Origin of the sequence: Streptomyces sp. VRA16 Mangrove soil, assembly GCF_017377775.1 — a bacterium.
Taxonomy (GTDB): domain Bacteria; phylum Actinomycetota; class Actinomycetes; order Streptomycetales; family Streptomycetaceae; genus Streptomyces.
Genome location: NZ_JAFVLN010000005.1, coordinates 1 through 113624 on the forward strand (window position 1 = coordinate 1; position 113624 = coordinate 113624).

98 protein-coding genes and 16 pseudogenes (1 of these 114 running past the window's edge) are annotated in these 113624 nt (G+C 68.8%); 49 read left to right on the top strand and 65 right to left on the bottom strand.

What is annotated here, in order from left to right; all coding sequences use genetic code 11:
• Window positions 1–394: 394 nt before the first annotated feature.
• From J3486_RS14915 to J3486_RS14945, 7 genes are all read right to left on the bottom strand, one after another.
• Window positions 395–1027 (bottom strand): hypothetical protein, encoded by a 633-nt coding sequence (locus J3486_RS14915; protein ID WP_207820807.1) that lies wholly within the window; start codon window positions 1025–1027, stop codon window positions 395–397.
• Window positions 1028–1100: 73 nt separating this feature from the next.
• A complete protein-coding gene (locus J3486_RS14920) occupies window positions 1101–1436 on the bottom strand; it encodes a hypothetical protein (protein ID WP_207820808.1) in 336 nt (111 codons plus the stop codon).
• Between the two features lie 5 nt (window positions 1437–1441).
• On the bottom strand, window positions 1442–1873 hold the full coding sequence (locus J3486_RS14925; RefSeq protein ID WP_207820809.1) for a DUF6573 family protein: 432 nt from the start codon (window positions 1871–1873) through the stop codon (window positions 1442–1444).
• 86 nt (window positions 1874–1959) lie between these two features.
• Window positions 1960–2352, bottom strand: coding sequence for a DUF3846 domain-containing protein (locus J3486_RS14930; protein WP_207820810.1), 393 nt, complete (start codon window positions 2350–2352; stop codon window positions 1960–1962).
• Window positions 2353–3153: 801 nt separating this feature from the next.
• Window positions 3154–3903, bottom strand: a complete 750-nt coding sequence (locus J3486_RS44065) for a phosphoribosyltransferase family protein (RefSeq protein ID WP_307804817.1) — start codon at window positions 3901–3903, stop codon at window positions 3154–3156.
• Window positions 3900–4865 (bottom strand): DNA-processing protein DprA, encoded by a 966-nt coding sequence (locus J3486_RS14940; RefSeq protein ID WP_207820811.1) that lies wholly within the window; start codon window positions 4863–4865, stop codon window positions 3900–3902. Before J3486_RS14940 ends, J3486_RS44065 begins: the two co-directional genes overlap by 4 nt.
• Window positions 4866–4988: 123 nt before the next feature.
• Complete coding sequence (locus tag J3486_RS14945) at window positions 4989–6614, bottom strand: hypothetical protein (RefSeq protein WP_207820812.1); 1626 nt, start codon at window positions 6612–6614, stop codon at window positions 4989–4991.
• A gap of 298 nt (window positions 6615–6912) precedes the next feature.
• On the opposite strand from J3486_RS14945, the gene J3486_RS14950 reads away from it, so the two are divergent.
• The 5 genes and pseudogenes from J3486_RS14950 (at window position 6913) to J3486_RS14970 (ending at window position 10770) form a co-directional block, all read left to right on the top strand.
• Window positions 6913–7440 (top strand): hypothetical protein, encoded by a 528-nt coding sequence (locus J3486_RS14950; RefSeq protein WP_207820813.1) that lies wholly within the window; start codon window positions 6913–6915, stop codon window positions 7438–7440.
• Between the two features lie 1110 nt (window positions 7441–8550).
• The gene (locus J3486_RS14955) at window positions 8551–8964 is read left to right on the top strand and encodes a hypothetical protein (RefSeq protein WP_207820814.1); all 414 of its coding nucleotides are present in this window, start codon (window positions 8551–8553) and stop codon (window positions 8962–8964) included.
• Complete coding sequence (locus tag J3486_RS14960; RefSeq protein ID WP_207820815.1) at window positions 8961–10022, top strand: hypothetical protein; 1062 nt, start codon at window positions 8961–8963, stop codon at window positions 10020–10022. Before J3486_RS14955 ends, J3486_RS14960 begins: the two co-directional genes overlap by 4 nt.
• A 64-nt stretch (window positions 10023–10086) precedes the next feature.
• A pseudogene (locus tag J3486_RS14965) lies at window positions 10087–10356 on the top strand (DUF6192 family protein); the annotation flags it as partial.
• Between the two features lie 3 nt (window positions 10357–10359).
• Complete coding sequence (locus tag J3486_RS14970; RefSeq protein ID WP_229378067.1) at window positions 10360–10770, top strand: hypothetical protein; 411 nt, start codon at window positions 10360–10362, stop codon at window positions 10768–10770.
• 419 nt (window positions 10771–11189) lie between these two features.
• Here the strand turns inward: J3486_RS14970 and J3486_RS14980 are convergent, their stop codons facing one another.
• A complete protein-coding gene (locus J3486_RS14980) occupies window positions 11190–11750 on the bottom strand; it encodes an SUKH-4 family immunity protein (RefSeq protein WP_207820816.1) in 561 nt (186 codons plus the stop codon).
• Window positions 11751–11975: 225 nt separating this feature from the next.
• On the opposite strand from J3486_RS14980, the gene J3486_RS14985 reads away from it, so the two are divergent.
• From J3486_RS14985 to J3486_RS14995, 3 genes and pseudogenes are all read left to right on the top strand, one after another.
• Window positions 11976–12992, top strand: a complete 1017-nt coding sequence (locus J3486_RS14985) for a hypothetical protein (protein ID WP_207820817.1) — start codon at window positions 11976–11978, stop codon at window positions 12990–12992.
• Between the two features lie 227 nt (window positions 12993–13219).
• Window positions 13220–13453, top strand: a pseudogene (locus tag J3486_RS14990) (transposase); the annotation flags it as partial.
• Between the two features lie 104 nt (window positions 13454–13557).
• Window positions 13558–14094 (top strand): hypothetical protein, encoded by a 537-nt coding sequence (locus J3486_RS14995; RefSeq protein WP_207820818.1) that lies wholly within the window; start codon window positions 13558–13560, stop codon window positions 14092–14094.
• Between the two features lie 262 nt (window positions 14095–14356).
• Here the strand turns inward: J3486_RS14995 and J3486_RS15000 are convergent, their stop codons facing one another.
• A complete protein-coding gene (locus tag J3486_RS15000; protein ID WP_207820819.1) occupies window positions 14357–14815 on the bottom strand; it encodes a PH domain-containing protein in 459 nt (152 codons plus the stop codon).
• A 221-nt stretch (window positions 14816–15036) separates the two neighbouring features.
• Between J3486_RS15000 and J3486_RS15005 the strand changes: the two genes are divergently transcribed.
• Entirely contained in the window at window positions 15037–15585 is a 549-nt protein-coding gene (locus J3486_RS15005) for a DUF4262 domain-containing protein (protein ID WP_229378068.1), read from the top strand.
• 41 nt (window positions 15586–15626) lie between these two features.
• Here J3486_RS15005 and J3486_RS44070 read toward each other — a convergent pair whose 3' ends face one another.
• Window positions 15627–15974, bottom strand: coding sequence for a transposase (locus J3486_RS44070; protein WP_229378069.1), 348 nt, complete (start codon window positions 15972–15974; stop codon window positions 15627–15629).
• 23 nt (window positions 15975–15997) lie between these two features.
• A complete protein-coding gene (locus J3486_RS15010) occupies window positions 15998–17218 on the bottom strand; it encodes an ISL3 family transposase (protein ID WP_229378070.1) in 1221 nt (406 codons plus the stop codon).
• Window positions 17219–17532: 314 nt separating this feature from the next.
• Here J3486_RS15010 and J3486_RS15015 point away from each other — a divergent pair.
• Window positions 17533–18368, top strand: a pseudogene (locus tag J3486_RS15015) (IS5 family transposase).
• A 51-nt stretch (window positions 18369–18419) separates the two neighbouring features.
• On the opposite strand, the gene J3486_RS15020 reads toward J3486_RS15015, so the two are convergent.
• Entirely contained in the window at window positions 18420–19187 is a 768-nt protein-coding gene (locus J3486_RS15020; RefSeq protein ID WP_207820820.1) for a transposase, read from the bottom strand.
• A 73-nt stretch (window positions 19188–19260) separates the two neighbouring features.
• On the opposite strand from J3486_RS15020, the gene J3486_RS15025 reads away from it, so the two are divergent.
• The gene (locus J3486_RS15025) at window positions 19261–19644 is read left to right on the top strand and encodes a hypothetical protein (protein WP_207820821.1); all 384 of its coding nucleotides are present in this window, start codon (window positions 19261–19263) and stop codon (window positions 19642–19644) included.
• Window positions 19645–19761: 117 nt separating this feature from the next.
• Here J3486_RS15025 and J3486_RS15030 read toward each other — a convergent pair whose 3' ends face one another.
• The 4 genes from J3486_RS15030 to J3486_RS15045 all read right to left on the bottom strand — a co-directional run bounded on the left by J3486_RS15030 (window position 19762) and on the right by J3486_RS15045 (window position 23698).
• A complete protein-coding gene (locus J3486_RS15030) occupies window positions 19762–20280 on the bottom strand; it encodes a DUF2716 domain-containing protein (RefSeq protein WP_207820822.1) in 519 nt (172 codons plus the stop codon).
• Between the two features lie 195 nt (window positions 20281–20475).
• Window positions 20476–22485, bottom strand: a complete 2010-nt coding sequence (locus J3486_RS15035) for a serine/threonine-protein kinase (RefSeq protein ID WP_207820823.1) — start codon at window positions 22483–22485, stop codon at window positions 20476–20478.
• Window positions 22486–22821: 336 nt separating this feature from the next.
• Window positions 22822–23223: an SMI1/KNR4 family protein gene (locus tag J3486_RS15040; protein WP_207818784.1), complete on the bottom strand. Its 402-nt coding sequence runs from the start codon at window positions 23221–23223 to the stop codon at window positions 22822–22824.
• Entirely contained in the window at window positions 23180–23698 is a 519-nt protein-coding gene (locus J3486_RS15045) for a transposase (RefSeq protein ID WP_207821234.1), read from the bottom strand. The genes J3486_RS15040 and J3486_RS15045 overlap by 44 nt, the downstream gene beginning before the upstream one ends.
• On the opposite strand from J3486_RS15045, the pseudogene J3486_RS15050 reads away from it, so the two are divergent.
• From J3486_RS15050 to J3486_RS15060, 3 genes and pseudogenes are all read left to right on the top strand, one after another.
• Window positions 23654–24133: pseudogene (locus J3486_RS15050) on the top strand (winged helix-turn-helix domain-containing protein); the annotation flags it as partial. The gene J3486_RS15045 and the pseudogene J3486_RS15050 overlap by 45 nt on opposite strands.
• A gap of 230 nt (window positions 24134–24363) precedes the next feature.
• Complete coding sequence (locus J3486_RS15055; RefSeq protein ID WP_229378071.1) at window positions 24364–24624, top strand: recombinase family protein; 261 nt, start codon at window positions 24364–24366, stop codon at window positions 24622–24624.
• Between the two features lie 785 nt (window positions 24625–25409).
• Complete coding sequence (locus tag J3486_RS15060) at window positions 25410–32630, top strand: polymorphic toxin-type HINT domain-containing protein (protein WP_207820824.1); 7221 nt, start codon at window positions 25410–25412, stop codon at window positions 32628–32630.
• Window positions 32631–33331: 701 nt separating this feature from the next.
• On the opposite strand, the gene J3486_RS44945 is transcribed toward J3486_RS15060, so the two are convergent.
• Window positions 33332–37609, bottom strand: a complete 4278-nt coding sequence (locus tag J3486_RS44945; RefSeq protein WP_207820825.1) for a ricin-type beta-trefoil lectin domain protein — start codon at window positions 37607–37609, stop codon at window positions 33332–33334.
• A gap of 444 nt (window positions 37610–38053) precedes the next feature.
• Between J3486_RS44945 and J3486_RS15070 the strand changes: the two are divergent.
• The 4 genes and pseudogenes from J3486_RS15070 to J3486_RS15085 all read left to right on the top strand — a co-directional run.
• Window positions 38054–38326, top strand: a pseudogene (locus J3486_RS15070) (transposase); the annotation flags it as partial.
• Window positions 38327–38423: 97 nt separating this feature from the next.
• Window positions 38424–38789: a hypothetical protein gene (locus tag J3486_RS15075; RefSeq protein ID WP_207820826.1), complete on the top strand. Its 366-nt coding sequence runs from the start codon at window positions 38424–38426 to the stop codon at window positions 38787–38789.
• A gap of 146 nt (window positions 38790–38935) precedes the next feature.
• Window positions 38936–39739, top strand: a complete 804-nt coding sequence (locus J3486_RS15080; RefSeq protein ID WP_207820827.1) for a hypothetical protein — start codon at window positions 38936–38938, stop codon at window positions 39737–39739.
• A gap of 126 nt (window positions 39740–39865) precedes the next feature.
• Window positions 39866–40135, top strand: coding sequence for a hypothetical protein (locus tag J3486_RS15085; protein WP_229378072.1), 270 nt, complete (start codon window positions 39866–39868; stop codon window positions 40133–40135).
• Window positions 40136–40244: 109 nt separating this feature from the next.
• Here J3486_RS15085 and J3486_RS15090 read toward each other — a convergent pair whose 3' ends face one another.
• Genes J3486_RS15090 through J3486_RS15100 form a run of 3 tightly spaced genes read right to left on the bottom strand, consistent with a single transcriptional unit; the run spans window position 40245 to window position 42730 of the window.
• Window positions 40245–40820, bottom strand: coding sequence for a transcriptional regulator (locus J3486_RS15090; RefSeq protein WP_207820828.1), 576 nt, complete (start codon window positions 40818–40820; stop codon window positions 40245–40247).
• Window positions 40821–42476, bottom strand: a complete 1656-nt coding sequence (locus J3486_RS15095; RefSeq protein ID WP_207820829.1) for a DNA-binding transcriptional regulator — start codon at window positions 42474–42476, stop codon at window positions 40821–40823.
• Window positions 42476–42730 carry a hypothetical protein gene (locus J3486_RS15100; RefSeq protein WP_307804818.1) on the bottom strand — a complete coding sequence of 85 codons (255 nt, stop codon included), beginning with the start codon at window positions 42728–42730 and terminating at the stop codon, window positions 42476–42478. Before J3486_RS15100 ends, J3486_RS15095 begins: the two co-directional genes overlap by 1 nt.
• A 597-nt stretch (window positions 42731–43327) precedes the next feature.
• On the opposite strand from J3486_RS15100, the pseudogene J3486_RS44085 reads away from it, so the two are divergent.
• A pseudogene (locus J3486_RS44085) lies at window positions 43328–43504 on the top strand (cytochrome P450); the annotation flags it as partial.
• Between the two features lie 227 nt (window positions 43505–43731).
• On the opposite strand, the gene J3486_RS15105 reads toward J3486_RS44085, so the two are convergent.
• The gene (locus tag J3486_RS15105; protein ID WP_207820830.1) at window positions 43732–44295 is read right to left on the bottom strand and encodes a cysteine hydrolase family protein; all 564 of its coding nucleotides are present in this window, start codon (window positions 44293–44295) and stop codon (window positions 43732–43734) included.
• A 708-nt stretch (window positions 44296–45003) separates the two neighbouring features.
• Here J3486_RS15105 and J3486_RS15110 point away from each other — a divergent pair.
• The gene (locus J3486_RS15110; RefSeq protein ID WP_207820831.1) at window positions 45004–45471 is read left to right on the top strand and encodes an SUKH-3 domain-containing protein; all 468 of its coding nucleotides are present in this window, start codon (window positions 45004–45006) and stop codon (window positions 45469–45471) included.
• A gap of 5 nt (window positions 45472–45476) precedes the next feature.
• Here J3486_RS15110 and J3486_RS15115 read toward each other — a convergent pair whose 3' ends face one another.
• Window positions 45477–47075 (bottom strand): ISL3 family transposase, encoded by a 1599-nt coding sequence (locus J3486_RS15115; protein WP_207820832.1) that lies wholly within the window; start codon window positions 47073–47075, stop codon window positions 45477–45479.
• Between the two features lie 182 nt (window positions 47076–47257).
• Between J3486_RS15115 and J3486_RS45190 the strand changes: the two are divergent.
• Both J3486_RS45190 and J3486_RS44090 read left to right on the top strand, forming a co-directional pair.
• A pseudogene (locus J3486_RS45190) lies at window positions 47258–47341 on the top strand (hypothetical protein); the annotation flags it as partial.
• A 33-nt stretch (window positions 47342–47374) separates the two neighbouring features.
• Window positions 47375–47572, top strand: a complete 198-nt coding sequence (locus tag J3486_RS44090; protein ID WP_229378073.1) for an FG-GAP repeat protein — start codon at window positions 47375–47377, stop codon at window positions 47570–47572.
• 1047 nt (window positions 47573–48619) lie between these two features.
• On the opposite strand, the gene J3486_RS15125 is transcribed toward J3486_RS44090, so the two are convergent.
• From J3486_RS15125 to J3486_RS15150, 6 genes and pseudogenes are all read right to left on the bottom strand, one after another.
• On the bottom strand, window positions 48620–48901 hold the full coding sequence (locus J3486_RS15125) for a hypothetical protein (RefSeq protein ID WP_207820833.1): 282 nt from the start codon (window positions 48899–48901) through the stop codon (window positions 48620–48622).
• Between the two features lie 188 nt (window positions 48902–49089).
• Window positions 49090–49386 carry a hypothetical protein gene (locus tag J3486_RS15130; protein ID WP_229378074.1) on the bottom strand — a complete coding sequence of 99 codons (297 nt, stop codon included), beginning with the start codon at window positions 49384–49386 and terminating at the stop codon, window positions 49090–49092.
• Between the two features lie 61 nt (window positions 49387–49447).
• The gene (gene fxsT / locus J3486_RS15135; RefSeq protein ID WP_207820834.1) at window positions 49448–52012 is read right to left on the bottom strand and encodes an FxSxx-COOH system tetratricopeptide repeat protein; all 2565 of its coding nucleotides are present in this window, start codon (window positions 52010–52012) and stop codon (window positions 49448–49450) included.
• Between the two features lie 188 nt (window positions 52013–52200).
• Window positions 52201–52635 (bottom strand): hypothetical protein, encoded by a 435-nt coding sequence (locus tag J3486_RS15140; RefSeq protein WP_207820835.1) that lies wholly within the window; start codon window positions 52633–52635, stop codon window positions 52201–52203.
• A 465-nt stretch (window positions 52636–53100) separates the two neighbouring features.
• Window positions 53101–53622, bottom strand: coding sequence for an NUDIX hydrolase (locus tag J3486_RS15145; RefSeq protein ID WP_207820836.1), 522 nt, complete (start codon window positions 53620–53622; stop codon window positions 53101–53103).
• A 198-nt stretch (window positions 53623–53820) separates the two neighbouring features.
• Window positions 53821–54486 (bottom strand): annotated as a pseudogene (locus tag J3486_RS15150) (transposase family protein); the annotation flags it as partial.
• A 375-nt stretch (window positions 54487–54861) separates the two neighbouring features.
• Here J3486_RS15150 and J3486_RS15155 point away from each other — a divergent pair.
• The gene (locus J3486_RS15155; protein ID WP_307804819.1) at window positions 54862–56640 is read left to right on the top strand and encodes a tannase/feruloyl esterase family alpha/beta hydrolase; all 1779 of its coding nucleotides are present in this window, start codon (window positions 54862–54864) and stop codon (window positions 56638–56640) included.
• A gap of 165 nt (window positions 56641–56805) precedes the next feature.
• Window positions 56806–57099, top strand: a pseudogene (locus tag J3486_RS15160) (transposase family protein); the annotation flags it as partial.
• 724 nt (window positions 57100–57823) lie between these two features.
• Here the strand turns inward: J3486_RS15160 and J3486_RS15165 are convergent.
• The 3 genes from J3486_RS15165 to J3486_RS15175 all read right to left on the bottom strand — a co-directional run bounded on the left by J3486_RS15165 (window position 57824) and on the right by J3486_RS15175 (window position 59596).
• Complete coding sequence (locus J3486_RS15165; RefSeq protein WP_207820837.1) at window positions 57824–58471, bottom strand: fasciclin domain-containing protein; 648 nt, start codon at window positions 58469–58471, stop codon at window positions 57824–57826.
• 135 nt (window positions 58472–58606) lie between these two features.
• On the bottom strand, window positions 58607–59107 hold the full coding sequence (locus J3486_RS15170; protein ID WP_207820838.1) for a DUF4383 domain-containing protein: 501 nt from the start codon (window positions 59105–59107) through the stop codon (window positions 58607–58609).
• Between the two features lie 42 nt (window positions 59108–59149).
• Window positions 59150–59596 carry a hypothetical protein gene (locus tag J3486_RS15175; RefSeq protein ID WP_207820839.1) on the bottom strand — a complete coding sequence of 149 codons (447 nt, stop codon included), beginning with the start codon at window positions 59594–59596 and terminating at the stop codon, window positions 59150–59152.
• 292 nt (window positions 59597–59888) lie between these two features.
• Here J3486_RS15175 and J3486_RS15180 point away from each other — a divergent pair, with 292 nt between their 5' ends.
• A complete protein-coding gene (locus J3486_RS15180; protein WP_207820840.1) occupies window positions 59889–60470 on the top strand; it encodes a fasciclin domain-containing protein in 582 nt (193 codons plus the stop codon).
• 98 nt (window positions 60471–60568) lie between these two features.
• Here the strand turns inward: J3486_RS15180 and J3486_RS15185 are convergent, their stop codons facing one another.
• From J3486_RS15185 to J3486_RS15205, 5 genes are all read right to left on the bottom strand, one after another.
• Window positions 60569–61318 carry an anti-sigma factor domain-containing protein gene (locus tag J3486_RS15185; protein WP_207820841.1) on the bottom strand — a complete coding sequence of 250 codons (750 nt, stop codon included), beginning with the start codon at window positions 61316–61318 and terminating at the stop codon, window positions 60569–60571.
• Window positions 61315–61899 (bottom strand): sigma-70 family RNA polymerase sigma factor, encoded by a 585-nt coding sequence (locus J3486_RS15190; RefSeq protein WP_207820842.1) that lies wholly within the window; start codon window positions 61897–61899, stop codon window positions 61315–61317. The genes J3486_RS15185 and J3486_RS15190 overlap by 4 nt, the downstream gene beginning before the upstream one ends.
• Before the next feature lie 110 nt (window positions 61900–62009).
• Window positions 62010–63683, bottom strand: a complete 1674-nt coding sequence (locus tag J3486_RS15195; protein WP_207820843.1) for a sulfite oxidase — start codon at window positions 63681–63683, stop codon at window positions 62010–62012.
• A 290-nt stretch (window positions 63684–63973) separates the two neighbouring features.
• On the bottom strand, window positions 63974–64579 hold the full coding sequence (locus J3486_RS15200; protein ID WP_207820844.1) for a histidine phosphatase family protein: 606 nt from the start codon (window positions 64577–64579) through the stop codon (window positions 63974–63976).
• A gap of 36 nt (window positions 64580–64615) precedes the next feature.
• Entirely contained in the window at window positions 64616–64984 is a 369-nt protein-coding gene (locus J3486_RS15205) for a transposase (protein ID WP_374194735.1), read from the bottom strand.
• Here J3486_RS15205 and J3486_RS45195 point away from each other — a divergent pair.
• Window positions 64979–65077: pseudogene (locus J3486_RS45195) on the top strand (IS5/IS1182 family transposase); the annotation flags it as partial. The gene J3486_RS15205 and the pseudogene J3486_RS45195 overlap by 6 nt on opposite strands.
• Before the next feature lie 529 nt (window positions 65078–65606).
• Here J3486_RS45195 and J3486_RS15210 read toward each other — a convergent pair.
• Together J3486_RS15210 and J3486_RS15215 are read right to left on the bottom strand one after the other, a co-directional pair.
• Window positions 65607–66299, bottom strand: coding sequence for a hypothetical protein (locus J3486_RS15210; RefSeq protein WP_307804821.1), 693 nt, complete (start codon window positions 66297–66299; stop codon window positions 65607–65609).
• Window positions 66300–66905: 606 nt separating this feature from the next.
• A complete protein-coding gene (locus tag J3486_RS15215; protein WP_207820846.1) occupies window positions 66906–67997 on the bottom strand; it encodes a lipocalin-like domain-containing protein in 1092 nt (363 codons plus the stop codon).
• Window positions 67998–68409: 412 nt separating this feature from the next.
• On the opposite strand from J3486_RS15215, the gene J3486_RS15220 reads away from it, so the two are divergent.
• The 6 genes from J3486_RS15220 to J3486_RS15245 all read left to right on the top strand — a co-directional run bounded on the left by J3486_RS15220 (window position 68410) and on the right by J3486_RS15245 (window position 74763).
• Window positions 68410–69363: a fumarylacetoacetate hydrolase family protein gene (locus J3486_RS15220; RefSeq protein WP_207820847.1), complete on the top strand. Its 954-nt coding sequence runs from the start codon at window positions 68410–68412 to the stop codon at window positions 69361–69363.
• Window positions 69360–70448, top strand: coding sequence for an AMP-binding protein (locus tag J3486_RS15225; protein ID WP_207820848.1), 1089 nt, complete (start codon window positions 69360–69362; stop codon window positions 70446–70448). The genes J3486_RS15220 and J3486_RS15225 overlap by 4 nt, the downstream gene beginning before the upstream one ends.
• Window positions 70449–70479: 31 nt before the next feature.
• Window positions 70480–71622, top strand: a complete 1143-nt coding sequence (locus tag J3486_RS15230) for a VOC family protein (RefSeq protein ID WP_207820849.1) — start codon at window positions 70480–70482, stop codon at window positions 71620–71622.
• On the top strand, window positions 71619–73217 hold the full coding sequence (locus tag J3486_RS15235; protein WP_207820850.1) for a bifunctional 3-(3-hydroxy-phenyl)propionate/3-hydroxycinnamic acid hydroxylase: 1599 nt from the start codon (window positions 71619–71621) through the stop codon (window positions 73215–73217). The genes J3486_RS15230 and J3486_RS15235 overlap by 4 nt, the downstream gene beginning before the upstream one ends.
• 38 nt (window positions 73218–73255) lie before the next feature.
• Window positions 73256–73885, top strand: a complete 630-nt coding sequence (locus J3486_RS15240; RefSeq protein WP_207820851.1) for a TetR/AcrR family transcriptional regulator — start codon at window positions 73256–73258, stop codon at window positions 73883–73885.
• 227 nt (window positions 73886–74112) lie between these two features.
• Entirely contained in the window at window positions 74113–74763 is a 651-nt protein-coding gene (locus J3486_RS15245; protein ID WP_207820852.1) for a hypothetical protein, read from the top strand.
• 69 nt (window positions 74764–74832) lie between these two features.
• Here the strand turns inward: J3486_RS15245 and J3486_RS15250 are convergent, their stop codons facing one another.
• The 8 genes and pseudogenes from J3486_RS15250 to J3486_RS15290 form a co-directional block, all read right to left on the bottom strand.
• A complete protein-coding gene (locus J3486_RS15250) occupies window positions 74833–75246 on the bottom strand; it encodes a hypothetical protein (RefSeq protein WP_207820853.1) in 414 nt (137 codons plus the stop codon).
• A gap of 4 nt (window positions 75247–75250) precedes the next feature.
• A pseudogene (locus tag J3486_RS15255) lies at window positions 75251–76079 on the bottom strand (IS5 family transposase).
• A 191-nt stretch (window positions 76080–76270) separates the two neighbouring features.
• Window positions 76271–77410 carry a GDSL-type esterase/lipase family protein gene (locus tag J3486_RS15260; RefSeq protein WP_207820854.1) on the bottom strand — a complete coding sequence of 380 codons (1140 nt, stop codon included), beginning with the start codon at window positions 77408–77410 and terminating at the stop codon, window positions 76271–76273.
• 157 nt (window positions 77411–77567) lie between these two features.
• Window positions 77568–80186: a hypothetical protein gene (locus J3486_RS15265; protein WP_207820855.1), complete on the bottom strand. Its 2619-nt coding sequence runs from the start codon at window positions 80184–80186 to the stop codon at window positions 77568–77570.
• Window positions 80187–80338: 152 nt separating this feature from the next.
• Window positions 80339–80881: an SDR family oxidoreductase gene (locus J3486_RS45200; RefSeq protein WP_374194724.1), complete on the bottom strand. Its 543-nt coding sequence runs from the start codon at window positions 80879–80881 to the stop codon at window positions 80339–80341.
• Between the two features lie 277 nt (window positions 80882–81158).
• Window positions 81159–82001, bottom strand: coding sequence for a helix-turn-helix transcriptional regulator (locus J3486_RS15280; protein ID WP_207820856.1), 843 nt, complete (start codon window positions 81999–82001; stop codon window positions 81159–81161).
• 169 nt (window positions 82002–82170) lie between these two features.
• Entirely contained in the window at window positions 82171–83115 is a 945-nt protein-coding gene (locus tag J3486_RS15285; protein WP_207820857.1) for an SDR family oxidoreductase, read from the bottom strand.
• Window positions 83116–83274: 159 nt separating this feature from the next.
• Window positions 83275–84504 carry a family 1 glycosylhydrolase gene (locus tag J3486_RS15290; RefSeq protein ID WP_207820858.1) on the bottom strand — a complete coding sequence of 410 codons (1230 nt, stop codon included), beginning with the start codon at window positions 84502–84504 and terminating at the stop codon, window positions 83275–83277.
• 257 nt (window positions 84505–84761) lie between these two features.
• On the opposite strand from J3486_RS15290, the gene J3486_RS15295 reads away from it, so the two are divergent.
• Window positions 84762–85442 carry a TetR/AcrR family transcriptional regulator gene (locus tag J3486_RS15295; RefSeq protein WP_207820859.1) on the top strand — a complete coding sequence of 227 codons (681 nt, stop codon included), beginning with the start codon at window positions 84762–84764 and terminating at the stop codon, window positions 85440–85442.
• Between the two features lie 245 nt (window positions 85443–85687).
• Window positions 85688–85815: pseudogene (locus J3486_RS15300) on the top strand (IS481 family transposase); the annotation flags it as partial.
• Window positions 85816–85909: 94 nt separating this feature from the next.
• Here J3486_RS15300 and J3486_RS15305 read toward each other — a convergent pair.
• The 3 genes from J3486_RS15305 to J3486_RS15315 form a co-directional block, all read right to left on the bottom strand.
• Window positions 85910–87148: an IS701 family transposase gene (locus J3486_RS15305; protein ID WP_207821238.1), complete on the bottom strand. Its 1239-nt coding sequence runs from the start codon at window positions 87146–87148 to the stop codon at window positions 85910–85912.
• Window positions 87149–87341: 193 nt separating this feature from the next.
• Window positions 87342–88022 carry an SMI1/KNR4 family protein gene (locus J3486_RS15310; RefSeq protein ID WP_207820860.1) on the bottom strand — a complete coding sequence of 227 codons (681 nt, stop codon included), beginning with the start codon at window positions 88020–88022 and terminating at the stop codon, window positions 87342–87344.
• Window positions 88023–88591: 569 nt separating this feature from the next.
• The gene (locus tag J3486_RS15315) at window positions 88592–88759 is read right to left on the bottom strand and encodes a hypothetical protein (protein WP_207820861.1); all 168 of its coding nucleotides are present in this window, start codon (window positions 88757–88759) and stop codon (window positions 88592–88594) included.
• Window positions 88760–88975: 216 nt separating this feature from the next.
• Between J3486_RS15315 and J3486_RS15320 the strand changes: the two genes are divergently transcribed.
• From J3486_RS15320 to J3486_RS15330, 3 genes and pseudogenes are all read left to right on the top strand, one after another.
• Window positions 88976–90607 carry a helix-turn-helix domain-containing protein gene (locus J3486_RS15320; protein ID WP_207820862.1) on the top strand — a complete coding sequence of 544 codons (1632 nt, stop codon included), beginning with the start codon at window positions 88976–88978 and terminating at the stop codon, window positions 90605–90607.
• 97 nt (window positions 90608–90704) lie between these two features.
• Window positions 90705–90967 (top strand): annotated as a pseudogene (locus J3486_RS15325) (transposase); the annotation flags it as partial.
• 204 nt (window positions 90968–91171) lie between these two features.
• Window positions 91172–91639: a hypothetical protein gene (locus J3486_RS15330; protein ID WP_207820863.1), complete on the top strand. Its 468-nt coding sequence runs from the start codon at window positions 91172–91174 to the stop codon at window positions 91637–91639.
• A gap of 11 nt (window positions 91640–91650) precedes the next feature.
• On the opposite strand, the pseudogene J3486_RS15335 reads toward J3486_RS15330, so the two are convergent.
• A pseudogene (locus J3486_RS15335) lies at window positions 91651–92119 on the bottom strand (ATP-binding protein); the annotation flags it as partial.
• A gap of 40 nt (window positions 92120–92159) precedes the next feature.
• Between J3486_RS15335 and J3486_RS15340 the strand changes: the two are divergent.
• Window positions 92160–92981, top strand: a pseudogene (locus J3486_RS15340) (IS5 family transposase).
• A gap of 68 nt (window positions 92982–93049) precedes the next feature.
• Here J3486_RS15340 and J3486_RS15345 read toward each other — a convergent pair.
• The gene (locus J3486_RS15345) at window positions 93050–93679 is read right to left on the bottom strand and encodes a Fic family protein (protein ID WP_207820864.1); all 630 of its coding nucleotides are present in this window, start codon (window positions 93677–93679) and stop codon (window positions 93050–93052) included.
• Window positions 93669–94400: a hypothetical protein gene (locus J3486_RS15350; protein ID WP_229378128.1), complete on the bottom strand. Its 732-nt coding sequence runs from the start codon at window positions 94398–94400 to the stop codon at window positions 93669–93671. Before J3486_RS15350 ends, J3486_RS15345 begins: the two co-directional genes overlap by 11 nt.
• Window positions 94401–94692: 292 nt before the next feature.
• Between J3486_RS15350 and J3486_RS15355 the strand changes: the two genes are divergently transcribed.
• Window positions 94693–95193 carry a hypothetical protein gene (locus tag J3486_RS15355; protein ID WP_207820865.1) on the top strand — a complete coding sequence of 167 codons (501 nt, stop codon included), beginning with the start codon at window positions 94693–94695 and terminating at the stop codon, window positions 95191–95193.
• A gap of 627 nt (window positions 95194–95820) precedes the next feature.
• Here the strand turns inward: J3486_RS15355 and J3486_RS15360 are convergent.
• Window positions 95821–96354, bottom strand: coding sequence for a hypothetical protein (locus J3486_RS15360; RefSeq protein WP_207820866.1), 534 nt, complete (start codon window positions 96352–96354; stop codon window positions 95821–95823).
• 165 nt (window positions 96355–96519) lie between these two features.
• Here J3486_RS15360 and J3486_RS15365 point away from each other — a divergent pair, with 165 nt between their 5' ends.
• Both J3486_RS15365 and J3486_RS15370 read left to right on the top strand, forming a co-directional pair.
• Window positions 96520–96960 carry a hypothetical protein gene (locus J3486_RS15365; RefSeq protein WP_229378075.1) on the top strand — a complete coding sequence of 147 codons (441 nt, stop codon included), beginning with the start codon at window positions 96520–96522 and terminating at the stop codon, window positions 96958–96960.
• Window positions 96961–97006: 46 nt separating this feature from the next.
• Window positions 97007–97222, top strand: a pseudogene (locus J3486_RS15370) (transposase family protein); the annotation flags it as partial.
• A 160-nt stretch (window positions 97223–97382) separates the two neighbouring features.
• On the opposite strand, the gene J3486_RS15375 reads toward J3486_RS15370, so the two are convergent.
• The 3 genes from J3486_RS15375 to J3486_RS15385 are packed head-to-tail and all read right to left on the bottom strand — an operon-like array spanning window position 97383 to window position 98804.
• Window positions 97383–97928 (bottom strand): SMI1/KNR4 family protein, encoded by a 546-nt coding sequence (locus J3486_RS15375; RefSeq protein ID WP_207820867.1) that lies wholly within the window; start codon window positions 97926–97928, stop codon window positions 97383–97385.
• Window positions 97929–97944: 16 nt separating this feature from the next.
• Complete coding sequence (locus tag J3486_RS44685) at window positions 97945–98388, bottom strand: DNA/RNA non-specific endonuclease (protein WP_267878200.1); 444 nt, start codon at window positions 98386–98388, stop codon at window positions 97945–97947.
• Window positions 98271–98804 carry a CbrC family protein gene (locus tag J3486_RS15385; RefSeq protein WP_207820869.1) on the bottom strand — a complete coding sequence of 178 codons (534 nt, stop codon included), beginning with the start codon at window positions 98802–98804 and terminating at the stop codon, window positions 98271–98273. The genes J3486_RS44685 and J3486_RS15385 overlap by 118 nt, the downstream gene beginning before the upstream one ends.
• Before the next feature lie 291 nt (window positions 98805–99095).
• Between J3486_RS15385 and J3486_RS15390 the strand changes: the two genes are divergently transcribed.
• Both J3486_RS15390 and J3486_RS15395 read left to right on the top strand, forming a co-directional pair.
• The gene (locus J3486_RS15390; protein WP_207820870.1) at window positions 99096–99608 is read left to right on the top strand and encodes an immunity 21 family protein; all 513 of its coding nucleotides are present in this window, start codon (window positions 99096–99098) and stop codon (window positions 99606–99608) included.
• Between the two features lie 79 nt (window positions 99609–99687).
• Complete coding sequence (locus tag J3486_RS15395; protein ID WP_207821287.1) at window positions 99688–99876, top strand: hypothetical protein; 189 nt, start codon at window positions 99688–99690, stop codon at window positions 99874–99876.
• A gap of 506 nt (window positions 99877–100382) precedes the next feature.
• Here J3486_RS15395 and J3486_RS15400 read toward each other — a convergent pair.
• The gene (locus J3486_RS15400) at window positions 100383–100778 is read right to left on the bottom strand and encodes an SMI1/KNR4 family protein (RefSeq protein ID WP_207820871.1); all 396 of its coding nucleotides are present in this window, start codon (window positions 100776–100778) and stop codon (window positions 100383–100385) included.
• Between the two features lie 250 nt (window positions 100779–101028).
• Here J3486_RS15400 and J3486_RS15405 point away from each other — a divergent pair, with 250 nt between their 5' ends.
• Window positions 101029–101466, top strand: coding sequence for a hypothetical protein (locus J3486_RS15405; RefSeq protein ID WP_207820872.1), 438 nt, complete (start codon window positions 101029–101031; stop codon window positions 101464–101466).
• A 264-nt stretch (window positions 101467–101730) separates the two neighbouring features.
• On the opposite strand, the gene J3486_RS15410 is transcribed toward J3486_RS15405, so the two are convergent.
• Entirely contained in the window at window positions 101731–102663 is a 933-nt protein-coding gene (locus tag J3486_RS15410) for a hypothetical protein (protein ID WP_207820873.1), read from the bottom strand.
• A 489-nt stretch (window positions 102664–103152) separates the two neighbouring features.
• On the opposite strand from J3486_RS15410, the gene J3486_RS15415 reads away from it, so the two are divergent.
• From J3486_RS15415 to J3486_RS15425, 3 genes are all read left to right on the top strand, one after another.
• The gene (locus J3486_RS15415; RefSeq protein WP_207820874.1) at window positions 103153–103437 is read left to right on the top strand and encodes an antibiotic biosynthesis monooxygenase; all 285 of its coding nucleotides are present in this window, start codon (window positions 103153–103155) and stop codon (window positions 103435–103437) included.
• Between the two features lie 79 nt (window positions 103438–103516).
• On the top strand, window positions 103517–104689 hold the full coding sequence (locus J3486_RS15420; RefSeq protein ID WP_207820875.1) for an acyl-CoA dehydrogenase family protein: 1173 nt from the start codon (window positions 103517–103519) through the stop codon (window positions 104687–104689).
• Complete coding sequence (locus J3486_RS15425; protein WP_229378078.1) at window positions 104686–105540, top strand: SDR family oxidoreductase; 855 nt, start codon at window positions 104686–104688, stop codon at window positions 105538–105540. Before J3486_RS15420 ends, J3486_RS15425 begins: the two co-directional genes overlap by 4 nt.
• A 51-nt stretch (window positions 105541–105591) precedes the next feature.
• Here the strand turns inward: J3486_RS15425 and J3486_RS15430 are convergent, their stop codons facing one another.
• From J3486_RS15430 to J3486_RS15440, 3 genes are read right to left on the bottom strand one after another with little or no spacing between them, the layout of a single operon-like run.
• The gene (locus J3486_RS15430) at window positions 105592–106542 is read right to left on the bottom strand and encodes an MBL fold metallo-hydrolase (protein WP_207820876.1); all 951 of its coding nucleotides are present in this window, start codon (window positions 106540–106542) and stop codon (window positions 105592–105594) included.
• Entirely contained in the window at window positions 106539–107531 is a 993-nt protein-coding gene (locus tag J3486_RS15435) for an aromatase/cyclase (RefSeq protein WP_207820877.1), read from the bottom strand. Before J3486_RS15435 ends, J3486_RS15430 begins: the two co-directional genes overlap by 4 nt.
• Window positions 107531–108289: an SDR family NAD(P)-dependent oxidoreductase gene (locus J3486_RS15440; RefSeq protein WP_229378129.1), complete on the bottom strand. Its 759-nt coding sequence runs from the start codon at window positions 108287–108289 to the stop codon at window positions 107531–107533. The genes J3486_RS15435 and J3486_RS15440 overlap by 1 nt, the downstream gene beginning before the upstream one ends.
• A gap of 206 nt (window positions 108290–108495) precedes the next feature.
• On the opposite strand from J3486_RS15440, the gene J3486_RS15445 reads away from it, so the two are divergent.
• Window positions 108496–108948, top strand: coding sequence for a nuclear transport factor 2 family protein (locus tag J3486_RS15445; RefSeq protein ID WP_207820879.1), 453 nt, complete (start codon window positions 108496–108498; stop codon window positions 108946–108948).
• Window positions 108949–109006: 58 nt separating this feature from the next.
• On the opposite strand, the gene J3486_RS15450 is transcribed toward J3486_RS15445, so the two are convergent.
• The 4 genes from J3486_RS15450 to J3486_RS15465 are packed head-to-tail and all read right to left on the bottom strand — an operon-like array spanning window position 109007 to window position 112722.
• Complete coding sequence (locus J3486_RS15450) at window positions 109007–109267, bottom strand: acyl carrier protein (RefSeq protein WP_207820880.1); 261 nt, start codon at window positions 109265–109267, stop codon at window positions 109007–109009.
• Between the two features lie 10 nt (window positions 109268–109277).
• Window positions 109278–110561, bottom strand: coding sequence for a ketosynthase chain-length factor (locus J3486_RS15455; protein ID WP_207820881.1), 1284 nt, complete (start codon window positions 110559–110561; stop codon window positions 109278–109280).
• On the bottom strand, window positions 110558–111832 hold the full coding sequence (locus J3486_RS15460; RefSeq protein WP_207820882.1) for a beta-ketoacyl synthase: 1275 nt from the start codon (window positions 111830–111832) through the stop codon (window positions 110558–110560). The genes J3486_RS15455 and J3486_RS15460 overlap by 4 nt, the downstream gene beginning before the upstream one ends.
• A complete protein-coding gene (locus J3486_RS15465) occupies window positions 111829–112722 on the bottom strand; it encodes an AfsR/SARP family transcriptional regulator (RefSeq protein WP_207820883.1) in 894 nt (297 codons plus the stop codon). The genes J3486_RS15460 and J3486_RS15465 overlap by 4 nt, the downstream gene beginning before the upstream one ends.
• A 110-nt stretch (window positions 112723–112832) precedes the next feature.
• Between J3486_RS15465 and J3486_RS15470 the strand changes: the two genes are divergently transcribed.
• Window positions 112833–113624: the 5' portion of an acyltransferase domain-containing protein gene (locus J3486_RS15470; RefSeq protein ID WP_207820884.1), read on the top strand. The gene runs 204 nt beyond the window's last position; 792 of the gene's 996 nt are visible here — the first part of the coding sequence; its start codon is at window positions 112833–112835; its stop codon lies off the right edge, out of view.

Genomic DNA, 113624 nt, shown 5'->3' on the forward strand with positions numbered 1-113624 from the left:
GCTCCGCAGACACGACGCGCCGCCGCTACGCGGCGGGCACCCGGCGCTCCGCGCCGGGGCAACTCCCTTGCTTCGCAAGGGAGTTGGCGTCACTCCGTGACGCTGTGTCAGAAACGCTCCGCGTTCCTGACGGCTCGGATCGCTCCGCGATCCGGCCTGGGCAGCGACAGGGACGGGGCTGCTTCCGTCCGCGAAAAAGTATGGGATATCCGAGAAATGCGCTCCCTCCATTCCGGCGTGAGGCCGGTGGCGGAGCGCAGCGGAGCCGCCTGCCGGAACTCGCGTCCTTGACATTTCGTCAGCTCCCTTGCTGTGTTCGGTAGCTCCGCTGAGGTCGAATATACCCCGTGGGTGGGGCGGGAATTCCTTCCCGCCCCACCCCTTTTAAAGGGGATTAGTAGACGCGGAATCCTCCGCGCTTGGAGTTGTATCGCAGGAATTCCAGCCACTCATCCCACCAGGGGAATTCGCAGCGTACCTGCTTCTGGTCGGCCGGATCGGTCTTGTCCCAGGCGTCCAGCGCGGTCTTGATCTCGCGTTCGCTGACGAGCCAGCCGTCATTGCTGGTGAGCTTGTAGGCGGGGATTCCTGGCGTCTGAGGGTCGTGGTCGCGGGTGGCGCGCTCCGTGTCCAGGAAGGCGCGTTCCTGGTCGGTCAGGCGGGTGTGCGCGGCGTCGCGTTCGGGGCCCGTGGGGTGGTGCTCGGGGGCGTCGGGGTACTCGGTGAGGTCGTAGGTCTCCAGGGCGGGCCAGGGCGGCATGGGGGCGTCGGTCATCATGTCGAGTGCGCCCATGAGTTGGCGGGCGGTGCCCATGCCCCAGATGTTGAGGCGGAAGTACAGGCCGGTGCGGGCCTTGTCGTACGCGTTCCAGGCGGCGTTGAGCTGGTCTTCCAGGGCGGTCGCGGCGGGGCCGCTGGCGGTGTTCATGTACTGGCAGCGCAGTTCTTCGACGTGTTCGGCTGCTTCCTGGATGGCGGCGGCCTGCTGGGGGTCGGGTTCGGTCGCGCTGTACATGTCGTAGCCCATGGGTCTGTCTCCTTTGGGTTGGTTCTGTGGTGGCCGGGGCGGGGGTGCCACTCCCCCGCCCCGGTGGTGGGGGTTACTGCCCGCAGAACGGGGGCTGTTCTTCGGGTTTGTGGATCTCGGAGTTGGTTGTGCGGATGATGTCGTAGGCGTGGAGGTCGACGAGGGACGCGGTCACGTCTCCGTAGAATTCCGCGATTCGCACGACGCCGTTGTCGGTGTTCCACAGCGATTTCGGGGTGGCGTATTCCGCGACGTTCGGAAAGAAGTCGAGGACGGCTTTGGCGGCATTTTCGACGGCCTGTTGGTAGGTTTCTCCGTGGGTAACGACGGCGAATTTGCAGTCGGTGAGCTGGGTCATGTAGTTGAGCCAGTCGCAGACGAACGTGTACGTGTCGGCGGCGGTTTCCACGGTGGTCAGCCCTCCTCGGGGAGCATGATCGTGATGACCGGTTCGCCTCGGTCACCGGGCCCGATCTCCGCCACGAGACGGGCGAGTTGGGGGGCGCGGGAGCGGCCGTCGCGCTTGATGCGGTGCAGGGTGACGTGGGCGTGGGTGCCCTTGCTGCGGCCGATGGCGAGGCGGGACATGATCAGGACGTCCCACAGGCGGCCGGTCTGGTCCTGCACGGTGTTCTGCTGCTGGTTGTCGGCGTCGGTCCAGGCCACGCAGTCTTCCCAGGCGGCCTGGGTGAGGGCGACCGGGACGCGGAACCCGGCCTCGTGGGCAAGGGCGCGGGGAGCTTCGACGAACAGGCCGTGATCGATGGCCTGGGCGCGGGTCATGCCCTGGACGACGTAGAAGCCGTCCCGGTGGGCCTGTTCGGGGGTGTAGTCGTGGTCGGTCACGGTGGGTGCCCTTCGGACGTGGGTTGGGTCTTTGGTGACCCGGGGGCGGCGCTGCCACGGCGCCGCGCCCGGGCGGTGGGGGTGGTTCAGTGGCGGGTGCGCTGGGCGGGGATGCGTCCGGCGGTCAGGTGCATCTCTACGAGGTGGGCGGCTTCGTCGGTGGTGAGGCCGAGGGTGTTGCCCTCGGCGTCAGCGCCGCCGGTGAACAGGGCGTGCCCGTAGTAGGTCTGGTGGGCCGGGCGATGGAGGGCGTAGAGGCGGGTGGCGCAGGGGTTCGCGGGTGAGTCGTTGAGCATGCCTTCGTCGTCGACCCAGAGGGTGAGGCGCTCGGTGATCTGGGCGGCGTCGATGTGGTCGCAGTCGAGTGCGGCGTAGAGGAGCTTGAGGCGGTCGTTCTCGGTGGCGGGCCAGTCGAGGAGACGGAAGCGGCCGTCGGTGCGGATGAGGAGCGCGAAGCTGGTGGTGGTACTGATGGGCATGGTTCTCCCCTGAAATCGGGTGTGGTTCTTTGGTGTTGGGGGCTTTGCCACAAGCCCCGCGAACAAGACAAATATATCGCACTTCAAAGAATATGGAGGGGTTTTCGGGATCTTTCCCGGCGTGTCTTGCCAGCTCAGGGGCCGGATTCTCGGGCGGGTGGGGCGCAGGGCGGGGTGTGCCGGGGCCCCTCGGCGCGTCGCGCCGTGGGCAAGGAGTCCGGCAGCGCGGAGCGAGTGAGCGGGGCGCGGAGCGGCCCGGGAACGTCTGCCGGTCTCCGCAGCGCGTGAGAGCGCGGAGCGCTCGGTGCGGCGGGCGCGGAGCGGCCGTCGCACACGCGGCCAGGCCGGTGCAGCGCGGAGCGGCTGCGCCGGCCGTCCGGCACACGCCGGGCTGCGCCCCACCCGCCCGAGAAAGAAGTCGTGGTGCGCCCTGTACGGCCCGCAGGGAGCCAACGGCGCGCGCCCCGTGCTGCGCCCTGCTTCCCCTGGGCCTTGGGCGTGCGTCGGCCCGCTGGGTACGGGGGGATCCAGCGGGCCGACGGGCCTCATGCTCGCACGCCGCATTCGACGTGGACGGCGGTTCGGGACACCGGGGTGGTCTCAGGTGGCCGGCCACTTCGGCCGGACAATCGCGGCGAGGTGGGCTACGAGGTCGAGAGCGGCCTCACCCCAGTCGGCGGGGCAGCGGTAGGCGTCGATCGCGGTCTAGTAGTCACCCAAACCTGCATCACACCCGTTCGACACGAAGCGTCCCCCTGTCCGACCGAAGCCAGCCGATAGGCCCAGTCCCTCGTGTCTGGGTCAGTGCCCTCCGCTCCAGGGGACTCGGGCGAGAACGAGCCCCCGGACGTCGGCGGCTCCGGTCGCCCGGAGTCGGAGCGCGACGTGCTGCAGCTGGGAGCCGCTGGTGAAGACGTCGTCGACCAAGAGGACGGTGGCCCCCTTGATATCGCTGGTGTCTCCGGTCCAGGTCAGCGCGGCGGCATGCGCGGCAGCGGCCGCCCGCTTCTCGTCCACAGTCCGGTTCGCGGACCGGGGTGTTTCCACATGCTTCACCAGCCGGTGCGCGCCCGGCGGGCTGAGCGGGTAGGCCCGTGTCACGTCCTCCGTGTAGGCGGCGTCCATGATCGCCTCAATGTGCTGGATGGGCCGGCGGCCGATGTGGGTGGGGTTGCCGACGATGTGGTCGACGCCCCGCATCTGCTCAGGGTGGCTGTCCATCCAGCCGACGAGGAGCCGGCCAAATATGAGCGCCCAGCCGGTCCTCCCCTCGTATTTCAGCGAGTGGATTTTGTCGCGCAGGGCTCCGGAGTACATGGCCACCGCGTCGACGCGGGAGAACCCCCGCTCGGCTTCCGAGAGCGCACACAGTCGGTTGCCGCACTGCCTGCCGGGCGCGATGGCCTGGGAACAGACCGGGCAGTGGGGCTCGGCGACGGGCTGGAGGGTGCGGCCGGCGCAGTCGGAGCACAGGCGGGCGGTGCCGGTGATGCGGTAGGCACATACCGGGCAGTCGGGGAAGCCTGCCGGGTCGGGGAGACTGGCCGTCACAGGCCGGCCAGGGCAAGCTGCTGTCGTTGCTGGCCGGCGGCCTGGATGTCGGCGGCCTGGCCGAGGCGGTCGGTGATGTCGCTGGAGGCGGTGACCAGGATCGCCCTCCCTTCGTTCAGCATCTTCTTGGCCCAGGGCTGTGCGTCGGCAAGGGAGCGGATCAGGAAGACGAGCTTGCCGTGCTCGGCGGCCAGGCGGGCCTGCATCTTCGCGCCTGACGTGCTGGAGGCCTCGATGACGACGCTTCCCAGCGTGGTGCCGGAGGTGACGACGTTGCGGCGGGGGAACGTGTACTTCGCCGGGGGGCTCGTGGGCCAGAACTGGCTCAGCAGCGCTCCCCCAGCACTGAGGATCGCCTTCGCGAGCGGGCGGTTCTCGGCCGGGTAGATCGGGGCTGCGATGCCGGTGCCCATGACAGCGAAGGTCCGGCCGGCCGCGGTGAGCGTTGCCTGGTGGGCGGCTGCGTCGATGCCCTTGGCGAGACCGCTGGCGATCACGACGTCGTGTTCGACGAGCTCGCGGGCCATCCGTGTCGCCCGGCGCAACCCAGCCTCGGATGCCTGGCGGGTGCCGACGATGGCGATGGAGCGGGCGTCACGCTGATCGAGCTCGCCGCGGTAGAAGAGGAACGGCGGCAGGTTGCCGATCACGCGCAGATTCGCCGGGTAGTCCTTGTCCAGGACGGTGACCAGGTGCGCGCCGGCCTTGTCGGCGGCGGCCAACTCGTCGTCGACGCGGGCACGGGCATCGTCCAGGCCTGCTGCCAGGGCCTGCTGCAGCAGGGGGCGGTTCTTGGTCGCGGCGCGCGAGTCCTCGTGCAGTTGTCCGCCCATGAGCGCGGCCAGGCCCTCGGGACTCTGGGCGCCGCGGGCGATCAGGCTCCAGTCGAGGGTGGCCTCGCCGGCGCGCAACGCGCACAGGGTCAGCAGATCGTGCTGGTCAGCGGTGATATCGAGGTCCATCAGGGTGTCCTTCTACTCGTGGCCCCAGGATGTTCGAAGGATGAAGCGCGGTTCTCGGGCCACTTCCATCATGGCGTACGGAGCCCCCGTACGGACAGGAAGGGGGGCCGTCGAGCCGGTTCCTCAGCCCTGCCGCCGCTGTTCCATACGGGCGAGGGCTTCGGCGAGCTGGGTGGCCCCGCCGGGCGCGGCGACCGGTTCCCAGATGATCCCTACCGCGAGACAGATGCCGCTGACCAGGCGCTCAGCCTCGCTGGTGTCGTACCACTGCTCGACCTGCCCTGGCAGGGCAATCCACCACAACGCGGTGGTCGTCGTCTTCCCGGTAGGCACGAGGTACTCGCCGCGCCAGACGAGGGGGTACGCGTGCTGCTGGAGGTGGGTGAGCATGTCCGCGAGGTGCCGCTGCCGGGCGATCTTGTAGGCGGTCATGGGAGAGCGGATACCCGCAGGAATCGGGCGGGGTGCCGGATGATCCATCCGGGCAGGGGCCGCCTCAGGGGCCTGGGGTTCGACGGCGGCCTCCCCGGCGGCGGCAAAGTGCTCCATAGCCGTCGTCAGGACCGTCGACGGCCCTTCCTCCGCTCCTCCAGGGCCCGTGGTCGTCTGGAAGTGCGCCAGGGTGACGTCGTTGGTGGTGAAGGGATCGATCGTGACGCCGGGGCGCAGCTGGTAGACGGTGTGGCGCGAGGGGTACTTTCCGATGGTCAGTGCGATGACCCGTGCCGCTCCGGCCTCGCTGAGGATGGTGCGGGCCCATTCGAGGGACTTGCCCTCGGTCGTGAAGTCGTCGAAGACGATCACCGTCTTGCCGGCGATCTTCTTTCTATAGGCCGGGTTGACTCGTACGGTGCGGGCCTGGGCGGCGATGGAGATGTCCCGGCCCGTCAACTGGCCGACGCTCCTCTTGTACCGTTCCAAGCTGGTATCCGGGGCCTGGGCAACGCGTTCGAGAAGGTCCTCCTTGTAGGAGGAGCCGGTCATGACCTTGGCGCGGTCCAGGAAGCCGGCGAGCTGCGGGTTGCCCTTGGCGGGTGTGCTGCTGGGGTACACGCAGAAGAAGCTCTGACCAGGCAGCGCGCCGTCGAGGTAGGCCGCACACAGAAGTTGCAGCATCAGGACGTCGCGGGCGTCCTGATCACCGACCTTGACGGTGTTCTCGTAGGTGAAGATGTCCTTGATCGTGAAGGTCCGGCCGCCGCCGCGGGGGAACCGCGCGTTGAAGGGCAGCATCGAACGGATCGCGAAGGCGCGGTCCTCGTCCTCGAGATGGAACGCCCAGCGGGGCTCGTGCAGCAGGAAGTACTCCAGAAGCTCGATGACGTCGGCCGGCTCGTCGGACATCAACGAGGTGATCTTCGCTCCCAGGCGGCTGGCCCAGCGGGCATGGATGTGGACGACGCCGGCATGGATGCCTGTGTACCAGTCGAACTGCGAGGTCCCGATGAGAATGAGCTGGTTCATACGAAGGCCGAGTCGGTCCGCGACCGCCTCCAGCCAGGCCTTGTTGCCGCGCTTCGCCTTGTCCGGGATGTCGTCGCGGCACAGATGCAGGGCCGGTTCGGGAAGGCCGGCCGCAGCAAGGGCCGACTTGGCGTCCATCGGGTCGTTGGTCAGCAGCACCCACGCCACATCGCGTTGATCGAGCCACCGCAGCAGTTCAGCGATCCCATGGTGCGCGCGTCCGGGCCCGTGCAGGACTGCCTTGTAATCGATCGCAACCGCGCGCACAACGCACTTCTCGTCCAACGCCGCCCCCACTGCTGTGCCCTGATCATGAGCTGACCTTCCTCCCATAATCTAAGCCGGTCTGACCCCGTACCCTCAGTTTGCACTGGACGCTCGTGAGCGCCGTCACGTCGCCGTCGCGGGCCAACCAGGGACTCCTCCGATTCACACCGCAACAACGTCCCTTGGGCCAGAGCCTGCTACGGGCCCGCCTGTCAAGGCGCTGGCACCCATCGGGCCGACTCCTACGGTTCCCGCACGCTGTCGCTCCCTCCAGTGCTCCACTGAGGACGAACGCCGGTATCACCGAGGAGCCGCCGTGCCCGCCTTCACCGAGCTGCCCGCCACCGTGGCCACCGAACTGGGTGACCGCCTCAAGAACGCCACCGAGGACCAGGAGATGATGACGGTCACCGCCGACTCGGCGCAGCTGGCCGAACACGCGGTCCGGTCCCTCCTGGCCGACGGCGCCGCGGACCTGATCCATGTCACCGTGCGGGCACCCGCGAACCGCACAGCAGTCATCGGCGCCCTGCACGCGGCGCTCCTGCCCAGCCCCGGGCGCCGGCCCCGCCCCCGAATCCTGTCCGAGGCCGAAGGCGCCATCGACGCCGCGCTCGACCGCCGCACCCGCCCCGTCCTGATGGTCGGCGACGCGCAACAGCTGCGCAGCGACGGCCTGCAGTGCCTGTACGGCACCTGGCGCGCCGCCACCGACCGCCACCGCCCCTTTCCTCTCATCCTCACCGGCACCGCACGGCTGTCGGCCGTCCTGAAGCGCCCCGTGCTCGACAGCGTCAACAGCCGCATCTGCTACCGCTACCAGATCCGTGAGCTAGGAGACTGAGGCACCCCGCAACGTTCTGGGCATAGCGGATGAGGTCATCGTCCATGGCGTCCTCAGGGAGCAGCGGGTCGTGGGCTCGGTCGGTGCCGAACCTGTGGGCACTCCAGGCGTGGAAGACGATGTCGTTCATATCGCGCCCCTCGGATGAGGCGCGGATGGTGTCGTGGGCGTGGCGGTCGATGAGGGAGCGTCAGCGGGTAGGGCCGGTGGTGGATGGTGAGGCTCCACGTCGCCAGTCCGAGGGCTTTTGGCTGCGGAACGTCTCACCGCTCGCGATCCGTGCCTTGTTGCGGGCGAACTCCCGCTCGGCTGTGGACAGTTGCCGCGGCGCACAGCCAGGATGGCCCCAGCGTTCGGCGACCTTCGTGATGACCTCGCCCCTGGCGTAGTCCTTGAAGCAGGCCGGGCAGGTGCCGGGATACGCGGCGCGCACCGCACCGCACCACGCGGCAGCGGCACCGTTTTCTTGGCCGCCGTCTTCTTGGCCGTGCTGCTCTTTGCGGCCGGCTTCTTACCAGCCGCCTTCTTCCGTGCGGTCTGCGCCCGCTGGATCGCGTCGCGCTGCGCCTTACCGGTCCGCTTCTTCGGCTTCTTCGGCTGCTGCCCGCGTGCCGCCTTCGCGGCCTGGTGTGCCGGGGTCTGGTTCACCCGCGGATCGTAGAGCGGGTCTGGTGGCAACGCCGCCGCCCGCCACGCACGGGGCCCTCGGGACGGCAGCGCAGGGAAGTCCACCACGGCGCCCGCAGCTACCGTGCGCTGTGTACAGCGCGTCACGCGCCCACATGGGGGGGTACATGGTTCCGGCTGCAGGGGGCGCCGTTGGACGCCCTTCGCGGGGCGGATAGGGGTGAGTCCGGCCCCGACGGGAGGTGCAGCGCATGAAAGTTGGCCGGCGCCCAATCCCGCCGGAGCGGGGTGGCAAGGGCGCCGGCCTCACCAAAGAACCAGCCCTCCAAGGGCGAACCCGCGGGAACTGACGGGTTCGAGTGTAGCGGGGGGCGCCCGCGCAGGAACGCGTTCTGCACCCCTGAATCTCGAAAGTCCGATAGTTTTGTTTTGCTGGCCGATGGTCCGGCTCTGCTTCCTGCGCCCGCCTTGAGGAGTTCGTCTGTGTCCGACATCCAGGAGACCGTGGTGCGTGCGCGTGCGGATCGTCTCCTTCAGGCGGCCGAGCCGCTGTATGCCATGTTCACCGCGCACCGCCACAACCAGGCACTGTCCCGTGACGTGGTCGAGGTCCTGGCGCAGACCATCGACGATGACGTCGCCTACCCGGCAGTCCTCGCCGGTTTCGTCGAGCGCTACCGCGAGCGGCTGGAGCTGGCCTACGCCGACTACGGCCCCACCAGTACGCATTTCCTGAAGCATGGCCGCTGTCTGCTGGCCAGCCAGCCCGAGAGCCTGATCATCTTCGAGCGGCTGTCCGGCATCGGCTCCCGGTTCCGGCTGAGGAGCGCGTGGGAGGGCCGGCTGCCGGGGACGATGCTCGAGGACATGGGGCAGATTTGGGGAGTGGCGCTGTGATCCGGGCCGGCCGGGCGCAGTTCGTGCAGACGCGGGACGAACTCGCCGAGGCGGCAGCCCCGTTCACCGGGATGAAGCCGTCCACGTTCGCCAAGCACAAGCCCTATACCGCCGAGGGTTTTCCCGCGCCGATCAGTTCGGCGGGCGCGCGGGTGCTGTTGTGGGACCGTGAGCAGACCGCGGCCTACTACACCGGCGAGGCGATCCCCACCCTGCCCGAGGGCGGCGGCGAGGAGGACCTCCTGGACCGCAACGAGGCCGCCGCCCTGCTCGGGGTGTCGCCCAAGTCGTGGGACACCTACAAGACGCACCCCGAGATCCAGCCCCACCTGGTGAAGATCAAGGGGGTGGAGCACTGCCCGCGCCGGATCGTGACCCGCTTCGAGGATGCCCGCAAGGCGGCACCGGGCAGAGCCGGCAACAAGGGCCGCCCCAGGGGCAGCGGCGACATGGTGCCCCGCGACGAAATCGACGCCCGAGTCGGTGAACTCCTCGACGCGGATGCCGCCGTCACCTCCAAGACGGTCATCGAGGAACTCGGGCTGTCGTACGTGACCGCAACCCGCGCCTTGACCCGCCTGCGCGGCGCTCGCATCGCCGACCTCCTCGAGGCCCAGCCCGCACTCACGGGCGAAAAGGCCGCGGCCCACCTCAACTACCCGACCGCCGTGCACCGCACCGCGATCGCGTACGCGCGCACCGAACTCAAGGCCAGAACCTGGCAGCCGTATGTGCAGCAGATCGCCGACCAGCTCGCCGCCGAGCACCTGGCCGAGCCCCAGGACGTCGCGATGGTGCAGGTAGCCGACGACGTGGTGGCCGCGGCCGTGGTGCTCGCCGACGGCGCGCCCGCGCCGGCGCTCGTGTGGGACGAACGGTGGGGCTGGCGCACCGCGACCAGCCGCCGGCACCCGATCGGCAAGGAAACGGGCCAGCCGCCCCAAGGCGACGGCATCCGGTACATCAGCCCGGCACCGCAACCACGGGCCGAGGACATCCTCAACGTCCTGACCGAGAGCCGTCGCGAGTCACGCACACCCACCACCGACACGCGGTGACAGCCGCTGGCAGGAAGAACGCCCGCACCGATGACGAAGACGAGTACGCCCACGCCCGACATCGGAACGGATCAGGCAGACCACCCCGGCCGTCCGCAAGATCGAGCACACCATCGAATACCTCGACCTGGTCGGCTCCTGCCACGGCTTCGTGGCCACCCTCGGCCGTCGGGTCCCCCAGCTGCGCGGGCAGGAGTTCACCGAGGATGAGCGAGAGACCGTCCGGCGGCAGATCGGCCGGGTCCGCGCGGCGGCGGACTGGCTCGAAGGCGCGCTCGACAACGGCGAGTTCACCCTCGATGAGCAGCTGACCCAGCTACTCAAGGGCGAGTAGGCGATGCTCCGTCGCACAGGCCAGCCGCTGAACGAGCACTACGGCGACCTGGTCCGCGTCGCGCTGATGGAGGCCAGACCGGCCGGCCTGCACACCGTCCAGCTCGTCGCCGCCACCCGGCTGAAGAAGTCCCAGGTCCAGCGCGGTGTCCGCCACCTGCGCGACGTCGGCGCCGCGGAGAACCTCACCCCTGTCATCTGGCGGCGCAAGGACGGATACATGTTCTCCGACGACCCCGCGGACTGGATCGAGTATGAGAAGAAGCAGCTCTCCCAGGTCCTCGGCCGCCTCACCCGGATGATCACGGGCACGCTCGCCCCGCACCTGGTCCGCTGCCCCGAAGACGAATGGGCCCAGCTGGTGGCCGCCCAGCTCACCGGGGTATCCGCGACCCTCGCCCAGCTCTCGAAATAGCCCTGTCCCGCTCCCTCCGCCATCGACGAGTCCGCCATGCCGAGCCCGGTCCGCCGTCGTCGCTACCCGTCCGACACCACAGTCGCCGAGTGGGCCCTTCTCGAACCGCTCCTGCCCGTTCCGGCCTGCGAGACCAAGACCGGCGGGCACCCGGAGAAGTGGCCCCGCCGGCAGATCGTCGATGCCATCCGCTCCACCACATCGCGCACATCTGACCGCCGCTCGACTCCCTGGAACTGGCCTGATTCCGGGAGCGTCGCCGTCCACACCACTTCCATCGATCCCCCAAGGCCACTGCCGGCGTCGCAAACCTTGGCCACGGTACGACCCTCAGCACCGACTCCCGATGCGTGGAAGCGGCGAGGCATGGAACGCAGGGGCTCGGAAGCCCCTCACCGAACAGACTGAGCGCCCTCCGCTCAGCCAGCGAGCAACCCGGCCTGGGCCTCGATCTCCGCCAGCCAGAGGCTCCCCACCTCCCAGGCTTCAGGGTCGATTCCCTCCAAACGCTCTGCCAGCGCTGCGAGGGCCACCGCAGGAGACGACTCCTGGTTGCGGAGATCGACGAAGTCCCGAAAGGCCAGCAGGGAGGAGAGGAACCGCGGAATACTGGTATTGAAGACATGGATCCCGGTGCCTCGCTCACGGTCGATGAGCAGCACAAACCCGGGTCGGGTCCGATCCAGCACCACCGGATTGCCCGACCCATCAGACCCGATCACCACAAACCGGTCGACGTCCTCGACGAACACATCGGACAAGGCCCAGGTTTCCAGCGGACACGGCAGCTGCGGATCGTCGAAGGCCAGGAACGGGGCTGCCTCTTCGGGAATCCCAACGTCTGTCAGTACGGCCACATGCCGCTCGGGCATGCCCAAGGACTCCACCTCGCCCGGGGTGTATTGCCTGAGTCTGAAGAAGTCACCCATCGGCCACGCGCGGCGAAAGTGCTCCTGATCGAACTGATCACGCGACTGCATGGAGAAGATTCTTGCCGCCCACGTCACAGGTGACAACGCTTGCTGGCCGCACGTGACGCGGAGGTTCAGAAACACTCACTGAGGCTCAGGTGAGGAGCTTCTGCCGCCCCTCGTTGTGATGAACCGCGGCGCGTTGTCCTGGGTCGCGCGTGGCAGTGGGCCTTAGATGTCTGTGGGCCGTGAGCGCCCGGCCGCGCGAGGTCAGCCCCCATTCGCATCCTCGTCGTGCAACGGCCAGAAGCTCATCTCACCAACCGCAAGCGTCGCGTCCTCACGACCGCGGCCGACTCCAGGGGGCAGGAGTCGGCGTGGGAGTTGAACGAGATGACGACACCGCAGCACACCCTGCTCCATCTCACTGCAGACCGTCGCCGCAGCACCGGTGAGTCCCATCAGTCGCTTCTCCCGCTGCTGCCCGAGGACGGCAGCGCGCTGTCCATCCCCGATGCCCGCCGCCTGGAGCAGGCCGAGCTGGAAGCCGACTTGTTCCTGACGCTGGGAAGCATGGGCGGCTTTTCCGTGCATCCGATGGGGATCGTCCGACTGCGCCCGCGACCGGACCAGTTGACCATCCAGCTGCTCCACGAACCGTATGTCGTCTGGTACTGGGCCGACCTGCTCCTGCCGCGCATCAATGACGAGGCCGGGCATCCGCGCGACCGGGTGAGCGGGATCCCGGGGCTGCGATGGCGCGTTGTCGGCAAGACCGTGCAGTTGTACCGGCCGGACATGCCCACGCGGATCGTCCTGACCGGCTCCAACGTGCGCTGGTGGCGCCATGTGACCCGGCGCATGGAGGCCGACTACCCCACCCTTGTGCGGCATCCCGGCTGGACACCGCACGAACGCGCCGCCTACGAGGCCCCCGGCCCCCACCCCTACCCGCCGGCCAGACTCTTCTCCCCGCTCCTTCGGCGCCTGCGCGCGACCGCCGGCACGCAGCCACTCAACTCCACTGACGCCTGGAGCTCAGGCGACGCCTGGCGCCTCGAAGCCACCGACGGGCCGTCCTGCCCCGACCTCGTACGCCTCCTCGGCCACGGCCCCACCGCAATGGGCTGGACCGTGAGCCACAAATCGTGCACCTGCCCGTGCGATCACGAACACGGCTCCTGCACCATCGACTTCCACGACCCGCGAACGGGCGCCTCCATCTACTACACCAACGGCCGCTGGCGCCGCACCCTCACCCTCAGACATCTCCAGCGCACGAGAGAACTCAACACCGCAGCACTCACCTGAGAGCACACACTCCTTGCCGCACAATGTCGAAGAGCGTGGCTGACGACGGTGGGAGCGCGGGCCGGAGGAGTTGCACCTCGCACCGGCCAGTACGGGGCAGGTCACGTTATGGCGCCGGCCAAGGGGTTTGCTCGCGGGCAATGCCACACCGCGGCGTCCACAGGGAAGACCGGCGGCCACCTGGCCGACGGTGATTGGTCCGTGGCTTGGTGTTCGGTCACCACCTGCGCCGATGGCTCCGCAAGCGAGGCATCCGCCACCGCATCGCCCGCAAAGGCATCGAGTCCTCCAAGCGGCTGGGCCGCCACCGCTGGGTCGTCGAGAGGACGGTGTCCTGGCTCGCCGGCTGCCGACGCCTGCACCGCCGCTACGAGCGCAAGGCCGAACACGTCCTGGCCTTCATCGGCGTCGCCGCAGCCCTCATCAGCTACCGCCGATTCGCCACGGTTCTCAGGGCCTGAGCCGGTTCTGCTGCACGTCCAAGCAGACCAGCCTCATCGAATCGGCCAGGTCTGCTGCGTAGGCCGAGGCTTCCTCAGCAGCGCTGGCCGGTAGCGTCTGCCAGGTGACCGACGACGCCGTCATCTGGAACCGGCTCGCTGCCTTGCTGCCTAAGTCCGAAGCCCAGGAAGTCAAAGACTGCTGGGACATCGGAGAGCAGGAGGCAGGACTTGGCCTGCTCGTCTCCGGCATCCTCGGCCACAAGGTGCTGATCAGTGAGACGGTCAGGGCCCAGATCTCCGTACTCGCAGAGACCTGGGGCGAGCGGGAGGCCCTCACACCCCAGATCCTTCAGTGCCGTGTTGAAGCCACACCGGGCCCCATGAAATTGATCGAAGGCGACGGAAGCACCGTCCCCGAGGCAATAGATATGGCCGAGGACCTGGACGGTCTCGTCCTTGTCCCCTGGATCACCTGCACGAGGTGCGGCCAGGTCCTCATACGCGCCCATGCCCGAGAAAGCTGGGGAGATCTCTCCTACCTGGCGCGGCACTACGTCATCACGACGCCGAACCGGGACACCATCCTGCGTCTGTTCGCTGCCGACTACGCCAGTACGGCCTTCGGTGCCCTCCAACGGGCATGTTCAAACGCACCATAAGGCTAAGAACGGCTAACACAATGAGCTACATCAGCCTGGTTATGTATCTCAGTGCGGGAGTCGTTTCGAGGTGATTCCGGGAGCCACCTTCTGACCGAGTTTGCGATGTCGGTTTGTTTTGAAGTCACTGCGGGGCTTGCGGTGGGACGGTGGGGTGTGCTTCTGCCGCTGGGGGCCTCATGGGGACGCGAATCCTACCGGCTCGCCCACACCAGGGCTCTGGCCGAACAGGCAGCCACTGGCTGAACCGACCTTCGCTCCTTCAATCACTCATTGCGAGAGACCAGCGTTCTTGGATGACAGCCTGCTTCCGCTCAAGCTCCGCATCCCGCATCCGATTCGTGGAGGTCCCCGGAATCGTGAGCGAACGCCTGCCACCTCTGACGATCCGCAGGTCCGACCAGATTCCGCTCCGCAACACCCGTTGCCGCCTCTCGATCCCAGCTACCTCGCTCCACGGGATCGATCGCCTGCTGAAAAGGGTGCGGAACTCCAACCCCGCCGCGGTGAGGAGCACCCGGCCATAGATCGAGCTCATCTCGCTCAAAAGCACTGCCACCGAGAAGACCCCTAAGGCTCCGAACAGCCACCATTCAACCGGCCCACGCACGGTCAAGCTCATCGCCACCATCACAGCGGCCAGTGCAAGCGTCACGACGCCGTTCCGCCACCAATACCTTCGGCGATCATCAGAGTTGAAGCCGATCCAGACATCGGGCATAACCACAATGCTACCGACACGCAGACGAGTTACACGCCTGAGGTGTGTCACCCCTCGCGCTGCGGCAGCTCTGACGGACAGCCGCAGCGGCGAAGTGACATCAAGAATCGGTTCTGGCACAGATCTTGGGGAGTCGTCGCGGACCGTGATGGCGCTGTTCGATTGAGAGGGGCCGCAACCCTGGTGGCCGTCAGTGAGGGCTCACCTCGTACCCTCCGCACATGACTGATGATCCGTTCCAGTGCCGCTGTGTTCTCTGCCATGACTACGGTGACCGGGATGAGGCGGGCCGTATGGAACTGACGGTCATCGAGCATGTTCAGCAGCACGGTTGGCACGTTGCGATGGTTCCTGAAGACGAGATCGGTCCTGGGTTCGCTTACACGATCGGCCTCGCGCACACGTACGGCAGAGCTGAGCTCGCCATGTTCGGGCTCGACGTCCATGCCATGCACCGCATGCTCAACACTCTTGGAGAGAAGACCGCCGCGGACGAAGCTCTGGCGGACGGCCAGAGCCATTCTGGCGTTGTCGCCGGTTATCGAGTCGGGCTCAGGCAGGTTGATCGAGGCTGGTACCGGACCTTCTTCGGGCAGGCCCTCGGGTTCTACCGGCGGCCGCCTCTCCCCGTGCTGCAAGTCGCGTGGCCCGATGTCGAAGGCCGTTTCCACTGGGACGAGCAGGCTGACGAGCGGCATCGGCAGTCACAGCCTCAGCTGTGGCTGCCTCCGGGCGACCATCCTGTAGGAGTCTGGACGGCCGAACTCTGATCTGAGACGCGGCGATTGGCGGATCCTGCACCGGCGGTGCGCTACTGAAGCAAGATCACCTTTCGCAAGAGTTCGAATCCGGCTCGGCCGTAGAGCTGCCGCTTGATCTTCTTGATGCGGTTCACGGCGCCTTCAATACTGCCCGAGCTCCAGTCGAGCGTGAGGCCGGCGGTCACGGCGTCGAGGTCTCGGAGCATGTGGAGGGCGAATCCGGTGAGCCCGGGCAGCTGGCTGGCGCCCACGGCGTCGATCCAGGCAGGAAGCGTGAGGCCGAGGCGTTCGGTGAGGATCTCGCCGAAATCGCGGACGTGCCCGGCAGCTGCATCCAGTTCGGGACAGCGGGCCAGGACGTCCTTCAGTCCGGCCCGGTCCTCCTCGGTGAGAGTCATGGGATGTCGGGTGAGCCAGCCGGTCACCTGCCGCACCGTCGGCGCCCGCGGTGGTGCAGTGGGTATGGTCGCACGCAAGGTGGCGATGTGGGCGCGGACCATGCCGTAGGTGACGGGAGCCTGCTCGGTGACCAGCTCGCGGTGGAGTTGGGTGACGCTGGTACATCCTCTGAGAGTCTCTGTTCGAGGTAGGGCTTGTAGGGGTCGAGCCTGCTGGGCCGAGGCCGGTTTCCGCGGAGAGTGTCCTGCCAGCGTGCGGCGCTCGCGTACCGAAGGACAGTGTTGAGGCCCCAGCCCAGGTGCCGGGCGATAGCCCGGCGCGAGTGGCCCTGGGCGAGCATCTCGTGGACCAGGGCGTGGGCTGCCTTCTTGCGCTCCGCCCGTCGGCCAACGGGGTCTGCGTCGTTCCGCGGCGGCTCGGCAGCCGGTGGGGTGTTCGGAGTCAACAGGCTGTAAGGGGGCGAGGCGCGCAGGCAGTCGCGGTGGGCGGCGACACAGGCTTCCACAGCGCGGCCAAGGCCCTGCCACAGGTGAAAGCGGTCGGCGACTTGCTGAGCGTCGGGGGCACCGCGTCGGGCGCCCTCGGCGTAGGCGCCCGCCCGGTCCCGGCAGATGATCTCCACGCCGGGGTGGCGGATTAGCCAGGCGGCCAGTGGCTCGGCTTCACGGGTCGGGAGCACATCGACCACGCGATGGTCTTCGACGCTGGTCAAGACGGTGGCGTAGGTCTGGCCGCGGCGGATCGCGAAGTCGTCCACGCCCAGCACGCGCGGTGTGCTGAACTGCGGATCAGGCAGTGCCATGACCCTGCGTAACAAGGTCATCCGTCCCGCGCCGAAGCCCAGCTGGGCAGCCAGCCGAGCTCCGGCGCGCCCGGCCAGCGCGAGCCCCACTCGCGCCAAGGCGTGGTTGAGCCGCATGGTGAACCGTGCGTGCGGGGCAGCCAGCCGGGAGAACGGCTCGGCGAACGTCCGACGAGGGCAGTCCACCGACCCACAGATGAAGCGCCGGACCGTCAGCCGGATCATTAAGCCCTGCTCAGCGAGCGGAAGGTCTTTCAGTCTGCGCTGGTAACGGTCGTGGACCCGGTCCGCGAAGCGGCCGCAATCTGGACACACAGAACCGGTAGCGCGGCCTCTCGCCACCACCTCGATCGTGCCGAACGCGGCCGTAACCGCCTCGACATCCACATCGTCGACTCCCTCGAACACCAGCGAGTCCCAGAACGCAGCATCGCTCTCCATGACCAGCACCATCACCGGCCACAACCGCCCGCAGCTGCGGGCGGCAGGGACCTGAGGGAGCGTCAATTCTGACCGCTGGGCGACAAGGCGTACGCGGTCTCGTGCGAACCCGTCTCCTCGCAATCGAACAACGGGGTAGCGCTCCGCGACGACTCCCCAAGATCTGTGCCAGAACCCAAGAATCACTGACACTGATCATGAAGATCCGGCGTCACTGACTCCCGGAATCACCTCGAAACGACATCCCCGGAAAGTGACACAGCCATCAGCCCCGGTGGCCGTGCCTCGTAGGCGAGTTGGGCGTTGTCCGGACCGTGGCGACTTCACCGTGGATCGTGCCGGATGACCTGTGGGAGCGGATCGAACCGCTGCTGCCCAAGAAGGAACGGCGGTTCCGCTACCCCGGCCGACGTCCGGTCCCGGACCGCCAGGTCCTGTGCGGGATTCTGTACGTCCTGCACACCGACATCCAGTGGGAACACCTCCCCAAGGAGCTCGGCTTCGGCTCCGGGATGACGTGCTGGCGCCGACTGCGGGACTGAAACCAGGCCGGCGTCTGGCAGCGGCTCCACGAGACGTTGTTGGCCGAGCTCAACGCGGCCGCCCGGCTCGACTGGTCCCGCTGCGTGGTCGACTCCTCGCACGTCAGGGCGCTAAAAGGGGGCTCCACACGGGCCCGTCGCCGGTCGACCGGGGCCGGGCAGGCTCCAAGCACCACGTGATCACGGATGGCCACGGGACCCCGCTGGCGGTCCTCCTCACCGGCGGCAACCGCAACGACGTCACCCAGCTCATGCCGCTGCTGGACGCCATCCCGCCCGTCCGCGGCCGGGTCGGGCATCCTCGACGCAAGCCGGACTCTCTCTTCGCAGACCGCGGCTACGACCACGACATCTACCGCGACCAAGTCCGAGCCCGCGGCATCGTCCCCGTAATCGCACGCCGAAACACCCGCCACGGCACCGGACTTGGCGTTTACCGCTGGGTGGTAGAGCGGACCTTCGCCTGGCTCCACGGCTTCCGACGACTCCGCGTTCGCTGGGAACGTCGAGCCGACATTCACGAAGCCTTCCTCAAACTGGCCTGCTGCCTCATCACCCACCGGCAAATCAGGTCACTGTGTGAGCCGCCACTAAGGCTTGTCCCGTAACTGATCTTGGACCTGGTGAGGGCAAGGCCGGTGGTGGTGCCGCCCGTTGACCTATCCGGCGAGGGCAAGGTTGTGCAGGCGCGCGATGCCGAGGATGGCGTGGTGGACGCCGTCGCCTTTGAGGCGGCAATCGCGCAGGATCTTCCAGCTCTTCATTCGGGCGAAGGTGTGCTCGACGCGGGCCCTGACCTGTTTGTGTGAGCGATTGTGCTCCTCCTTCCAACCTGGGAGTTCTTCGCCTTTGCGGCGGCGGTGCGGGATGACCAGCCCGGTGCCCTGATAGCCGCCGTCGGCGATGGTCATCGTCTTGCCGACGGCTTCCTTGGCGCCGGATTCCTCCCAGCCGCGGGAGTCGTGCCGGTTGCCCGGCAGGGGCCGGCCGACCACGACGACCAGGCGGGTGTCGGCGTCGATGACCACCTGATGGGCCGTGGAATAGCGGTAGTTCTTCGATTGCTTGGCGATCGTATGGTCGCGGGTGGGCACCAGGGTTCCGTCGACGATGAGCACAGTGTCCTTGCGGAACCGCTTCCTTGGCTGGAGCGCGAGCAGCGGCCCGAGATGGTCGATGATCCGGTCCGCTGCCGACTTCGAGATGCCGAACAGCGGGGCGATCTGGCGCATCGTCAAGTTCGTCCGCCAGTCGGCCGCGACCAGCAGAATGCGGTCCTCGAGCGGGAGTCCCCAGGGGCGTCCACGCTGGAGTTCGGCCGAGGTCTCGCGCCGTACGGCGGTCACCAACTTGCCGAAGCAGCGCGGGCTCAGCCCGGTGAAGGGGCCTATCCAGGACGGCTCCGATGCCGTGATCACACCAGCCACAGCAAGATCATCCCAGTTGCCGATGCTGGCTCATGTACTCGATCCTGTGTGCTCGGCAAGCGAGGGAGGGCACATGGGGCTAGTTCTATTTCCGGGCGACGGAGACAACAACAGTCCGGATATCTCCTGGTCCTACAGTGGCTTTGCCGCGTTCCGGCGGCACCTGGCCGAGGCCGAGGGCTTCACCCTCTCCGACATGTGGGGCTTCGGAGGCGAGCGTCCGTGGACCGAGGTGTCCACCACTTTGCAGCCCCTCCTCGATCATCCGGACGACGGCGGTGACGACCTCTCGCCTGCCGAGTGCGCGTCGATCCTGGTCCGGCTGGAGGCGATCGCTGACCAGTGGGCACGAGAAGGCAGCGGGCAGATCCTCCAGCGGCACATCGAGGACGCCCGGCAACTGGCTGGCGTCCTGCGCCTCTGCATCGAGAAGGACGTTCCGCTTCTCTTCCTCTGAACCTCACGGACCACGGGACCCACTTACGGGACAGCCTTTAAAGAGGAGCATGTATGGGCGTGCATCCTTCTCCCTCCTGCGAGCGCGGATTCTGACGCATTACGGATAAAAACGACGTCACGTTACAGGCAAACTGCGACCAGCACGTCGCAGCGGCGGTCCCAAGACGTCTTCGACCTCGGCGGCCACCGTATCCAGCAACTCCTGGCCGAACAGACACACCGACGACTCCCAGGGGTGCCCGAAGCTGCCCAGCCGGAAGTCCCCCGAGAGGTAGATGTAGTAATCGCCGTCGGGGTAGGGGCTCAGCGGCCATGGTTCCTGTCCATGCCCGCCGACGCGATGCGGAGCAAAGGAGTAAGAGATGTGCTGCCAGTCGAGCGCGAACAGCCTGGCCTCCGGCTCGACGCACGCAGTCAGCCCGTGCTCGACAACCGCGACAAAGCGGTCTAGACGCGTATAGCTTGGATCCTCGTCCAGTGACGTCAGACTCCATGTGACGGAGTCAGCTGGCTCCTTGATGGCAGGCCACTTGGCCGGGTTCACGCTCGGACTGAATGCGAACTCCCTGTAGAAGCGGTCCCAAACGCTTCGGTACTCGGCTTCCGATAGTTCGGTTACAGGATCGCTCGTCATCCGCACAGACTATCGAGCCAGCCCAGTGTGCTCCCTTCGACGCGTACCCATCACGAGATCGCTGACAGAACCTTGAATTTCCCCACCCACTGCTCACGGGTTCCCCAGGCCTGCTCACTTGGTTCCCCACTCCGGGCGCACCGATCCGCGGATGGGCGCCACTCGGCAGGGCGACCTCAAGGGCTGACCGCAGGCCTAGGTAGGCGCCGCTGCTGAGAGGGCGAGCAGGCCGCTGCGTTCGGTGCCGACATAGACCACGCCGTCCGCGACGACGGGTGTGGAGGCGGTGCCGGTGTCGTGCAGCCGCCAGCGGACCGCACCGGTGCTGGCGTCGACCGCGCAGACCATGGTGTCCGAGGAGACCGCCAGTGCTCCGCCGCCCAGTTCCGACAGGTCGGGATGTTTACCCAAGTCCGCGCTCCAGCGTTTCCGCCCGGTGATCGCATCGAGCCCCTGGACTCTGTCGTCGGCGTAGATGCACAGGGTGCGGCCCGCGATGGCGATGTCGAAGACGTTGAAGTCGCTCCGCGCGATGGTCTTGCGCAGGGTTCCGTCGGCCGGGGACAGGAGGGACAGACCTCCGAAATGGCTTACATACAACGTGCCGTCTGACATGGCCAGGTCCCGGGGTGCCTCCACCTCGGTCCGCCACACCCGTTTCCCTGTCGCGGCGTCGACCCGGTCCACTCCCGTCCCGCTGTAGACGAAGAGCGCATCCCCGGACAACAAGCAGCTGACTATGTCGGGGTGGGGCAGGTCCAGCGCGTACGACCACCGTGCGGAGCCATCAGCCGGGTCGAGGGCATGCACTGGCTCACCCGGCAGATACACGAGGTCCGGTCCTGAGATCACCCCGGAGCCCGATTCCGTGGCCAGCGCGACGGACCAACGGGTGTCGCCGGAGCGGGAGTTCAGCGCCGTCAGTCGCTTGCCGCCGGCGTGGTACAGAGTGTCGTTCCCGAGCACCGGCCCGTACACCCCGCCGTTCAGGGAGCGGTGCCAACGCTGTGAACCGGTACGGATGTCGAGCGCCACGAGCCCGTCTTCCTTGCTGATCGCGTACACCGTGTCCCGGGTCACCAGCGGGGTGAAGGCAAGCCCTTTCATGGCATGCCGCCAAAGGATCTTGGGAGCGGGCCCTGACGGGCTGTTCTGGTTGATCAGCCAGGCCGCAGTGCCGGCGGCGGCCGCGGCGGCTCCCAGGCCGAGTACACCGCGCCGGATGAACTGCCGCTGCTGGCCGATTGGGGCGGGCGCGGTGCCGGGGGCGGCGGACGTGCGCTTGGTCCTGGGCGCGGGTTCGTCCGCCACGGTGGGCGCATGCGGCCCCGGCACACCGGCCCGGCGGGTGCGTGCCCGCGTGGTGACCTCATGGGTACGCCGGCCGATGACGTCGAGCAGGGTCGGCGGCATCCAGGACCCGCCGCTTGCTCTGCCGGGGGCGGCCAGGGCGGCGAACTCGGCCAAGGCGGGCCGGTGCGCCGGCTCCCGGGCCAAAGCGCGGCGGAGCAGGGCGGCGAGCGTCACGTCGGCGACGCCGGAAAGATCGGGATCGACCGCCACGGGCCTGGCCATCACAGCCGCGGCGGGCCCGGTCCCGTACGCATGGCGTCCCTGGGCTGCGAAGGCGAGCAGTGCGCCGAGGGCGAACACGTCGGCGGCGGGCCCCGCCGCGCCGCCCAGCAGCACCTCGGGCGCGATGTAGCCGGGGGTGCCAGGGGTCTGGCCGGTGCGGGTGATGGCGCTCTCGTCCGCGGCCAGAGCGATGCCGAAGTCGATCAGGCGGGCACCGTCGGCGCCGAGGATCACATTGGACGGTTTCAGATCGCGATGGATCAGGCCCGTCGCGTGGACGGCCGTCAGTGCCTGGGCCAGTTGCTCGGCGAGGGCCCGGCAGGCCTCGGCGGGCAGTTCGCCGTGCTGGGCTATCGCTTCGCTCAGCGTGGGCCCCGGAACGAACTCCGCGGCCAACCACGGTGTTTCGGCATCCGGGTCGGCACCGGTCACCGAGGCGACGCCGGGCCCGTGGACCCGCGCGGCAAGCCGGACCTCCCGGGCGAAGCGCCGCCGAAACTCAGGGTCGTGCGCGCGCTCGGGATGCACCACCTTCAGGGCTACTAGCGCGCCCCGCCGGTCCTCGGCCAGATAGACCCGGCCCATGCCGCCCTGCCCGAGCCGCGCCAACAGCCGGTAACCCCCCAACACCCGAGGATCCTGATCAGTAAGTGACCGCACGCCCAACCCCCCATAGCCATCCGCCCACGCTAGGCCCGGGAAAGTCTGCACTCCGCCCAGAACTCGGGAAAGACTGCGCGCCGTGCTGAGCCCGGGAAACGGTGGCGTGTGGCCCCGGCCATCGTTGCCCACGGCAACCGAGCGGGGAACGAAGAGCATCACTGGCCGATTTCACGGATCGTCATCAGGCCATGCGGCGTTCCTAAAACTCGCCGACATTTCTGCGGCTGAGCCCGTCAAGCGTTCCCGGAACTCACCATCACACGTTGCTGCTTCCCGGATCAGGCACACATTCCGTGAGGACGATCAAGGTGCGGGGTCGTCCCACTTCCACCCTGTCTGGGGGAACTCTTCGAGGAAGGCTGTCAGGGAGGACGCCTGGTGGATGGCGGATGACCAGTCTTGTGCGGATACGTCGAGCAGGACCAGAGGCGGCGGGTCATGTCGGAAGTCGTAGGTGAGCATCTCGCGACTTCCGTCGCCACCGATGACGAGGCTTCCAGGGAATCGCTCCTGGAACTCGCCGGCCTCGTTGACCTCGACGAGCTCCGCAGCCTCATTGATCATCAGGTAGTCGTCGGCCGGGAGGACGAACTGACTCATGCTGCCCTGTGTGGCCAGGAAGTGCCGGTAGTCCGGGGGAAACTGGATTCCGAAGTGCTGCTCAGCCTGCCTGATCGGGCTGATCGGGTCCTCGTTCGAGCTCATGACGCTGTTCTATCAAGGCAGCGTCCTGCCGAGCAGAACGCCCCTGAGCGGCGGTGAGGAGTACCCGCTTGCGGAGGAGGGGAAGTTTTGCCCGGCCGAACATTTGCCTCTTGATCATTTTGATGTGGTTGACGCGGCCTTCGACGGGGCCGGAGTTCCAGCGCGTGGTCAGGCCCTGGAGCACGGCGTCCCAGCCCTTCTCCAGGCCGTGCGCGAAGGCATGGAGTGAGGGGAGATCCTTGGCCTGGGCGGCGATGACCCAGTCCTTGAGATGCTGGCCAGAGCGGGTGGTGAGGATCTCGGTGAAGGACCGGACAAGCTGTTCAGCCGCGGCGAGCTCGGGGCAGCGGCCGAGAATGCCGGCTACTGAGCTTGAACTCGGGTTGTCGTAGCTGCTGACAGGGCTTGGTCGTGGCGGTACGCCGTTGTCATGAGGTACGCGCAGGGTGGAGGTCTGTCGGACGAGCGTCGGCAGTTCCGCGAGGGGATCCGGATGAAGGCGGCCGAGGGGTTCGCCAGGGGCGAGCCCAGCTTGGTGATCGCGAAGGAGTTGCGGGTCACCGTCCGGTCGGTGCAGCGGTGGCGCAGGTCCTGGGACAAGGGCGGCCCGCGCGCTCTGCGGTCGGCCGGGTCGGCGTCGCCGCCGAGGTTGAGCGAGGCCCAGTTCGTGAAGTCGGAGGCGGAGTTGGCCAGGGGGCCGGTCGCGCACGGCTGGCCGGATCAGCGATGGACGCTCTCCCGGGTCAAGACCGTGATCGGCCGTCGGTTCCACAAGAGCTACACCCTGCAAGGAGTGCGCAAGCTGCTGATCCGGCACGGCTTCTCCTGCCAGGTGCCGGCCAGACGCGCCGTCGAGCGCGACGAGGCGCAGATCACCGGCTGGGTGAAGGAGACCTGGCCGCAGGTGGAACCTCGTACAGGCCCGAAACCGGCTCGACTCAGTCATCGTCGGAGCCTCCGCCACCATGCACGCAGGCGCCCCCTGCCCGCGAGGCGCCGACGCATAGCCCTGCCCAACCCCCTGTTGGAAAAGGATCGAATGACGACAGGGGCAGCGGTCGTCCAACGAACCCAGCGATCCCGGGACCTGACGGCGGCTCCGATCCAACGAGATCCGATGACGGCTGACGACAGGGTTAGATGACACCCGAGGTCCGGTGCGGCGGCAAAAGCGGGGAGGACCTGGATACCTCCAGCTGTCTCCACCCGCTCCAGCGGCCGAAATTCCGCGAGCTGCTCACCTACGCGCGGCCCGGCGACACCGTGCACATCTCCGAGATGTTCCGCCTCGTACGCGGCGACCAGCACGTCCTCGAAATCCTGCACCGCGACCAGCTGGCCCTGCGCATTCACGACGGCGCGTTCTCCGCCATGGACCTCACCGCCCGCAGTCCGTCGTAGGTCAGCTCGCGCTGGAGTTCGCCGGCTGCGGCGAGGGCATGCACCATGAACTTCACGGTGGACAGCAGCCTCACTACGGAAGAGCTACACCCATCGTCGAACAGGGGCCCACCGGCCGCCTGCTGACCGGCCCGGCCGTGGAGTACACACGCCGGCTCCGGGCAGCGGTGCCCGGCCCCGGCTGGCGTCCGTCCCGGCGCGGCCTACTGGCATGACCCGGCTCGTCTTCGAAGACCACCAGGCCCCGGCGCCTGAGCTGGAGCTGCCCTCTCCCGGTGAGTCTTCCGCAACCAGGCCGAACCCCTCGGGGAAGCCTTCCAGGAACTCGCTTCGCCTGTCATTCAACAGGCGGGTACCAGAGCGCAGCCAGCTCACCACAGGCCACTGACATCACCACTGGTGAGCTCTCCACAACAAGCGGGGCCGGAGCCCTTGTTCCGGCCCCCCTTCGGGTCCGGGCGCATCCCAGGGATAGCGCTGTGTGCCACCGCGGCATTCGGGATGTTGTGAGACGCCCGGGACGACCGGGGGACCTCGCGTGCGCCCTATCGTGCGCAGGCCGTCCACTCGTCGGTCACGGCCCCGACCGAGTCGTCGTCCGGGCGAGATCTACCGCCTGACCTGGACCGACCTGGCCCGACGGCCCCTTCCCTGACCACACGTTGAAAGGCTCAGCCTCTTCATGCCCAAGAAGATCACCGCGCGCTTCGCTGGCGTGGCCGCCACGACCGCACCGGCCGCCCTCGGCCTGCCGGGGGCGGCCCTCGAAGGGATCAGGAGTTGACATGAGGGCACCTCTTGCCCGTCCGCCTCTGTGGTTCAGACGCAGAGGAAGATCCCTGTCCGTCGTGATACCGGCGCTGCTCGCGGTGCTGATATCCCTGGTCACGGTCCCCGAGGCACAGGCCGGGGGCCGCGGCCCGTTCCCGAAGGTGTGGACGCCGCCCAACACCCCGCTCCCGAAGACCAAGTCCGTCGAGGGGAAGACGGACCCGGGTGAGCTCGGCGCTGCCAAGACCGGTCGCAGGACCGGCCCCAAGACCGTCAGCGGGCCACGGAAGGCGACCCCGCCGGTGCCGACCGGCTCCGCCACCGTGACCCTGCCCGCCTCCGACGACGACACCGGCCAGGGTCCGTCCACGGGCAGTCCGCACCGCAAGGGGCAGGGCGCCCGGCCGCACGCGGTCAAGGCCGGCAAGCTCCCCGTCTCCGTGGCCGACCTCGGTGTTCCACGCCGAGGCTTGAAAGCCAAGGCCCCTCCAAAGGCGAAGGGTCCCGCCTCGGTACGCGTAAACGTGCACAGCGTCGAGAAGTCCCGGGCGGCGGGCGCCTTCGGCAACCTGATCACGGTGGCCGGCGCCTCCCCCGCGACCGACGCGGGGCGTTCCGTACGCGTCAAGCTCGATATGAAGACGCTCCAGGGCCGCGGTTCCTGGCGTGACCGCGCACGCCTGGTCTGGATGCCGGCCTGTGCACTGACCACTCCGGCCAAGGCCACGTGCCGCACCCGCGTTCCGGTCGCGTCGACGGTCGACCCGCGCACCGGTGTCCTGACCGCGGACGTGACGCTCGGTGCTGCCGCGGCCGACAGCGCGACCGGCGGAGCCCGTACGCAGTCCCGCGCGGACGCACCGGCGGCTGCCGACGCCGTGGTCCTCACGGCCGAACCCACCACCTCCGGATCCGGCGGTTCCTTCGCCGCCACCCCGCTGTCGCCGTCCATGGCATGGAGTTCCGGCTCGAACGCCGGAAACTTCACGTACAGCTACACCTTCACCATGCCGAGCTCGCTCGGCGGCGCCGCGCCCAGCGTCATGCTCGGCTACGACTCCTCGTCCGTCGACGGCATGACCGCCGCCTCCAACGCGCAGTCCTCCTGGATCGGCGACGGCTGGGGCTACAGCCCCGGCTCGATCTCGCGCAGCTACAAGCCGTGTCTCACCAGCGGCATCGCCATGTCCGGCGACCTGTGCTGGGCCGGGCAGTCGCTCGACCTCAACCTGGCGGGCCACTCCGGCCGGCTGATCCTGGAAAAGCCGGGCAAGTACCGCCTCCAGGGCGACGACGGCACCATCGTCACGCCGCTGACCGGGCTCAACAACGACTCCTGGAACGGCGAGGGCTTCAAGGTCACCACGACCGACGGAACCCAGTACTACTTCGGCCAGAACCGCCTGCCGGGAGGTGACGGCACCGACTGGACCACCAACTCGGTGAACACCGTCCCCGTGTACCACCCGAAGGCCGGCGACCCCTGCTACAGCGCCTCCGCCGGCACCGGTTCCTGGTGCCAGATGGCCTGGCAGTGGAACCTCGACTACATCGTCGACCTGCACGGCAACCTGATCAGCTACAAGTACACGCGTGAGAACAACTGGTACGCGCGCGGCGGCGGCCAGAACAACGGCGTCGGCACGAACACGCTGTACCACCGTTCCTCGTACCCGCTCTCCGTCTCCTACGGCCAGCTCCTGTCGGACCAGATCGCCGCGGGCGGCAACGGCAAGGCCGCGGTGAAGATGAGCTTCACGGCCCTGGAACGCTGCCTGGAGACGACCGGCTGCGAGACCACGGACCGTACCCTCGCCCACCAGGACCGGTGGAAGGACACGCCACTGGACCAGGCATGCGCCGCCAGCGGCCCCTGCACCGTGTACGGCCCCACGTTCTGGACGAGCAAGCGCCTGTCGACGGTGAAGACCGAGGCGCTGGTGGGCACGTCCTACCGGACCGTCGACACATGGAAGCTCACCCACAAGTGGTCCGATCCCAAGGACGCCACGGACAGCTCCACGCTCTGGCTCGACTCGATCCAGCGCACGGGCTCCAACGGGCAGACGGCGATGGCGCTGCCGCCCGTCTCGTTCACCGAGGAGCAGAAGCCCAACCGCGTCGCGGAAGCCGACGTCACGGCCCCGCGGTTCAACCGGCCCCGCATGAAGGAGATCATTCTCGAAACCGGCGGGCGCGTGAACATCGCCTACCGGGACGAGGAGTGCTCCCGGGCGGCGGGCGGAACCATGCCGGCGTCACCCGAGACCAACAAGATGGCGTGCATGCCCGTCAAGTGGGTGAAGCCGGGTGACACGACCGGCACCCCTCAACTCGACTGGTTCAACAAGTACCTCGTCAGCTCCGTGACCCAGGAGTCGATGGTCACCACGGGCGTCGCGCGCACCACCGCGTACACGTACGGCGGCGGGGCGGCCTGGCACCGCAACGAGTCCGAGTTCGCCGACGAGGCCACCCGCACCTGGGACCAGTTCCGCGGGTACGCGAAGGTGACCACGACCACCGGCAACGGCACCGACGGGGCGCGGAGCAAGACCGTCGCCACCTTCCTGCGCGGCATGGGCGGCCAGGTGGCCGACACCTGGGGCGGCAGCATCTCCGACGAGGAGGAGTACGCCGGATTCGTCCGCGAGACGCAGACCTTCGCCTCGGAAGCCTCGAGCACCGTCGTGAGCGGGGAGCTGAGCACCCCCTGGCGCTCAGCGGCCAACGCCACGTACACGCCGTCCGTGGCCGGACTTCCCCCCGTCACCGCGCGGTTCGTCAGCACCGCGCAGGTACGGGAGCGGGCCAGGCTCGCCGACGGCAGCTGGCGTGAGACGAAGCGTCAGGTGACCTACGAGGAGGACAAGGACCTCGCGGGCCGCGTGAAGGAGGTCGACGTCTTCGGAGACGTCACCAAGCCCGAACAGCGGCAATGCACGAAGACCTTCTACGCCTCCTCATCCAAGGTCCCGGCCCTGCTGGAGCTCCCCTCCCGCGTCCTGACCCTGGCCGGTCCGTGCGGCGCCACGCCGACGGACGCCAACACGATCGCGGACACCCGCACGCTCTACGACGGCCAGCCCGTCGGCACGATCGGCGACCGGGGGCTCCAGACCTCCACCGAGGTCCTCGCCTCGTACAAGACGGACGGGACTCCCGTCTACCGCACCACCGCGCAGGCCACCTTCGACGCGTACGGGCGCCAGCTGACCACGGTCGACCCGCAGACCAAGGACGCGACGCACCCCCTCGGCGCGCAGACCAGGACGGCGTACACCCCGGCCACCGGCGCTCTGCCGACCTCGGTGACCGTCACCAACCCGCTGGGCTGGCAGGCGACCACGACGATGGACCCGGGCCGGGGGCTGCCCACCAGGGCCGTCGACGAGAACGGGTACTCCACGGACGAGTCCTACGACGCGCTCGGACGGCTCGTGGCGGTGTGGAAGCCGGGACGTGACAAGGCGACCCAGTCGCCGAACACGAAGTTCTCGTACGCGCTCAAGGACACGCGCGACAAGCCGGCCGCCATCACCACGCAGAACCTGCGCGAGGACGGCGACTACACCACCAGCATCCAGATCCACGACGGTTTCGGCCGCGTCCGGCAGACCCAGTCGATGCCGTCCTACGGGACGGTGGGGCGGCTGATCTCCGACGCGATCTTCGACACCCAGGGCCGCCAGGTCCAGACGACCCCGTCGTACTTCAACAATGACTCGGGGCCGACAGCGGACGTGTTCGTCCCCCAGGACGCGCAGATACCCGCGCAGACCTGGAACGAGTACGACGGGCTGGGCCGGGTCACCGCCAGCAAGTTCGTGTCGTACGGCCAGGAGCAGTGGCGTACCACGACGAGGTACGCGGGCGCCGACCTGATCGAGATCACCCCGCCGGCCGGTGGTTTCGCGACCGCGACCGTCAGCGATGCCCTGGGCCGGACCACCGAGGTCCGCCAGTACAAGTCGAACACGCCGACCGGCGAGTACGACTCCACCGTCCACTCCTACGACACCGCCGGCCGCGTCGTCCGGCGCAAGGACTCCTCAGGGAACGAGTGGCGCTCCACGTACGACCTGCTCGGGCAGCAGACCAGCAGCACCGACCCGGACGCGGGCACTTCCCGCACCACGTACGACGCGGGCGGCCGAGTCGCCACGACCAGCGACGCGCGCGACCGCTCCACCAGCTACACCTACGACCTGCTCGGCCGGCGCACAGCCGCGTACGACGGGACGAGTACCAGCGACGCGACCAAGAAGACGCTGGAGTGGACGTACGACTCCCTGAAGAGAGGCAAGCCCACCTCGGCCAGCCGCTTCTACAAGAACCAGGAGTACAAGAACACCGTCACGGGCTATGACAGCGGCTACCGGCCGACGGGCGCGAGTGTCGTGATCCCCGGTGACAGCAAGCTGGCGGGTACGTACACGACGTCGGTGGAGTACACGCCGGTGCTCGGCCTGCCGGAGCGGACGTACTTGCCCGCTGTCGACGCCGCCGGCCTGACAGAGGAGAAGGTCACCAACTCCTACGACAACGACGGCAACTTCATCGGCTCCAGCGGCAAGGCCAGCCTGGTCACCGACGTCCAGTACGACGCCTTCGGCCGCCCCACGCGCACCACCGTCGGCCCGTCCGGCCTCCAGGTGGTGAGCACCCAGATATACGACCCCGCCACCGGCCGTGCCGTCGAATCGACGGTGGACAAGCAGACCTCCCTCACCTCGCACGTCGACTACACCACCTACACGTACAACAAGGCGGGCTCTCTCACGTCCGCGCGCACGGTGCAGGACAACACCGCGATCGACACACAGTGCTTCCGGTACGACTACCTGAGCCGTCTCACCGCGGCCTGGACCGACAAGGGCACCACCACGACGACCTCCGGGCCGTCCACGGTGCTGGGCATCGGCGGCTGCACCAACCCGGCGGAGCCGACGGCCGCCCAGGCCGCCACGCGGATCGGCGGTCCGGCACCGTACTGGCAGTCGTACAGCTATGACCTGACCGGCAACCGCACCGGGCTGGTCCGGCACGACGTCACAGGAGCGACGGCCAAGGACCAGACGGTCGGCCAGACCTTCGCGAAGACCGCCAACACCGAGACGACCGACCCGGCCACGGGCGGCGGTACGGGGGGCCCGCACGCCCTGCTGACCTCGTCCACCGTGGTCGGTGGCGAAGAGGTGGGCAAGGCGGCGTACCAGTACGACGCCGCGGGCAACACGACCGCCGTCACGAGCGGCGGCGGCACCAAGCAGCTCGCCTGGAACTCCGAAGGCAAGATCGAGAAGATCACGGACACCGCCGCGGCGGGGCCGACGGAGTACGTGTACGGGGCGGACGGCGCGCAGCTGCTCCGCATCGCGCCCGGGAAGACGACCCTGTTCGTCGGACCGGACGAGATCACCCTGGACACCGCGACCGACAAGGTGACCGACACCCGCACGTACGCGGCGCCCGGTGGTCTGTCCATCGCGCGGGTCACCACGACCGGTGTCGCGGGCAAGCTGTACTACCAGGCGTCCGATCCGCACGGCACCAGCGGTCTGCAGTTCGACGCCGCGACGCTGACCAGCGTCCGCCGTCCCACCGACCCCTTCGGCAACGCACGCGGCACCCAGCCGGGTGCGGGCGTCTGGGCGGGCGGACGCGGCTTCGTCGGCGGCACGATCGAGGGCACCGGCTTCACCACGCTGGGGGCGAGACAGTACGACCCGGCCACCGGCCGCTTCCTGTCGGTGGACCCGCTGTTCATGGAGGGCGACCCGCAGTCCTGGAACGGGTACGCGTACGCCAACAACAACCCGGTGGACGGCTCGGACCCGACCGGCACCTGCGCGGTGTTCGAGGACGGGTCCTGCCGCAATCCGTCCTACCGGCCGCCGACACCGCCCGGCGGTACCGGTTCCGGCAAGCCGACGGGCGCCGGAACCACTCCTGCCACCCAGGTGGCCGCCGACAACAGCGCCGCCGCCCAGGCGGCCGCGGCCGAGGCACTGCGTCAGAAGCAGGCGGCGGACGAGGCCCTGGCCCGGGCGAAGCAGCAACGCGAAGAGCTGATGAGCAAGATCGTCGACGTCGTCGGCGAGCTGATCGGCTTCAACGACGCGCGTGACTGCTTCACCAAGGGCGACGTCATGGGCTGCGTCAACACGGCCCTGAACTTCGTGCCGTGGGGGAAGGTCTTCAAGGCCGTGAAGGTCGGCATCAAGGCCTTCAAGCTCTGGAAGGAGGGCGAGAAGGCCTACGACGCCATTCGCAGCGCACGAAAAACAGCGCAGGCGGCCGAGGAAGCGGTGGTGTCCACGCGCCGAGCGGCGGACGAGGCGGCGGCTGCGGAATCGGCGGCCCTTGAGGCGGAACAACGCGCGGCGCAAGAGACAAGTGCGTCAGCCGATGCGTGCCTCATCGGAAGCGGGAGCCCCCACAGCTTCCCGGCGGGAACGCCGGTCAAGCTGGCAGACGGGACCACGAAGCCGATCGAGCAGGTCAAGGAAGGAGACCAGGTCCTCGCGACGGACCCGCAGACGGACGTCACCCGCGCCGAGACGGTCGAGCGGCTCATCACCACCCCGGACGACGAGGACTTCACCGACCTCGTGGTGACGGCGAAGAACGGCACGCCGAGCACCCTCACCACGACGTGGCACCACCCGTTCTGGGACGCCACGTCGAAACGCTGGACGGACGCAAGCGCCCTGAAGCGGGGCCACAAGCTCCGCTCCGCGGACGGCACCCTGATCACGGTCACGAAGGTCCGCAACTACCACCGGTCGATGGTCACGTACGACCTCACGGTCAGCCGGCTGCACACGTACTACGTGCTGGCGGGGGCCACGCCGGTCCTCGTCCACAACTGCAATACGCTGTATCGAGCCGATACGCGCGGGCCTGACGAGATATTCGCCAATGGATTCAAACCCAAGGGTGACAACCTGGACCTTATACAACACGTCCTTCAATATAGGCCGGACAGTGGTTTCGTCGCAACGTCAAGGTCGCTAGCGGCTGCCCAGAGGTTCGCCAAAGATGCTGGCATGGAGGCTCATATCTATAAGATCCGAGGTAGCGGTATCGACGTAAACGCTACCCTTGGTCCCACCTCGCCTCACCCCCACGAAAAGGAGATAGCAGTGCCTGGAATAATCCATCCGCACGATATCGAAGGCGTCTGGAACCCGCTTGGACAATGGATTCCGAATCCGATGTTTCGCCCATGATGTGGACTGAAGTCGAGATGCCGGTGGCTGACAGGGGCGAGGTCCAGCCCATCCAAGTGCGCTTTGCTACGGACGACACCTGCATCGTGGAGGTGGATTTCGGATCCGGAAAGATTATCTCCGGAGATGAATCCGACCTTCCGTCGTCTATGCCGCGTCAGGCGACAATGGGGCGTCGGGCGTATGTACTGGAGATTCCCCGGAGTGCAGATCGCCCATCGGTTGTCGATTCTTCGATCCGGCAAAGGAGAAGGGAGTCTGCACGGTTGATGAGCAGCTGGCCTGGCATTTGCAACGGCTGGAATCCGGTGGAGTTTAGGCTGATATCGTTCAGTTGAGACGCCTCGGAAATAGGTGAAGCCCCGCCAGAAACAGTTCTGGCGGGGCTTCTGTGAGTCTTGACGGCAGTCAGCCCTTTCCAGCCTCGGTTCGCCGTCGCCGGGTAGCTGGGCTCCGGCGCGAGGAACTGGACGCCGCGCCGCGGCCGCTGATCAACCGTGCAGCCACGCTGCCGGCGGCCAGGGCGGCTACGCCCTCGGCGGTGAAGCCGAGAGCGGTCTGCGATGCGGTCCATCCCAAGCGTGTCTGGCCATGGTGAGGGGCCCATGATGTGACGTAGGCCCATGGGTGTGCCCCCCGATGACATCGGGGGGCACACCTTTCTCGGATCGTCCTCGTCCACAACCCTCAGCGCATCGGGATCACCTCACCGGGACCGTGTGCCAGCGCTGGGGGCGGCTGCCGGTGCAGTCCCAGATCTGGGCTCGGGTTCCGTTGGCCGTGGCGCCGTTCGGGAGGTCCAGGCAGCGGCCCGAGGCCTTGTTCTGGATGGAGCCGTCCGCGCGGACGATCCACTTCTGGTTGTCTCCCGTGTTGCACGTGAAGAGCTGGAGCTGGTGGCCGTTGGGCCAGGGCCCGGTGCCGGGGGCGTCCAGGCAGCGGCCCCAGGCGCGGAGGGTTCCGTCGGGTGCGGACTTCCACGTCTGGGAGACGCCGGTACCACAGGTGTACGCCTGGACGTTCGCGCCGTCCGCGGAGGCGGATCCGGCGACGTCGAGGCAGACGCTCTGCGTCACGTCGGTGGCGATGTTGCCGGCGACGCTCGCCGGGTCGAGGGAACCCTCGTGGATGACGACGTCGGTGAGGGAGCCCTTGAAGTAGTTCTGCGTCACTCCCTGCCGCTTGTAGCGGCCGAGCACCAGCGTCCCCGTGGAGGACTTCTTCGTCGCGTGCGTGCCCGTGGCGGCGAGGGCGTCATTCACGTACAGCGCGAGCTGCCCGGTCGTCGCGTTGTAACTGACGCTCAGCTTGTACCAGGTGCCGAGCTGCACCCGGGCGCTGCTGTTCTCGACATTGGTGGTGTCGAAGGCCCAGGCGCCGCTGTCGGCGTTGGCCATGCCGAGTCGCCAGACCACGTTTCCGTTGGACTGGAGGGAGGGCCAGACCATGAAGCCGCTGTTCTGGGTTCCGTCCTGGCTGACGACCACACCGTCCACGGCGCTCGGCTTCGCCCAGACGGTGAGGGAGAAGGACTGCGTGGTGTCGATCTTCCGGCCCTCGGACTCGATGGCACCGTCGGAGCCGTTGAAGGTCGCGACCTTGGCCGGCGCGCCGTTGACGGTGTCATCGGTGAAGGTCACACCGCCCTTGACGACGCCGGCGAACTTCCCGTACGCGTCGGGGGTCTTGCCGCCGGTAGCGGCGGCCAGGCGCATCCGGTCGACGGGCGCGTCGGCGTCGCCGAGCGTGGCGGCGTCGGTCTCGAAGCCCGTGACGGTACCCGGCTTGGTGCCTGTGCCGCCGTTCTTGCCGCGCCAGAACTTCAGCGTCCCGTCACTCTTGTTCACGGCCCAAAGGTCGGCGAGGCCGTCCTTGTTGACGTCGCCGACGGAGCCGATCTTCGGGTACGCGTCCGTCGTGATGCCGGTCAGGATGGTCGTACCGCCCGTCGGGGTGGCCAGGGCCGAGAGGTTGAGGCGTCCGTCCGCCCCGGTCTTGATCGCGTACGAGCGGATCGTGCCGTCGGCACGGCTGCGGGTCCACAGCGTGGGCTGCGGCTCACCGCTGGCGGAACCGGGGTTGATCAGTTCGTAGTCGTCCCACGTGCCGGTGGCGGAGACCAGTACGGCCTCGGCCCTGAGGCTGTTGATGGCGTCGGACCGGTACAGCCACAGGTTGCCTCGCTCGACCGCGAGGAGCGAGGTCCGGTCCGTCTCGGACTCGCCGTCGGACCCGGAAAGGGGTGCCTTGGCGGCACCGAGCGCGAGTATCTGCGTGGCCTCGGACCAGTCGGACACCCAGCCGGCGGGGGCCGTCGTGAGACGTGCTCCGTCCAGGCCCGCCCAGGTGGTCGGCTTGCTCAGCGTCGTGTAGGTCGGCAGCCGGCCCTCGCCGTTGTTCACGTACAGGTACAGATTGCCCTTGAGCGCCGGATTGGTCAGCGAGTGCGCGAAGACGTCGTCCGACGGCATGGACCGGAGCGCACCGCGGTGGGTGATGTCGGCATCGGCCCACGAAGCCCACTGCGGGGCGAGGCCGATCGGCGCCGCCTCACCGGTCGTCGGGTCGGTGTCCGCGGACAGGCTCCGCAGGTTGCCTGCCTTGTCGGGGAGCAGGATGTCCCCTCGTCCGTCGCCGGTGAGGTCGCCGGGGTTGCTGGTGCCTGCGGACGGGTCCCAGGGTGCGTAGAAGGTGTAGGGGAACGGCTGACTGTAGTTGCCCGCGTTGTCCATGGCCTGGGCGAAGATGGTGTTGGTGCCCCAGCGGCGCGGGGTGTACTTGAACGTGCCGCCCGTGCCGGCTACGACGCCCGCGTCCGTGCACTTCCAGCCGGTGGTCGGGGTCGGGTCCGTGGTCCACCGGACGCAGGCGGCGCCGGAGGCGTGCAGACCGTTGCCGGGCGCCGGGTCGGTGACCGCGACCTTGAAGGTGCCTTCCTGGTTGACCTTCAGTTTGGGAACGACGTTGAGTGTGCCGCTCCGCGGGAAGTCGGTCGAGCTGAGGGTGACGGCCGGCGGGGTCTTGTCGACCCGGAAGTAACAGGACTGCGTGGCGGGCGAGTTGAGCCAGCCGTCGCTGACGGCGGCGGCCCAGCCGTACTGGTGGCCGTCGGTGAGGCTGCCGCTCCAGTACTCGACGTCGCCGTAGCTGCCCGTCGGGCCGACGTTGTTGTACTGGTTGAAGCCCGAGTCGTTGTCGTCCCACATGTGGAACGTCGTCGTCAGCGCGTTGTAGCCGATCGGCGACCACGTGGCGGCGCGCAGCTTGATGTACTGGTTGGCGCCTACCCAGCCCGGGTTGTACCAGGGGTTCGACCCGCCGGGGGTCTGACAGTCGTTGTAGTTTCCGGTGCCGGCGAAGCCGGGGGTGGGGCTGGTGCGTGGGTTCCAGACGGTCGGCGCGATGTCGTACTCGATGGATACGACAGGGTCGGCGTCGAGGTCGTGCCGGTAGTACTTCTCGTACTCGTTCTCGGGGGCGAAACCGACGGTCCAGTTGGACCACTTGCCGTCGGCCGCCTTCTGGATCCAGGACGTCACGTCGTAGCTGATGGTGCCGTCGCCGACGATCGACGCGCTGCCGACCTTGTTGCATCCGGCCATGGTCGAGCCGGTGCCGCACGGTTGCTTGGCCCAGCTGGCATCGTCGGCGAGCGACCCCACGTCCCACAGGCCGATCGGCTTGTCGGTCGCGGGAGCCCTGGAATTGAGCACCTTGGCGAGGAGCGTCGCCCGGGAGATCCGGGCGGTGGTGCGGGAACCGTCGGAGTACAGCACGGACGGGATGCCGAGCTGGAAGTAGGCGCGGTAGCGGCCGTAGCCGTCGCAGTCCGAGTAGCCGCAGTAGCCGACGGACAGCGCGCTCTGGCTGTTGACGTTCACCTGGTTCGGGAAGTTCTCCTGCACCTCGGCGTTCTTCTGCCGTTTGGCCTCGGTGCTCACGACGGGGTCGAGGAACCAGGGTCCCGTGCCCTTCCCCAAGGTCTTCTGGTCGGGGGTGAGGACGAGGGCGTCCTTGGTTGCCACGACCTTCATCGCGGAGACCTTCGCGCCGTGACCGGGGCCCTCGGCCGAGGAGCGGACGGCGGCGGGCGCGGTGGGGCCCTTTGAGGGCGCGGCGTTGTGCGTCTTCTTCAAGGCTTTGGCGGCGGGCGGCGCCTTGTACGTGGAATCCCACTGGTAGGGCTTCGGCGCCCGCATCCGGGCCTGGCCGCGTTTGTCCTTGAGGACGATGTTGCCGCTCGCGTCGGCGGAGAGGTCGAGGCCGGTGGTGCGTACCGGGAAGCGGAGTTGCTTCAGGCGCGGGTCGGCGGCGGCCTTCGCCGTGCGGACGACGACGATCTCGCGCCAGCCGCCGTCGGCGAGTGCGGTCATCTTGAGGTCCACGCCGGGCAGGACCGAGGCGTACGTGGCGGTGGCGCCGTCCAGGCTCGGCTCGGGCAGCGCCCAAGGGGCCGAGATGGCGAACCGCTTGCCGTCGGCGGTGGTGATGGTGGCGAGGGGGCCGGTGCCGCCCCCGGAGAGTTCGAGGGCGGAGCTGGTCGTCCTGGGGACGACGGTGTTCCCGGGGCCCGCGACGAGTGTCGGGTCGAGGGACCGCCACCGGCCGTCGCGCTTGGCACGGACGTTCTGGGTGTGGGTCCGGGTCGACAGGGTCCGGCCGTTGGGCAGCGCGACGGTTTCCGTTGACTGCGTCGTCAGGGCGTCGACGGCAACGGCCTTGCCGGTCCGCTTGGCCTTGCGCAGCGCGTTCTGGACGGCCCTGGCTGTGGCGTCGACGGTGCCGCTCGCGCTCTTACCGGACTTCCCGGCTTGCTTACCGGGGCTCCCGGCTTGCTTACCGGAGTTCCCGGCCTGGTGCGTGTCGCCGGAGGCGCCTGGACCGGGAGGCGTCGCAGACGATGCAGACGATGCAGGCGTCGCCCCCTCGGCGAACGGGACGGCAGTCGCTCCGAGGGCGAACGCGGTGACGACGGCCACCGTGCCTCGGCCCAGAAGGCCTTGGGCAGGGACGCGAGCCGGTACGCCAAAGCGGCGTCTGGCGAATATTTCTGACATATGGTTAGAGAGTCCTCTCACACGACCCGCACGTTCGAAGCGGGATCTCGACCTGACCGCAAAATGCCGCCCCTGCACCTCGGCCGGGCACACCGACCAGACGTCCCGGCTGCTGCCGGACCGTCTACCAGGCCAAACACAGGCGCCGACCGGCTCGTCCTACGGCTGATCGGTATCGGAATCCAACCAGGCCCGGCCCCGTCAACAGCCTTGCTCGCCCCTACCCGAGAAGTCCCGGGACGCGATCCTGACCCACAGGCTCCACGTCCACGTCCCCGTCCCCGTCCACGTCGCCGTCGCCGTCGCCGTCCAGTGGCAGTAGGCATCGGCGGGCGATTGGGCCACTCATGCTGCCGACATCCGCCGATGCTGCCGACATCGGCCGACGGGCCGTCAGCCCGGACCGTGAAGCGCATCCGCGACGCCTTCTCCGTGATCGAGAAAGGCTCAGCGGAGATGGTCGCCGCCACCATCCGCGCGATCTTCGCGCAGAGCACTGCCGAAGCCGCCCGCAGCCGACTCGATGTCGTGGCAGACATGCTCGGACGCCAGTTCCCGCAGGTCAAAACCATGCTGCTGGACACGGCCGGAGACATCACAGCGTTCGCGGACTTCCCGCCGGCGCACTGGAAGAAGATCTGGTCCACGAATTCACCGACCCCCACCAGGCCGACGACGAATCGACCTCGCCCGCCACCTGCTGCACGGCCGCACCCTGCGCGCCACCGCACTGACCGTGCAGATCGCCGCTCTCGTCCGCGACGCCGGCAGCGCCACCGACATCGACGAGCGCGGCCGGCTGCTGCGCACCGAACTGGCCAACGCCGGCCTCACCGCGCTGCGCCCGCTCCTCGAACTCGCCCTCGCCTTCCACCACACCGTCACCGGCGAGCACGACCAGGCCGACGCCGACCTCGCCCGCCTCGCCGAGCTCACCGCCGACGGAGACCACGCCTACTACGCGGACCTGGCACGCTTCATGAACCCGCGCCACCCCCACGATCCCGGCCCCGACGCGACCACCTGGCTCGATGATGCCGAACTGGTCCGCGGGCGGTGGCGCGCACTCGTCGCCGGCCGCCGCTACAACAGAGCATCGTGATCCCTCGCGGGCCGTGGGCCGTGGGCCGTGGAGGCAGGGGGACGTGGGCGAGCGCCCTCCGTAGGCACGAGAGTCGGTAAAACAGGGACTCCGCCCCCTCACGAACGCCAGAATGGCCTGTTATCCACCAGGCAGAAAGGCCACTTGTGCTCCAGTTCGGCAACACACAGCACGTTCAGGTCCGCATCGATCCGACTCGGGCCAACCTCCTGCGGGGCTTCGACGTGCACCGCCTCACCATCTCGGCCGAACTGCTGCCCTCCGGGTTCGACCACGACCCGCTGTGCGAATTGAACGCAGATATCCACGTTGCCCATCCAAACGAGCGTTGGCTCGCCACAGCCAAACCTATGCGGGTCAGCCTGGCCAACCACAGTTCCACCGGCCTCCGTTTCACCTTTCCACTCACCAATCGGCAGCTGCTGGACCTGGAGGAACACCGGGCCGGGCACGATCTCCTGCTGGAGCTAGAGATCAGCGGTTTCCGCCAGTTCGACCACTCCTCCGCCGAGAGCCGCGAACAAGTTCGGGTCCCGGCCAGCGTGTGGCAGAACGAACTTGAGCGGCTGGGCAGCGCCTTCGGTTTCGCGCTCGCCATCCCGTTGCCGGCCCCCAACGGGGCGCGGCGCGATGCCGCATCGTTCTTGCAGAACGCCCGTCGACTTCTGCACGACGGCGAGTTCGACAAGGCGATCGGCAGCGCCCGCCAGGCCATGGAACGCGTCCTCGCAGCGGCCGACTGGCCTCCCATCAGCAGGAACGACGACCTTCACCAACGCAGCCAGGCTCAGCGGTGGCGCGCCATCTACAAGGCAGCATTCGACCTAGCATCGGGCGCCGAGCACGCTGACGAGATAACCAAAGACTTCGCCTACAGCCGTGGAGAGGCAGAGGCTCTGATCGCTATCGCGGCGAGTCTTCTTCGAGCTGTTCCTGCTCCCAGCTTGTAGCGGTCTCACCGCGCTCACGCCGCTATACACGTCTGTTCTGTTGCGGCTCGGGCTGCGCCTCCTCTCGTGCGCCCACGCCCCGACGTCCCCATGGGGTGCCAGGTCCAGCAGCAGTACGATCCGCTGGTGCACAGCCTCTCCCCGCTTCAGCAGCGTCAGCTCGGCCGTGGTGTCGCCGCCCTCATTCCTCAGTCCGGTACCGAGGTCTCCGCCGCAGGGCAGGCGGCCGCCGCGCTCGCGGCTCTGCAGACCGTCCCCGTGCATCCGGGAGTTCTGCAGGCGGCCGCGCTCCTCCTCGACCACCTCGCCACCACCGAAGCCGATGAAGACACCCAGGCAACCGCCGACGAGACGGCCCGGCTCCTACGCGCGGCCATGAATCTCCCCGCGGTCTGATCTCGTTCCCCATCCGCTGGCCAGGAGCTGCTCCGGGACAACGCCCGGGATCTGCAGCGTTCCCTCGCCTGTGCGAAGCGTCACGGGCTGCACATCGTGGCGGGTTGGTTCAGGCGGCGAAGCCGATGTTCATGACGTACTCGTAGGCGCCGTAGTCGGAGCCGAGGTCGGCGGTGATGTCGCTGAACCACGCCTGGTCCATGGCGTCGTCGTCGCCGGCCGCCCAGGCTTCGACCATGCGGTCCCAGTGGCGCACGTTCAGCGTGCGGAAGGACACCTCGCGCACGTGGGGGCGGGGGACCTGGGACTGGTTGAGGGGGTGGAACTCCACCCGGGTGCCGCGGCCGTCCTTGTTGAGGCGCTGCAGGAGGTGGCGGGCGACGTTGTGGCGGCGGACTTGCCGGTAGGCGGCCTCGAGTTGGGCGAGGCTCTTCTTCGAGGGGGTGGTGTTGCGCTCGGCCCAGCGTTTGAGGGTGCGGTCGGAGACGGTCAGGCCGGCCGCGCGGGCGGCGGCTTTCGCATGCTCGGTGCGGGTGAGGTAGTTCAGGCGGGCGAGCATGCCGCGGCGCTGGGTGACGGGGGTGGCGATGAAGTCGACGAGGTTGTCGAGCTGGCGGGCGGCTGCCTCGTACCCCTTGATGCCCTGGGCGCCGAACTTGCCGAACTCGTGGTTTCTGTCCGGCACTTACGCCTCCTCGGGGTGGGGCACCGCCGCGTCCGGGGCGCCCGCCGTGTAGCTGTCTTTGATCTTGACTTCGGTAACGCCGCGGCCCTCGGGGAAGACACGGCGCCACTCGCCGATGACGTGGAGTTCGTCGGTGCCCATGGCCCGTACGACCGTCAGTCCCTCGTCGTGGGCCTTCAGCGCCTTCATCCACAGGTTGGCGAAGGCCTGGGAGCGGATCAGGTGCATCCAGTCGGGGCGGTACAACTCCCGGTTGTAGTTCGAGGTGCCCATGGTGGAGACGAACTTGGAGTACATCGCCTTCACATACTCCAGGGTCACCTCGTCGCCGTCGGCGATCGCCCGGTCGCGGGCGTCCTTGAGGGCGATGCGGAACTTCTCCAGCAGACCCTCGGTCGCACCCGAGGTGTAGGACTCGTGGATCTCGGGCGCCTCGCACAGCCCGTACTTGGGGCCGGACAGGCGTTGCAGCAGGCGCAGCGTCGGTTCGGTCACCCACAGCGGGCCGGGCTCGTCGCGCTGTCCGAGCGGGTTCGGGAGGACGTCGCCGTGGTCCCAGTGCGGCGGAGTGATCAGGTGGACGCCGGCCCGGCGGCGGTCGTGGCCGATCCCGCCCGCGGAGTGCTCCAGCTGCCCCAGCGGCAGATGGGTCTTCAACGCGGAGAGGTAGGCGCCGTTCATGTCGAGAGCGGTCACCTGATGCTCACCCGGGGGCAGCTCGGCCCGGGTCCACTTGGGGCGGGCCTCCCAGATCTGGTCGGCGCCGTGCGCGGACTGCTTCTTGAGGATGTCCGGCATCCACGGGTGGGCGATCACGTCGTAGCGGCCGCCGATCCGTGTCGCGTCCAGCAGCGCCATGGCGTCCGGGATGGCCTTCTTCACCAGTGCCGCGGTCGCTGTCTCCACGTCGCCCGCGCTCGCGGCCAGTGCCGCCTCGACGGCCTGGCCGATCAGATCGGCCGGCCCGGTGGAGGGCTGGAAGGCGCGGCCGCGCGGCGGCTTCGACTGCTGCTGGGGGCGGCGGGCCGGGGCGGCCTGCCGGTGGCCAGAGCGGGCGCCTGCGTCGGCGGGGCGGGCGGGCTGCTCCGGGGGCGGCGCGGCCGGCGCCGGTTTCTGCTCCCGGGTCTTGGGTGCGGGGGCGGCCGGCCGGCAGTCGGCGGGATCGAGGTGCTGCGCAAAGCCTGCCACCCGCTGTCCGGCCGGATGCGCGCACAGCACGCACGGCTCCGGCACGATGAGCACCTCGACCTCCTCGCCGTCCCCGTCGTCGTCGGGCGTCAGTGCAGCGCTCGCAGTGTCCGATGCGGCCGGTGCGGCCGGCGCGGCCGGCGCGGCCGGCGCCGGGAGCGCCGCCTCCTCGCTCTGCGATGCGGCGGACGCAGCGGGGGAAGCGGGTGGAGCGGGGGAAACGGGTGGAGCGGCCTTCGCGGCGAGGCCGTCCAGGAGGTAGGCGTACTTCGTACGGGCCTCGCCCGAAGGGTCCCGGCCCGCCTCCCAGCCGGCCAGCGTGGACGGACTGACGCCCAGGGCCCGCGCGACTTGCGCCTTGGACAGATGAGCCTGCTCACGCAGTTCCCGCCGCACAGACGCATCCGGCAGGCCGGCCTCGGGAGCGACGGAGGCGAGCAGGGAATCGATCGCGTCGAAGTCGCTCATCACCGGCTCTCCTTCGCGTCCCCGCGCTGGGCGCGGCGCCGCTCGGCGAGGGCCGGGGTGACGGTTTCCTTCACCCGCTGCTGGCCCCAGCCGGTGATCTCGGCGGCCCGGCCGATCCGGCCGTGTACCGGACGCCCGGTCACCGGGTCCCGGGCCAGGAAGGTGCGCAGCGCGGCAGCAACACGTTCCTCGGCGGCCTTCAGCACCGCGACCGCTTCAGCCAGTTCACGCTCATCCTCTTCCCTGCCTGACACACCACCATCATCGGCATTTCGGTGACAATTGTCAAAGTATTGATGGTCGCCATATTAGCGATGTGGGTGTGCTCGGCCCTGTGCGGTTCAGGTCTGCCAGGAGCGCAGGCGGCCGGCGATGCCGTAGACGGTCAGCCGCAGGGCCCGGACCCTCAAGGCAGCCTCGAGGGATCACTCGATGAGCCCACGAGCGTTCCCTCCATGCGCGGCACACCCTCACTCGAGCAGGCCCCCACAGGATGCGTTCCACACCCACACCGCACGCGGGGACCCCGCCCACGCGGGACCGGATCCCCGCCCGCCGGGAACTCCACCACACCGACACCCACAGCATCCACCTCATCGCCACCCCGGCACCGAGCAGCCCACCCGCGTCTGCACCCGCCGCGGAGGAATCACCGCCCAGCCCGCCACCGACCGCGCCTTGGCGCAGACGAGAGCGAGTTGCTCAAGAGATCCACGGCGCCACCAGGAAACCGGCCTCACACATACGGACGCTGCCGCATCCGTTGCACGAGACCCACAGCACGCCCCGTCGTCCAGCCACCCCCGCCAACACGACAGGAACCTTCCCCACCCGAACAGCCAGCACGTGTCCTGGACCCAGACGCATCCGACCGCCACACCGAGCACCGGGCCTCACGCAGCCGGGGCCCGGCCACCCACGTGGACATCCTCGGTCTCACCGTCTGGCCGGTCAGTGAACCCACTCTTCTGAAGCAACTACTCACAAGCCCGCAGGTCTCCAAGGACGGCCGCGCCCACTGGCCTGCTGATTTCACCGGGAGCCAGCGCGGTGGGCAGACTGGTCTCCAGTGCGGCTCCGCTGCCAAAGGGGGCACTGCCGTCGGGCAGGGTCCACTTGCAGGAGAGCACGCGGCTGCCCGCGGCCCGTGCGGTCGCGGTGGTGTCGGTGACGGCGACAGAGACGCCGCGGGTTTCGTCGGGCGCATCCGGGCCGGTGCGGACACCGCGTCCACACCGACGAGCGCGGCCTTTTGCTACCGCAGTGCGACAGCCTTGAGCCAGTCGTCGACGGCGAGGACATCCGCCCACTGCGGGAACAGCTTCTCGGTGAGCATCCGATGCACCTCGGGGTCGGTGTCGAGGCAGCCGTCTGCCAGGACGGTGAGGCCGAAGTCCAGGTCGACGGCGTGCCACAGCGTGGACAGCACGACCGCGCTGGTGGCGATGCCGGTGAGAACGAGACTGTCGATGTCGCGAGCCCTGAGCACCAGATCGAGGTCGCTTCCCGAGAACGCGCTCCCCCGCCGCTTGGTCACCACGATGTCCCCTTCGAGCGGCGCAACGTCCTGATGGATCTCAGTCCCAGGAGCTCCCTCGGTGAACAGGCCGGCGCGTATGACGTTCGCCATCACCCGGCTGCGCGGACTGACTTCCGGGTCGCCCGGCCGCAGCCCCATCACCACGTAGATGACGGGGATTCCGGCAGCACGGGCCCCCTCGATCGCCCTGCGCAGGCGCGGCAGATATCCGCAACCGTCGTCGGCGATCGCCACGACGTCTCGTTGGACATCCATGACCAGAAGTGCACTGTTCGCCATGCGAGCCGTCCGTCCCTTCGTCGTTGGAACGACAGCAATTCTGCTGGACCAGGCGGGCCCAGGCGGAGGATTCCCGGATCCTGAGCGATCCGTCGAGGACTCAACGTCATGACCCACCTCCCTCTCTGTTCACGCCCACACGTCCACACGTACGCGACCGCTCGACCCGCAGAGAACGCTCCGCGAACCGGCCGGCGCCACCGCAGATCCCAACTGCCCCTCGACGACGCCCGAGGAGTCCGAAGAGTCTCCTGCTCACCGCCAGCCTGACCGCCGACACACCCACGCAGCTGCTCGCCGGAGGCGCGGGAAGCATCCGAACCGCCGGGCTGGCCGCTGGCCGAAATCGCCTTGCCCGTATCGCAGTTGGCGCCGGGCGCTGCGGACACCGCACCTGTTCGGGTGCACCCGTTTCGACCGGCGCGAGCAACTGACGGCTGCCCGGTTCGCCCCAAGGCCCGTCCCTGGCGGCCTCCTTCGCGCGGGGCCCGCTCTGCCCAGGACTGTCAACCCGACGGCCCACACGGGCAGTCACGCGCTCCGCCCACACGGCCACGGACGGGCCGCGTTCCGGCCACGCTGCCGGTGGCTTTGTAGCTGAGGTGGGGCTCTGGTCCACTTCTTGTGGTGCGGTAACAGGCTGTTCTCTCTCGGGTCGTCTGCTGGGATGATCGCCTCATGTTTCAAGCTGGGGGGGCTGGGCCTGTCATGAGCGAGTGGTCGCCGGAGGTGCTTGAGGTTCTGGAGGCTTCAGGATGGACGGCAGGCAGGCGGGTCGACACGACCGGCTGGCGGTCCAGGTTCGAAGCGGTCGGCATCGTCATGCACGACGCTGCGGAGAGGTTTCTCCAGGAGTTCGGAGGGCTGACCGTGAGTATCGGCGGCCCGGGAGTCACCGTTGCCCGGGAACCATTCGAGCTGGACCCGGAGCTGGCATGGGGAGAGGATGACCGGTTCTCCGAGTGGAGTGATTCCTTGGGGAAACGTCTCTTCCCGCTCGGAGAGCTCGATCATGGCCGATTCTTTCTCGGTATCGATGAGGACAGTGAGATCTACCTTGTCGAAACCTGGGTCGCCAGCTTCGGGCCAATGCCGCACGCCCTCGAAAATCTGATCCTCGGCGTGATGCCCCGCAGGATCGATGACGATCACCGGCAGTCGGACCAGGCCCGCTGACATGGTCATTGGGTGAGCAGGACGCGCTTGCGGAGGAGCTCGAATCCTGCGCGACCGAACATCTGGCGCTTGAGCATCTTGATCCGGTTGACATGGCCCTCGACGACACCAGAGTTCCACGGCTGGAAAAGTCCGGCGACGACGGCGTCAAGGTCGCGTTCGAGGTGGTGAGCGAACCGGCTGAGACTGGGCAGGCCGGTAGCTGCCCTGGCTGATTCGATCCACTCTGGCAGTTGGTCGCCTTGCAGGTCGGTGACCATGTGGGCGAACGTCCGCACGTGCTTGGCGAGGACGTCCAGCTCTGGGCAGTTGGCCAGCACGGCCTTGAGCTGAATCCGGTGGCTCTCGACCAGGGCGTCCGGGTGGGTCAGGAGCCAGCGGGTCACGGTGCGGGCCGATGGCGGCCGGGGTCCGATCGGCTGAGGTTTGCCGCGCAGAGTCCTGCTCACGTAGTTGCGGACGTTGCCGTAGCCGTCCGGGTAGCCCTGCTCTCTGATCTCCTCCCACAGCTTCCAGGCGTTGGTGCAGCCTTCCTGCCAGCGCAGGTGGAGGTAGGGCTTGTATGCGTCGAGCTTGGTCGCGCGGCTTTGCCACTGGCCGGTGAACAGCTCCTCCGGGGTGGTGGCGCGGGAGAAGCGCAGGATCGTGTTGAGGGTCATGCCGAGCTGCCGGGCGACGGACCGCTTGCTGTGGCCGGCCTTCAAAAGCGCGTGGATGGTGGCGTGCTTGGCGCGGGTGCGTTCGGCGAACCGGTGGCCCGTCGGCCAGGGCGATGACGCGGCCGGCTCCGCCTCCTCCGGTGGTTGATCAAGCGGTGCTGGTGCGGGGCGCAGGCAACCGCGGTGTCGGTCGACGCACTTCTCGGCGGCTTCGCCCAGGTTGTGCCAGAGGTGCCACCGGTCCGCGATCTGTATGGCCTGTGGGGCACCACGGCTCGCGCCCTCGGCGAAGAAGGGGGCTCGGTCGCGGCAGACGATCTCGATGCCGGGCCGCTCGGCGAGCCAGGCCGCCAGCGTGTCCGCCTCCCGATCCGGCAGGAGATCGATCGGGCGACGTGTCTCGACGTCGACGAGCACAGTTCCGTAGATGCGTCCCTTCCGCTGGGCGTACTCGTCCACGCCGACCACGCGGGGCGCCGTGATCGGAGGATCCGGCAGCGAGGCGATCAGCCTCAGCAGGGTATTCCGGCTGACCGGTGCCCCGAAGACGTCCGTCATGCGAGCCCCGGCCCGGCCCGCGAGCGCGAGGCCGATCGAGGTGAGCGTCGATCGCAGCCGTTCCGTCCGTCGGCCGAACCGGCGGGTGAGCCCCGGCACCTGCTCGGCGAGAGTCTTGCGCGAACAGGAGCCCTCCGCGCAGACGAACCGGCGCACCCTCAATGTCACCACGACGGACTTGCCCGCCGTCGGTAGATCGTGAGGAAACCGCAGATAGGAGCCGTGTATTCGCCCCGACAAGTACCCGCAGCCAGGGCAGGTCGCCTGCCGAGCAGTGCTCAGGGCCTCGATCCGAACGACCTTGTCGGTTGCCTCGACCGACTCCACCAACACGTTCTCCTGCGAGGAGAACAGCAACTCATCGAGTTCCGGCCGTACTTGGTTCACGGCGTAGCACTGTCGGCCACACCGTGCACCGACCAGGCGCTTTTCGGGCCATCTCAGCCAGTCTCACGAGGCGATCGATAGTCACGCTGCGTACGCGACCACACGAAGTGGACCAGAGACCGCAACCACGGACATAACCACCGCCGGCTCAGGCCGCCACCGGCTCACGGTCGGCGGCCCACGCCGGTGATCTCGACGGTGACGCCTTCGGCGATCTCGCTGCCGGCGCCCCCGAAGGGACGACCGCGGGGTACACGAAGGCGGGCCACGTCTCGGTCGCGTACGGCACCACCCAGGGCGTGCGCACGTCCCGCCACAAGGGGATCACCCCGCGCACCTCGGGCATCCCGGGGACGCCGCAGGCGGGTGACCGGTTCGGAACGGCGATCGCCGTCGGCGACGTGGACAACGACCGGTACGCCGACCCGGTCATCGGCTCGGGCAGCGAGGCGATCGGCGCCGTACCGCGGCATCACCCGCCCCCCGCCACACACTAGGACCACGTCCGCCGCCAACCCGCGTCAGCCGAACCAGACCTCCCCGCACCCCGTCGACAATCGTCTCCGCCACCTTCTGGACGTCCCGATCACCAGCCGTAGAATCCGGAACCCGACGACGACAGCAGCTGAAAAGGGAGTGCGTGGAGCGCAGGCGAGGACCTGTGGCCGGCCGGCCCGCACCGCAGCCCCACACAGGTTCCGAGAAAGACTCGTGGACCGGGTCGCCCGAAACACGCGCAGGCGCGGACGCCGACGTGCACACGGTCGTGAGCGCGATACCGCGCGGGGTCAAGGACGAGTTCCGGTACGACGCCCTGCCCTGGCACCGGTTCGAGCACTTCTACGGGCCCGGTGAGGAAGTCCCCGCCCGCCTCGCGGCACTGGCCTCCGGCGATCCGCAGGCCGCCCCCCGGTCCCTGAGCGAGTTGTGGAAGCACCTCCAGCACCAGGGCAGCACCCATCGCGGTGGGAGCACCGGCCGTACCGTTCCTGATCCGCATCGCCACCACCGCCCATCCCCGACTCCGCGCCGGCATCCTGCGCCTGACCGGTGAAATCGCACGATGCCAGCACCTCGGGGGCGGACGGCGCGAAGGCCTTCTCCAGGTCACCGCAGACCCCTTCGGTGTGGGGGGGCACGGGCACCATCATGGGCCCCACGAACTGGACCATCCAGGCTGCCCGCCCGGCCATCACGGACGACCTCGACCTTCTCATCCCCCAACTCCCCGACACCGACCCCGCCGTACGCTCTACGACTGCAGTCGTCCTGGCGGCGGGCGACGCCTGGACGACTGCCGCGGCGACGTCGTCGACGTCTGTGTCGGGCCAGGCTTCCGGATCGCGGGCCGGCTCCCGGCGCGCGCGGGAGCGCGCCGAGTCTCCGACCATGCTTTTACGACGGGCGTGCTCTGCCCTGTTCGCCGTGCTCAAGGGTGAGTTGAGTGGCTTGGCAACTGCGGTGAGGGCTCTGGCAAAAAATCTTGGGGAGTCGTCGCGGCAGGTGACGGCGTCCTTCGGCAGAGGGCGCAAGTCCGGGGCCCGTCAACGTTCTCGCATTCTGGTCCACCACCAGCCGAACACCGCCAGCTCAACATGGTTGGGGTCGGGCAGGGTGCGGCGCTCGAATTCCTCATCGATGCGTGTGATCAGCCGGCCCAGGTCCCGTTGCGCTCCGGGAGGAAGGTGCCGCATCGCCCGCTCGAGGTCATCACGGGCGTCTCCCACCCCGGGCGACTCGAACTCGAAGGCGTCCAGGTAGCGTCCCGGCTGGTCAAAAGCTCGCTCGAAACACGAGAGCGCATTGGCGACCGCGTCGGGCCACATCTCCTGGTCTTCGACCCGGCGGATCGCTGCACGCGTCTGCGCAGAGACACCGCGAACTCTCTGGACCGAACACTGCCATCGTGGCCGCCACCGCTCTGCGCGGACGGCCTTGGGACGCCTACGCGGCATCGCCCTTTCGGATCAGCATGAGGCCATCCTGCCACGGGTGGGCGGCTGCTCGCGCAGTGTTACTGGAGCAGGATCATCTTCCGGAGCAGTTCGAATCCGGCTCGGCCGTAGAGCCGGCGCTTGATCTTCCTGATGCGGTCGACGGCGCCCTCGATGCTGCCGGCGTTCCAGGTGAGAGCGAGCCCAGCCAACACCACGTCAAGGTCCCGCAGAAGGTGGAGCGCGAAGCCGGTGAGACCGGGGAGCTGACGGGCGTCGACGGCATCGATCCAGGGTGGGAGCGTGGCGCCGCCGCGGTCGGTGAGGGTCTCGCCGAAGCCGCGGGCGTGCGCAGCGGCCGCGGTGTCCGTGAGCACGGCCCCGTCGCAACGAACCCCTGCACGCCCCTCCCCCGCTGCCAGCAGGTCGCCCGTTCGCTCATGAAGGTGGGGCCGAGGACCGGCCTGCCCCGGGCGGTGTCTGCTGTCCGGCCTTGGCTGCGGCCGCGGCGCGGCGGGCGACAGCGAGGTTGTCCCGGCTGAGCACCGTACTGGGGTGGTCCGCGCCCAGCGTGCGCTCGCGGTGGGCGAGATTGACCTCGTGCAGGTGGACGGCCCGCTGAGGATCACCTGCCTGACGACAGGTGACGGCGAGACTGTTGCGGGTGTGCATGGTCTTGCGGTGACTCTCGCCGAGCACACGCTCGCGCTGGACGAGAGTGGTCTCGTACAGGCGCACCGCCCGGTCCAGGTCGCCGGTCTTGCGGCAGACAGCGGCGAGATGACCGCGGGTGGCCATGGTGTCGGGATGGCTGTCGCCCATGATGTCCTCGAGCTGGGCGAGCGCCAGCTCGAACAGAAAGATCGCCCGGTCGTCGTCACCGCGTGCCGCGTAGGCGTGGGCGAGTTCGGCGCGGCTGTTCATCGTGTGCGGGTGCATGTGTCCCAGCACCTGTTCCCGCCGCTCCAGATTGCGTTCGAGCAGGGGGACGGCCCGGTCCAGGTCGCCGGTGTCCTTGTAGGCCAGCGCGAGCCAGTTGTAGCTGGTCAGTGTCTGGGGGTGTGTCTCGCCCAGTACCTGTCGGCGCTGGGCCAGGTTGCGTTCGAGCAGGGGCAGGGCCCGCTCCAGGTCGCCGGCGTCCTTGTAGGCGAGCGCGAGGTTGTGACGGCTGGTCATCACGCCGGGATGGGTGGGTCCCAGCACGTGCTCCCGCTGGGCCAGCGTGGCCTCGTGCAGGCGGACGGCCCGCTCGTGCTCTCCCGCCGACTCGTAGGCGAGGGCGAGGTTGTTGCGGCTTCTCAGCGTGGCGGGATCGCTGTCTCCCAGGAGCCGCGCACTCTGTTCGACGATCGTCTCGCCCAGGGAGATCGCCTTGCGGAAGTCACCGGCTTCCGCATAGGCGCTGGCCAGATTGTGGCGGGTGTTCATCGTGTCGCGGTGTTCCTCGCCCAGCTGGAGTCGCATCCGCGCAAGCACGTCCTCGTACAGTCTCAGCGCCCCGTCGACGAGCCCGACCGACAGGCAGACCCGCGCGAAGCCGCTGAGGGTGTTCAGCGTGTCCGGGTGCGTGTAGCCCAGTTCGCGCACCCGGTACTCGGCCACCGTCTCGTACAGCTCGACGGCCGACAGCCCGTCCCCGGAGTCCAGGAGCGCGTCGGCGAGCACGACCCGGGCGGTGAGCGTACGCGGGTGGGTGTCCCCCAGCGTCTCCTCGTACTGCGCCAGTGTGGCGGCGCGCAGGAGCACCGTGTGGGCGTTGCGGCCCAGGCGGGACAGATAGCGGGCCACGACGCGCCAGGCGCGGACGGCGTCGTCCGTGGCCACGTATCCGGACGGCGTCGACACGGCGAGCGCCACGACATCGGGGACGATCCGCCCCCAGCCCCCGAAGGCGTCGCTGTCGCCCGACAGCGCCGACCACACCAACCGCTCGGCGTCCCTGCGGCCCGGCCAGCCGGGACGCTCGCGCAGCACCGTCTGGACGAGCCGGTGCACGCTGACGCTCCTGCGGTCCTCGCTGAACGACACCATGTTGTACGCATGCAGCACTCCCAGCGCCTCCCCCAGGGCGAGGGCGTCGTCGGCCAACGGCGCGAGCAGCACGCGCGGAACCTCGTCGGGGGCCAGCCAGGCCATGGCGTCGAGGATGCGGATCGCGGAGGGGTTGCGGGCCCGGACCGCGTCGAGGGTGTGGTGCCAGATACGGGCGATGGTGCGTTGCGGGTCGATGCCTCCCGGGGCGCTGTCCATCACGCGTTCGAGCATGTCCAGGTAGTCGGGCATGCAAGCCCCGGTCTCGTACAGATACGCGCCGGCCTGTTCGAGCGCGAGAGGCAGATGGCCGAGGAACGCGGCCAGCTGCTCCGCCTCCGCGCGCTCCGGTCCGGTGAGCACACGTCCTCGCCCGAAGGCGAGCGTGCTCAGCAGGTCGGCCGACGCCTGCGGGCTCAGCAGCCCCAGCGCGACAGTGGGCGCGATGCTGTGCCAGCCGGTGGCGGTGCGGCTGGTGGCCAGATGGTGGCCGTCGGGGAGGGAGCCGAGGCAGTGGCGCAGGTCACGGGGATCCTCCACGTTGTCGTGGATGAGCAGCCATCCCGGATGCCACTGCAGCCACAGCATCGCCCAGGCCGCCCGTTCCTCCGTGCCCACACCTGCCCCCGCGGCCCACTGCGGACACAGCCGGACGGCCAACGCCGCGAGCCCGGCCAGGATCTGCTCAGCGCTCTCGGCGCCGATCCACCACACCAGGGTGTAGTCATGCCGGTAGGTGTGGGCGTAGTGCAGGGCGAGGGTGCTCTTGCCGATCCCGCCGAGGCCGTGGACGACCCGGGCGGCCTGGGTGACGGCGGCTTCACCGGCCTCCTTCAACTCGCGCCGCAGAGCCGCGAGTTCCTCCTCGCGCCCGACGAAGACGCCCGAGGCCGATCCCGGCAGGTTCCCGGCCCCGGGCGGCGCCTGGGCATCCCGCGCCCAGGCCACCGCCTCGGCCGGCAGTGTCACCACCCGCGCACCGTCCCCGGTGATCGCCACGCTGACGTTGCCCCCGACCGCGAGCGACCGCCGCCCGCAGGCACGCGGGCCACGGCCCTCGTCGGGCCCACGGCCCTCATCGGGCCCACGGCCCTCATCGGGCCCACGGCCCTCATCGGGCCCACGGCCCTCGTCGGGCCCGCGGGCCTGCGCGCCGCCCGTCACGGCCGCAGCGTCACGCCGTCGCCGGTCACGGCAGTTCCGATGGTGCGGGCGGCAATGGAACGCTCGCCCGACGCCGTCACGTGCACGGAGCGCTCGCCGGAACCAGACCCCGCCTCGGCGAGCAAAGCCGCCAGCTCCGCCCGGAGTCCGTCGTCGTCACGCAGCGCTCGCTTGATCTGCTGGCGCAGTGCGGCGCCCGCGTCGTCGTCCTTTGGGGCGGCGGCCACATCCTCCACCGCGGCCTCCAGCTCCCCCCGCCCCTGCTCGTCCCTGCGCCGCCACACCAACCCCAGGATCCGCCGCCCCAGATGGGCAGTGGCGCCCACCGCGGCGTCCTCGGCACGGGTCAACACCCCCGCGCCATACGCTCCGACGGCCGTCGACACGTACGGCGCGGCCTGCCCGACCAACTGCGCGATCTCCACATCCATCCAGTCCCCCGAGACCATCGACGCAACCCACAACCCGTAGTGCCACCAGCCTAGGACAACGCAGGACAAGGGGGGCGGCGCTCGGCCCGCTTCGTCAGCGACAGCCGGGGGCCGAAACGCCCCGCCCCGTCAGTTCTCCAGCAGGATCCGCCACACAGACACAGCGCGCACCAGCGGTCACCTCGCCCCTGTTCCCGTGAGCTTCCGCCGATCAGTGCGGCGAACCGCCATCTCCCGTCTCGCGGGGAATCCTCCGTCCACCTGCCTCCAACCGGCAGGCCCTGCCCCACCCTGAACATCACGGTCGAGATCAACAACGGACCCCCACTCCAAAACCCCTGCCCCCCCCATCGCAACCCGCCACCCCGCCAAGCCGGGTGAGCCGCCTTCCCGCACCACGAACCACGGTGATCGGGACCTGCAGCTGAAATGCCCGCCCTCAACCGCGGCGACCCGCATCGCCAGTCACCCGGCTGCTGGCTCGCCCGCACCACGACCAGATCCGGACTCCAGATATCGACGCAGTGCTTCCCGCCCTCCCGGAACGAAGCGCCATTGATCAACACTTTCGTGCAGTTCGGCCACTGTCACCCAGTCCTGCCAGTCGATCTCGTCCGGGTCTGGGACCAGGGCCTCGGGCACGATGGCCTCATGCACCCCGAGCCAGATGGGGCTGATCCCTTCCCGGCAAAGAAACTTGAACAGGAAACGCACCGGCACACGAACGCCCAGCTCTTCGGACAGTTCCCGGGCCGCGGCTTCCTCATACGGCTCGCCCACACCCGCGGCGCCACCGACCATCACGTCGTAGTAGCCCGGGAACCGGGGGTGCGTCTCGGACCGCCGCAGCACCAAGATCCGTCCTGCCCGATCACGGCAGATCGTCGTTGCAATGCGATGCGGCCAGCCTTCACGCTCCGCCTCACCTCGCTCGACGACGCCCACCACACGGTCGTACTCATCGACATGCTCAACCAGTTCGCTCACGCAGGCACGATCTCAGCCCCCACTGACAGCGCCACCGCACGAGCCCGGATATGAGTGATCCGCGTCACAGGGAGTTCCGTCGAATGCAACACACCCGACCATCAAGGTCGCGAAGGCAACCTCAGCAACACAGCCTGCTCAATCACCACACGCGGCCATCCGCACACGCCTCTGCGGACACAAGGCACTCTCAGTGGGTGTTCTTCGAGTCGTCGTGGCCTGCTCTCCGACGCAGCGGATCTTGGCGTGGGTGGTGTTGTGACGCCGCTGCCACCGCTTGAGCCGACGCCCCTTGAACGGGACCCGCACGTTGCGGGCCGCGCCCTGATACGCCTTATCCGCCCAGCATTTGAGGTCCGCCTCGACGAGGGCGTCGATGATGCCGTGTTCGCGGGCCGCCGTCAGGTCGTGCGTCGCACCGGGCAGCGCGTGCGAAGCCCACAGCAGCCGGCCGAACGGATCGGTCAGCACCTGTACGTTCATGCCGTGGTGCCGCTTCTTCCCGGAGTAGTAGGGCCGGTCGGCGGCGATCCGGTCGATCGGCAGCACCGTGCCGTCCAGGATCACGCACGCCTTCGAGCGGGCCGCCACCATCGCTTCGTCGAGCGTCGGCGCGAGCACGGCAAGAACGTCGATCGCCGCGCGGACGTAGCGGTACACGGTGGCGATCCCGATACCGAACCCGGCCGCGAGCTGGGCGTAGGTGTCACCGCACCGCAGATGCGCCAGTGCGAGCAGGGCCTGACGGCCCGCGGTCAGCCGCCTCCACCGCGTGCCGATCTCCTGCCTGCGGGAGGTGAGTTGCCCGGCCAGATGCCGCAGAGTACGGGTCGACAGATCGATCGCCGACGGATAGACAAGCAAGCGAAGCTCCTGGTGGGACACGGTGAATCTTGGTCGAGACACCGTCTACCAGGAGCTTCTTCATGTTGCGGGGCCGGTCAACTACCTGGCCTCACCGATAGGTTGGAAGAGGCTCACTGGACAGACCCCCTCCTGGAGGGTGAGCAGGGACCACAGGGCGTCTACCCCGGCGGGCCTGCCTCGGCCTGGCGAACACTCGAAGCCTTCGGGGCACCCCCAGAAGACCTGCCCGGACGAAGCAGTGCGCGTGCCGCCGAGAGGCCCCCTGGGCTCGCTCGTTGTGACGGCGGGCGCTCATCGTGCCACTCGTCGTCCGCGAGGGTTCGGTGAGCGGACCGACAGGCTGTGAGAGCAGTCCCGGGATGACGACAATTCGTGGGCTTCGCATCCCACATCGTGCCGGGAGGCCTGTTGTCACTCTTCATGCGAGGTTCCAGAAGACAGCGAACCATTGCCGCATCCCTCTACGCCTTGATGCTCGTGGCGGGCCTCGTCGCTTCGACGGCGCAGGCTTCGCCACGCTCACACCAGGTCCAGTCCGCCATGGCCGCGACACCTCCGGCGATGAACTGCGCGCAGGCAGCCCAACTGGATGTCACCGGCGTCCCGGGCGCACCGGCGAGCGTCATCTCGGCGACCGTCGTCGCCGCTACCGACAACTCTCTCGGCAAGTGGGAGGCCTGCCGGGTGAAGGGACTCGTCGCTCCCCAGATCCAGTTCGAACTGATGCTGCCGACCAAGACCTGGGCGGGACGATACCTGCAGACCGGCTGCGGCGGTTTCTGCGGCAACGTCAGTTACGACACCTCGGCGGCCTACGGCTGTGCCCCTCTCACCGACGGGACGTTCGCGGTGGCCGCCGACAACGAGGGGCACTACGGAGCGAGCGCCACCGACGGGCTCTTCGGCGCGGACCCGCAACTGCGGGTCGACTTCGGCTACCGCTCCCAGCACCTGACCTCCTTGGTGGCCAAGGAGATCGTCAAGCGGTTCTACGGGCAGTCCGCGTCGAAGTCGTACTTCGCGGGTTGCTCCGAGGGCGGCGACCAGGCCCTGACCGAGGTGCAGCGCTACCCTCAAGACTTCGACGGCGTCGTCGCCGGGGCTCCCGCGTCGAACATGACTGCGCTGGCCGTCTTCGACCAGGCGTGGAACGCCAAAGCCGTACTGGACCGTACCGGCAGTCCGATCCTCTCGGTGAACGATCTCGCCGGCCTGCATGCGGCCGTGATCGACGCCTGCGACACCCTGGACGGCACCAAGGACGGGCTGATCAGCGACTCGCAGAGCTGCTCCTTCGATCCGAAGAGCATCGCCTGTCCGGCGGCCGCCGACGCCCCGTCCGGTTTCTGCCTCACGCCGGTCCAGATCGAGGCGGTCCGCAAGGTCTACGGTGGGGTGCGGGACGAGAAGAACCAGCTGCTGTATCCGGGCGCCCAGCCCCGCGGTTCGGAACTCAACTGGGCGGGATGGCTCATTCCGCGGAGCCAGGGAACACTCTCCAACCAGGGCGGCTTCGCCGTGAATACGGTGCGCTGGCTCGCCTACCCGGGACCGAGGCCCTCTCTGAGCCTTGACGACATCCAGTTCACCGAGAAGAGCTTCCGGGAGATCACAGGCCGAGTCTCGGGAATCTATGACTCCACCAACCCTGACCTGAGCGCCTTCCGTCGACACGGCGGCAAGCTGATCATGTGGCACGGCGAGGCCGACCCGGCCATACCCCCGGCCGGCACCATCGCGTACTACCAAGCGGTCGCCAAGCAGATGGGCGGACTGGCCCGCACCCAGGAGTTCGCCCGGCTCTTCATGCTGCCGGGCGTCGCCCACTGCAACGGCGGTCAGGGACCCGACAAGTTCGACGCGCTCACCGCGGTGGTCGACTGGGTGGAGAGCGGTAAGGCACCGAAAAGCATGATGACCAGCAAGGTCAGCACCTCGGGAGCGGTCACCGCGACTCGCCCCGCCTACCCGTGGCCTCTGATGGCCGTGAACACCACGGGTGGGCCAGTCGATCAGGCGTCGAGCTACACGGCACAACCGCGCCGGTCGGCACACCAGACCACCGACTGGCTGGGCAGTTTCCGATCGGGCTACGAGAAGACCTGTGAATGGGTGAACGGGAAGTGGGTCTGCCACAAAGGCAAGGCCTGACACCGCACGGGGAAGGAGGGACTTCTGAATAGGGTGTGGCTCTTCTGAACGGATGGCCGCGACCACGCGGTGAGCCGCTTCCAAGGTGGCGCTGCTGACCGCGAGTTGGACGGCACTGCGCAACGACGAAGCTCCTGGTGAACGGGGTCTCGCCCAAGATCACCCGTGTCCGCCAGGAGCTTCGCGTGCTTCTTGGCCGGACAACTCAGCGCCAAGCGGCAGGAGATCGGGACGCGGTGGCGACGCCTTCCCGCCGGACGCCAGGCCCTGCCAGCCCTCGCCCACCTGCGGTGCGGTGACACGTACGCCCAGCTCGCCGCCGGGTTCGGCATCGGAAGCGCGGCCGTCTTCCGCTACATACGCGAGGCCATCGACGTCCTGGCCGCCTTCGCCCCGACCCTGGGCGAGGCAATGAAGACGATCCGCATGAAGACGTTCGTCATCCTGCTCCCGATCGAGCACCAACCGGATCACCGACGTGGTCAAGGCCGTAGTCGCCCTTCACCACACATCAGCATCAGGTTGGAAAGGGCTCATGGCGTCCCCGTGAACGGCCTGATCCTGCTCAAGTCGGCCTCCGGTAAAGCTGCGCCGACGGTTGGGGCGTCGGCCAGTGGGGCGAGGGCGACGGTATGAGCCACAGCGATCAGGGGGTATGCCGAAATGGCCCTCACCTCCTGGAGCAGCGCATTTGCTGTCGCCCATAGACGAGGATGCGAAGGGCTCTCTGCCGTCCGGTGCGGAGACAGGCCGGCACCGGGCTGCTATCGGCACCCGTCCGGCGCGCGTGTGGCGACGTATTACCAGTGACAGACATGCAGTCCTGGTGAGGCGAGTGCGATGACGCAGGAAGAGTTCAGGCGGCTCATGGAGCAGGCTCGCGCAGAAGTCCGGCGCACCACCCTGGCTCGACGGGACGTCAGCGCCAGGGATCTGTACGAAGCCCGCGCGCGGCACGAGGAGTTCGGCGCCTGCGCTCATTGAGGTTGAGGACGTTATGGTCGGCAGAATGCCGTGAGCGGGTGGGAGGGGTGGGCACGACCGCCGGGAAGGCACCGCAACCTCCCCGGCCCGACTGCGCCGGCCCGTGTGCACCCCGGATACCCATGCAATCACCGAGGCTGGCCTGTGTGCGGAGGCCGTCCGGCGCAGGCCGTCCCGCCGGCCGGCGTGCGCGGTCGTGTCAGCTCTTCGGCATGAGGACGGAGTCGATGATGTAGACGTTGGCGTTGGCGGTCTTGACGTTGCCGCAGACGACGTTGGCGCTGTCGTTGACCTTGTAGTTCTCGCCGGAGCCGGAGGTGGTGAGCTTCGACTTCTCCAGGGTGTCGAAGGAGCCGTTCTCCAGGTCCTTGGGCGCCAGCTTCTGGCCCACGACGTGGTAGGTCAGGATCTTGGTCAGCTGCGCCTTGTCGTTGAGGACCTTGTCCAGGTCCGCCTTCGGGATCTTCGCGAACGCCTCGTTCGTCGGCGCGAAGACCGTGATGTTCTTGGCGTTGTTCAGGGTGTCGACGAGACCGGCCTTCTTCACCGCCGTGACCAGCGTCGACAGGTCGGGGTTGTTCGAGGCGGCGGTGGCCACCGGGTCCTTGGCCATGCCCTCGAAGGAACCCGCGCCCTCCTTGGGGACAGCGGAACAGGCCGGGCCGAACGGCTCGTCGGCGGTGCTCATGTCGTCGGAGGGGCTGGCCATGTCCGACCCCTTCGATGCGGATGAGGCGCTGTCGGAGGCCTTGTCCTTGGAGTCGCTGTCGGAGCACGCGGTCAGGGCCAGCGGCAGCATGGCCGCGGCGGCGACGGCGACGGCGACACGACGAAGGCGAGTCTGCATGAAAATCCCTCAACGATCGGAACTGTGGAGGCCATCCGCCTCCATCGCCGGGAATCCGGTGCGGTCGCCGCCGCGGATTGGTCGGTTCCTCGAAAGCGTGAAATCCAAGGGGAGGAGAGCCCTCGTCCGCCTGGGTCAGCCCGAGTGCCGGGAGCGCCAGTACGGGTTGTCGTGAGGGAGCCCTCCGCTGACTCTTCCGTACATGCCGCCGGTCATCAGCAGCAGTCCGACGGCGAAGCTGAACAGCACGTTCTGCATCCGGAAGTTGAGAAAGTTGAAGCGGCTGTCCAGCGCGAACAGGAACGCGAATCCGGCCAGCAGGAAGCCGATGCCGAGCATCATGTTCACGGTGGACGCGGTGTTCCCGCCACGGACGGCGGCCGCCAGAAGGACGCCACCGACCAGCAAGGACAGGACGCTCAGAGCACCGTTGGTGTTGAGACCGAGGGCGGTGTTGGCGCCGGTGTCGAAGAAGCCGATACGGCGGATGAGCCCCAGGGCGCCGAACGCCAGCAGGAACACGCCCATGGATCCGGCGCTGAACCGGTAGACCCGGCTCAGGCGGTGGTCGACCGGCAAGTGATCGTCGAGTTTCACCCGCGGTCGGGCGTGGGGGCCGGCGTGCAGTGTGGTCATGGCGAGAACCTCCTTGCCCCTCCTGGCGGATACGGGCAGCTGTCAGCAACTGGGCGGCTGCCAGCCGGTGGGCCGGACATGGGCGGCGCTGATCCAGCCGTGGGCGTCGTTGTCGAAGTACCAGACCGACGTTCCGTCCGCGTGGCCGCCGTCGGTCTGGCAGAACAGCCGGAGGTGGGAGCCCGCGGGCAGCGTGGCGGTGGCCCTCGCGTGCGTGGTCGGCGCGTCACGGACGTAGACCTCGGTCCGTGCCGTGACGATGGCCGGAGCGGCATGGTCGTCATGCCCGTTCCCGGACCAGGTCCCGGCCCCGGACTCCGTCCAGGACCCCGACCAGGTCCAGGTCTCAGACCAGGAGCCGCCGGGCCCCCAGTCGTCCGGATCCCAGCCGGAGGCGTGGGCGCTGCCGCCGACGGCGAGGCCGGTCAGGGCGAAGGCCCCTGTCAGGGCGACGGCGCAGGCCCGGGTGCGGATCTTCGAGTGGTTCATGGCCGACTCCTCCTCAGAGACGCCCCTCCTGTCCCGTGCGCCCGCGGGTCCCGCTGCGAATGGCGCCGCACCACCGGGTGTGCCCTCCACGGGTAATCCGGCGCCGGTATCCGCCGCGGATTGCCGAAAGTGTCGAAATTCTCAAAACGAGGCAATCCGGATCTCGTGTGGCGTCGAATTACTGGTGTGAGGGCGCGAATGACGCGCCGGCCCCGGTAGCCCGCGCTCTCACCGGTCCCGGGCCGCTCGGGGGCCCGGCGGGTCCGCAGCCCGCCGCAAAGGAGTGTTGATCATGACTGCTCATCGAGTAAGCACCCGGATCCTGGTCGGAACGGCGGCGCTCGCGCTCCCGTTCTCGCTGGCGGCGCTGACCCCGGCCGCCTCGGCCGACGGCATGACGGGCCCGTTCGGCTCCGCCTGCTCCTCCGTCCCCAAGGACGGTGCGGGCAGCTTCGAGGGCATGGCCAAGGACCCGGTGGCCACCGCCGCCTCGCACAACCCCGACCTGTCGACGCTGGTCACGGCGGTGAAGAAGGCCGGTCTCGTCGACACCCTGAACAACGCCAAGGACATCACGGTCTTCGCGCCGACGAACGAGGCGTTCGCGAAGATCCCGAAGGCGGACCTGGACAAGGTCCTGAACGACAAGGCGCAGCTGACCAAGATCCTCACGTACCACGTGGTGGGTCAGAAGGTCACGCAGGACAAGCTGGCTGACGGCAGCTTCAGGACGCTGGAGGGCGGCAAGCTGACGACCTCGGGCTCCGGCGAGAAGTTCAAGGTCAACGACAGCGCGAACATTGTCTGTGGCGATGTGCAGACCTCGAACGCCACTGTCCACATCATCGACAGTGTCCTGATGCCCAAGAGCTGACTGTACGACCGAACGGCGCGCAGTCGGAGGGAAAAGGGGAGTCAAGGGGTGCACCGAAGGTGCACCCCTTGAACATGGCCCGGGAGGGTCCGGACCGATCAGGCGGGCAGCTGCAGCAGGACCACCGGCTGGGTGGTGGGCTGCTTGGAGCCGGCGTCCGGTTCGAGGGTGACGCCCACGCCGGACGCCTTGCCGACGGCGCCCGCCATCAGGACGCTCTGGCTCGTCCGGGAGGGGTCCATCAGGCCGGCCGGGCGCATCCGGTCCCCGTCGGCGAACCACAGTTGGTACACCTTGCCCTGTGGCGGCTTCGCCAGACCGGAGGCGACGAAGACGGCTTTGTCGCTGTCGTGCGAGACGACCACGGAGCCGCGCGCCGCGCCGCCGACGGCCGTTGAGGTCACCTTGGCGTCCGGAGCGGAGAGCACCTCGGTGATCTGGTCGGCCTGCCGCTGCGCGACCTGGGCCTGTTGACGGGCTTCGTCGGCCTGCTGGTGCTGCCACAGCGTCGTGCCGCCGAGCCCGGCAGCGGCCGCGACACAGGCGGCGAGCGCCCATCGCATGGCGCGCTCGCGACGTGCTGTGCGCGACAAGGCCGTCACCCCGGAATGGGAGTGCTCCTGCCGCACACCGGCGATCTGCTCCATCACCTGGGTCTTGAGGCGGGGCGGTGGCGGCATGGTGGCCGCGAGCGCCAGCCGTCCGGCGGTCGCCGTCAGTTCACGTACCTCCTGGGCGCAGTCCTCGCACTTGGCCAGGTGCTGCTCGAACGCGACGCGCTCGTCCTCATCGAGGGCGTCCAGCGCGTAGGCGCCGGTCAGCGTGTGGAGGTCGGTCGAGGCGGTCATACGGTCACCCCCAAGCAGTCGCGAAGCCGGATGAGACCGTCACGCAGCCGAGTCTTGATCGTGCCCAGCGGAGCGGACAGCGCCTCCGCCACCTCTTTGTAGGTGAGGCCCTGGTAGTACGCCAGCGTCACCGACTGACGCTGGATCTCACTGAGGGAACGCAGGCAGCGGCGCAGCTGTTCCCGCTCCAACTGTTCCTCCACCTGTTCACTCACCTCGTCGAACTCCGGGACCTGATCGAGCAGCGCGACCCGGTGGTCGCGCGCGGCAGCCGCCTCCACCGAGCGGATCCGGTCCACGGTGCGCCGGTGCGCCAAGGTGAGCACCCAGTTCAGGACCGTGCCCCGATCCGCGCGGTAGCGCGCCGCGGTACGCCAGACCTTGACGAACACTTCCTGAGCGACTTCCTCGGACTGGGCATGATCGCGCAGCAGCTTGCACACGACGCCGAACACGGGCGCAGCCACCGCCTCATAGATGACGGAGAACGCCTCGCGATCCCCCTGCGCGACGAGGGCAAGCTGCTCCTGCAGATCAGGTCCACGGGCTGGAACGGGCCCGACCGGCCCGGGGTGTGTCATGTGCCGCCCTCCGAACACCGCTGGGCTGGGGCTGAGCAGGTGAAAGACACCAGTAACGCACAGCGTTGCCCTCCACTCGAATCAGGCCCGAAGTGCGCTTCGGCCAGGAGTCAGTCGACGGTGACGACGACGGAGTGCCAGCCGGAGGCGCCGTCTGGGATGGTCGGGGTGCGCTTCTCGGTCTGGGTCTCGCCCGTCCGGTCCGTGGCCCGCACGGTCAGGGTGTGGCCGCCCTTGGTGGCGTCCCAGGGGTAGGACCACTGCCGCCAGGTGTCCCGGGTGTCCTCGGTGGCGAGCCGTGCTTCTTCCCAGGGCCCGTCGTCGACCCGGATCTCGACCTTGTCGATGCCGCGGTGCTGGGCCCAGGCGACACCGGCGACCATGACTGTGCCGGCCTTCGGGCGGGCGAACGGCTTGGGCGTATCGATGCGCGACTCGGTCTTGATCGGCGCCTTCTGCGCCCAGTCCCGCTTGACCCAGTACGAGTCGTAGGCGTCGAACGTGGTCAGCTCGATGTCCTGGATCCACTTGCAGGCCGACACGTAGCCGTACAGTCCCGGGACGACCATGCGGACCGGGAAGCCGTGCTCGAACGGCAGCGGCTGGCCGTTCATGCCGACGGCGAGCATCGCGTCGCGGCCGTCCATCACGTCCTCGACGGGGCTGCCGATGGTCATGCCGTCCACCGACCGCGCCACCAGTTGGTCGGCGGGCCCGCCCTTCGACGGCGGTTTCACCCCGCACTGCTTGAGCAGGTCGGTCAGGCGGACGCCGATCCAGCGAGCGTTGCCGACGTAGGGGCCGCCGACCTCGTTGGAGACGCAGGTCAGGGTGATGTTGCGTTCGATGAGCGGCATCTTCAGCAAGTCGTCGAAGGAGACGGTCAGTTCGCGCTCGACGCCCTTGCCGTGGATACGCAGCTTCCAACTGGTGGCGTCGACCTTGGGGACAACCAGGGCGGTGTCGACGCGGTAGAAGTCATCGTTGGGCGTCATGAACGGGCTGATGTCCTTGATCCGCAGGGCTGCCCCGCGCGGTACCGGGGCCGCCTTCGACGCCGGGGCGGGAATCACCACGTCCTTCCGGGAGGCGACGGCGTTCTGGCCCTGCGAGCCGTTCAGCGCCCGGCCCGCGAGCCCGGCACCGGTGGAAGCCGCTGCCGCGGCGGTCGCGGCCAGGATGAACCCGCGCCGGTCCCACCCCGACCCGCCTGAGCCGTCGGCGTCATGTGCGGGGGCTGTGTCATCCAGTGCCTGCGCCGCGCCGTCATCCGAGACCGAGCCTCGAGAGGCAGAGGTCTGGCCGGTGACGTCCCCGGCGCGTCCAAGGCGCCCGATCAAGTAGTAGAGCAGGCAGGCGCCGACGATGGCGCCGACGGCGGAGGGCAGCGCGTCCGTGACGCTGGTGGAGTCGGGCCTGCTGGTGGCGGCCAGAGCGCCGACGACGCCGAACGCGAGGACACCCAGTGAGCCGATCAGCCGCCACTGTGCGGCGAGGGCCCCGAGCACCAGGGCGAGCACGGTCAGCACGGCCAGAATGCCCAGCTGCAGCACCAGCTTGTCGTGCGTGCCGAACTGCCGGATCGCCCAGTCCTTGACCGCCGGAGGGGTGCGGTCGATGGCCGCCCCGCCCACCGCGATGACGGGGCCCGATTCGGGTCGCGCTGCCGCGGAGACCAGCTCGGCGACCGCGATGGCGGCGTATCCGGCGAGCAGGCCGCTGAGCGCGCCCAAAGAGAAGCGTTTGATGCCGCGCAGCGGCGTGGGGGTCGAGTCGTCGTCCATGTCAGGGAATCCGTCCTTGCGCTGCGCTTGGATTGGTCGTTCACGCCATCGAGGGATGCAGGGGCATGCGGCAGCAGTAGCAGGCAAAGCAGCCCGGTCCCTGGTGGCGGCGCCGCCGTGCTGCCGGTATTCCACGGTCTGGAAGGCAGCATGGGCGGCGAAAGAGTGACGGCTTGTGCGAAGACCAAGCCGCGGAGCACGGGCCGCCGGATGACCGGAGGGCACACGGACCCACACACGACAGAGCAATCGTCAAGGCTTGTGGATTGGGTCGTCTGGTTTGCGGTGCGTCACTTCGCTTCTGGCCATGAGGGGCAGCGCCAGGTGGAGCCGTCCCACTCGATGAGGAAGGGCTGCGCGTGAGGCAGGGGCGTGCCCCAGACCGCGGCTCCGAGGGTGCAGAGCCGGCCGAGCGCGACCGTGAGGCTGGCGACGTGGCCGATGACGGCGACGGTCTCGCCCTGGTGCTGCTCGGCGATCGCCTGGAACACCTTGCCCATGCGGGCCGTGACCGCGAAGCCGGTTTCACCGTCCGCGACCTGCTGTGTCAGGTCGTTGTCGACCACCCAGGAACGAAGCACGTCGGCGGTCTGCCGGCGAACGTCCGGATCGCTACTTCCCTCGTGCCTACCGATGCCGACCTCCACGAGGTCGGGCAGGGCCCGGACGTCAACGCGGGCTGCAGTGGCCAGCGGCTTAGCAGTCTGCCGTGCGCGCAAAGCCGAGCTGGAGTAGACCGCACCGATCCGCTCGCCGGCGAGAGTCCGGGCCGCGAGAGCGGCCTGCTCATGGCCCCGCTCGGTCAGTGGAGCGCTCGGCACGGCCCCGGCGACGTTGTCCGTGACGTTCTGCGACTCGCCGTGGCGAAAGCACCACACCCGGACCCGCACGCTCATGCCGCCAGTTCCTCTCGCTCGACCAGGACGCCGTTCTCACACTTCGCACCGGCCCGGACCAGGGGGACGAAATGGGCTCCGGTGGCACGCGCCCAGCTTGAACACCATCGCCAGGGCCGCAAAGGGGCTGCCCGCGCCCCGGGTGACGTTCGTCCGCAGCTTGACAGTGGAGAACGTGGACTCGATGGGGTCGGTGGTCCGCAGGTGGACCCAATGCTCGGCCGGGAAGTCGTAAAACGACGGCAACTCGTCCTGGTCATCGGTGATCTTCGCGACCGCCTTGGGCCACTTCGCACCGTAGAGGCGGGATAACTTTTCGACCGCCCGCTCGGCGCGGCTGCGGCTTTCGGCGTTGCAGATCTCCTGCAGCGCCTTCGCCGCGCCCGGCTGTGCGGATTCAAGCAGTGGCGCGGCCTGGCCATGCGAACCGACAAGCTCGCCCTCGCGTACCGGGCCGCATTCCATCTCGCGAGCATCCTCATCCGGGCACGAAGGCGATCAACAAGACATAGGACTCACTCCCACCAGTCGAGGTCTCCGCTGCTGTCGACCGTGGGGGCGGTCACCGCGCCGAACCAAGTTGACTGGCCGTGATGTTCCATGGCTTCCGCCACTTCGTGGAGCCATGAACCCAGGCTGGGCCACCCCAGATGATCTCCGACACCGAATACAGCCTTCGGCAGGGGAGCACACCCAGCAGGGACGTATCTCCGTCGTGGCACCGCAGCGACTCGCAGAGATCTACGGGAAGCGGGAACCCCAAGCGTTCCTCGGCTTCCTGAATGGACTGCCACGAAGCCGGGGGCCCGAGGTCTGCTAGAGCCTTCGACGCATGCCGGGACAACCAGGCGTCGATGCGGCGCCAGGACGTCGCGACCGGGGGCACGACAGGATCTATGCCTCGGCGAGGAGGTCGCATCATCATGCGGAACATCATCCATCGAGGCTCACTCGGTCAACCACGCGGAACCGCACACCCACCTCCGTCTCACCGAGCGCAGTCAAAGAGGCAGGCCCTAGCTGGTCGCTACGACATCAACTCGATGTGCGGGTGCTCGGGCTCCGCCGGGCAGACGAACAAGTGCTGCCGGTAACCACGACCTATCTGGACACCGGTCGCGTTGTAGCCGCGGTGGCCGGGGTACGGTCCAGCACCTGGGTGGGGGTGCGGAGACCAGCTGTTCCCGGCGTCGTCCCCTTCCTCGAACGTGGCGACGGTCATCAGGACCTGCATGCCGGTGCCGCACTCGGAGCAGGGCTGCGGGCTGGGGTCGGTGGAGTTCCAGGCGGGCCAGCCGCCCACCTTCCAGCCAGGTGCGTTGGACAGCACACAGTCGTAGTACGTGTCCGGGTCCATGTCTTCCTCTGCGGCCTGCGGCACACTCCACTGCTTGAGCTGCTCCCGCAGCTCTTCGCTCAACTCCAGATGGTCGGGGTACTCGGTGATCTGCTCCGGTTCGAGCGCACACGGATCCGGCAGATAGCCACCGAACTGCACCGCGGGCGGCTCGGGGGGCGTGTCGAGAATGTCGGTGACGGCGGCTGCCGACCGCCAGAAGAGCAGGGTCCTGGGCATGATCGGATGATCGAAGGGGCACCACAGAACCTGCAGCAGGTCCTTGCCCTCCGGCGGGCTCAGATCGGGCACATCCCTTACGTACAGCTGCGCGACGGGCAGCATCGCTAGGGGGCCGTCGTACGCCCGGACAGCCAGCCTCACCGGATACGTCCGAGGTGGCCGGATCCGCTCGAGAGTCTCCCGTTCCTCCGGAGTCAGGTCTCGGCCGTGCGAGGCGGCGAAGATACGTCGCTGCAGCCGCAGATCCGCCGGGGACTGGGCTGGGTTGATGCCATCCACCACATGCGGTTCCTCGCAGTGCGGCCACGGCTCCTCAGCGGGCCACAGCAGCGGCCCGCCGATCGAGCTGTCGTGCCACGTCGGCGCCCCAGGGCGGGGGTGCAGGCGGGTCGCCGTGCGGGCCAGCGGAGCCAGTTGGGGAAAGACGGCGGCAACGTCGATCGGCCGTGGCGGAGTGACAGGAGTGACATTCATGGCCGCAATCTTGCCAATCGCCCCTGACAACGGCCCTCGTGACCGCCCCACGAAGAGTTCCGGCACGGGCGCCACTCGGGAGAGCGCACCGCCGATCCGTTGCCATTCGCAGTCCTCGATCATTGGCTGCGGGCCCCCAAGGCTCCACACGGTGATCCACAGGAATTGACAATTGCTCCACCGCCGAGACACCGCCTGGGAAGGGCTACCGCACCGCCGGCCGCGTCCCCAACCTCTCGGATCAGTGCAGCTGGGGATCGCCGGCCTGAAGAGTCAGGTGCGCGCCTTGCCGAAGTACATGAGCTCCCACAGGGCCTCGTCGGTGTAGTCCTCCACGCGCTTCTCGCCCTGGTAGCGCTCGATGCGCACCTCTCCGGTGAAGCGCAGGTAGGCGCCGTCGAACCCGGCCAGCTTGGCCGCCACCTTCTTGGGGCCCTTGATGTCGTCCGCCATCCTCGTTGCGGCGATGTCGGTGTGGCGGGTCCAGGTGACGAGGTAGCGCTCATCGCCGTCGGTGTAGGTGTAGCGGGTGACGTTGCCGACGGGCTTGCCGGTGACGGAGTCGGTGTAGGAGCCCAGTTCCTCGAAGGTGATCTTGTTGCTGTCGTCCGCGACCAGCTTGCCGTCACGGGCCAGCATGAAAATGGGCATCTCGGCGTAGCCGTACGCCTTCTCTGCGGTGATGTACGAGGCGATCACGGAGTAGGGGCCGGCTGCGCCGCGCGCCCAGTACCAGTGGTGCATGAGCTTGAGCATCGGGGCGTTGCCCCAGTTGTGATCGTGATAGCCGACGCCCGTGGTCGTGCTGGTGCGACCGTTGGCGCTGTAGGTCGCCTCCACGTGCCCTTGCGGCACCGACGGCAGCCACGCGAAGTACTCCTCACCCTGCTCCCCGAACACGAAATGCCCAGTCTGCGGGCGCCAGGCGGGAACCTGGCCGGTCAGGGTGACGTCGAAGGAGATCCCTTCCGCGTCGCCGCGGATGGTGTAGGTGTGCAGGTCGCCCGTGAAGACGTTGTCTCCGATCCGCACATCGCAGCCTTCGGTCGAGGCTGTGAAGGTACGTGGGTCGAACTCGACGAGACGGTCTTCCTGGGAGCCGTCGGGCAGCGTCAGGTCGATCCGGATGGCCGGAGTCACGGGCCTGTTGATGTCGCTGAACTCTTTGGTGAAGAAGACCACGACGAGTTTGGCGCCGTCATCCAGGTGCGCATCGAAGTACCACCATTCGTAGGTGCCCGCTGAACCGTCGGTGCGCAGTCCGTCCTCCCACGGCTTGATCGCCTGCTCCTCGATTCCGAAGCGGGCATAGTCCTCGGGCGTGCCAGCCGTGCGGGCGCTGGTGGCGATTTGGTTGCGGGACATGGTTGTTTCTCCCTTTCGGTGTGGCACTGACCGGGGCGGCGGGAGGCCATGTGCCCGGGTGACCGGTCTCTTCGTCGGAGCCCTGACGCCGTGGGCTTTTATTTACCATTCGGACATTTTTTCACCTCTTCAGGTTGCCCCTTATGTCGTAATTGCGCAACTCGGGCGACCGGAAGGGCGGCAATCCCCCTGCCGGCGGGACTCAATAGGCCGACTCGACCGCACGCCCGGGCGGCGGAGCCGTGTGCTGAACGGGCTCTGCCACCCCTTGAATCACCATTGACAGATGGGAATATCAAGTTTGATGATCTCATCAACTTTAGTTGCGTTGCCCTCTCGCAACCAGGCCGAGCGTGCCCGCCGTCCGACGCCGCCCCGGAACGCATGAGGGGCCTTACAGGCAGGAGCCGTGATGAGTGCAGCTGTAGTGCGTACGGGAAAAGCCTGGTGGGTGCAGCGTCCCGATCAGCGGGTGCGCAGGATCGACACCGACGCGGGCACGACAGCCGAACTGCTGGCCGACCGGAAGTCGGTGGAGAAGGCCGCTGCGGCGTCTGGCGGCTGGCAGGAGCTGGATGAGCGCGAGCTGGTGTCGCCAGTGACCACCCCGTGCCGTGTGGTGGCCCAGATGGTGAACTACCGCTCGCACGCCCGCGATTCGGGCTTCGATCCTGACCTGGTGCCCACGACGTTCTTCCGTAAGGCGTCCGGATCGGTGACCGGCCCCTGTGCCGATGTGGAGCGCCCGGCGCACGTGCGGCTGCTCGACTACGAAGTCGAGCTCGGACTCGTCTTCGGCTCCGAGCTGGAGCTGGGCGCCGACGTCACCACGGAGAGGCTGCCGCACTACGTGGCCGCCCTGGTGGTGGCGAACGACTTCAGCGCCCGCGACGTACAGCTGCCCAAGACGCAGTTCTATGAGAGCAAGTCGTATCCGACCTTCACCCCGCTGGGGCCGCGGCTGGTGCTGGTGGACAGTGCCGACCTCGCCCGCCTTGAGCGGCTGCGGCTGGTGTGCGAGGTCAATGGGCAGGTACGGCAGGACAGTACGGCCGCTGACATGATCACGCGTCCGGACAAGGCGCTCACCGTGTTGGCCCGGTTCCAGACCATGCAGCCCGGGGATGTGCTGCTGACCGGCACCCCTGGGGGCACGGCCCTGCGCTCGCCGGGCAGGGTGACCGAGTTCCTCGGGTCACTGCTGCCCACCCGCCGCAAGTGGGAGATCTTCTTTGCCCGGCAGGCCAAGAACCCTGCCTATCTGCAACCCGGTGACGTGGTCACCTCGCGTATCGCCAGCCTGGATGGCGGCCTCGACCTGGGCCTCCAGCGGACCACGGTGCGCAACGCCCGGACGTCGTCATGACCGGCGTCACCAACACTGCGCTGTGGCCTGCCAGTTACGACAACCCCGCCGATCTTGCCGATGTCGAAGCGGTGCCGCTGGACGCACGGGCGTCGCCCGCGTCCACGTACGCGGTGCTCCGGAGGGCTGCCGAGTTGTGGCCGGAGCAGCCGGCGTTGACGGTGCTGCCCCGTGCCGCACAGTGGCGTGAGGGATCGACCCGGACGTTCGCGCAGTTGCGGGACGAGGTGCACCGCCTGGCACACCAGTTCCGCACCCAGGGTGCGGGCAAGGGCCGGGCCGTCGGGTTGCTGTCGCCCCATACCGCCGACCTTCCGGCGGCGGTCGGCCGGCGGCTGCCGTACCAGCAGGCCAAGAGCGTGCGCGTCGATGACGACGGCACCTGGCACGATCTGCCGCCCGGCGAGGTCGGAGACCTCGCTCTGCGCGGACCAACGGTGTTCGCCGGCTACGTCACCGGCCAGGGGTCGGCCGGGCCTGTCCTGGACGACCTGGGCGCGGTGCGCGACGGCTGGCTGGCTACCGGTGACCTCGCGCGCGTCGACGCCGACGGGTTCATCCATCTCACCGGGCGGGCCAAAGACCTCATCATCCGCGGCGGCCACAACATCGATCCAGCCGTCATCGAGGACGCCCTCCTGCAGCACCCCCAGGTCAGCGGCGCCAGTGCGGCCGGCCGGCCCGACCGGCACGCCGGTGAGGTGCCCGTCGCGTACGTCACCCTCGCCCCGGGCGCCTCCGTCTCCCCGGCTGAACTGATTGCCCATTGCCACCAGTTGATCCACGAGCCGGCCGCGGTGCCGAAGGACATCACCATCGTGGAGACGCTGCCGCTCACCGACGTCGTCAAGCCGACCAAGATTCCGCTGCGGCTCAGGGCGCTGCAGGACGTGGTGCTCGCCGAGCTCGCCACCGCCGAAGTGCCCGCGGACGTCGGTGAAGTGGACTGCGTCCTGGCGGACGACGGGCTCACCGTCCGTGTCCCGTATGCCGCCGATCCTTCCGCACGCGCCGGCATCGCGGCCGTCCTCGATCGCTACGCGTTCCACTGGGAGTTCACGCCGGCCGGTGCCCCGACCGCCTGACCTCCCCTCGCCTGCACGGATGGAGTCCTCCATGACCTCCTTGTCCCTCCCCCATGGGCACGATCCTCACCAAGGCCTGCACAGCGAGGACGGCGCCCTGCACGGCGAACATCCAGGCCGCGCCCCGCAGCCGATCATCAAGGTCACCGACCTGGCCTGGCTGGAGTTCGTCAAACCCGACCTGGGCCGCGCCGAGGCCTTCGCCCGTGACTTCGGCTTCCAGGTGGCCGCCCGCACCGCCAACGCCCTGTACCTGCGCGGCACCCACGCCGGCACGCACTGCCTCGTCGTACGCAAGGGGCGCGCCTCCCGATTTTTGGGGCCGGTCTTCCAAGCCGCCGCCCGCAACGACCTCAACCGTCTCGCCGACGCCACCGGCCGGAGGGTTCATCGGCTGGATGACGAGTACGGCGGCGGGTTCGCGGCCGACCTCCTGGACCCTGCCGGCCTGCCGGTGCGTGTGGTCCACTCGGTCACTGAACATCCGTCGCTGCACGGCCAGGAACCCCTGCTCCTCAACACCGGCACTACAGCTCCCCGTGTCAACCAGGCCCAGCGTCCCGCGGTGGAACCTGCCCGTATCGAACGCCTGGGGCATGTGGTGCTGTCCACGCGCACCTTCCGCCGCACGCTGGACTGGTACCTGCACCACTTCGGCATGATCGTCAGTGACTTCCTGTACCTCGACGGCCAGCGCGAGCGCGGCCCGACGATGGCCTTCATCCGCTGCGACCGCGGCAGCGAGGCGACCGATCACCACACCCTCGCCCTGCACCTGGGCCCGGAGACCGGCTACGTCCACTCCGCCTACCAGGTCGCCGACTTGGATGCGCTCGCCGCCGGCGGCACCTATCTCGCCCAGCGCGGCTACCGCCGGTCCTGGGGCATCGGCCGCCACATCCAGGGCAGCCAGATCTTCGACTACTGGCGTGATCCCGACCGTTTCCTGGTCGAGCACTTCACGGACGGCGACCTCTTCGATCACACCGTCGCCCCCGGCTGGGCTGCCATGTCCGCCTCCGGGCTCGCCCAGTGGGGGCCGCCCGCCACACGCGACTTCCTGGGCGCCGCCCCCTCACCGGCCCTGCTGCGCACGGTGGTTCAAGCATTGCGTGAGGACAACGAACTCGACCCCGCCCGGTTGAGGGCGCTGATGAAGGCGATGAACTCATGAGCACCACCACAGCCTCCGCGCCCGTGGCCGTCATCGGCGCCGGCCCGGTGGGCCTGACCGCGGCCATCCTGCTGGCCCGCCATGGCATCGACTGCGAGATCTACGAACGCCACCCGGCCCCCTACGCCCTTCCCCGCGCCGTCCACCTCGATGACGAGGTCCTGCGGATCCTCCAAGCCGCCAAAGTGGACACCGCGTTCCGTGCCATCAGCCGGCCCGCACTCGGCATGCAGCTGCTCGACGCCCGCCACCGGGTCCTGGCCCGCTTCCTGCGCGACGAGCCACTGGGCGTGCACGGCCACCCCCAGGCCAACATGTTCGACCAGCCCGAACTGGAACGGCTCCTACGCGACCGCGCCGCCCAGATCCCTGGTATCCGCCTGCACGGCTCTACCGAAGTCACCGCCCTCACCACGCCACCGCCTGGCACCTCGCAGCCCATCGAGGTCACGGTGCATGACCTCGACACCGGACAGGTCCGCGCCGTCACGGCTGCGGCCGTGCTCGGCTGCGACGGCGCCACCAGCCTCACCCGCACCGCCCTCGGCGCCCGCCCTCTTGTACTTGGCGCCCCGCAGCGTTGGCTCGTCGTCGACGTCCGCTGTCCTGTCGAACTGCCCGCATGGGACGGCGTTCATCAAGTCTGCGACCCGCAAGCTGCCGCCACGTACATGCGGATCGGTGCTGACCGCTACCGCTGGGAGTTCCGGCTCGACGACGCCGCCGCCGAGACCGCGACGACAAACCGCGCAGCCCTGTCGGCCCTGCTCGCCCCGTGGACGGGCACCGTCCCCACCGCCATGCTCACCGTCCTGCGCACCGCCACCTACACCTTCCGCGCCCAGGTCGCCGACCGCTGGCGGAGCGGCCGGGTCTTCCTCCTCGGTGACGCGGCTCATTTGACCCCGCCTTTCATCGGCCAGGGCCTGGGAGCCGGACTACGCGACGCACACAACCTCACCTGGAAACTCGCCCGCGTCCTGACCGGCCGCAGCCCCGAAGCGCTCCTCGACACCTACCAGGCGGAGAGACAGCCGCACGCGAAGCGCCTCATCCGCACCGCCGTGCTCATCGGCCGGGCGATGACGAGCCCGCACCCCGCCACCACGCTGGCCCGCACGGCCGCTCTCGCGGTGGGCCGGCACACAGGGGGGCTCTCCCCCACCGTCCTGGACAGCCTCAGCCCCGCCCTCAATGGCGGACGCCTGACCCACCACCGGTCCCGCATCGCCCGCGGCCCCCGCCCCGGTGACCTGTGCCCCCAGCCCCCCATCGTCTCCCCCGACCACCGGCCGGTACGTCTGGACGACGCCCTGGGCACCGGCTTTGCGCTGCTCACGACACAGCCCCCCACGCCGTACACGCTCCGGCTGTGCCGCGCCCTGCCCGCCCGCATCGTCACCGTCACCCGCCCATCGGCCGAGCCCACCGGCGCGCCCGAGGGCGCCCTGGTCGATGTGACCGGACAACTCCACGACTGGCTGCGCGGCAGCACCGTGCTCCTGCGTCCCGACCGCGTCGTGCTGGCCGCCCAGCGCGGCCGCGACACCATCCACGCCACGATCACCCGCTGGAGCCCCGCCCTGATCACGTGAAAGTTTCATCAGAATTGAAGCGGCTTAGAATCCCAGGCATGTACAAGACGTCCGAGCCCGCCAACCGCTTCGAGCGCCGTCGCGCCCGCACCCGCCAGGCGCTGATCGGCGCGGCCCGGCAGATCCTTGCCGAGACCGGCGAGAGCGCCGCAAGCATCCAGGACATCGCGGAGCGCGCGGACGTCGGATTCGGCTCCTTCTACAACCACTTCAGCACCAAGAACGACCTGTTCGATGCGGCCGTCGGCGACGCCCTGGAGGAATACGGGCAGCTCCTCGACAGCTACACCGCAGACCTCGACGACCCCGCCGACGTCTTCGCCACCAGCGTGCGCCTCACCCTGCGCCTTGCCGCGACACACCCCGAAATCACCCAGATCGTCCGCCTGCGAGGGTTGTCGCATGTACACGCCGACACCGGCCTGGGACCGCGAGCTCTGCGCGACCTCGAAGTCGGCAAGGTGTCCGGCCGTTTCCGCATCGACGACTCCACGATCGCTCTGAGCGCGATCGGCGGGGCCATCATCGGCCTGCTCCAACTCAACACCGACACCGAACTGCCCGGCAAGGCCGGAGACCAGATGGCAGAGCTGATGCTGCGCATGCTCGGCCTCCCGCTGGAGGAAGCCCGCACCATCGCCACCCGCCCGCTGCCGGAACTCACCTGAGCAGCGGGCGTTCGTCGGGCCCGCACGCGCACGGCCCCGCCGCTGCTGAACGCGACAGGCGGCCCCTGCCGTCTGAGAGGACATTCTGAACCGGTATGCCTGATTCCCGCAGTTGGCTTGGGCCAGGCACCTTCCTGGCGGTCACATGGCCCTTCGGCGGCTTCTACAGTGTCCCGAGGTAGAGGGCGCGGGCGGGGACGGTAGATCAGAAGGGCTGGCTCAAGAGCGTGGTGCAGATCGAGCGGTTGGTGGACCTGAAGCCCATCCACCAGCGTCAGGCTGCCGCCCTAGCCCTGTGGCGGTGGCGCGCGCCGATATTCGCGTTCGAATTGGATGCGGAATGGGGCGTCGACCAGTCCGTGCTGGAGTCGCTGTTCCGACTGGCAGCATCGCCCGCTGGTGAACAGTCGGATCGCGCATACCGGCGAGTAATCGCCGAGCTGTGCACGGCCCCGCTCTTCACGTCTGAAGTCGACCCGGACACGGTCCAGCTCTTCCAGTTGGAGACTATTGGCAACCTGCTGACCTTCGGCGAACTGCTGGACAAGGCTGGCGTGGACGACGTCGAGCGAGTGGTCGAAGCCTCGGCCGGCCTGGCGACCTACCTCGACGGTCTCGTCGAGGGCTCCTTTTACTCTCACCCCGCGGAGGAAGCCCACCGCCAGTACCTCGCCGACCTGGCGGACCAGGCGAGCGAGGGCTACTTCGCGTCGCGCCACTTCGCTGTCGAGGCCGCCTGCCACGGTGCTCTCGAAGTCCTCCCCGATTCCGCAGGGCTGCTCGACTCGTCCACGGGTCGCGAGTTGCTCGCGCTCTGCGAGGACTTCGGCGAAGAGCTCGTCACAACGATGCAGTGGCTCCGCACGACGGGTCACTAGCGATCGGGTCGCGAGCTGGATGGCAAGTGCGGCAGCCGTGACGGACGGGTGGCTCGAAACGGAGGACTGTTACGGGAGGCGCCGGATGAACAGGCCCGGTTCGGTCTCGGCGAGGACGCCCAGGCTGACCAGGCGCTTGAGCTTGTGCCGGGTGCTCTCGATGTTCTTCGGCTTGAGCGGGAGGTCCAGGGCCTGGCACAGGTCGCGGGCACGCATCGGTCCCACAGCGTCGGCGAAGACGTCGAGGATCTGCTGGTAAGCCGGGTGGGCCGACAGGACGGGCGGCTCCTCGGCTGGCTCCGGGAGAGGCGGGAGGGCAAGGAGCGTCTTACGGATCACCGCCAGGCTCTCGATCTCCTCGTCGAGTTCACGCAGGCGCGCGGTGAGCTCGTCCATCTGCGCACGGATCCGGGTTGCATCGCCGGCGAGCTCGCGTTCACGCGCGTCGATCCGTTCCAGAAGCGGCGTGACTTGGTCGTCCATGCGGTCACCCGCGCCAGCTGGGCGTGGTCTGGCCGGTGAGGCGGCGCGCTATCACGTCGATCATGGCCCAGCGCACCCTGGACTCCGAGGACTTCGGCCTGCTCTCGTAGTCCCGCACGAGCCGCCGAAACAGCATGAGGATGCCGAGCGTCTGCTCTACGATCCACCTCTTGACCTGCGGGACGAAGCCGACGCCCGTGTCGGTCGGGTTGCGTTCAACGATCTCGACATCGATGCCGACCATGGTGCCGTACTCGACGACGGTCTTCTTGAAGCCCTGGTCCACCAGCGCCTTCTTGATGGTGCCGATGGGAGCGACTCGGCCGAGGAGCGCGATGCCGAAAGCGTTGTCGTGGGCGCTGGCGGCCGGCACGGTCACGGCGATGACCAGGCCGAGGACGTCCACCGCCAGCCCGCGCTTGCGACCCGGTACCTTCTTGGCCGCGTCGTTCCCGGTCGTGGTAGCGGGCACGTTCACCGCCGCGCGGACGCTCTGTGTGTCGATCACGACCAAGCTCGGGTCCTCCGCCCGCCCGGCCTTCTCGCGGACCTGCCAGCGCAGCAAGTCGTTGATCTTCACGTCCGTGCCGTCGTCACGCCAGGCCGCGAAGTAGTAGTAGACGGCCGACTTCGGCGGCAGGTCGTGCGGGAGGTAGTCCCACTGGCAGCCGGTTCTGCCCTGGTACAGGATCGCGTTGACGATCTCCCGCATCTCGTATCGCCTGATGCCCGGTCGGGGATAGGTGGTCGGCCTTCCATGCCGAGATCACCGGCTCGATCAGCGCCCACCGCTCATCGGACAGATCGCTCTTGTAGGGCTTGCGGTCACTCACCCGAATAGCCCAGCAGTACCAAGCCGCGCGACCGGCCCGGATCGCCCAAACCCACACGAACAGGCGACCACAAGACGGTCGTACCGGCTCAGAACGTCCTCTGACAGGGTTCGTGGCCCGGCCTCCAGCGCCCGTGCCCCGCGTACATGGGTCCGGGCCAGGCCCTGCCAGGAGCGACGGATACCAGCTGCTTACGAGGCGTCGGCGAGGAGATGCCGCAGCGCGGGCATGAGCGCGAGGGCGATGGCCTCGCCGCCTTCAGGGTTCGGGTGGAGCCGGTCGCCGATGTGGAAGGCGTCGCGCTGTGCCGGTGTGGCTGCGTCGTCGGCGGCCAGAGCCTGGTCCAGGTCGACGGCCGCGTCGAAGGATGTCTCGGTCGCCAGTCTGGTGTTGACCTCCTGTCGTACTGCCTCGGCCTGCGACGTCCACGCCTCGTTCCCGAAGAAGGGCGGGATGGTGCAGGCGACGGCCCGCGCACCGTGCTGGCGGGCGGACGCCGCGAACGCACCGATGCCTGCCAGAAGTGCGTCGGCGCCGACCACTTCGTCCGCTGCCTCGGGCAAGGACGCCGGGTGCACCAGGTCGTTGACACCGATGAGCACGACGACCAGGCCGACCGGCTCGCCGCCGAACACCTGAGGAATGAAACGCCCGCTGGCGGCGGGCCCGAAGGTGGGCTGCGACTTCGGCGCATCGTGCAGCACCCTGTTGCCTGCGATGCCCAGGTTCCGTACAGCGGTGCGTCCAGGGAACTCCGCGCGCAGGTGGCGCTCGAGAGCGGCCGGCCAAAACCCCATCTGCGTGATGGAGTCACCGAACAGGGCCAGGCCGGTGACCGGCCCGTGGGTCTCGACCTCGATCGCGGTCACCGCGTTGAGCAGTCCCAGGCCGGGCAAGGAAAGCATGGCGCTCAGCATTTCGGCGGCAGGGCCGGTGGGGGCCATGTCGCCCTGTGCCTCGAGCCGGGCTTGACCGTGGGCCAGCACGGGAGACAGCGCCGCCGCAGACTGGCGTTCCGTGGCCTGGCAGGAGATTTCGATCGTGGCGCCCGGCCGCAGGGCCAACGGCGCCGGATCGCACAGCACTTCCTGCCCGTGCTCCAGCACGATCCGGGGGGAACCGTGCAGGAGGAGCGGCGTGGCTCTCCCCCCGTCCACGGCCACGCTCAGTGCGTCGATCACCGAGGGGCCTTCCGTCCCGGAGGCCCGCAACCGCACACGTAGCCGCCCTCCGTGCACATTGCTCGTCACAAGAAGCTGCTGTTGCAGCGTCGCGACCTTGGCTGTCGCGCCTTCCAGGGGAGTGCAGTTCCACACGGTGTGCCACACCATGGCGGGTTCCTTTCGGTTGTCGAGTGCCGCGGAGGAGAGCGCGGACGGCCGGTCCGGACCGCCACGCGCCGCCCAAGGCGGCGGATGGCGGCGGATCCTGTGGTGGTGCACAGGAGGTTGTATCGGGGCCCGGAACGAAAATCCGGGCCCCACGCGGTCAGCCAGCCGACTGGGTCAAAGGAAAGGTCAGCACCTTCAGGGATGCGGGGTCGGCTCCCGTCACCTGGATGACGATCTCGTCGCCGTCACGCAGGTCGAACGCGTTGTCGGACAGACGCATGCCGATGACCGGCTGCTCGATCCGGACCATGTACGCATAGCCGGTGGCGCGGATCCGCAAGGCGTTCGGCTCCGCCTTGACGTCGAGTGAACTCGGCCCGAAGTGCAGGTCCTTGATCTCCGCGAAGTGCTTGCGGACGGACGGTGCCCGGCCGTCGGGCGCCGAGACCCATGCGTAGTGGTGTGCGTCGGCCGTGAATTCACCGACGGCTGCCGACCACACACGGGCCGACTCGCCGGGGGCGGCGGCAGCGGTGATGCGGCGGGAGGTCCGGTCGCTGCCGTCGAAGGCGCCGAGCTCGACGTCCACGTCCAGGCGGGCCGCGGTGCGGGTGTTGTTGGCCAGCCAGAGCTCCAGGTCACCGGCTGGTGTTGTACGGAAGCTGAGGGCCAGCGGGGCCGACGCCCGGCGTGCGGTGTAGTAGGCGGCCTTCGGGATGCCGTCATGGTCGACGACGGACCACGTGAAGCCGGGCCACACATCGTTGTACTGCCACATGAGGGCGCCGGCCGTGTGCGGTTGGCGCCGCCGGTAGTGCTCGATGCCGAAGGCCATGCCCTCGGCCTGGACGGCCTGGGTGAAGGCAATGTACTGGTCGAGGCCTTCGGGCAGGCCGGTGGTGACGGACAGCAGTTCGTCGCCCTTGTTCTTGGGATGGTCCTTGTTGTGCTGGTCGAAGACCGGCGAGTGGACGGTCAGGTCCTCCTCGGCGATCCAGCGACGCAGTGTGGCGGCTTCCGGAGCGGCGTGGATGCCGAACTCGCTGACGAACTTGGCGGTGTCGTCGGCGTAGCGCCGGTAGTGGCGGGCGTCGCCGACGGAGGGGAAGGTGCTGGGGCCGACTGACACACCGGGCATGATGAGGCCGTGCCAGACCTCCCAGGTGTGGCGGTCGCCGTCGTCCGTGCCGATGACGGACAGCACGCCGTTCTCCTCGCCGTAGGGGCTGCCGGGCCAGTACGGGGTGATGCCGTCGTGGGTGGCGACGGCGCCGGGGAGGATGTCGGTGTAGAACTGACGTCCCCAGCCGGACGTGCCGTCCGCTCCCTCGTCCAGATGTCCCCACACCAAGGCGCGCATCATCAGTGCCTCGTTGTTACCGCACCACAAGGCCAGGCAGGCCCGGTTACGCAGCCGGCGGACCTGGTACTCGGCCTCCAGTTCCACTTCGCGGCGCAGACCCGCTTCACGGTCGGGGTAGTCGACGTTCGCGAACATGAAGTCCTGCCACACCAGCACGCCGAGTTCGTCGCACGCCCGGTAGAACGCATCGTGTTCGTAGATGCCGCCGCCCCACACCCGCAGCATCGTCAGGTTGCCTTCGGTGGCACGTAGCACCAGATCCCGATGGGTGGACTCCCCCACCGAGCCGACCAAGGAGCTGGCCGGCAGCCAGTTGGCCCCGCGGGCGAAAAGCGGCACGCCGTTGAGGACGAAGCCGAAGTAGCGGCCGCCCTCCTCCTCATCGGGTGCGCGGTTCAGTTCGAGGGTGCGCAGCCCGACGCGGTCGGTCAGCGTGTCCACCACAGCGTCACCGTCCCACAGTTCGATGACGACCTGATGGAGTGCAGGTGTCCCCAGGTCGTGCGTCCACCACAACTCCGGGTCATCGACAAGGATCTCGCTCTGGGACGGCGAGCTCCCCAGGTGCATCTCGGCACGGAACTCGCGGCCCGACGGAGAGCGCAGCAGCACGTGCGCGGTCAGCTCCGCGCCGGGCTTCGAGGTCTCGACGGTGACCCGCACGCGTGCCGTGCTGTGATCGTCGTCCAGCTGGGTGAGGGCGACATGGTGGCCCGTCAGGGTGGCCGCCGGCGCCACCTCCAGGCGGGCCTGGCGCCAGATTCCGATCGAGGGGACGTGCGGGCCGAAGTCCCAGCCCCAGGAGAATGCCGCCTTGCGGACACGCGCGGCGACGGGCATGGTCACCGCCCAGTGCGCGTCTTCGACCGACACCTCGCCGGGTGCGTCGGCGGAGTGCTCCGTGTGGGCCGTGTCGTCTTCGTCGCCCGGGTTCATGAGCGCGAGCATCCGTTCGATGGTCTGGGCAGCGGACGCAACGGGCTCGCGGCCCAGCAGGGGCGGGAGAAAGCGGACCAGGACTGTGTTGTCCTCGCCCACGGCGTCGGTGACGTCGAAGGCCGCGGGACGGAACTGGTTCTCGTGGCGCCCCAGATGACGGCCGTTCAGCCATACATCGGCGACCGTGTCCAGCCCGTCGAAGACCAGCCGGGCCGCGCCCGGGCCAGGGTGGGCAAAGCGTGTGCGGTACCACCACTCACGTTCCTGGACCCAGTCCACGCCATGCTCATTGGCGCCGATGAACGGATGTTCCACCAACCCCGCAGCCATCAGCGACTCGTGCACCCCGCCCGGCACCACGGCCGGAATCCAGGCCCCCGTCTCACTATCGTTGACAACGTTGTCTACGTGCCCTTCGCCGACGAGGTACGAGCGGACCTCGAAGTCGTCGAGGGCGATTGCTCTACGCGCCATATGCCGAACCCTTCTGCGCATGTCTACCTGATACGGAAACAGTGCCACCAAATTTGATGTGATCCTCAAACTTGATGACTCCATGTGTCAATGGGTGCGAGGCGAGGCCGAGATGCGCCGCAGGCCGCGGGCCTGCCAGGCCGGCCGTGCTGTCAGCGGGGTCCCGTGCCGTCGTGGGCGACCGCGATGATCTCTGCGGCAATGGCCACGGCGGTCTCCTGCGGGGTGCCTCCCCCAAGCTGGAGGTCGATCGGGGCGCGCAGCCGGGAGAGTTCCGCCTCGTTCAGGCCGGCGGCGCGAAGGCGTTCGAGCCGGTCCTGGGTGGCGTTGGCGGAGCCTGGGCGAGGGGGCCGGCGAAGTACTCGGCTGCGTCCGCTACGTCCTCGGCCCGTCCGAACCGTCCCCGATCGGGCGCATGCCCTTGGCCAGTTCGCGCAGCGGCTGTCTTGCGGCACGTCCGTGAAGACACCGGCACCCTCGATCGCGGTGGGGATGATGGAGTTGACCGTGATCCCGCGGTTGCCGACTTCTTGGGCCAGTACCTGGTCGAACTGTCCTTCCGTGACGTCGGCAATGGCTTGGTCGACGATTTCCACGCCGGCATCGGCGACGACGATGTCGATCTTCCCGAACTCCTTGAGGGCCTGCTGGAAGAGGTCTTCGAGGGCGGTGAGGTCGGAGACATCCGCCTGCACGGCGATGGCCTGGGACCCGAGGTTGCGGATGTCCTGGACGTGTCCTGCGCCGCATCCTTGTTGCCGGCGTAGTTGACCACGACGTGTGCGCCGAGGGCGGCGTAGCGAAGGGCGATGGCTCGGCAGATGCCGCGGGCCGAACCGGTGACGCGAGCGGCTTTGCCGCTCGGATCAGTCATGGCGATCACCAGATGTTCTTCTAGGTGGGCGGGTGCGGGTACGTCGATACGGCCCGGCGCGCGTGCACGCGTCAGGGTCGGGGGGGGGCGGGTGTGGCTCAGCGCATTGCCTGCGTTCCGATGACGGACAGCAGCTGCAGCTTGTCGTAGCTCTCGGTGCCGGGTATGGCGGTGTAGACGAGCAGCAGATGCGATTGCTGGGGGTCGAGCAGCGTCTGGCAGGTCAACTCCATGGCGCCGAGCTCGGGGTGGATGAATTGCTTGACCTCGTGGGGGCGGATTCCGACCTCATGGTCGTCCCACACCTGGCGGAACTCTTCGTTCTGCGCCAGGAGCAGGTCCGCCAGGTGTGCCGCCCGGGAGCCGGGACCTCGCTGAGTGACGACTGCGCGCAGGCCCGAGGCGAACAGGCGGCTGAGGAAGGGGTGTTCGTCGGGTGCGTAGAGTCGGCGGGTGGCGGGGTCGGTGAACCAGCGATAGCCGAGGCTGCGGGCCGGTCCGCTGTAGCCGGTCAGATCACCAGTGAGCGCCACGCCCAGCGGGGTCTGCCGCAGCGTCTCGCCGAGCTCGGTGACGATCTCCGCGGGGGTGTCGTGCAGCCGGTCGAAGATGCGCAGCAGGCCGGGGCTGATGTGTTCGCTGGCCGTGCCGCGTGGGGGTGGGTTGTGGCCGGCGAGCCTGAAGAGGTGGTCGCGCTCGTCGAGGGAAAGGTAGAGCCCTTGTGCGATGGAGGCGATCATCTGCTCGGATGGGCGGGGTCCGCGCTCCCGCTCGAGCCGCGCGTAGTAGTCGGTCGACATGTTGCACAGGGCGGCGACTTCTTCTCGCCGCAGCCCGCTTGTTCTGCGCCGCTGGCCGCGTGGCAGACCGACGTCTTCGGGTTGCAGCGCCTCTCGGCGGCGTCGGAGGAACTCTGCCAGCCCTCTTCGGTCGATCACCATGCTCGCCTCCTTCAGTACTGCTTCACTTCTATCGCCGGTGCTGGTGCGTATCCACGGCCTGTTGATCCCCCTTTACGACGCGCGTCGTGGCGTCAGGGCACGATCGACCGCCTTCCCGCGCGGGGCGGAGTCGCGGTGTCGCCGCGCCCTTGCGGGCCGCTGGGCCGTGTCAGCTGTCGGGGAAGCGAACCTTGGTCAGCTCCTCTGAGACCTGCCACATGCGTTCGGCGTCGTCGGTGCTGCGCAGTGGACGGAACAGTGTCTGCTGTGCCGGGGCTCCGCCGACGTTGCCGGGCCCCTTCGGCCCGTAGAACAGCTCGCCCCGGGCGTTGGGCGAAGTGGCGGCGTACAGGGCGGGAAGCATCGCGGTCTGCGGGGTGCCGAAGAGGATGCCGCGCCGGGAGAACGCTCTGATCACGCGGTAGCCCAGGGTGTCGCTGCTGCGGCCGACCTCCGGGCGGGCGGCGAGCAGGCTCGTCGGCGCCACGCCGGGGTGCGAGATGTTGCTGGTGATGCCCCAGCCGAAGGCGTTGCTGCGCCGGTTCAGTTCGAGACCGAACAGCCCACAGGTGATCTTCGACTGCCGGTAGGCCTTCATCCCGTCGTAGGAGCGTTCCCAGTTCAGGTCGTCCCAGTTGATGGTGCCGCTGCGCGCGGCGATGCTGCTCTGCGAGGTCACCCGCGCGCCGCCGGCCCGCAGCAGCGGCAGCAGGTGTGCGACGAGGGCGAAGTGGCCCAGGTGGTTGGTGCCGAACTGCAGCTCGAACCCGTCGGCGGTCGTCTGCCGGTCGGGCGGAGTCATGACACCGGCGTTGTTGATGAGGAAGTGGATCGGCAGTCCTTCGCCCGTCAGGGTCTTGCCGAGCGCGGCGACAGAACTCAGCGACGAGAGGTCGAGTTCGCGCAGCGACACGTTCGCGGTGGGTGTCACCGTGCGGATCCTCGCGATGGCCGCCTCGCCCTTGCGCTGGTTGCGGACGGGCATGACAACTTCGGCGCCGGCGGCAGCCAGTCGTGACGCCATCTCGACGCCCATGCCGTCACTTGCGCCGGTGACGACGGCGCGCCGTCCGGACAGGTCGGGGACGGTGATGTCGATGGGCTTGCGTGGCATGTTCACTCCTGGAAGCTGTGTCGTTGGCTCCACCGTCGCAAAGGACGGCGGTCGTATTCAGGGCCGCCCGATCCACTGATCGGCAGGCCCAGGATCCGACCGGCGGGACAGGACTGACGGCAGGAGGACCTTCTGCGCGTGCAGAACTCCAGTGACGGCTCAAAGGCGCGGCAGTACCCGCTCGCGGCCCAGGCCGCCGAGCCAGTGGGCCGCAGGCTCCGGGGGGCGTACGAACGTCTCGCGGTCCCAGCCGATGAGCCCGAAGGTCGCCTTGTAGGTGCCCCACTCGTAGTACTCGTAGTACTCGTAGTTGTCGAGCGCGCTCCAGGCGAGGTATCCGCGCACGTCGATGCCGTCCTTGAGGCAGGCGGCGACGGCGTCGAGGGCTCCGGCGCAGTAGTCGATGCGGCACTGTTCGTCGCCGGTGGCGATGCCGTTCTCGGTGACGATCAACGGGGTGGAGGGGCCGGTGAGCTCGGCGGTGTGCCGGATCGCGCGACTGACCGCCTCGGGGTAGTACTCCCAGCCGGTCAGCGTCCGCTCGGCGTCGGCCGGGACGGGTACCGGACCGTCGGCGCCGATCTTCGTACGGGTGTAGGACTGCACGCCGATCCAGTCGTCGCCGCGCGCCGCCTTGATGAAGACGTCCTCGCGCGGGGCGCGGTAGGCGGCGGTGACCTCCTCGGCGCCGGGCAGGGCCTGGTAGACCTGGTTGGATATCGTCCAGCCGACGTGGATGTCGGGGTTGATGGCGCGTACGGCTCTGTTTGTGGTGTGGTGCGCGGCGATGAGGGCGTGCATGGTCTCTTCGTCCGGGAAGGGCAGACCGGCGGGCGGGAAGCCCTGTTCGCCGCGGTTGGCGAGACCCGCCATCGCCGCGATCACGCTGGGCTCGTTGATGGTGCCCACATGCGTGACGCCCTCGCCGATGATCGGCGCGCACTCCTCCACGTACCGCGCGAACAGCGCCACCGCGCCGTCGGCCGTGAAGCCACCCAGGTCCGCGAACCACTGCGGGATCGTGAAGTGGTACAGCGTCACCATCGGCCGCAGACCGCGGACGATCGCGCCCTCCACCATCCGCCGGTAATGCGCGATCTCGGCCCGCGAGAAGTAGCCGCGGGCGGGCTCGATCCGGGCCCATTCAACGCTGAACCGGTAGTCGGTGAAGCCCAGTTCCGCCAGCAGGTCCATGTCCTGCTCCCAGCGGTGATAGCTGTCGCAGGCGTCCAGGCTGGGCTCGGCGATCTTCGCGGGCGGGTCGTGCTCCTTGCGCCACCAGTCGCTGTTGACGTTGCTGCCCTCGATCTGGTGGGCAGTGGTGGAGGCGCCCCACAGGAAGCCGTCGGGGAAGGGCGTGGCGGCCGTGCGGGCAGGGGTGAGCGTCATGATGGTGCCTGTCTCTCTGCGTACGAGGGGAATGGGCCGGGACACAGCGCTCAACTCGTGTTGCCGTTCATCAGCCGCAGCTGCCGTACTGTGCGAGCCGATCCGGTGCTGGACGAACAGGTACCTGGGGTTCCCGAGCCGGCGACCAGCGCCTAAATGACCGATCGTGTATTTTCTTCCTTGACCAGATTGCGCTTTTTGATCCTTTTACGCAAATGGGTGCGATCAGCGTCTTCACGGGAGGGAGAACGCTCCGCATGGCGGCGACATCAGGGCCACGGAAGCGGGGCAGGCCGCGCGTCGGCGAGGGACTCGACGACGCGCGGTTGCTGAAGGGCGCACTCGACGCCTTCGCGGAGAAGGGCTACGACGGCATGTCCCTGCGCGAGCTGGGCCGCCGCCTGGACGTCAGCCATGCCCTGCTCACCGCCCGCTACGGCTCCAAGGAAGGCCTGTGGTTCGCCGCACTGGAGTATGCGCTCACCCACGCCGAACAGGCCTGGCGGCAGACCGCCGAGGACACCGCCCTGGACGATCTCCAGGCACTTCGCCTCGGGATCGTCGACCAGATCATGTTCGCGGCCGCCTTCCCGCAAGTGGTGCGCATCCTGAACCACGAAGGCGGCGTCGACAGTGCTCGGATTCGCTTCGTCATGGATCGGTTCGTCAACCCGCTGCGTCCGCTGGTGGAAGGCCGCCTGAACAGGCTGCAGGCCGCCGGCCGGATCCGCCCCCTGCCCTACGCGGCCCTGCACTTCATGGTGGTGCACGGCCCAGGCGCCCTGTTCGCCAACACCGTGGAAACCGGCCTGCTCGGGGCCGACCCACCCATCGGGGACGAGGCCATCCGGCGGCACGCGGAAGCCATTGCCGATGCCATCATCTTCGGCCTCGCCGCCCCGCCCGCAGCGGGGTCCGACTCCCCGCAAGAGATTTGAATGCTGCCGTCGTGAGGGGGCGGCGGGGCCGGGGGGGACAGGCGTGCCCATGGCCGAACCGAGCGCCCGGCTGCCCCTGTGCACGGTGGCGCTATTCGGCGAATGACTCGGTGCGAAGCGTCCGGAGCAGGACCAGTCGTGCACCGGCGTCCGTGCCGGGCTGGGGCTGGAACAGCACCATGGCCCCACAGGTTTCTGAACAAAATGCGCTGGCAACTCGCCCTCGATGCGCCGAGAAGACAGCGGTCAGCGTCGACGTCAAGAAACTCGGCCTGATCCCCGATGGGTCGGCTACAAGGTCCTGGGCCGCCAGGCCGGACGCGCCACCCGCACCAACATCGGCTTCGACTACGTCCACTCCGCCGTCGACGACACACCCGCCTGGCCTCGTGCTGCTGCGTGTCCCTCGCACAACAGATGCCCCAAGGCGTGCCGCTGCTTAGTACTCCAGCTGTAGATCGTGATCTTCATGTCCGGCATGCGGCTTGTCGCCGGTAATGACTGGTGCGGGATCGGGCTTGATGGCGGCGTCGCCAATCGGACCAGCCGAGCCGGTGGGCCACATCGTGCAGCGGCTGGACGACAACTGTGATGAATAGGCGCTGGATCTCGTTGCAGGACAGCGGGACCAGCGCGTCCGGGGCGGGGTGACGGGCGTGTTCGTCAGCGCGGACGACCGCGAGGAAGGCGTGGGCGAGCATCGCGAGGGTGACCCAGCGGGTCCAGGAGGCGTAGCGGCGGACTTGGTGCTCATCGAGTCCGGCCAGCCCTTTCTCGGTCTGGAAGGTCTCTTCCACTCGCCATCTGGAGCCGGCGACCTTGACCAGGGCGGTCAGGGGAATTGGCTCGGTGGAATGGCAGCGGTAGTAGGCGAGTTCGCCGGTGGTGCGGTTGCGGCGGATCAAGAGCTGACGCTTGCCCGGCGCTGAGACGGCGAGGTCGATGACGGCCCAGTCGTAGAACCGCTGCCCCTTCGCGCCACGTCCGGCTGAGAGCTTCTGCCAGGCACGCTTCGGAACCTTCTTCGCCAGCGCGTCGGTGCGGAAGGTGCCCGCGCTGGTGGACACTTCGGCCGAACAGGCCACCGCGAGGACGTAGCCGATGCCGCGTTCCTCCAGAGCCGTGCGCAGTTTCGGGTTGCCGCCGTAGACCTCGTCCCCGGTGACCCAGCCCACGTGGTGTCCGGCGTCCAGGAAGCGTTCGATCATTGTGCGGGCCAGTTCGGGCTTGGTCGCGAAGACGGTGTCCTCGCCGAGCCCCGCTGCCCGGCAGCGGTCCGCGTCGCACGTCCAGGAGCGCGGGATGTACAGCTCGCGGTCCACCGCCGCGTGTCCCCGGGCGCCGGCGTAGACGAGGTAGACGGCGACCTGGGAGTTCTCGATGCGTCCGGCGGTGCCGGTGTACTGGCGCTGGACCCCGACGGTGTGGGTGCCCTTCTTCAGGTCGCCGGTCTCGTCGACGACCAGCACCGCTTCCTCGTCGTGGAGGTGTTCGACGACGTATTCGCGGACATCGTCGCGGACGGCGTCGGCATCCCAGGAGGCCCGACACAGCAGGTGCTGCATGCCGTGCGGGGTCCTCTCCCCGGCCCACTCCGCGATCGTCCAGCAGTTTTTGCGCGGCAGGTCCGACAACAGGCCCAGCACCAACCGCCCGGCCCGCAGGCGGGGTTCGACCCGGGCGAACCGGTCCGCAATCCGGCTCACAGCCACCTCGAACGCCTCCCGCCAACGGGCGGGATCTATGCTGTGACCTGCGGCTACCGTCTCCTCGTCTGTCCACACAACTCACGATGATCAACGGTGGCCGCACCCGTTTCCGCACCGGCCCCACTGTGGCTGAGGGCCCCACTTGGCTCGTTTGACCAACCGCAACGCTCAACAGCACAAACCGACGGGCCTACGGAGCCGACATGGCTGTGCGCTCGGCTTTCTCCAGCCAGTCGGTGTACCAGCGGGCGAATGTCACCGGCGTACCGTCGTCGTCGAGCAGCGGGGCGAGGTCTACGTCGTCCACCCTGCAGTCGGACCAGATCGTGCCGCGGTGGCTGCCGCTGATGATCAGCCATTCTCTCTGGGCGCAGCCCAGGTGAGAGATCACGACGGCGCCGGCGGTGCGCTCCGGGGCGAACATGACGACCTCCCACCGCTCATCCCATGCCTCGATGGCGTCGTCGAAGTCCTCGATGTCGTCGAAGTCCTCCTCCTCGGGGCGTTGGGCAAGAAGGTCATCGAGCAGCTTCGGGTCCGGGCCCTGGTCGGGGAATGGCTCGGCAAGCCTCGACAGGTCGGCCAGGTCCGCGCCGTCGCCTTCCCAACGCCAGCGGCCTTGCACCCGCCGGACCGGGAACAGGCCATACGCGGGGCCGGCGCCGCCCGCGCCGACGTGGAGCAGGAAGGACCGGTACTCCTCTGGCAGCCGCACGCCCATCTGAGCCTCGAGTTCGGCAAGCTCGCCCTGGGTAAGCGGGTCCTCCACTATCCACCTGTGCCCCAATGCCCCGAACACCTTGCTGCCGGAAGGCCCTGCACCCGCCGCCTCGACCCGCCGACGCACGCCCACCCACCACTGATCAGTCATGCGCAGACCGTACGTGCAGCCACCGATAGCTGGGGCGCGGGGCCCACTGCTGCCGTCCCGACGGGCTCAGAAACGCCCCGACGCCCCAGACCCCTCGGCGCAACACGCACATCGGCCAGCTGAGACCCTCGGTAGCCAACCAGCGCCCTCAGCCACGCCCACCAGCAAGATCACGAACTACAGCTGGAGTATTAGTTGCCGTTACCGATACACGACGAGGTACGAGTAGAGCCAGCTCACGGGGAAGCAGCGGTAGCCGCGTGCGTAGCCGTAGGCCACGTACAGCTGGCCGTAGACCGGGCACTGCCAGGAGTACATGCCCCCGATGTTGATGGTCTCGGTGGTTCGGTACTGCCGCGCACCTTGCATCGTTGCGGTGGTCGCGTGCGAAACGCGAGTCGATGCCTGCAAAGACGAGGATGTCGGAGCGGCTTCGGCCACGCCGCCGAAGCCGAGCACCATGGCAGTCATGAGCGCCGAAACGCCGGCCGCCCTACCGAATCTCCGTTTCATCGGATCTCCTCTGATCTCGAAACGTGTGGTGCGATGAGCGGAACTTTCGCAATGACCTACCAGGTGGGCCCGGAGTGCGGGCGCTCCTCCGCACGGCGGCGGGCCTCCTCCGCGATCCGTGCCTGGCGGTCGGCCTCCTGCTTGGCCTGGAATTCCGCGTGCTCCTGCTCGGAGCGCTTGCGTACTTCCTCGAGGATGCGCAGTTCGTCGTCGCTCAGCGGCATGATGTCGCCCTCTCTGTCGTGGTGACCTGTCGCCCCCGTTGCCTTGAGGTTTCGCTGATGGGAGGTTGTTGCGCAGCCCGGTTCCGGCGACGAAACAATCCTGGCCCGACCGCAACGCCCGACGCGAAACCCTCTTGTCGGCTGAGCATCGCAACTGGTTGGGTGCGTGATCAGCAGGTCCGGGCCGGATGGTCGCTACGCGAGACGGGGCGGGGCATGGGGCGTCACGAGAAACCGCTCGATCCGAGGCAGAGCCCAGTGGCGCGGCTGGCCGCTGACCTGCGGCGGCTGCGCCGGGAGGCGGGCGGGCCCACGTACGCTTCTATGGTTCACCGTGCCGGGTACTCGGTGGCGACACTGTCACGGGCGGCTGCGGGCGAGCAGTTTCCTTCTCTGCCCGTGGTGCGGGCCTACGCGACGGCATGCGGCGCCGCCCCCGGGGAGTGGGAGGAACGCTGGTATGCCGTATCCCAGGAACTGACTGCTCGTGAGCAGGGCGACAATGCGCCGTCCCCGTATCGGGGTCTGGCAAGGTTCGAACCCGGTGATGAAGACCTCTTCTTCGGCAGGGATGCGCTGGGCGCCGAGCTGTTGGACCTGACAAGGGCGCACCGTGTGGTCGCCCTCCTCGGCCCTTCGGGCAGTGGCAAGTCCTCTCTGCTGCGGGCGGGTCTAATTCCCCGACTGCAGCGGGCGGTCCGGTCAGGTGAGCACGGTGCGGCGGCCCGTCCGGCGGCCATTCGAGTCCTGGCCCCCGGGGCGCACCCGCTCGACCGTTACCGGTCCGCGCTTGTCCCCGCGACGGGTGACGGGGAGACCTGGGTCGTCGTCGACCAGTTCGAGGAACTCTTCACGCTGTGTCCCCGGCCGGCCGAGCGGGAAGAATTCATCGCGGCGCTTCTCGCGGCTCGAGACCCGGGCAGCTGCCTTCGTGTCGTCCTGGGGATTCGCACAGACTTCGCCAGGCGCTGCCACCAGTACTCCGGGCTCGCCGAGGTGATGCGAGGCGCAAGCCTGACTGTGACCCGCATGAGCACGGCCGAACTCCGCGAGACCGTCGTCGGACCGGCGCGCGCACACAACCTGATCGTCGAGCGCGCGCTGACAGCCCGGCTCATCGCCGACGTCACGGAGAGCGGGTCCGCGTTGCCCCTCCTGTCCCATGCCCTCCTGGAGACCTGGAAGCGCCGGAGCGGGCGGACGCTCACCCTTGATTCCTACGAACGGGCCGGAGGTCTCCAAGGAGCCATCGCGCAGAGCGCCGAGGGCGTGTACGCCCGGTTCGACGCCACCCGGGCGGACACCGCACGACGGATCCTGCTGCGGCTGATCACCCCAGGAACCGACGACACGCCCGACACACGCCGTTCCGCGACACGGGCGGAGCTCGAAGCTCTCTCCGGCGTCCCGGGAGCGGACGGTGTCTTGGAGGCACTGACCCGAGCCGGGCTGATCACACTCGATGGGGCCGGCGTCTACCTGACACACGAGGCACTCATCAGCGCCTGGCCACGGCTGGGCCACTGGATCGAAGAGAACCGCGAGAAGCTCCACTTCCAGCGTTGGCTGACAGAAGCCGCCGAGGCGTGGGAGGCGATCGGACGGGAACGGGGCGTGCGGATATCCCCGATCCGCCTGGCGCATCTCGCCGCACACGTTTCAGATGCCGAGCAGGATGACATCACCCCTCTCGAAGCGGACTTCCTCGCCGCCGGCATGGCCACACACCGCCGTACGCGCCGGAACCGCCTCGCGACCCGGGCCATGGGATCCCTGCTGGTGGCCACAACCCTGCTGACCGCCGCCATGGCGCGAAAACAGCGGAGACTGCTCCGCGGACTCTACTGACTTCGGCTCGTCGAGGTGAACTTCAGTGAAGTTCCTGAGAAGCCATCTCAATTGGCTGTCTCGGTAGGCTGTCGGGTGTGGTGGGGATCGTGAGCGGCTGGTGCCGGACGAGTTGTGGGAGCTGTTCCAGCGGGTGGCGCCGGAGGCGCCCACGCGGCCTCAGGGCGGTGGTCGGCGAAGGCACGGTGACCGTGAAGTGCTGGCCGCGATCGTGTGCGTGGCGACGTCGGACTGCACCTGGCAGCAACTGCCCGCGGCCTCTTCGGGCCGTCCGGGGCAACCGCCCACCGCCGGTTCACCGAATGGACGAAGGCGCGGGTGTGGGCCAAGCTGCACCGCCTCGTACTCGACGAACTGGGCTTGGCTGCGTAGGTGAGAACCAAGAACGGATGTCGGCGGTTTCCAGGATCATCCGCTGCTGGGCCGGGTCCCGAATGTTGCCGAGTTCTAGGAACACCTCGGTGGCCCGTGTCGGGCATCGGGTTCAGGGCGGTGCAGCATCAGAACGTGCAATCGATAGCATCCCGTCGCGACGTTGTGGTGGCCTGACGAGGTGGGGAAGCTATGAGCGAGGACGTCCTGTCGATCATTCCGAGTGATCCGCAGTGGCAGCCGGATCGCGATGCGGTTGATCACGTCATCGCGCTCGTCGAGGAGCTGAGTCCCGGAGTTGCCGACGGCGTGGACGTGGAGATCGACGTGACGTGGCACGACGTGGTGACCGCTGTTGACTGCGGGGGCAACCTGGAAAAGATCGGTTGCCCCTTGTGTCAGGCAGCCATCGACAAGGAGTGGTGGGGCGACCTCCTTGAGGCCCACTGCGACGACGGGTTCACCACGCTCGAGGTCGAGGTCCCGTGTTGTGGCGGATCAACCACTCTGGATGTGCTGGATTACGACTGGCCGTGCGGATTCGCCCGCTTCGAGATCGCCATCTGGAACCCCGAACGTCTCTGGTTCAGCGAGGACGAGCTGACCGTGCTGGCGGACCGCCTGGGCCATCCGGTGAAGCAAATCCGGGCCCACATCTGAACCTCGGCAGCTCAGGTGGTTGCCTGTTGCTCGGCTCGCGCTCGGGTCGTGGCCAGGCGGTAGGAGTCGGTGCCGGTCTCGATGATGTTGCCGCCGAAGGTGAGGCGGTCGACGGTGGCCGCGCGGAGGCGGGGGTCGGTGAAGGTCTTGGTCCAGCCGGAGGACGACTCGTTGGAGGCGATGGCGACGCTGTTCTTCTCCTCGCGCTCGGTCAGGACCTGGAAGAGGAGTTCGGCGCCGCGGCGGTCGAGTTCCATGTGGCCCAGCTCGTCGATGCGGAGGAGATCGACGCGGCCGTATCGGGCGATGGTCTTGGTCAGCTGCTGCTCATCGGCGGCTTCAACGAGCTCGTTGACCAGCTTCGTCGCCAGGACGTACTTCACCCTGAAGCCGGCCATCGCCGCCTCGGTGCCGAGGGCGATCAGTAGGGGACTTGCCGGTGCCGGAGTCTCCGATGAGGCAGAGGGGCAGCCCCTTCTTAGACGTTGTCCTATGTGGTGAGGCGGAGTAGTACCTCACCATGGGCCAGGGGACGTGGAGTTGGATCGTTCCGGACGGGCTGTGGGAGATCGCGAAGCCGTTGCTCCCGCCGTCGAGAGTGCGTCCGCAGGGCGGCGGGACGCCGGACACACCTGATGAGACGCTGTTCGCCGCGATCATCTATGTGCTGGTCAGCGGATGCGCTTGGCGGCAGCTGCCGCCCTGCTTCGGGATCTCGAAGTCGACCGCTCACCGGCGGTTCCTGATCTGGTCCAGAGCCGGTGTCTGGGGCCGCCGGCACGAGGCCGTGCTCCACCAACTCGACGACGCCGGCCTCATCGACGTCACCCGCGTCGTGCTCGACACCGCCCATGTCCGCGCTAAAAAAAGGGGGGCGAACACACAGGCCCGAGCCCCGTGGACCGGCGCAAGCCGGGTACCGAGATGCACATCCTGTCGGACGCGAACGGACTGCCCCTGGTCGTCGGGATCTCCGCAGCGAACGTCCACGACAGCGAAGGACTGAAGCCGATGGTGGCGGGACTCCAAACGCAACACGACCCTTACCGCGGCCGCTGCTTCAAACCCCAACGCCTCCACGCGGACAAGGCCTACGACGTCCCCCACCTGCGGCGATGACTCTGGGGCAAACATATCGGCGTCCGGATCGCCCGCAAGGGAATCGAATCCAGCGAACGATTAGGGCGTCGCAGGCGGGTGATTGAACGGACCTTGTCCTCGCTGACCGGCTACCACCGCCTCAGCCCCCGCTACGAACGCCAACCCGCCAACTACCTGGCCATTCCTCGGCCTGGCAGCCGCTCTGTGCTGCTACAAGCGCCTACTCCGCCTCACCACATAGGACAACGTCTAAGTACCCAACCGCGTACTGCTGATCCTGCTCACCTGTCAGCTTCGACAGGATCCCTCTCATCGAGTGGTGGCCCGGCGGTGAGTGGCGCGGATCAGTACGGTGAGCAGAGCTGCCAGGTCGAGGGCGCCGTCCGGGTCGTCCGCGTAGCGGGTGGTCTGCAGTGGTCCCACTTCGTCCAGGCGTACTCCTTCCGCCTCCAGGACGTGGGTGAGAACCAGCAGTGCCAGGCGGGCGTTGCCGTCCGGGTAGGGGTGGAAGAAGGCGATGTCGAGGTACGCCCTGGCCGCGCGGGCGGGCAGGGGGACCGACGGGTCGGTGGCCTGGTGCAGGCAGGCCGCGAAGTCCTTCCAGGTGTGAGGCGTCAGCCCGTATCGTTCCCGGCCGCCCTTGGCGAAGGCGTCGCTCTGGCGCAGGTCCACCTCATTCACGCCGAGGACCAGCTTCTGCCAGCCGGCGAGAAGAGCCGGGGTGAGCGGCTCGCCCCGGGAGGCCGCGGCGCGGGATTCGGCCATCGCCGCGAGCAGTCGGTCGGCCCGGTCAGAGTCGCGGAGGCGGACCGGGCCGTCGAACCACGCGGCGAGTCCGTCCACGGCCGGCCGCGCCGTGGTCGGGCCCACCCCGGCCACCGAGGACCAGTCGACCTGCTGCCTGACGTGGCACCAGGTGGCCAGCGCGTCATCGTTCACGGTAGAACCCGCGGCCGGTCAGGTTTGTCGCCAGGTCCTCTCCTACCATGTCGACCAGGGTCGTGGCGGGGGCGACGTGGCTCTTGAAGCGGCCGCCGATGGCGGCTTCCACCGCCTTCCGGGCCTCGTCCGGTGCCAGGCCGGTGGAGGTGAGGAACCAGGTCAGCGTCGTCTCGCAGAGCCGAAACCATCCCCCGTCGGCGTGAGTGCTGTTGACGACCGCGGTGACCAGCCGGGTCAGCGCGCGTTCCAGGTGCCAACTGCGGTCCTCGGCGTCCGCGTCGGGACGCGGTGCCAGCTGCTCGAACCGCTCGGCTATGTCCTCCAGCCAGCCACGCCACTCGAGCAGGCAGGTCACGACGCGCTCGGCGGTCTCCTCCGCCCCTCCGACCGAGTCCGAGACGCAGCACCAGGTCTCGACGGGACCCCCGAAGTGGTTCGAATAGTCCCAGCCGCAAGCCCACCGGCCGTACCGGGACACCAACAGCGCGGTGACCCGGTCGGCGAAGCGCCAACCCGTCATCCCGTCCGGATCGGCCGCCCGATCGGCCTCGGAGGGCACCATCGGGACGATCAGGACTGTCAGCCTCGCCGCCTCGCCGTCATCCCAGTCGAAGGCGTTCCGGCGGGGGTCTGCGGCGGGCCACGGCAGGTCCCGAGCAAGCTGAATGGTCGTGGCGTGCCTCTCTGGTCGGACGTGACGGAACAACCGCCCGATCATGCCCACCGGACGAGGACCTGTCACCCCAATTTTGTTGGCCCCGCCGCTGGCTGCCCACGGCCGCCCGGGCACGTTCGCGTGCACCCGCCTGAGCACAGCCCCGTGTACGCCGACAGGTAGAAGCCCTCGTCCTCCTCACTCAGCTCCAAAGGCGCGAACTGCCGCAGTTCACTGCCGCGAATCATCCACATACGGGAGAACCCTTCCTCCTGATCCATTGCCAGGAGTTGGACCAGGTTCGGCTCACTCAGGGCGCCTCGAAGACTCGCTGCTTCAGAGCGTCAAGGTCGCCATGGCTCAAGGCACCGGCCCAGACTTCGCACTCGGGCTGCTTCCAGCCGCCCCGCTGGTTCGATCCCACGGTGGTCAACGGCTATGCCCAGGCCGGTTCCTTCAGCTAGGTCGCGACTTCGCCCGTGTCCTGACGCGTTCACTCGCGGACCGTTCCCGGTTCTGCGACCTCCTCAGCGCCCAGGCCGGAGTCCTGGAGCACAACGTCTCGTCCGAGGTGGCCGCCAGGTACAAGCGCGCCGCCCTCGCCAATGTCGACGTCCTCGCCGAGCTGGCCCGGATGCACCTGCCGGAACTCCACGACAGGGAAGAGCAGTTGAGCGCACAGATCATTCTGGTGATCGGAGCAGTGTGGATCCACTCCCAGCCATCCCCTGCCATGCTCGCCGCCTACGAAGCCGACCCCTCGCTGGCTGCTCAGCGCATGGAGTTCGCCCCGGCACTCGAGAACCTGGTGACCACGCTCGTGGCTGGAACCCTCGCTCGCACGATCACCTCTTGACCCGCTCGGGGAGGGGACCGCGCACAACAGCCGGGCAGTAGTCCCGACAGGGGCCGCATGATCGGCCCACGTGTCAGCGGACGATCCTTTCCTCCGTCGTGGTGAGCGTGGGCACGCATACCTGCGCCTGAGGTGGCTGTCATGGCTGTTCCTTACGTGGTGTCAGCGTGTGTACGGGGGAACGCGAGCCGCCCCAGGATGCTGCGGATCTCGTTGGAGACGGCCAGGTCGGGGGTTCTCGCCCGGGCCGCGAAGCACGGTGCGGATCGCTTTAAGGACGGAAACCCGGGCCTGCGCCGAAGGGCAACAGGGCGGGCTGTCGGTGCAGGGAGCGCGCCCCGGTAGATGAGCGCATGCCCAGTCTTGGCGGGGCGCATCACACCCACATCCGTCGAATGACTGGAGCGCAAAGTCGGGGTGTGCGGGATCTCTCGGTCGGACGACTGACCGTGCCCACGGGCTGTGTCTCGGGCCCGAATACGCGCGCTCCTACAATGGCTGGGCGCCGTCGCACGGACAACGGCGCCCGCAGGGCCGGCCTCGCGGCTGACGGTTCCATCGAGGGCTCTTCTTCGGGAGTGATTCGTTCGGTTGGCACCTTCGAATCTACGAAGAAGCGCCCCTTGGTTACCGCGAGTTGGCACGTTCCCGGCCCGGTCCTTGACGGGCGAGGGTGAACTGTCCCGGCGTGTCCTCGTCGAGCCAGCCCCGTTCGACCAGTCGCTTCAGTTTTCCCCGGGTCCCCTCGATCTTCCCGGTCGTCGTCGGCAGCCCGATCCGTGGGACGATCTGCTTGGCCTGCACCGGTCCCGGTGCATCCGCGATGATCTCGACGATGTCCCGGTAGACATCTGGCAGCACCGCCACGACCAGACCCTCCCGCCACGGCGGCACCATCATGACGCCGACGCCATGCGGCGCCGCTGTCTCACCCGCCTGCCGCCCATTGATCTCCACAGAGTCCGGCTCGGCCGCGGCCTCCGCGGCTGACAGGTCCGCCAGGGCCTGCGCGACGGTCTCCCGAGTGATCTCCAGCCGAGACAGATCCTCTCTGGCCTCCGCCAACCGGACGGCCAACCCCGCTGCCTCCGACTGAAGTTCTTCCACCTTCTGCCGGGCCGCAGCTTCTCTGGCCTTCAGTTCTTCCGGCAAAGACACCATGGCGCCCCACCTCTACTCCACCACGGTAGAAGCCAGCCACTGCCCTCGGCATGGCGAATGACCGACTTCCGGGGCCCGCCCGATCGATCCCTCTCGCGAGGTAACCGGGACAATGGACGAGCTGGAACCGGTGACTCCTCAAAATCGAAGCAGGGCGCTGCACTCATGACCGACACACCGTCGACGACGCAGATGATCTCCTTCGCTGCCTGGCGGGACAGTGCCCCGCATGTCGGGCACGCGACCGGCCAGCACTACGTCACCCTGGCCGAGCTTCTGGTCCGCCTGGGGAGTTACGGTCTCGGCCTCACATGGCGAATCCAGGTCTTCGATGATCACCCGCACCCCGGCTTCGCCGAGCTGGCCAGGGCTTCAGCCCATGGAATCCCCTCCCTTGAGCTGCTGGCCATGGACGCGCCTCACCTGCAGGCGGTCGACGGAGATTTCAAAGGGTATGCGGGGAGTGACCTCGTACTGACCCGGCGGGAGTGCGACAGTTCAAGCTGGGACGTCCGTACAGCAGACGAGTGGGTACTCAGCGAGATCCGACGGCACTACCCAGACGCCAGGCCAATGACTGCTGCCGAATGGGACGCCACGAACTGAACTCACGCAATGAACCCTTCACTTCAGAGGATCCGCACCCAGTCCATTAGCCATCCCGCACCGCTGCCGAAAAGGCGAGGAACTCCCGGATTGGAAGGACAAGCACAACCGCTCGCACAAACAGGTTCGTACCCGAGTCGAGCACACCTTCGCCCGAATGAAGGTCTGGAAGATCCTGCGCGACCGCCGACTCAAAGGTGACAGCGTCCACCGTGCGATCGTCGGCATCGCCCGCCTGCACAACCTCGCACTCACCGGATAGGCCAACGGACGGCACTGCAGCCGACCCTGCCCTCACCAAATCCAAGATCAGTTACGGGACAAGCCTCACCCGTCCGCAGAGCTGCGAAAACGCTGATCAAGTTCGAGCCGCGTTCGACGTCGGGCGTTACAAGGCAAGCTCAAGGGCGCTCTCATGCTGGCTAATCTGCCAGCTCGCGTGCGGTGCGGAACTGGTGGGCGGGCAGGGGGAAGTTCTCCCACAGGATCTCCGAGCGCGCCTCGCCGCCGAGGAGCACGGCAAGGAGTCCGGTCACTGTCAGGTCGTAGCGCTCCCAGCGTTCGCCCGATTCATCGTTGATCAGGAGGGGACGCTTGTCGGGATTGTCGCCTGGCTTGACGACCCAGTAGAGGTACTCGCCGTTGTCGGTGGTAGCCCAGCAGATCAGCCGACTGTCCTCGGTGTCCAGCTCGGCCGGTTTGGGCTCGAAGAGCCACAGCGATGTCTCGTTGGCCTCCTCGCGCTCCGCGGTGTGCTTGAGGAGGTCGAAGACAGGGTTGGTGCAGTCAGGTTCCAGCAGCAGGAGGTAGTTGTCGATCCCTCCAGCGCCGTAGGTGTTGATGAGTTCTTTGTAGTCGTCCGGCAGTGACGTCTGCAGGGTCGCTTCCGCGGACGACCAGTCGGGGGGCGTCCGCGGGGCGGCGGGCTGAGGGAGGATCTCGGCGAACCGTACGAGTTCTGGGTTCATCGTGCTGTGCCTTTCTTCACCGTGCCCGGTTCCAGATCGTGGTGGTATTGGTCAGGACACAGGGTTTGCCGTATTCGCCGAACTGGAAGCCCTTGTTTCCGTACGCCTCGATATTCACCCCCAGCGGGAGCTTGGCGTTGTCGTCCACGTAGAAGGGCGTCACCCTGTACTGAATGATCTCGTCGTCCCGTGCTGCCTTGCGTACCTGGTACTCCACGTGTCGCATGACAGGAGAGTTGGCGTAACTGTGCATGGTGACGAAGTTGCGCCGATCCTTGTTGGGTGCGGTTCCTTTGAAGGGATGATCGGTTCGATCTCGCGAGCCGCCGAGCTCAGTGGCTGTTATGAGGCGTCGGCGTAGGCGAGGTGGGTGCCGCAGACGGTGCAGCGGAAGAGCATCGCAGTGGCCCCTTCGCCGAGGTGGGTGACGAACTGCTCGAGTTGGGCTGCGTCGTGCCAGCCGCCGAGGCGCAGGTCTTGCCTCAGCTGGTCGAGGGCCTCGGGGTGGGCTGCCAGTTCGCTGTGGCCGACCTCGCCGATGAAGGCGGCCGCGTCGTGGCAGTGGACGAGCCAGTGCGGATCCTGCCAGGCGTGGAAGCCAGGGGTACGGAGGGTGACCTCGTGCAGGATCTCCTCGCTGACGCCGTCGAGTCCGTAGGAGTCCGTGAACTCGCCGGTGAACCGTTCGGCCGCGCTGCCGTCTGCGATGCACCAGGGGCAGAAGCGTCCGCTGACCTCTTGGGCGGTGTAGAAGGTCGCGGTGTAGATCCACCCTGTGGCGCGGTTGCAGCATGCGCAGGTGTCGGCGCTTTCACGGATGGATCCGCTGGCGAGCGGATCGGGGTGATAGCGGAAGGCGGGAGGTTCTGAGCTCACCGGTGCACTCTGTACGCAAGACAGTCCCGCGATCAAGTGGTGAGGGTGAATCGGCGCTGGTCGGGCGCCGGATAGAGGCGCTGGCGCTCACACACGGTGTGGTGACGCTGGTTCATGGCCTCAGTCTGCCGTAGCGGCCGGTCCAGTTGAGGCCGAACGCGGCATCCGCCACAGGGAAGACAAACTGTCCTGGGTGCGGATCCTCTGAAGGGGAATGGAGCGTCGGTGCCTGGGATGTGATGCGTGCCGCCTGGTGTGCTTGTTGTCAGTGGCGGCCCGTAGTTTTCGCACATGGCGAGGTACGGGGATCCTGGTGCGGTGCAGTGGGTGGGGTCTGGCGGTGGGCCGTTGATCGCGGTGCCCGCGGTGGCGTTGTCTTCGTGGTCCGGTGCGGACGGTGCCGGGCTGGAGACGGACTACGACAGGGCCTGCGGTGTTGACGCGTACGCGGGCCTGGTCCCGGTGGGGCAGTCGCTCGCGCTGGTACTCGGTGACGAGCCTGCCTCGACGTCCTTTCTTCCCGAGCGCGGGGTGTTCGTGCGGTGGTGTGCTGCGGAGTCGGAAGCAGAACTCCTCGCCGGCATTGATGCCGCGCTCGCCGAGGCCGTCTGGGAACCTGAGCAGTGGTGGGACGTGCCAGGGGCCGTCGTCTTGTTCGATGCGGCGTGGCCGGGCGGCGAGCTGGAGCCGGAGAATCATCTGCGTGTGGAACTGGAGCAGGGGCGATATGGAGTTCGTGGCGCGTACGTTGAGCCGGATCCGCAGACGTCGTTCATCCTGGTGCAGCTTCGATGCCTCGTCTGACCTGTTGGGGAACCGTTCGCCGAGCGCAGGGTAATCGGGTCGGAGCGCCTGTACCGTTGCCAGGCGGAGGTGGGGCGCCATGGTGTCTTTGCCGGAAGAGCTTCAGGCGCGGGAGGCCGCAGCTCGGCGGCGCGTGGACGAACTCCAGGCTGACGTCGCGGAGTTGACTCGGCGCTTGGAGGAGGCGCGGGAGGATCTGCCGCGGCTGGAGATCACGATCCAGCCGACGAACGGTTCGTGCCTGCGCCACCTCGTCGAGAAGCACTGACGGCCCCGCCCCGCGCAGGTTGGGGGCCGTCCCCACTCGGATCATCAGATCCCCGGCTGTTGCATCGGGGACGAATCGGACCGGCCGCGGAAAGTCGCCGGCACTCCAGCGGAACGGGCGGCACGCCCAGGCTCTGCGGGTGCAGGGGCATGCGCGTGATCGCGGTGCGCGTCGATGAACCCGCCGTGCTCGTCGCGCCCGTACACCCCGCGCACGAAGTACTCGGCCGCCCGCTCCCGCAGAGCCGACGGACTGCCCGGGACGTTCTCCGGGAACGGGAATCCGCCTGGGCACTGCTGCAGCCACACGTGGCACAGCGCTGTCGTGATGTCCGCGCACGTCCCGGTGACCTCCCCGTGCACGACCGCGTACAAGGAGGCGATGAAGTGGACCGGCTCACGTTCAGCGGAGCGATCATCCAGACCGGCTGACTCCTACCGCCTCGCCCGCACCAAGGCCCAGGCAGGCCACGCAGCAAGCTGAAGCACCAGATCAGGAGGCTTCGTTCAGGCGGCGTCGAGCGTCGCAGCCGACGTGAGACCCTCGATGAAGGTCCTAAAGTCCGCAGCCAGGTTGAGCTCGGTGTCCCAGTCCGTGTCGCACCACGTCACCGACGGCTCGCCCTGCCTGTCGCAGGATCGGTAGTCGAGAGCAATCCAGCAGTGACCATCGCCAGGGAGCGGGACGAGGGGGGACGGCAGACCCCACTCCTCGACCGGACAAGGCGTGTCCAGCAACGACAACTGGCCTTTGCGGCGGCCCATACCCATCAGCCCGTCCAACGGCACGTGGCTGTCACTCCACGAAGTCCGCACCGCTGTCGGGAAGGCGTCCCAGTCGGACGTCACCGGGCCATCGTTCTGCAGCCGCAAGATCTCCAGCAACGAGGACGGCAGACCCACTCGGCTTCTGTGAGTACCTGCGCGGGGGACAGCACTGCGCCGTATCGATCGGTGATCATGACGGTGTCGCGGTGTGGGTTCCGCGTCCGGCCGACGCCGCCATAGGAGCACTCCCCTGTCGAGCAGAACGCCCGGCCCACAACCAGCGGCGCGCAAGGGGTAGCCCGTCGCCATCGATCTTCGCGGCGCGCGCCCAGTTCGAGGGGATGGGTGGCAGCATCGGCATCCGCAACGAGGCGAGGGAGCGGTCATGGGGTTGCTGACGGAGCAGACCGTCGCAGCCGAAGTGCTGTACTACGGCCTGTGGATGCAGGACATCGGTGCGTCTTTCGACGACGAGCCCGCGCCGGACGCGGCGTTCGGGTCCGGAGGCGGCAGCCGCGTGGTCATCCACAGCGGCGGGCACACCCACACAGCGCGCCTTCACGCGCAGGTCTGGGACGCGGAGCCGCCCGCGGCCCCGGGGCGGTGGGAAGAATCGCAGCAGACGCAGATCGATGCGCCCGCGGGTGAGTTGCGGCTGCGGACGTACGGGGCGATGACTCCAGAGCTCATCGCTCTGGGTGAAGCCGGCCGGACGTGGAACGTGCGCATTCAGGTGAGCGGCCGGGCAGAGGTGAAGAAGCTCGCCGCGCTCGACGTGCCTGACGGAATCGAGCAGTATCTCCTGCAGTTCTGGCCGGTGTGAGGCGGTGATCATTCAGTGACGGTCACCGTCTCGCCTCGGCAGCTCGGCTGACCGTCACCAGGAACCTGTCGTCCGAGCCGTCGATGATGCGGCTGTACAGGTAGAACAGCGACATGAGCGAGCGCTTCGAGCGCCTCCACCCGGGCCAGGGCCCGCCACCCCCCGCGCCTCCAACCCCCGATCAACGCCCCCCCTCAGCGTCGCCTCCTGCACCCACCCGGTAAAGGCCCGACCACACCGCCGCCCCTCATGCGCAGTCGTACGTCAGCCCACCCGCTCGTAGGTCAGAACGGTCTTCGGGTGGTTGCCGATCGTGCGTAGGCGCAGCGGGCCGTCCGCGGACTTCACGTCGAAGGAGTACTTGAGCTCCTCCGGCGGGCAGTAGACGGTCCTGGCGCCCTGATCGAGCTTGAAGTTGCTCATGGACAGGTCGTACTGGTTGATGCCGGAGACAATGGCGCTGCCCTTGCACCGCGGGCCGGTGCGGGACTCGATGACCACGCGTGCCCATCTGCCTGGCCCGACCTGGTGGATGGTCAGTTGCTGGCTGCCGTCGGTGGCTCGCCACCGGCCCACGAACCAGGGGTGGATGGGCTTGTACTCCGTGGCCACCTTGGCGAATCCGGAGCCTTTGCGCCAGGTCAGCGTGGTGGTGAACAGCGTGCTGGGATGGACGAAGTCCACTCTGGCGCCACCGTCGCGGATGCGGGCCTTCGGCCAGGGGATGTAGTTCTTGGTCGGGTCGGTGGTCCAGGAGGAGAGGTCCCCGGTGGCGACGGCCGCGATCACCTCCTGCGGTTCTTCGCCGTCCCTGCAGTACGCGCCGAAGCCGGCCGCGAGCCACACGGTGTCCCGGTACGCCTTTGCCCTGATGCCGCCGCACGGTTTGATGCCGGTCTCATAGACCGTCCTCCGGGCGGACCAGGCGCCGTCAGAGGCGTCGCGATGCTGGGCCTCCAGGCCGCGGCGAGTGAAGCGGAGGGACACCTGCCGGCCGTCGGACAGTTCGAGGACGGTGTGGTCGTCGTCGTCCTCGACGACCCGTGAATCAGGCTTGTTCTCGGGTCCGCGGTGGGACTTCGTGTGCTTCGCGCTGCTGCCGGACGGTCCCTTGTCCGATGGCTCGGCGCAGCCGCCGACGGCTGCGCCGAGCATCAGCACCACTACCGCCCACGCCGCTGCCCTCTTCGTTCTCATGCCGTGTCAGCTCCCCTGTACGCCACGCCGCGATGCCCGGGCCGGTGGGTGGCACGAACGCGGCGATGATAATCGGCTGAGCGGCCCGCCCCACTCGCCCCCGACGCGGCGCGGCCCCGTCGGTCCCCTCACTCGTCGAGGACGGCGGCAACCCCACGGCCCGGGCCCCCGCCTCCCGCGCCGCCCCCGCCCCCAACTCCCGATCAACGACCCCTCAGCGTCGCCTTCTCCACCCCCACGGCCGGGTCCCCGTCCGACGACCACGACGCACCGGCGGCCCCCGTCGAGGGGGTGCTGCACTTCGCCCGGGAGGCGACATAGGCCCACGAACCGGCCACCATGCGTGGGGCGTTGCCGCTGGGGCAGCCGGCGACGGAGCCCGACCTCAGGGCGTTCGTCTCGGTGGACAAGCTGACGCGGGACGTGCGCGCCGCCGGGTGACGGGACCCGCGCGAGCCGGAATCCAGCGCAGTGCGGTGCAATGGACGCATGGTGACGATGATCAATCAACTGACCGTGACCGGCGACGAGAAGGCGCTCTTCGCGGTGCTCGACGAGATCTGCGCCCACATGAAGAGCCGCCCGGGCTTCCGGTCCCTGCGGCTGCACCGGTCGCTGCGCTCGCCCGAGCGGCTGGTGATGGTGGCCCACTGGCAGGACGCCGCGGCGCACGCGGCGGCGTCCCGCGGGCCCGAGGTGCAGCGGTTGTTCCAGCGGCTGCGGGCCGAGGCGCGCACGGAGCCCGACGTGTACGAGACGCTGCTCGAGGGATGAGGGGAACCCGGCGCTGTAGTGCGTGTCGAGCCCGGCTCCAGCACGTGGGGTCATCCTCCGGGCGGAGGTGGCAGACACCATGTCGGAGCACAGCAATGCGGCGCTGGGTGCACGAGCGTCACACGTCGCCGAGGTCGCGGCCCGCGGCGCCCGGGCGGCCGAGACCGCGCGACGGCTCTCGCCGGAGGTGGTGGGCGCCCTTGTGGACGCGGGGTTCGCCCGCCACTTCGTGCCGCGGGCCCATGGCGGGGCGGACGGCGGGTTCGTCGAACTGAGCGAGGCCGTCGCACGGGTGGGTGAGGGATGCGCGGCGGCGGCGTGGACCGCGTCACTCGCGGCGTATGCCGCACGGTACGCGGCGTTCCTTCCCGAGGCCGGACAGGCGGACGTGTGGGCGGACGGCCCGGACACCCTCATCGCCGGGGCGCTCATCCCCTCGGGCAAGGCGGAACCCACCGCCGGCGGCTGGCGGCTGACCGGCGCGTGGTCGTACATCAGCGGGGTGCACGTGGCCGCCTGGGTCCTTGCGTGCGCCTCGGTGCCCGGCCCCGATCCGGACGGTCCGGCGCAGGTCCGGTTCTTCGCAGTACCACGCCACGACCTCGCCGTGGAGGAGACGTGGTTCCCGGTCGGGATGCGGGGCACGGGCAGCGACACGATGGTGCTGACCGACGTCTTCGTGCCCGAGCAGCGTTCCTTCCCGCGCGCGGCCGTCCTGGCCGGCGAGGCTCCGGCGTCCCGCGCGCGCTGCCACACGGTGCCGATGCAGGCGGTGGGCGCGCTGCCGTTCGCCGCCCCGCTGCTGGGTGCCGTACGGGGCGCCCTGCGTACATGGACGGCACGGATGTCGCTGCGCACCGACGTCCGGGGCCGGGCGGTCAGAGAGCTGCGGCCGGTACAGACCACGCTCGCGCGCGCGGCGGGTGAGGCGGACGCGGCGGAGCTGCTCCTGCTGCGGACCGCGCGGGTCGCCGACGGCAGCGAGAGCGCACCCGAGGGAGCCACCGCGGTGCGCGGGGCCCGGGACACGGCACTCGCCACCGAACTCCTCGTCACCGCGGTGGACCGGGTGTTCCGCGCCGGCGGTACCTCGGGGCAGGCGGAGACGGATCCACTCCAGCGGTTCTGGCGGGATGTGAACACCGCCGCCACACATGTGGCCCTCGACTTCGAGTCCAGCGGCGCCGCGTACGGGGCCTGGGCGCTGTCCGGCCGCGAGGGGGCCCTCACGCAGGAAGGCGGAGCACGATGACCACCGTTTTGGTGACCGGGGCGACGGGGGCGGTCGGCCGCCACCTGGTACGTGAACTCCTCGATTCCGGCGCCGAGGTGCGGGCGCTGACCCGCGACGCCGAACGGGCCCGGTCGGTCCTGCCGGACGGCGCGGAACCGGTCGTCGGCGATCTGGCGGACGCCGACACGCTGGCGCGCGCGCTGAAGGGCGCCGACCGGGCCTACGTGATGCTCGACGCGGACGCGGGCGCGGCGTTCGCCGACGCGGCGAGCCGGGCGGCCGGTCTGCGGCACGTGGTGCTCCTGTCGGCGTCGGCGGCCGCCGACCCCGGCTACGACAACCCCATGTTCCGCAAGCATGTACGGGGCGAACAGCATCTGCGGGCCAGCGGTGTGCCGACGACGTTCCTCCGGCCGGGAGCGTTCCACACACTCGCCCTGCACTGGGTCCCGGCCGTGCGCGGGGACGGCGTGGTCCGGGTCGTCTTCCCGCACCTGTCGGTGGCGCTGATCGACCCGCGGGACATCGCCGACGTCGCCGCGGTGGCGCTGCGTGGCGACGTCGAGCGGTGGGCGGGGCGCGAACTGCTGCTGTCAGGGCCGCAGTTGCTCGACATGCGCGACCGGGCGCGGATCATCGCGGAGACGGTCGGCCGTCCCTTGCGCGTGGAGCAGGTGCCGGAGGAGGCGTGGGTGCGGGCGGCGTCGGCGCACCTTCCGGAGCCGTATGCGCGGGCCCTGGTGGGGGTGGAGCGGTACTTCACCGAGCGGCCACCGGGGGTCGTCGGCACGGTGGCCGAGGTCACCGGGCACCCCGCGCGGTCCTTCCGCAGCTGGGTGGAGGACCATCGGCACGCATTCCTGGGCTGACCGCGTTCGGCCGCCGACACGGAGTCGGCGGCCGAACGCGGCTCGGTCCTCTCAGGCGTAACAGGCAGGCAGCCGGCCACCGTTGTACGTCACCAGTTCACCGAAGACGGACACGACGTCGAGGGGTTCACCGTCGGGTCCTCCGGCGAGTTCCGCGTAGGCCCGGTGCAGATTGCCGACCAGCCGTTCCGCGTCCAACCAGTGCGCATACGGTCCCGGGCCCGCCTCGCGAGCCGTCTGCAGCGGGGTGAGTCCGGCCTTCGCCCCGTCGGCGGCGAGCTGCTGGATGCGGCGCAGATATGCGGCTGTCTCGTCGAGTACCTCCGGCCCGCAGACCGGGCCGTGGCCGCCGACGACGAGGAGCGGGTCGAGGGCACGCAACCGTTCGACGGCGCGCAGGGAACCCCGCACCGAGCCCATGAGCACGAACGGCGTGCACCCGGACATCAGGACGTCGCCGGCGAAGAGGACCCGCTCGTGCGGCAGCCAGACGACGGTGTCGTTGGTGGTGTGGGCGGGGCCGACGTGGAGCAACTCGGCCCGGCGGTCGTCGAGATGGAGGACCAGGCGGTCCTCGTAGGTGAGGTGGGGAAGGGTGACGGAGATCCCACCCCACTCGACGTCGGGCCAGAGTCCGGCGAGTCCGAGACCGGCCGCCGCCATCTCCGTACGGGCCTTCTCGTGGGCGACGATCACGGCGTCGGAGCCGCCGACGAACGCGTTGCCGAACGTGTGGTCGCCGTGGAAGTGGGTGTTGACGAGGACGCGCGGCGGACTGGTGGTGAGGTCGCCGATGGCCTGGCGCAGGGCTCGGGCCCGGGTCTCGGTGGCCGCCGTGTCGATGACGGTGACGCGGTCGGAGCCGACCAGGACGCCGGCGTTGTTGACGCACCAGCCGCCCTCCGGCTGGACGTACGCGAAGACGCGGTCGGCCACCTCGCGCATCGTCTGTGGGGCGGCGGAGCCGAGGCCGTGGCCGTGCGGGGCGAGCGTCTCGGTCATCGGCGGCCGCTCTCGACGTGGGCGCGCGCCGCGGCGAGGGTGCGGCGGCTGTTGCCGCCCAGCGCGTCGCGCACCTTCGTGCGCGCGTCGGCGAGGTTCGTACCCGTGCCGAAGTACGTCGTGATGTCGTCCGGGTCGAGCGCAACGCTGTGGCGGGCGGTGACCCGGGTACGGCCGTCCTCGGTGGCGGTGACGGTCCATTCGCCGCTGTGGCCGAGCAGCGGGCGGGGCACGGTCGTCTGCTTGTAGACGATCCGCGCGGGGGACCCGGCAGAGGAGGGGAAGCAGAGGCGTACCGAGCGGGTGGTGTGCGCCGTGCCGTCGGCCGCCGCCGTGTCCATCTCCAGCGTCTGGACCTCTGCTCCGCCGGTGGCCTCGTCCGCGGCGGTCGTGTCCAGGTCCAGGCGGGCGACGTGCGGAAGCCGGTCGGGCCAGAGGTCGGCCCGGTACAGGAAGGCGTACGCCTCGCTCGGCGGGCCGTCGATCGTGGTCTCGTCGGTGAAGGAGAACATCAACTCGCCTGCTGTCTCGGTGCGTTCGGCCCAGGAGACGACCGCGGCGACCTCGGCGGTGCTGTTGCGGTCGAGGGCTTCGGCGACCCAGCGGGCGGCGGCGGGGGCGTCGTCGGTGAGGGTCCAGTCGTGGGCGAGGACGAGTGTGCTCGTACCCTCGGCCGGCTCGGCCGTGAACGCCCAATGGCCGCCCATCGAGGCGAGCGGCGCGCGGCTGTTCTCCTGCCGGAATCCGATGCGCAGACCGGCGGGGTCGAAGGTGCGCCGGGAAGTCCAGCTGCGCACCTCGTCGCCGACGAGAGCCCACAGGCGGATGCGTTCGCCGTCGGGCGCGCTGTCCAAGACCTGGGCGTGCAGGCAGGGGGTGAAGTAGAGCGGCCAGTCGAGGACGTCGGCGACGACGGCGTACGCGCGGGTCGCGAGTGCCTTGAGGACCGCGGTGTGGGTGGCGGTGTGAGGGGTTACGGGGGCAGCCATCAGTAGTTCCCCAGTCCGCCGCACACGTTCCAGGCCTGCGCGGTGACGGCGGCTGCCGCGTCGGACGCGAGGTAGCCCACGAGGGCGGCTACTTCGTCGGGGCGGGTGTAGCGGCCGAGCGGGATCTTCGCCTCGAAGCGGCTGAGCACCTCCTCCTCCGGTACGTCCCACAGGTCCGCGTAGTGCCGGCGGACCTGACCCGCCATCGGCGTCTCGACGTACCCGGGGCAGACGGCGTTCACGGTGATGCCGGTTTGGGCGAGTTCCAGGCCGAGTGCTTTGGTGAAGCCGATCACTCCGTGCTTGGAGGCCGAGTACGGCGCGCCGAACACGACGCCCTGCTTTCCGCCGGTGGAGGCGATGTTGATGATGCGGCCGCGGTCGCGTTCGCGCATGCCGCCCGTGGTCAGCGCCTCCTTCGTCACCAGGAAGACACTGTTGAGATTCGTGTCGATCACGTCGTACCAGAGCTCGTCGGACAGCTCTGCGGTGACGCCGCCGCCGCTGCGGCCGGCGTTGTTGACGAGGATCTCGACCGGGCCGAACCGGTCGACGGCGGCGCGCACGAACTCCCGTACCGCCGGGGCGGAAGTCACGTCGCAGACCGCGCCGTCCGCCTCGTGTCCGAGTTCGACGAGTTCCTTGACGGTCTTCGTCAGCGCTTCCTCGTCGCGGGCGCAGACGAAGACCGGGTGGCCCGCGCCCGCGAGGACGCCGGCCACGGCGTGGCCGATGCCCCGGGTGGCGCCGGTGACCAGGGCGGTGCCGCGCTGCGGTGCCCCGGCCCTGTGCTCCTCGGCTGTCTGCGTTGTCGTTGCGGTCACGGCCGCGCTCCCCTCAGTGGTCCGATGGCGTCAATCTGTCCGACCGCCCTTGAGGCGGGCTCGAGGGGGCGTCGAGCCCGCTCGGCGACGCTGGTCCGGTTCGGCCGACCGGCCGGGACACCGTGCGACGAGGAGTGTCCGTGACCACCAGCGCACCGGCGGCGACCGCCGCCCTCACCGGCCTCTACGCGGAGGTCCAGCAGTTCTACGCCCGTCAGGCGCATCGTCTCGATGCGGTGCGGGCCGAGGAGTTCGCCGCGACCTTCGCCCCGGACGGGGAGTTCGAGCACTCCCCCGACTCGCCCCCCGCGCGGGGCCGCCAGGCGATCGCCCAGGAGGTGCGCCGCTTCAACGAGCGCCGCTTCGCCGACGATCCCGTGCAACGGCGCCACTGGTTCAACATGCTGGATGTGCGCCCGCAGGACGACGGCAGCATCCATACGGAGTTCTACGCCCTGGTGGTGATCACCCGGCCGGGCCAGGCCGTCCCGGTGATCGCACCGAGCTGCGTGGTGCGGGACGTGCTCATCCGTGAGGACGGTCAACTGCGCACGCTGAAGCGGAAGGTGACGCAGGATCACCTGTCGTTCTGACGGCACGTACGACGACGGGGCCGACCGCAGTCGCGGTCGGCCCCGTCGTGCTGTCGCGTCAGGCGGCGGCGCGGGCGAGGACCTCGTTGACGCCGTCGAGGAACTGGCGCGGGGTGCGCAGGTCGGACACTTCGGCGTCGTCGATCTCCACGCCGTAGCGCTGGCTGACGTGGGCCGTCGTCTCCAGCATGGCGAGCGAGTCGTAGCCGAGGTCGGTGAAGGGGGTGTCGAGGGCGGATGCGTCGAGGCCGCTGTCGTCGTCCTCGCCGGCGCAGATCGCGAGGATCTGCCGGAGATCGTTCAGGGTGATGGCGCTCATGTGGGGGTCCTCACTGCGTCGGGGCGGGGGTCTGCCGGGTACGGGTTTCGGGGGCGCGGACGACCACGGCGGCGTTGAACCCGCCCTGTCCGCGGGCCAGTACGAGGGCGGTGCGCACCGTGAGGGCGCGCGGTTCACCGCGTACGAGATCGATGCGGTGGTCGGGTGCCGGGTCGCCGACGTTGATCGTCGGGGGCACCACCGCGTCGCGTACGGACAGCAGGGCGGCGGCGACATCGAGCGCGGGGCCTCCCGCGGCCAGCCGTCCTGTCATCGTGCGGGGCGCGGTCACCGGTACTCCGTAAGGTCCGAAGAGGGCGGTGAGGGCGGCGGTCTCCGCCTGGTCGAGGGCCGGGTCGCCGGCCGCGTCGGCGAACACCACGTCCACGTCGGAGGGTTCGGCGCCCGCGTCGGCGAGGGCGGTGCGGGCGGCCCGCTCCAGGCCGAGCGGGCGGCCGGAACCGGGGGCGGGGTCGAACGTGGCGGCGTACCCGGCGATCTCCCCGTAGATCTGCCGGGCTCCGCGCCGGTGCGCGGCCTCGGCGTCCTCCAGGATGAGGATCGCGCCGCCCTCCCCGGGCACATGGCCGCTCGCCCGGGGGTCGAAGGGCACGTACGCGCGTGCCGGGTCGGGTTCGCGGGACAGTCGGCCGCTCGCCGTGTGGGCGGCCAGGCCCCACGGGTCGAGTGCGGACTCGACGCCGCCGGTGACCGTGAAGGTGCTGCCCTTGCGCAGGGTGCGCCGGGCGTGGCCGATCGCGTCGAGGCCGCCGGCCTGTTCGGAGACGAGCACGCCGCCGGCTCCGCGCATGCCGTGCCGGATGGAGATCTGGCCGGTGTTCACGGCGTAGAACCAGGCGAACGACTCGTAGACGCTGACGTGTTGGGGTCCTTGCGTCCACAGTTTGCGGATCTCCCGGTGGGTGAACTCGAAGCCGCCGGTGGCGTTCGAGGTGATCACGCTCTTGTCGTACTCGGGGATCGTGTCGGGCTGCGCCGCCGCGTCCCGCAGGGCCCAGTCGGTGGCGGCGAGGGCGAGCCGGGTGACCCGGTCGGTCTGCGGCAGCAGCCGCCCCGGCACGTGCGCGGCGGCGTCGAAGCCGTCGATGCGGCCGACGAGCCGGGTCGGGTAGCGGGAGGCGTCGTAGCCGTCCACGGGCCGGATACCGCTGATGCCCTTGAGGGTGGCGGCCCACCAGTCCTCGACGCCGAGCCCGTTGGGGGCGACGGCGCCGATGCCGGTCACGACGGCCGTGCGGGTCCGGGTGGGGGTCGGGACCGCCGCGCCGGTCATGCCGCGCTCTCCTGACGGGGTGCGCGGGCGAGGACCATCGCGCTCTGGAAGCCGCCGAACCCGCTGCCGACGCTGAGCACGGTGTCGACGGCCGCCTCGCGTGCCTCGTTGGGTACGTAGTCCAGGTCGCACTCGGGATCGGGTTCGTGCAGGTTGGCGGTGGGCGGTACGGCGCCGTACTCCATCGCCAGGGCGCAGGCCGCGATCTCGATGGAGCCGATCGCTCCGAGCGAGTGTCCGATCATGGACTTGATGGAGCTGATGGGCACGTGGCGGGCGTGCTCGCCGAGAGCGGTCTTGAAGGCGGCCGTCTCGTGCCGGTCGTTCTGCTTGGTGCCCGAACCGTGCGCGTTGACGTAGCCGACGGACGTGGGGTCGGTGCGGCCCTCGTCCAGGGCGGAGCGGATGGCTTCGGCCATCTCGCGGCCGTCCGGTTTGAGTCCGGTCATGTGGTAGGCGTTGCAGCGTGTGGCGTAGCCGGAGATCAGCCCGTACACGTGTGCGCCGCGGGCGCGTGCGTGGCCCAGTTCCTCCAGGACGAACATGGCCGCTCCCTCCGCGAGGACGAAGCCGTTGCGGGTGCGGTCGAAGGGCCTCGAGGCATGCTCGGGCTCGTCGTTGCGCGGTGAGGTCGCCTTGATGGCGTCGAAGCAGGCCACGGCGATGGGCGAGATGGGGGTGTCGGCGGCGCCGGCCAGCATGACGTCGGCGCTGCCTTCCGCGATCAGGTCGCGGGCGTAGCCGACGGAGTCCAGGCCCGAGGTGCAGCCGGTGGAGACGACGGCGGCGGGGCCCTCGGCGCCGGCGACCCGGGCCACTTCGGCCGCGAGGGAGCTGGGCACGAACGCGTCGAACAGGTGCGGGGAGATGTATCGGGGGTCGAGTTCCCAGCTGCGGCCGCTGTCGCTGAGCGCGAGGTACTCGGCTTCGAGGGTGGTGGTACCGCCGACGGCGCTGCCGACGCTGACCCCGGTCCGCTCCGGCCGCAGCTCGGCGAACTCCAGGCCGCTGTCGGCCAGGCACTCGCGGGCGCTGACGACGGCGAACTGCGCGGCCCTGTCCATCCGGCGGATCTCCCGGGGGGTCAGTCCGTGACGGTCGGGCACGAAGTCGACCTCGGCGGCGATCTGGGAGCGGAACGGGGCGGGGTCGAAGAAGGAGAGGGTGCGGGTGGCGGTGCGGCCCGAGACCAGCAGGTCCCAGAAGGCCTTCTTGCCGACTCCGCCCGGTGCCACCACGCCGATCCCGGTGATGGCGACTTGTCGGTTCACTGCGGATGTCCCCCTTGGGCGAGCGGTACGACGCACTGGGTGGCGCCGGCTTTCGTCGGGAAGTCTGCGGGGCCGGGCTCGAAGTCGGCTCGAGGAACGGTGGCGTTCGCCGGCGGCCGTACGGGGATCGCGTCACCCGCGCGGACCGCCCGGTACAGGCGGCGGATCACCGGACCCGGTGCCACGCCGAGTTCGGTGGCCATGGCGGTGCGCAGCCGGGCGAAGGCGGCGAGGGCGTCGTAGCGGCGGCCGCAGTGGTGCAGGGCGGTCATCAGGAGCACGCACAGTTCCTCGTCGCAGGGGCGGGCGACGGCGAGGGCGGCGAGTTCACCGACCGCGTCACGGTGCCGCCCGAGAGCCATCTCCCCTGCCAGGCAGCGGAGTTGGACGATGTGGCGGCGCGCGTCGAACTGCTCCGCCGCGGCGCGCAGCAGCCTGCCCTGTTCGACATCGCCGAAGAGCGGCCCTTCGCACAGGGCCAGCGCGGCGCGGCCGGTGCGGACCGCCAGGGCGTGGTCTGCGGCCTGCTCGGCGCTGTGGGCCAGACGTTCGAGGCGGGTGAAGCCGTCAAGGTCGCAGGAACCCTCGCCGGTCTCGAAGCGGTAGCCGCCGTACTCGGTGACCAGCACGCGCCGGGCGATCTGCCGCGGCGGCCGGCCGCAGGCGCGGGCGAGGGCCTTGCGCAGCTGGAGCACGTACGTCTGGAGGGTCGCGGCGGCGCTGCGCGGCGGGTGGCCGTCCCACAGTTCCGCCAGCAGGGCGGCGGGGCTGACCGGGTGGCCGGCGCCGAGCACCAGGAGGGCGAGGACCTGGCGGGGTTTGCGGGCCGCGGGCACACCGTCGCCGTGGGCGCCGAGGACGTGGAAGCGTCCGAGCACGTGGACGTCCATCAGCGGACGGCCCGTGCTCGGAGCGGTTCCAGGCAGATTCGACCCGTGGTCGAGGCGGGCTCGCGAGGGTCGCGGGGTTCTTGTCGAGCGCGAGGGCCCGGGAGGCCGCCATGGACGAACGAAGGACCGTACTGCTGCTGCCCGGTCAGGGCGCACAGCGCGAGCGGATGGCGGCCGGACTGTACGGGCGGGAGCCGGTGTTCACCGGCGCGATGGACGACTTCTTCCGCGCTCTCGGCGCTCACGGGGAGGCGTTGCGCGCCGCGTGGCTGCACCCGGCCCCGGGCTCGCCGATCGGCGCGGCGCGCCAGGCCCAGCCGCTGCTGTTCGCGGTGGGGCACGCGCTGGGGCGCACCGTCGACGGCTGGGGCCGCGGTGTGGACGTCCTGCTGGGGCACAGTGCGGGGGAACTTGCGGCGGCCTGCCTGGCCGGGGTGTTCACGCCCGGGGAGGCTGCCGCCCTGTGGTCCGCGCGGGCGCGGGTTCCCGCACCGGCCGGCGGGATGCTCGCGGTCGCCGCCGCGGCCGACGCTCTCGCTGCCCACGTGCGCGACGGTGTGGTGGTGGGCGCGGTCAACGGGCCGCGGCAGACGGTCCTTTCGGGGCCCTCGGGGCCGCTGGCCGCGGCCGAGCGGCGGCTGCGGGCGCTCGGGGTGACCGTCCGGCCGCTGCGCTCGGACCACGGGTTCCACAGCCCGTCGATGGAGCCGGTCGCGGACGCGTTCACCGCCGCGTTCGGCGGACTGGGGCTGCGGGCGCCGGTGCGTGAGCTGATCTCGTGCCGCACGGCCCGCCCGGTCATGCCGGACGAGGCATGCGACCCCGCCTTCTGGGGCGGTCAGTTGAGCCGTCCGGTGTGGTTCTGGCCCGCGCTGCGGGCGCTGCTCGATGCGCACGTGGAG

Coding starts and splice junctions, on each gene's coding strand:
- J3486_RS15105 (WP_207820830.1), bottom strand. CDS start 44,295: ATGGCGAACAGTGCACTTCTGGTCATGGATGTCCAACGAGACGTCGTG.
- J3486_RS15000 (WP_207820819.1), bottom strand. CDS start 14,815: ATGCCCGATGTCTGGATCGGCTTCAACTCTGATGATCGCCGAAGGTAT.
- J3486_RS15230 (WP_207820849.1), top strand. CDS start 70,480: ATGACCTCCTTGTCCCTCCCCCATGGGCACGATCCTCACCAAGGCCTG.
- J3486_RS15285 (WP_207820857.1), bottom strand. CDS start 83,115: ATGCCACGCAAGCCCATCGACATCACCGTCCCCGACCTGTCCGGACGG.
- J3486_RS15390 (WP_207820870.1), top strand. CDS start 99,096: ATGGCGAGGTACGGGGATCCTGGTGCGGTGCAGTGGGTGGGGTCTGGC.
- J3486_RS15235 (WP_207820850.1), top strand. CDS start 71,619: ATGAGCACCACCACAGCCTCCGCGCCCGTGGCCGTCATCGGCGCCGGC.
- J3486_RS15330 (WP_207820863.1), top strand. CDS start 91,172: ATGAGCGAGGACGTCCTGTCGATCATTCCGAGTGATCCGCAGTGGCAG.
- J3486_RS15110 (WP_207820831.1), top strand. CDS start 45,004: ATGAGCGAGTGGTCGCCGGAGGTGCTTGAGGTTCTGGAGGCTTCAGGA.
- J3486_RS15415 (WP_207820874.1), top strand. CDS start 103,153: ATGGTGACGATGATCAATCAACTGACCGTGACCGGCGACGAGAAGGCG.
- J3486_RS14915 (WP_207820807.1), bottom strand. CDS start 1,027: ATGGGCTACGACATGTACAGCGCGACCGAACCCGACCCCCAGCAGGCC.
- J3486_RS15405 (WP_207820872.1), top strand. CDS start 101,029: ATGGGGTTGCTGACGGAGCAGACCGTCGCAGCCGAAGTGCTGTACTAC.
- J3486_RS15280 (WP_207820856.1), bottom strand. CDS start 82,001: ATGGTGATCGACCGAAGAGGGCTGGCAGAGTTCCTCCGACGCCGCCGA.
- J3486_RS15165 (WP_207820837.1), bottom strand. CDS start 58,471: ATGCAGACTCGCCTTCGTCGTGTCGCCGTCGCCGTCGCCGCCGCGGCC.
- J3486_RS15420 (WP_207820875.1), top strand. CDS start 103,517: ATGTCGGAGCACAGCAATGCGGCGCTGGGTGCACGAGCGTCACACGTC.
- J3486_RS15410 (WP_207820873.1), bottom strand. CDS start 102,663: ATGAGAACGAAGAGGGCAGCGGCGTGGGCGGTAGTGGTGCTGATGCTC.
- J3486_RS15055 (WP_229378071.1), top strand. CDS start 24,364: ATGACACCCGAGGTCCGGTGCGGCGGCAAAAGCGGGGAGGACCTGGAT.
- J3486_RS15095 (WP_207820829.1), bottom strand. CDS start 42,476: ATGAGCGACTTCGACGCGATCGATTCCCTGCTCGCCTCCGTCGCTCCC.
- J3486_RS15215 (WP_207820846.1), bottom strand. CDS start 67,997: ATGTCCCGCAACCAAATCGCCACCAGCGCCCGCACGGCTGGCACGCCC.
- J3486_RS15030 (WP_207820822.1), bottom strand. CDS start 20,280: ATGACGAGCGATCCTGTAACCGAACTATCGGAAGCCGAGTACCGAAGC.
- J3486_RS15190 (WP_207820842.1), bottom strand. CDS start 61,899: ATGACACACCCCGGGCCGGTCGGGCCCGTTCCAGCCCGTGGACCTGAT.
- J3486_RS15125 (WP_207820833.1), bottom strand. CDS start 48,901: ATGTGGCCCGACGCGGTCGCCAATGCGCTCTCGTGTTTCGAGCGAGCT.
- J3486_RS14970 (WP_229378067.1), top strand. CDS start 10,360: ATGCTCCGTCGCACAGGCCAGCCGCTGAACGAGCACTACGGCGACCTG.
- J3486_RS14980 (WP_207820816.1), bottom strand. CDS start 11,750: ATGCAGTCGCGTGATCAGTTCGATCAGGAGCACTTTCGCCGCGCGTGG.
- J3486_RS15185 (WP_207820841.1), bottom strand. CDS start 61,318: ATGACCGCCTCGACCGACCTCCACACGCTGACCGGCGCCTACGCGCTG.
- J3486_RS15170 (WP_207820838.1), bottom strand. CDS start 59,107: ATGACCACACTGCACGCCGGCCCCCACGCCCGACCGCGGGTGAAACTC.
- J3486_RS15350 (WP_229378128.1), bottom strand. CDS start 94,400: ATGATCGGGCGGTTGTTCCGTCACGTCCGACCAGAGAGGCACGCCACG.
- J3486_RS15360 (WP_207820866.1), bottom strand. CDS start 96,354: ATGGTGTCTTTGCCGGAAGAACTGAAGGCCAGAGAAGCTGCGGCCCGG.
- J3486_RS15175 (WP_207820839.1), bottom strand. CDS start 59,596: ATGAACCACTCGAAGATCCGCACCCGGGCCTGCGCCGTCGCCCTGACA.
- J3486_RS15195 (WP_207820843.1), bottom strand. CDS start 63,683: ATGGACGACGACTCGACCCCCACGCCGCTGCGCGGCATCAAACGCTTC.
- J3486_RS15435 (WP_207820877.1), bottom strand. CDS start 107,531: ATGGCTGCCCCCGTAACCCCTCACACCGCCACCCACACCGCGGTCCTC.
- J3486_RS44070 (WP_229378069.1), bottom strand. CDS start 15,974: ATGACTCTCACCGAGGAGGACCGGGCCGGACTGAAGGACGTCCTGGCC.
- J3486_RS15375 (WP_207820867.1), bottom strand. CDS start 97,928: ATGAACCCAGAACTCGTACGGTTCGCCGAGATCCTCCCTCAGCCCGCC.
- J3486_RS15060 (WP_207820824.1), top strand. CDS start 25,410: ATGAGGGCACCTCTTGCCCGTCCGCCTCTGTGGTTCAGACGCAGAGGA.
- J3486_RS15355 (WP_207820865.1), top strand. CDS start 94,693: ATGGCTCAAGGCACCGGCCCAGACTTCGCACTCGGGCTGCTTCCAGCC.
- J3486_RS15200 (WP_207820844.1), bottom strand. CDS start 64,579: ATGAGCGTGCGGGTCCGGGTGTGGTGCTTTCGCCACGGCGAGTCGCAG.
- J3486_RS15310 (WP_207820860.1), bottom strand. CDS start 88,022: ATGACTGATCAGTGGTGGGTGGGCGTGCGTCGGCGGGTCGAGGCGGCG.
- J3486_RS15315 (WP_207820861.1), bottom strand. CDS start 88,759: ATGCCGCTGAGCGACGACGAACTGCGCATCCTCGAGGAAGTACGCAAG.
- J3486_RS15010 (WP_229378070.1), bottom strand. CDS start 17,218: ATGGAGAGCGATGCTGCGTTCTGGGACTCGCTGGTGTTCGAGGGAGTC.
- J3486_RS15425 (WP_229378078.1), top strand. CDS start 104,686: ATGACCACCGTTTTGGTGACCGGGGCGACGGGGGCGGTCGGCCGCCAC.
- J3486_RS14940 (WP_207820811.1), bottom strand. CDS start 4,865: ATGGACCTCGATATCACCGCTGACCAGCACGATCTGCTGACCCTGTGC.
- J3486_RS15320 (WP_207820862.1), top strand. CDS start 88,976: ATGGGGCGTCACGAGAAACCGCTCGATCCGAGGCAGAGCCCAGTGGCG.
- J3486_RS15220 (WP_207820847.1), top strand. CDS start 68,410: ATGAGTGCAGCTGTAGTGCGTACGGGAAAAGCCTGGTGGGTGCAGCGT.
- J3486_RS15295 (WP_207820859.1), top strand. CDS start 84,762: ATGGCGGCGACATCAGGGCCACGGAAGCGGGGCAGGCCGCGCGTCGGC.
- J3486_RS15140 (WP_207820835.1), bottom strand. CDS start 52,635: ATGGATGTGGAGATCGCGCAGTTGGTCGGGCAGGCCGCGCCGTACGTG.
- J3486_RS15290 (WP_207820858.1), bottom strand. CDS start 84,504: ATGACGCTCACCCCTGCCCGCACGGCCGCCACGCCCTTCCCCGACGGC.
- J3486_RS15240 (WP_207820851.1), top strand. CDS start 73,256: ATGTACAAGACGTCCGAGCCCGCCAACCGCTTCGAGCGCCGTCGCGCC.
- J3486_RS15260 (WP_207820854.1), bottom strand. CDS start 77,410: ATGGTGTGGCACACCGTGTGGAACTGCACTCCCCTGGAAGGCGCGACA.
- J3486_RS14930 (WP_207820810.1), bottom strand. CDS start 2,352: ATGCCCATCAGTACCACCACCAGCTTCGCGCTCCTCATCCGCACCGAC.
- J3486_RS15450 (WP_207820880.1), bottom strand. CDS start 109,267: ATGAGCGCCATCACCCTGAACGATCTCCGGCAGATCCTCGCGATCTGC.
- J3486_RS15005 (WP_229378068.1), top strand. CDS start 15,037: ATGACTGATGATCCGTTCCAGTGCCGCTGTGTTCTCTGCCATGACTAC.
- J3486_RS15180 (WP_207820840.1), top strand. CDS start 59,889: ATGACTGCTCATCGAGTAAGCACCCGGATCCTGGTCGGAACGGCGGCG.
- J3486_RS15465 (WP_207820883.1), bottom strand. CDS start 112,722: ATGGACGTCCACGTGCTCGGACGCTTCCACGTCCTCGGCGCCCACGGC.
- J3486_RS15455 (WP_207820881.1), bottom strand. CDS start 110,561: ATGACCGGCGCGGCGGTCCCGACCCCCACCCGGACCCGCACGGCCGTC.
- J3486_RS15250 (WP_207820853.1), bottom strand. CDS start 75,246: ATGGACGACCAAGTCACGCCGCTTCTGGAACGGATCGACGCGCGTGAA.
- J3486_RS15265 (WP_207820855.1), bottom strand. CDS start 80,186: ATGGCGCGTAGAGCAATCGCCCTCGACGACTTCGAGGTCCGCTCGTAC.
- J3486_RS15040 (WP_207818784.1), bottom strand. CDS start 23,223: ATGAGCTCGAACGAGGACCCGATCAGCCCGATCAGGCAGGCTGAGCAG.
- J3486_RS15025 (WP_207820821.1), top strand. CDS start 19,261: ATGGGGCTAGTTCTATTTCCGGGCGACGGAGACAACAACAGTCCGGAT.
- J3486_RS15225 (WP_207820848.1), top strand. CDS start 69,360: ATGACCGGCGTCACCAACACTGCGCTGTGGCCTGCCAGTTACGACAAC.
- J3486_RS15395 (WP_207821287.1), top strand. CDS start 99,688: ATGGTGTCTTTGCCGGAAGAGCTTCAGGCGCGGGAGGCCGCAGCTCGG.
- J3486_RS15430 (WP_207820876.1), bottom strand. CDS start 106,542: ATGACCGAGACGCTCGCCCCGCACGGCCACGGCCTCGGCTCCGCCGCC.
- J3486_RS15365 (WP_229378075.1), top strand. CDS start 96,520: ATGACCGACACACCGTCGACGACGCAGATGATCTCCTTCGCTGCCTGG.